General features: G+C 33.3%; 100 protein-coding genes and 1 pseudogene (1 of these 101 cut by a window edge). 65 read left to right on the top strand and 36 right to left on the bottom strand.

The features are described from left to right. Positions 1 to 353 precede the first annotated feature (353 nt). Positions 354 to 536 (top strand): annotated as a pseudogene (locus tag ACF91D_RS17345) (hypothetical protein). A 260-nt stretch (positions 537 to 796) separates the two neighbouring features. Here ACF91D_RS17345 and aldA read toward each other — a convergent pair. Next, the gene (gene aldA / locus ACF91D_RS17340) at positions 797 to 2,224 is read right to left on the bottom strand and encodes an aldehyde dehydrogenase (RefSeq protein WP_182475616.1); all 1,428 of its coding nucleotides are present in this window, start codon (positions 2,222 to 2,224) and stop codon (positions 797 to 799) included. Between the two features lie 228 nt (positions 2,225 to 2,452). On the opposite strand from aldA, the gene ACF91D_RS17335 reads away from it, so the two are divergent. The 5 genes from ACF91D_RS17335 to ACF91D_RS17315 all read left to right on the top strand — a co-directional run bounded on the left by ACF91D_RS17335 (position 2,453) and on the right by ACF91D_RS17315 (position 6,210). Beyond that, the gene (locus ACF91D_RS17335; protein WP_042740297.1) at positions 2,453 to 2,887 is read left to right on the top strand and encodes a MarR family winged helix-turn-helix transcriptional regulator; all 435 of its coding nucleotides are present in this window, start codon (positions 2,453 to 2,455) and stop codon (positions 2,885 to 2,887) included. A gap of 65 nt (positions 2,888 to 2,952) precedes the next feature. Continuing rightward, entirely contained in the window at positions 2,953 to 3,909 is a 957-nt protein-coding gene (gene mhqE, locus ACF91D_RS17330) for a ring-cleaving dioxygenase MhqE (protein ID WP_107589215.1), read from the top strand. Between the two features lie 32 nt (positions 3,910 to 3,941). Beyond that, positions 3,942 to 4,838 carry a VOC family protein gene (locus tag ACF91D_RS17325; protein WP_107527580.1) on the top strand — a complete coding sequence of 299 codons (897 nt, stop codon included), beginning with the start codon at positions 3,942 to 3,944 and terminating at the stop codon, positions 4,836 to 4,838. A 47-nt stretch (positions 4,839 to 4,885) separates the two neighbouring features. Beyond that, positions 4,886 to 5,482, top strand: coding sequence for a methylhydroquinone degradation carboxylesterase MhqD (mhqD, locus tag ACF91D_RS17320; protein WP_107527581.1), 597 nt, complete (start codon positions 4,886 to 4,888; stop codon positions 5,480 to 5,482). A 170-nt stretch (positions 5,483 to 5,652) separates the two neighbouring features. Then, a complete protein-coding gene (locus ACF91D_RS17315) occupies positions 5,653 to 6,210 on the top strand; it encodes a cysteine hydrolase family protein (protein ID WP_107527582.1) in 558 nt (185 codons plus the stop codon). A gap of 110 nt (positions 6,211 to 6,320) precedes the next feature. Here ACF91D_RS17315 and ACF91D_RS17310 read toward each other — a convergent pair whose 3' ends face one another. Continuing rightward, positions 6,321 to 7,736, bottom strand: a complete 1,416-nt coding sequence (locus ACF91D_RS17310; RefSeq protein WP_107527583.1) for an anion permease — start codon at positions 7,734 to 7,736, stop codon at positions 6,321 to 6,323. 564 nt (positions 7,737 to 8,300) lie between these two features. Here ACF91D_RS17310 and ACF91D_RS17305 point away from each other — a divergent pair. Continuing rightward, entirely contained in the window at positions 8,301 to 10,076 is a 1,776-nt protein-coding gene (locus ACF91D_RS17305) for a cation:proton antiporter (protein WP_182475102.1), read from the top strand. A 399-nt stretch (positions 10,077 to 10,475) separates the two neighbouring features. Here the strand turns inward: ACF91D_RS17305 and ACF91D_RS17300 are convergent, their stop codons facing one another. Both ACF91D_RS17300 and uptA read right to left on the bottom strand, forming a co-directional pair. Then, positions 10,476 to 12,428: a fructose-1,6-bisphosphatase gene (locus tag ACF91D_RS17300; RefSeq protein ID WP_107527161.1), complete on the bottom strand. Its 1,953-nt coding sequence runs from the start codon at positions 12,426 to 12,428 to the stop codon at positions 10,476 to 10,478. Between the two features lie 1,479 nt (positions 12,429 to 13,907). Next, positions 13,908 to 14,516, bottom strand: coding sequence for an undecaprenyl phosphate transporter UptA (gene uptA / locus ACF91D_RS17295; RefSeq protein ID WP_042740289.1), 609 nt, complete (start codon positions 14,514 to 14,516; stop codon positions 13,908 to 13,910). A gap of 254 nt (positions 14,517 to 14,770) precedes the next feature. On the opposite strand from uptA, the gene ACF91D_RS17290 reads away from it, so the two are divergent. The 14 genes from ACF91D_RS17290 to ACF91D_RS17225 all read left to right on the top strand — a co-directional run bounded on the left by ACF91D_RS17290 (position 14,771) and on the right by ACF91D_RS17225 (position 31,367). Next, the gene (locus tag ACF91D_RS17290; RefSeq protein ID WP_107589219.1) at positions 14,771 to 16,048 is read left to right on the top strand and encodes a pyruvate MFS transporter; all 1,278 of its coding nucleotides are present in this window, start codon (positions 14,771 to 14,773) and stop codon (positions 16,046 to 16,048) included. Between the two features lie 63 nt (positions 16,049 to 16,111). Continuing rightward, positions 16,112 to 16,399 (top strand): putative quinol monooxygenase, encoded by a 288-nt coding sequence (locus ACF91D_RS17285; RefSeq protein WP_107512941.1) that lies wholly within the window; start codon positions 16,112 to 16,114, stop codon positions 16,397 to 16,399. A gap of 155 nt (positions 16,400 to 16,554) precedes the next feature. Further along, entirely contained in the window at positions 16,555 to 17,253 is a 699-nt protein-coding gene (budA, locus tag ACF91D_RS17280) for an acetolactate decarboxylase (protein WP_119624443.1), read from the top strand. 348 nt (positions 17,254 to 17,601) lie between these two features. After that, positions 17,602 to 19,533 carry an FUSC family protein gene (locus tag ACF91D_RS17275; RefSeq protein ID WP_107527164.1) on the top strand — a complete coding sequence of 644 codons (1,932 nt, stop codon included), beginning with the start codon at positions 17,602 to 17,604 and terminating at the stop codon, positions 19,531 to 19,533. A 266-nt stretch (positions 19,534 to 19,799) separates the two neighbouring features. Beyond that, entirely contained in the window at positions 19,800 to 20,213 is a 414-nt protein-coding gene (locus tag ACF91D_RS17270; protein ID WP_107589222.1) for a DUF2188 domain-containing protein, read from the top strand. Positions 20,214 to 20,383: 170 nt separating this feature from the next. Continuing rightward, positions 20,384 to 21,079, top strand: coding sequence for a GTP pyrophosphokinase (locus ACF91D_RS17265; RefSeq protein ID WP_107527166.1), 696 nt, complete (start codon positions 20,384 to 20,386; stop codon positions 21,077 to 21,079). Positions 21,080 to 21,211: 132 nt separating this feature from the next. Continuing rightward, on the top strand, positions 21,212 to 21,919 hold the full coding sequence (locus ACF91D_RS17260) for a MerR family transcriptional regulator (protein ID WP_107527167.1): 708 nt from the start codon (positions 21,212 to 21,214) through the stop codon (positions 21,917 to 21,919). Between the two features lie 160 nt (positions 21,920 to 22,079). Further along, positions 22,080 to 22,760: a GntR family transcriptional regulator gene (locus ACF91D_RS17255; RefSeq protein WP_107527168.1), complete on the top strand. Its 681-nt coding sequence runs from the start codon at positions 22,080 to 22,082 to the stop codon at positions 22,758 to 22,760. 36 nt (positions 22,761 to 22,796) lie between these two features. Next, positions 22,797 to 24,338, top strand: a complete 1,542-nt coding sequence (gene gntK / locus ACF91D_RS17250; RefSeq protein ID WP_107527169.1) for a gluconokinase — start codon at positions 22,797 to 22,799, stop codon at positions 24,336 to 24,338. 214 nt (positions 24,339 to 24,552) lie between these two features. Beyond that, a complete protein-coding gene (locus ACF91D_RS17245) occupies positions 24,553 to 25,911 on the top strand; it encodes a gluconate:H+ symporter (protein WP_107527170.1) in 1,359 nt (452 codons plus the stop codon). A gap of 99 nt (positions 25,912 to 26,010) precedes the next feature. Continuing rightward, a complete protein-coding gene (locus ACF91D_RS17240) occupies positions 26,011 to 27,225 on the top strand; it encodes a helix-turn-helix transcriptional regulator (protein WP_392437438.1) in 1,215 nt (404 codons plus the stop codon). A gap of 501 nt (positions 27,226 to 27,726) precedes the next feature. Further along, the gene (locus tag ACF91D_RS17235) at positions 27,727 to 29,130 is read left to right on the top strand and encodes a glycoside-pentoside-hexuronide (GPH):cation symporter (RefSeq protein WP_107527782.1); all 1,404 of its coding nucleotides are present in this window, start codon (positions 27,727 to 27,729) and stop codon (positions 29,128 to 29,130) included. Positions 29,131 to 29,176: 46 nt separating this feature from the next. Continuing rightward, positions 29,177 to 30,970 carry a beta-glucuronidase gene (uidA, locus tag ACF91D_RS17230; RefSeq protein ID WP_107527781.1) on the top strand — a complete coding sequence of 598 codons (1,794 nt, stop codon included), beginning with the start codon at positions 29,177 to 29,179 and terminating at the stop codon, positions 30,968 to 30,970. A gap of 205 nt (positions 30,971 to 31,175) precedes the next feature. After that, positions 31,176 to 31,367, top strand: a complete 192-nt coding sequence (locus ACF91D_RS17225; RefSeq protein WP_107513162.1) for a hypothetical protein — start codon at positions 31,176 to 31,178, stop codon at positions 31,365 to 31,367. Positions 31,368 to 31,601: 234 nt separating this feature from the next. Here ACF91D_RS17225 and ACF91D_RS17220 read toward each other — a convergent pair whose 3' ends face one another. Beyond that, the gene (locus ACF91D_RS17220) at positions 31,602 to 31,871 is read right to left on the bottom strand and encodes a DUF1413 domain-containing protein (RefSeq protein WP_042740274.1); all 270 of its coding nucleotides are present in this window, start codon (positions 31,869 to 31,871) and stop codon (positions 31,602 to 31,604) included. 166 nt (positions 31,872 to 32,037) lie between these two features. On the opposite strand from ACF91D_RS17220, the gene ACF91D_RS17215 reads away from it, so the two are divergent. The 3 genes from ACF91D_RS17215 to ACF91D_RS17205 all read left to right on the top strand — a co-directional run bounded on the left by ACF91D_RS17215 (position 32,038) and on the right by ACF91D_RS17205 (position 34,471). Further along, on the top strand, positions 32,038 to 32,742 hold the full coding sequence (locus ACF91D_RS17215; protein WP_107527780.1) for an SDR family oxidoreductase: 705 nt from the start codon (positions 32,038 to 32,040) through the stop codon (positions 32,740 to 32,742). A gap of 71 nt (positions 32,743 to 32,813) precedes the next feature. Beyond that, positions 32,814 to 33,329, top strand: coding sequence for a GNAT family N-acetyltransferase (locus tag ACF91D_RS17210; RefSeq protein WP_157946384.1), 516 nt, complete (start codon positions 32,814 to 32,816; stop codon positions 33,327 to 33,329). Between the two features lie 236 nt (positions 33,330 to 33,565). Further along, entirely contained in the window at positions 33,566 to 34,471 is a 906-nt protein-coding gene (locus ACF91D_RS17205; protein WP_082039249.1) for an ABC transporter substrate-binding protein, read from the top strand. Between the two features lie 80 nt (positions 34,472 to 34,551). Here the strand turns inward: ACF91D_RS17205 and hisIE are convergent, their stop codons facing one another. The 13 genes from hisIE to ACF91D_RS17140 form a co-directional block, all read right to left on the bottom strand. After that, positions 34,552 to 35,178 (bottom strand): bifunctional phosphoribosyl-AMP cyclohydrolase/phosphoribosyl-ATP diphosphatase HisIE, encoded by a 627-nt coding sequence (gene hisIE, locus ACF91D_RS17200; protein WP_042739207.1) that lies wholly within the window; start codon positions 35,176 to 35,178, stop codon positions 34,552 to 34,554. Beyond that, positions 35,175 to 35,933, bottom strand: a complete 759-nt coding sequence (hisF, locus tag ACF91D_RS17195; RefSeq protein ID WP_392437433.1) for an imidazole glycerol phosphate synthase subunit HisF — start codon at positions 35,931 to 35,933, stop codon at positions 35,175 to 35,177. The genes hisIE and hisF overlap by 4 nt, the downstream gene beginning before the upstream one ends. Then, positions 35,930 to 36,634: a 1-(5-phosphoribosyl)-5-((5-phosphoribosylamino)methylideneamino)imidazole-4-carboxamide isomerase gene (hisA, locus tag ACF91D_RS17190; RefSeq protein WP_107526585.1), complete on the bottom strand. Its 705-nt coding sequence runs from the start codon at positions 36,632 to 36,634 to the stop codon at positions 35,930 to 35,932. The genes hisF and hisA overlap by 4 nt, the downstream gene beginning before the upstream one ends. Further along, positions 36,609 to 37,205, bottom strand: coding sequence for an imidazole glycerol phosphate synthase subunit HisH (gene hisH / locus ACF91D_RS17185; protein ID WP_107526586.1), 597 nt, complete (start codon positions 37,203 to 37,205; stop codon positions 36,609 to 36,611). The genes hisA and hisH overlap by 26 nt, the downstream gene beginning before the upstream one ends. Then, positions 37,202 to 37,780: an imidazoleglycerol-phosphate dehydratase HisB gene (hisB, locus tag ACF91D_RS17180; RefSeq protein WP_107526587.1), complete on the bottom strand. Its 579-nt coding sequence runs from the start codon at positions 37,778 to 37,780 to the stop codon at positions 37,202 to 37,204. The genes hisH and hisB overlap by 4 nt, the downstream gene beginning before the upstream one ends. Next, positions 37,758 to 38,762, bottom strand: coding sequence for a pyridoxal phosphate-dependent aminotransferase (locus ACF91D_RS17175; RefSeq protein ID WP_107526588.1), 1,005 nt, complete (start codon positions 38,760 to 38,762; stop codon positions 37,758 to 37,760). Before ACF91D_RS17175 ends, hisB begins: the two co-directional genes overlap by 23 nt. A 6-nt stretch (positions 38,763 to 38,768) precedes the next feature. Continuing rightward, complete coding sequence (hisD, locus tag ACF91D_RS17170) at positions 38,769 to 40,019, bottom strand: histidinol dehydrogenase (protein WP_392437446.1); 1,251 nt, start codon at positions 40,017 to 40,019, stop codon at positions 38,769 to 38,771. After that, on the bottom strand, positions 40,009 to 40,626 hold the full coding sequence (gene hisG / locus ACF91D_RS17165) for an ATP phosphoribosyltransferase (protein WP_042739214.1): 618 nt from the start codon (positions 40,624 to 40,626) through the stop codon (positions 40,009 to 40,011). Before hisG ends, hisD begins: the two co-directional genes overlap by 11 nt. A 22-nt stretch (positions 40,627 to 40,648) precedes the next feature. After that, positions 40,649 to 41,464 carry an ATP phosphoribosyltransferase regulatory subunit gene (locus ACF91D_RS17160; protein ID WP_042739215.1) on the bottom strand — a complete coding sequence of 272 codons (816 nt, stop codon included), beginning with the start codon at positions 41,462 to 41,464 and terminating at the stop codon, positions 40,649 to 40,651. 400 nt (positions 41,465 to 41,864) lie between these two features. Next, entirely contained in the window at positions 41,865 to 43,166 is a 1,302-nt protein-coding gene (locus tag ACF91D_RS17155) for a D-serine ammonia-lyase (protein WP_107526590.1), read from the bottom strand. A 472-nt stretch (positions 43,167 to 43,638) separates the two neighbouring features. Then, complete coding sequence (locus ACF91D_RS17150; RefSeq protein ID WP_107526591.1) at positions 43,639 to 45,798, bottom strand: RNA degradosome polyphosphate kinase; 2,160 nt, start codon at positions 45,796 to 45,798, stop codon at positions 43,639 to 43,641. 66 nt (positions 45,799 to 45,864) lie between these two features. After that, a complete protein-coding gene (gene ppx, locus ACF91D_RS17145) occupies positions 45,865 to 47,391 on the bottom strand; it encodes an exopolyphosphatase (protein ID WP_107526592.1) in 1,527 nt (508 codons plus the stop codon). Between the two features lie 239 nt (positions 47,392 to 47,630). Next, positions 47,631 to 49,169: an AbgT family transporter gene (locus ACF91D_RS17140; RefSeq protein ID WP_107526593.1), complete on the bottom strand. Its 1,539-nt coding sequence runs from the start codon at positions 49,167 to 49,169 to the stop codon at positions 47,631 to 47,633. Positions 49,170 to 49,388: 219 nt separating this feature from the next. Here ACF91D_RS17140 and ACF91D_RS17135 point away from each other — a divergent pair, with 219 nt between their 5' ends. Beyond that, complete coding sequence (locus tag ACF91D_RS17135) at positions 49,389 to 50,207, top strand: SDR family oxidoreductase (protein WP_107526594.1); 819 nt, start codon at positions 49,389 to 49,391, stop codon at positions 50,205 to 50,207. A 292-nt stretch (positions 50,208 to 50,499) separates the two neighbouring features. On the opposite strand, the gene ACF91D_RS17130 is transcribed toward ACF91D_RS17135, so the two are convergent. Beyond that, complete coding sequence (locus ACF91D_RS17130; RefSeq protein ID WP_107526595.1) at positions 50,500 to 51,576, bottom strand: M42 family metallopeptidase; 1,077 nt, start codon at positions 51,574 to 51,576, stop codon at positions 50,500 to 50,502. Between the two features lie 183 nt (positions 51,577 to 51,759). Between ACF91D_RS17130 and ACF91D_RS17125 the strand changes: the two genes are divergently transcribed. Next, complete coding sequence (locus ACF91D_RS17125) at positions 51,760 to 52,275, top strand: thioredoxin domain-containing protein (RefSeq protein ID WP_107526596.1); 516 nt, start codon at positions 51,760 to 51,762, stop codon at positions 52,273 to 52,275. A 77-nt stretch (positions 52,276 to 52,352) separates the two neighbouring features. Here the strand turns inward: ACF91D_RS17125 and ACF91D_RS17120 are convergent, their stop codons facing one another. Continuing rightward, positions 52,353 to 53,936 (bottom strand): FMN-binding glutamate synthase family protein, encoded by a 1,584-nt coding sequence (locus ACF91D_RS17120; RefSeq protein ID WP_107526597.1) that lies wholly within the window; start codon positions 53,934 to 53,936, stop codon positions 52,353 to 52,355. Between the two features lie 184 nt (positions 53,937 to 54,120). On the opposite strand from ACF91D_RS17120, the gene ACF91D_RS17115 reads away from it, so the two are divergent. From ACF91D_RS17115 to ACF91D_RS17100, 4 genes are all read left to right on the top strand, one after another. Beyond that, on the top strand, positions 54,121 to 54,900 hold the full coding sequence (locus ACF91D_RS17115) for a CPBP family intramembrane glutamic endopeptidase (protein WP_042739224.1): 780 nt from the start codon (positions 54,121 to 54,123) through the stop codon (positions 54,898 to 54,900). A gap of 143 nt (positions 54,901 to 55,043) precedes the next feature. Further along, on the top strand, positions 55,044 to 55,694 hold the full coding sequence (locus ACF91D_RS17110; protein WP_107511841.1) for an ABC transporter ATP-binding protein: 651 nt from the start codon (positions 55,044 to 55,046) through the stop codon (positions 55,692 to 55,694). Then, a complete protein-coding gene (locus ACF91D_RS17105) occupies positions 55,691 to 56,458 on the top strand; it encodes an ABC transporter permease (RefSeq protein WP_042739226.1) in 768 nt (255 codons plus the stop codon). The genes ACF91D_RS17110 and ACF91D_RS17105 overlap by 4 nt, the downstream gene beginning before the upstream one ends. A 317-nt stretch (positions 56,459 to 56,775) precedes the next feature. Next, positions 56,776 to 57,957 carry an MFS transporter gene (locus tag ACF91D_RS17100; RefSeq protein ID WP_107526598.1) on the top strand — a complete coding sequence of 394 codons (1,182 nt, stop codon included), beginning with the start codon at positions 56,776 to 56,778 and terminating at the stop codon, positions 57,955 to 57,957. A 322-nt stretch (positions 57,958 to 58,279) separates the two neighbouring features. Here the strand turns inward: ACF91D_RS17100 and ACF91D_RS17095 are convergent, their stop codons facing one another. Continuing rightward, positions 58,280 to 59,617 carry an APC family permease gene (locus tag ACF91D_RS17095; RefSeq protein WP_107526599.1) on the bottom strand — a complete coding sequence of 446 codons (1,338 nt, stop codon included), beginning with the start codon at positions 59,615 to 59,617 and terminating at the stop codon, positions 58,280 to 58,282. 188 nt (positions 59,618 to 59,805) lie between these two features. On the opposite strand from ACF91D_RS17095, the gene ACF91D_RS17090 reads away from it, so the two are divergent. The 7 genes from ACF91D_RS17090 to ACF91D_RS17060 all read left to right on the top strand — a co-directional run bounded on the left by ACF91D_RS17090 (position 59,806) and on the right by ACF91D_RS17060 (position 65,709). Next, positions 59,806 to 60,396 carry a YdeI/OmpD-associated family protein gene (locus ACF91D_RS17090; RefSeq protein WP_107526600.1) on the top strand — a complete coding sequence of 197 codons (591 nt, stop codon included), beginning with the start codon at positions 59,806 to 59,808 and terminating at the stop codon, positions 60,394 to 60,396. 100 nt (positions 60,397 to 60,496) lie between these two features. Continuing rightward, positions 60,497 to 61,057, top strand: a complete 561-nt coding sequence (locus ACF91D_RS17085) for a TetR/AcrR family transcriptional regulator (protein WP_107511845.1) — start codon at positions 60,497 to 60,499, stop codon at positions 61,055 to 61,057. A gap of 406 nt (positions 61,058 to 61,463) precedes the next feature. Next, complete coding sequence (locus tag ACF91D_RS17080) at positions 61,464 to 62,642, top strand: betaine/proline/choline family ABC transporter ATP-binding protein (protein ID WP_107526601.1); 1,179 nt, start codon at positions 61,464 to 61,466, stop codon at positions 62,640 to 62,642. Then, complete coding sequence (locus ACF91D_RS17075; protein ID WP_107511847.1) at positions 62,642 to 63,277, top strand: ABC transporter permease; 636 nt, start codon at positions 62,642 to 62,644, stop codon at positions 63,275 to 63,277. Before ACF91D_RS17080 ends, ACF91D_RS17075 begins: the two co-directional genes overlap by 1 nt. A gap of 15 nt (positions 63,278 to 63,292) precedes the next feature. Further along, positions 63,293 to 64,237 (top strand): osmoprotectant ABC transporter substrate-binding protein, encoded by a 945-nt coding sequence (locus tag ACF91D_RS17070; RefSeq protein ID WP_107526603.1) that lies wholly within the window; start codon positions 63,293 to 63,295, stop codon positions 64,235 to 64,237. Continuing rightward, positions 64,237 to 64,929: an ABC transporter permease gene (locus tag ACF91D_RS17065; protein ID WP_042739234.1), complete on the top strand. Its 693-nt coding sequence runs from the start codon at positions 64,237 to 64,239 to the stop codon at positions 64,927 to 64,929. Before ACF91D_RS17070 ends, ACF91D_RS17065 begins: the two co-directional genes overlap by 1 nt. 18 nt (positions 64,930 to 64,947) lie before the next feature. Continuing rightward, positions 64,948 to 65,709, top strand: coding sequence for an alpha/beta hydrolase (locus ACF91D_RS17060; protein ID WP_107526604.1), 762 nt, complete (start codon positions 64,948 to 64,950; stop codon positions 65,707 to 65,709). Between the two features lie 207 nt (positions 65,710 to 65,916). Here the strand turns inward: ACF91D_RS17060 and lrgB are convergent, their stop codons facing one another. From lrgB to ACF91D_RS17040, 4 genes are all read right to left on the bottom strand, one after another. Beyond that, positions 65,917 to 66,618 carry an antiholin-like protein LrgB gene (gene lrgB, locus ACF91D_RS17055; protein WP_107511849.1) on the bottom strand — a complete coding sequence of 234 codons (702 nt, stop codon included), beginning with the start codon at positions 66,616 to 66,618 and terminating at the stop codon, positions 65,917 to 65,919. Further along, complete coding sequence (gene lrgA, locus ACF91D_RS17050) at positions 66,615 to 67,052, bottom strand: antiholin-like murein hydrolase modulator LrgA (protein ID WP_107526605.1); 438 nt, start codon at positions 67,050 to 67,052, stop codon at positions 66,615 to 66,617. Before lrgA ends, lrgB begins: the two co-directional genes overlap by 4 nt. 119 nt (positions 67,053 to 67,171) lie before the next feature. Continuing rightward, entirely contained in the window at positions 67,172 to 67,927 is a 756-nt protein-coding gene (locus tag ACF91D_RS17045; RefSeq protein WP_107526606.1) for a response regulator transcription factor LytR, read from the bottom strand. Next, positions 67,924 to 69,681, bottom strand: coding sequence for a sensor histidine kinase (locus tag ACF91D_RS17040; protein ID WP_107591329.1), 1,758 nt, complete (start codon positions 69,679 to 69,681; stop codon positions 67,924 to 67,926). The genes ACF91D_RS17045 and ACF91D_RS17040 overlap by 4 nt, the downstream gene beginning before the upstream one ends. A gap of 436 nt (positions 69,682 to 70,117) precedes the next feature. Here ACF91D_RS17040 and ACF91D_RS17035 point away from each other — a divergent pair, with 436 nt between their 5' ends. From ACF91D_RS17035 to pcp, 7 genes are all read left to right on the top strand, one after another. After that, positions 70,118 to 71,509, top strand: a complete 1,392-nt coding sequence (locus ACF91D_RS17035) for an MFS transporter (RefSeq protein WP_042739240.1) — start codon at positions 70,118 to 70,120, stop codon at positions 71,507 to 71,509. 146 nt (positions 71,510 to 71,655) lie between these two features. Then, the gene (locus ACF91D_RS17030) at positions 71,656 to 72,420 is read left to right on the top strand and encodes a MerR family transcriptional regulator (RefSeq protein WP_107526608.1); all 765 of its coding nucleotides are present in this window, start codon (positions 71,656 to 71,658) and stop codon (positions 72,418 to 72,420) included. A 188-nt stretch (positions 72,421 to 72,608) separates the two neighbouring features. Next, the gene (locus ACF91D_RS17025; protein ID WP_107526609.1) at positions 72,609 to 74,207 is read left to right on the top strand and encodes a M20/M25/M40 family metallo-hydrolase; all 1,599 of its coding nucleotides are present in this window, start codon (positions 72,609 to 72,611) and stop codon (positions 74,205 to 74,207) included. A gap of 111 nt (positions 74,208 to 74,318) precedes the next feature. Continuing rightward, entirely contained in the window at positions 74,319 to 74,759 is a 441-nt protein-coding gene (locus ACF91D_RS17020; protein WP_042739243.1) for a DUF805 domain-containing protein, read from the top strand. A gap of 168 nt (positions 74,760 to 74,927) precedes the next feature. Continuing rightward, positions 74,928 to 75,632, top strand: coding sequence for a DUF969 domain-containing protein (locus ACF91D_RS17015; protein ID WP_107526610.1), 705 nt, complete (start codon positions 74,928 to 74,930; stop codon positions 75,630 to 75,632). Continuing rightward, positions 75,625 to 76,551: a DUF979 domain-containing protein gene (locus ACF91D_RS17010; RefSeq protein WP_107526614.1), complete on the top strand. Its 927-nt coding sequence runs from the start codon at positions 75,625 to 75,627 to the stop codon at positions 76,549 to 76,551. Before ACF91D_RS17015 ends, ACF91D_RS17010 begins: the two co-directional genes overlap by 8 nt. 25 nt (positions 76,552 to 76,576) lie before the next feature. Further along, entirely contained in the window at positions 76,577 to 77,218 is a 642-nt protein-coding gene (gene pcp / locus ACF91D_RS17005) for a pyroglutamyl-peptidase I (RefSeq protein WP_107526611.1), read from the top strand. A gap of 331 nt (positions 77,219 to 77,549) precedes the next feature. On the opposite strand, the gene ACF91D_RS17000 is transcribed toward pcp, so the two are convergent. The 3 genes from ACF91D_RS17000 to ACF91D_RS16990 all read right to left on the bottom strand — a co-directional run bounded on the left by ACF91D_RS17000 (position 77,550) and on the right by ACF91D_RS16990 (position 81,324). Continuing rightward, positions 77,550 to 78,050: a GNAT family N-acetyltransferase gene (locus ACF91D_RS17000; RefSeq protein ID WP_107526612.1), complete on the bottom strand. Its 501-nt coding sequence runs from the start codon at positions 78,048 to 78,050 to the stop codon at positions 77,550 to 77,552. A 134-nt stretch (positions 78,051 to 78,184) separates the two neighbouring features. After that, positions 78,185 to 78,997 carry a membrane protein insertase YidC gene (gene yidC, locus ACF91D_RS16995; protein WP_107527702.1) on the bottom strand — a complete coding sequence of 271 codons (813 nt, stop codon included), beginning with the start codon at positions 78,995 to 78,997 and terminating at the stop codon, positions 78,185 to 78,187. 299 nt (positions 78,998 to 79,296) lie between these two features. Continuing rightward, on the bottom strand, positions 79,297 to 81,324 hold the full coding sequence (locus tag ACF91D_RS16990; protein ID WP_119624445.1) for a cation:proton antiporter: 2,028 nt from the start codon (positions 81,322 to 81,324) through the stop codon (positions 79,297 to 79,299). 193 nt (positions 81,325 to 81,517) lie between these two features. Here ACF91D_RS16990 and ACF91D_RS16985 point away from each other — a divergent pair, with 193 nt between their 5' ends. Then, positions 81,518 to 82,327 carry a metallophosphoesterase gene (locus ACF91D_RS16985; RefSeq protein ID WP_107527704.1) on the top strand — a complete coding sequence of 270 codons (810 nt, stop codon included), beginning with the start codon at positions 81,518 to 81,520 and terminating at the stop codon, positions 82,325 to 82,327. A 187-nt stretch (positions 82,328 to 82,514) separates the two neighbouring features. Here ACF91D_RS16985 and ACF91D_RS16980 read toward each other — a convergent pair whose 3' ends face one another. Both ACF91D_RS16980 and tcaB read right to left on the bottom strand, forming a co-directional pair. Further along, the gene (locus tag ACF91D_RS16980) at positions 82,515 to 83,141 is read right to left on the bottom strand and encodes a C39 family peptidase (RefSeq protein WP_107513254.1); all 627 of its coding nucleotides are present in this window, start codon (positions 83,139 to 83,141) and stop codon (positions 82,515 to 82,517) included. 291 nt (positions 83,142 to 83,432) lie between these two features. Next, positions 83,433 to 84,635 carry a putative multidrug effflux MFS transporter TcaB gene (tcaB, locus tag ACF91D_RS16975; protein ID WP_042739252.1) on the bottom strand — a complete coding sequence of 401 codons (1,203 nt, stop codon included), beginning with the start codon at positions 84,633 to 84,635 and terminating at the stop codon, positions 83,433 to 83,435. 269 nt (positions 84,636 to 84,904) lie between these two features. On the opposite strand from tcaB, the gene ACF91D_RS16970 reads away from it, so the two are divergent. Both ACF91D_RS16970 and ACF91D_RS16965 read left to right on the top strand, forming a co-directional pair. Next, positions 84,905 to 85,291 (top strand): GtrA family protein, encoded by a 387-nt coding sequence (locus tag ACF91D_RS16970; protein WP_107527705.1) that lies wholly within the window; start codon positions 84,905 to 84,907, stop codon positions 85,289 to 85,291. Positions 85,292 to 85,474: 183 nt separating this feature from the next. Further along, positions 85,475 to 86,353, top strand: coding sequence for a cation diffusion facilitator family transporter (locus ACF91D_RS16965; protein WP_107513350.1), 879 nt, complete (start codon positions 85,475 to 85,477; stop codon positions 86,351 to 86,353). Between the two features lie 806 nt (positions 86,354 to 87,159). Here the strand turns inward: ACF91D_RS16965 and ACF91D_RS16960 are convergent. Continuing rightward, positions 87,160 to 87,531, bottom strand: a complete 372-nt coding sequence (locus ACF91D_RS16960) for an aggregation-promoting factor C-terminal-like domain-containing protein (protein ID WP_107513351.1) — start codon at positions 87,529 to 87,531, stop codon at positions 87,160 to 87,162. Positions 87,532 to 87,896: 365 nt separating this feature from the next. Here ACF91D_RS16960 and ACF91D_RS16955 point away from each other — a divergent pair, with 365 nt between their 5' ends. After that, entirely contained in the window at positions 87,897 to 88,583 is a 687-nt protein-coding gene (locus ACF91D_RS16955; protein ID WP_107527981.1) for a 2,3-diphosphoglycerate-dependent phosphoglycerate mutase, read from the top strand. A 295-nt stretch (positions 88,584 to 88,878) separates the two neighbouring features. On the opposite strand, the gene ACF91D_RS16950 is transcribed toward ACF91D_RS16955, so the two are convergent. Continuing rightward, a complete protein-coding gene (locus ACF91D_RS16950; RefSeq protein ID WP_107513352.1) occupies positions 88,879 to 88,983 on the bottom strand; it encodes a putative metal homeostasis protein in 105 nt (34 codons plus the stop codon). 209 nt (positions 88,984 to 89,192) lie between these two features. On the opposite strand from ACF91D_RS16950, the gene ACF91D_RS16945 reads away from it, so the two are divergent. Continuing rightward, positions 89,193 to 90,626 (top strand): MDR family MFS transporter, encoded by a 1,434-nt coding sequence (locus ACF91D_RS16945; protein ID WP_107589250.1) that lies wholly within the window; start codon positions 89,193 to 89,195, stop codon positions 90,624 to 90,626. A gap of 138 nt (positions 90,627 to 90,764) precedes the next feature. Beyond that, positions 90,765 to 91,109: an ASCH domain-containing protein gene (locus tag ACF91D_RS16940; protein ID WP_232161465.1), complete on the top strand. Its 345-nt coding sequence runs from the start codon at positions 90,765 to 90,767 to the stop codon at positions 91,107 to 91,109. Between the two features lie 316 nt (positions 91,110 to 91,425). Here ACF91D_RS16940 and ACF91D_RS16935 read toward each other — a convergent pair whose 3' ends face one another. After that, complete coding sequence (locus tag ACF91D_RS16935; RefSeq protein WP_107526738.1) at positions 91,426 to 92,670, bottom strand: aminoacyltransferase; 1,245 nt, start codon at positions 92,668 to 92,670, stop codon at positions 91,426 to 91,428. A 255-nt stretch (positions 92,671 to 92,925) separates the two neighbouring features. Here ACF91D_RS16935 and ACF91D_RS16930 point away from each other — a divergent pair, with 255 nt between their 5' ends. The 7 genes from ACF91D_RS16930 (at position 92,926) to ACF91D_RS16900 (ending at position 98,069) form a co-directional block, all read left to right on the top strand. Next, positions 92,926 to 93,300: a cystatin-like fold lipoprotein gene (locus tag ACF91D_RS16930; protein ID WP_042739260.1), complete on the top strand. Its 375-nt coding sequence runs from the start codon at positions 92,926 to 92,928 to the stop codon at positions 93,298 to 93,300. A 45-nt stretch (positions 93,301 to 93,345) separates the two neighbouring features. After that, positions 93,346 to 93,948 (top strand): DsbA family protein, encoded by a 603-nt coding sequence (locus tag ACF91D_RS16925; protein ID WP_107526739.1) that lies wholly within the window; start codon positions 93,346 to 93,348, stop codon positions 93,946 to 93,948. A 291-nt stretch (positions 93,949 to 94,239) separates the two neighbouring features. After that, positions 94,240 to 95,781, top strand: a complete 1,542-nt coding sequence (adcA, locus tag ACF91D_RS16920) for a zinc ABC transporter substrate-binding lipoprotein AdcA (RefSeq protein WP_119624446.1) — start codon at positions 94,240 to 94,242, stop codon at positions 95,779 to 95,781. 171 nt (positions 95,782 to 95,952) lie between these two features. Continuing rightward, on the top strand, positions 95,953 to 96,468 hold the full coding sequence (locus ACF91D_RS16915; protein ID WP_107526741.1) for a YceI family protein: 516 nt from the start codon (positions 95,953 to 95,955) through the stop codon (positions 96,466 to 96,468). Between the two features lie 270 nt (positions 96,469 to 96,738). After that, positions 96,739 to 97,332 carry a helix-hairpin-helix domain-containing protein gene (locus ACF91D_RS16910; RefSeq protein ID WP_107526742.1) on the top strand — a complete coding sequence of 198 codons (594 nt, stop codon included), beginning with the start codon at positions 96,739 to 96,741 and terminating at the stop codon, positions 97,330 to 97,332. A 1-nt stretch (position 97,333) separates the two neighbouring features. Beyond that, a complete protein-coding gene (locus ACF91D_RS16905; protein WP_042739265.1) occupies positions 97,334 to 97,807 on the top strand; it encodes an SRPBCC family protein in 474 nt (157 codons plus the stop codon). A gap of 79 nt (positions 97,808 to 97,886) precedes the next feature. Continuing rightward, entirely contained in the window at positions 97,887 to 98,069 is a 183-nt protein-coding gene (locus ACF91D_RS16900) for a hypothetical protein (RefSeq protein ID WP_042739266.1), read from the top strand. Between the two features lie 109 nt (positions 98,070 to 98,178). Here the strand turns inward: ACF91D_RS16900 and ACF91D_RS16895 are convergent, their stop codons facing one another. Beyond that, entirely contained in the window at positions 98,179 to 99,624 is a 1,446-nt protein-coding gene (locus ACF91D_RS16895) for a 6-phospho-beta-glucosidase (RefSeq protein WP_107526743.1), read from the bottom strand. Positions 99,625 to 99,645: 21 nt separating this feature from the next. After that, on the bottom strand, positions 99,646 to 101,538 hold the full coding sequence (locus tag ACF91D_RS16890) for a beta-glucoside-specific PTS transporter subunit IIABC (RefSeq protein WP_107526744.1): 1,893 nt from the start codon (positions 101,536 to 101,538) through the stop codon (positions 99,646 to 99,648). A 171-nt stretch (positions 101,539 to 101,709) separates the two neighbouring features. Here ACF91D_RS16890 and ACF91D_RS16885 point away from each other — a divergent pair, with 171 nt between their 5' ends. Continuing rightward, positions 101,710 to 102,411, top strand: coding sequence for a GntR family transcriptional regulator (locus ACF91D_RS16885; RefSeq protein WP_042739269.1), 702 nt, complete (start codon positions 101,710 to 101,712; stop codon positions 102,409 to 102,411). Positions 102,412 to 102,481: 70 nt separating this feature from the next. Here the strand turns inward: ACF91D_RS16885 and ACF91D_RS16880 are convergent, their stop codons facing one another. Beyond that, complete coding sequence (locus tag ACF91D_RS16880) at positions 102,482 to 102,886, bottom strand: Rrf2 family transcriptional regulator (RefSeq protein ID WP_042739270.1); 405 nt, start codon at positions 102,884 to 102,886, stop codon at positions 102,482 to 102,484. Between the two features lie 301 nt (positions 102,887 to 103,187). Here ACF91D_RS16880 and ACF91D_RS16875 point away from each other — a divergent pair, with 301 nt between their 5' ends. From ACF91D_RS16875 to ACF91D_RS16845, 7 genes are all read left to right on the top strand, one after another. After that, positions 103,188 to 103,724, top strand: a complete 537-nt coding sequence (locus ACF91D_RS16875; protein ID WP_042739271.1) for a GNAT family N-acetyltransferase — start codon at positions 103,188 to 103,190, stop codon at positions 103,722 to 103,724. A gap of 131 nt (positions 103,725 to 103,855) precedes the next feature. Beyond that, a complete protein-coding gene (locus ACF91D_RS16870) occupies positions 103,856 to 104,596 on the top strand; it encodes a sirohydrochlorin chelatase (protein ID WP_157946364.1) in 741 nt (246 codons plus the stop codon). Beyond that, entirely contained in the window at positions 104,577 to 105,041 is a 465-nt protein-coding gene (locus ACF91D_RS16865) for a precorrin-2 dehydrogenase/sirohydrochlorin ferrochelatase family protein (RefSeq protein WP_107526746.1), read from the top strand. The genes ACF91D_RS16870 and ACF91D_RS16865 overlap by 20 nt, the downstream gene beginning before the upstream one ends. Further along, positions 105,034 to 107,439: a nitrite reductase large subunit NirB gene (nirB, locus tag ACF91D_RS16860; RefSeq protein ID WP_107526747.1), complete on the top strand. Its 2,406-nt coding sequence runs from the start codon at positions 105,034 to 105,036 to the stop codon at positions 107,437 to 107,439. The genes ACF91D_RS16865 and nirB overlap by 8 nt, the downstream gene beginning before the upstream one ends. A gap of 4 nt (positions 107,440 to 107,443) precedes the next feature. Then, entirely contained in the window at positions 107,444 to 107,755 is a 312-nt protein-coding gene (gene nirD, locus ACF91D_RS16855) for a nitrite reductase small subunit NirD (RefSeq protein WP_107526748.1), read from the top strand. Then, positions 107,746 to 108,684 (top strand): uroporphyrinogen-III C-methyltransferase, encoded by a 939-nt coding sequence (cobA, locus tag ACF91D_RS16850; protein WP_107526749.1) that lies wholly within the window; start codon positions 107,746 to 107,748, stop codon positions 108,682 to 108,684. The genes nirD and cobA overlap by 10 nt, the downstream gene beginning before the upstream one ends. Before the next feature lie 374 nt (positions 108,685 to 109,058). After that, on the top strand, positions 109,059 to 112,319 hold the 5' portion of the coding sequence (locus ACF91D_RS16845) for a nitrate reductase subunit alpha (RefSeq protein WP_107526750.1). 423 nt of this gene lie beyond the right edge of the window; 3,261 of the gene's 3,684 nt are visible here — the first part of the coding sequence; the start codon lies at positions 109,059 to 109,061; its stop codon lies off the right edge, out of view.

Below are 112,319 nucleotides of genomic sequence, written 5' to 3'. Positions count from 1 at the left end.
GAAGAAAATTGCTCCAGAATCGTTCTCTGGTGATACGAAAAATAAACAAGTAAGTTATAAAAAGACTAAGAAAGCTTTGAAAAAAGCAGGATTGAAACAAGTGACAAAAGATTAAATTTTTAAGTAGCATCTAGAACATAAATTCCAAATAAAGCACTCAGATGAATTTAATTTATCTGAGTGCTATTTTTTTATATTACGTATTGTTGGCTCGCTTTCCTAAGGGACAGCTTCAGCCTGTAGTCTTCAGCTTGTCCTGTTCCCTTAGGAGTCTCGCCAAAATACAGCTTAAGGCAATAGTGTTTTACATTAAGATGTAAATGTTAAGTTTTAATAGGAATGTGAATCATGAAATACACATTTTCTTATCTAATGCTTATGTTCAATATGATATATTATAGGCTCGCTTTCCTAGGGGCCAGCTTCAGCCTGTAGTCTTCAGCTTGTCCTGTTCCCACAGGAGTCTCGCCAAAATACTGCTTAAGGCGATAGTATTTTACATTAAGATGCAAATGTTAAGTTTAATAGGAATGTGAATCATGAAATACACATTTTCTTATCTACTGCTTATGTTCAATATGATATATTATAGGCTCGCTTTCCTAGGGGCCAGCTTCAGCCTGTAGTCTTCAGCCCGTCTTGTTCCCTCAGGAGTCTCGCCAAAATACTGCTTAAGGCAATAGTGTTTTACATTAAGATACCTTAAAAAAGGCAATTTCTATATTATTTCAATAGAAATTGCCTTTTGTTTATCTAAGCACGTGGTACCCTAAATATTTTGGTAATTTATCACATTTTAATCATATCTAATATAGGATACGGTTGTATTATAGTATTCTTCGAAACCATGGATACCATCTGCGCCACCTAAACCAGATTCTCGCCAACCAGCATGATAACCATTGACGACTTCCTCTGCTTCGCAATTGGCATAAACTTCTCCAAATTTTAATGTTTCAGTTGCTTGCATAATTTGTTTTAAGTTTTCGGAGAAAATATAAGAAGATAGGCCAGCATTCGTATTATTAGCTTCTGCTATAGCTTCATCGAAGTCTTCGTATTCGATAACAGGTATTACTGGGCCAAATATTTCTTCTTTAAATGCCTCATCTGTTGTTTGAATATGATCTAAAATTGTTGGCTCATAAAAATAACCTGCGCTGTCTATTTTCTTACCGCCAGTTACTAAAGTAGCGCCATTTTTAACTGCATTTTGAACTTTATCATCAATACTATCTAGCTGACGTTGATTAATAATTGAGCCATAGTCCGTATTATCATCAAATGGATCGCCGACTGTGAGTTGTTCCATTTTAGATTTAAGTTGTGCGATGAATGCATCGTGTATTGATTTATGGACAAATACACGTTCCGGACAAGTACATACTTGTCCAGCATTATTGATTCTTGCTGTCACAATGTAATCTACAGCTTTATCTATATCAGCATGTTCAGTAACGAGTACAGGTGCATTACCACCAAGTTCTAAGTTAACTTTCTTAACTGTATTGGCACTTTCTGCATAAACAGATTTACCAGCTTTCATACTGCCTGTAAGAGAAATAAGTTGGATATCAGGATGTTGTGCTAACTGTGTTCCTACAGTATTACCAGTGCCTGGAACAATTTGGATAAGTCCTGCAGGAATTGTAGAATCACGTAATAATTCAGCAATTTTCAATGTAATTAGTGTAGTTTCTTCACTTGGTTTAATTACAGCGGAACAACCTGTAATAACAGCTGGAATAATTTTTCGCATCAATACTAATATAGGTGCATTCCAAGGTACGATACCTGCTGTTACACCGATAGGTTTTTTCGTTAGTAGAATAGTTTCATTTTCTCTACTATTTTGTAGCACTTCGCCCTTATTTGAAAAGCTTAAGCTCGTCATATAGTCAATAAAGTGTATCGCCTTGTCTATTTCACCTTTTGCGGAAGCTAACGTCTTACCTTGTTCTTTTACATATAATTCTGCCAATGTGTCTTTATGTTCTTCTAATAATGGTATTAATAGCTTAACATGTTCAGCACGTTTAGGTTGAGGTACTTTTTCCCATTCTAATTGTGCCTGTTTAGATTTTTCTATGGCATCGTTAACTTCTGATTGAGTGGCAAAAGTGATTGTATCTATTTTTTCACCTGTTGCCGGATTAATAACGTCCATTGTGTCTTGTGATTGACTTTCTATAAATTCATTATTTACGAATAATTTATTCAATATTGACACCTCCACACTCTAGTTCTACCACTTATTACAGTCATGAAAACGAAAGAATTAATTTTCATAATAGTTACAATATTTAATTTGAAGTATAAGTATTAGTGGGAAATGCTTTTATAGAGCGCTTTTTAATCATAAGTATATTTTTTATACTCAAACTGTTGACTTCTAAAAACGTCGGCGTTATAATTATCTCGAAATCGAAATAAATTGAAAGTTGGTGATGTGATGGAACGAACGACAGAGTCATTGAATGCATTTATTGGATTGAATAGAACGACTGACCATTTAGAACAAATTGTTAGAGCAGATGTACAGCGTTATGGTTTGAATGTAACTGAATTTGCAGTGTTAGAACTCCTATATAGTAAAGGTGAACAACCTATTCAGAAAATTGGTAAACGCGTACTTATTGCTAGTAGCAGTATCACTTATGTAGTAGATAAACTCGTTGAGAAAGGCTGCGTCGAAAGAAGAAGAGATGAGCAAGATAAACGTGTAACTAAAGCAGTATTAACCAAACAAGGTCATGAAATGATGGAACGAATTTTTCCTGAACATGCAGCAACAATAAACTCAACTTTTGCAGTGTTAACAGACGAAGAATTAGCAATATTACAGCAAGCATTAAAGAAATTAAGTGCTCAACCTACAGAGGTTTAATGCACTTAATATTTTTAAATAAAATTACTTCGAAATCGAGATAAATTTAAGGAGCGTGTTTGATTATGACAAACAATCAATTATTAGGAATTCACCATGTTACAGCGATTACAGATGATGCTGAAAGAAACTATAAATTTTTCACTGATGTGTTAGGTATGAGACTTGTTAAAAAAACAGTGAACCAAGATGATATATATACGTATCATACATTCTTTGCAGATGATGAAGGTTCACCTGGAACAGATATGACATTTTTTGATTTTCCAAATATTCCAAAAGGTAAATCTGGCACTAATTCAATTACCAAACCTTCATTCAGAGTACCGAATGATGCAGCATTAAGTTATTATGAACAACGATTCAATGACTTTGGTGTGAAACATGATGGTATACAAACATTATTTGGTAAACAGGTTCTTCCTTTTGAAGAGTCAGATGGTCAACATTATCAACTCGTATCAGATGAACTTAACAGTGGTGTAGCACCAGGTAAACCATGGCAAAATGGACCAGTTCCAACTGATAAAGCCATTTATGGATTAGGACCTATCGAAATTACTGTCAGTTACTTTGAAGACTTTAAGAAAATATTAGAACAAATCTATGGTATGAAAACGATTGTGGAAGAACAAAACGTTGCACTTTTAGAAGTTGGAGCTGGAGGTAATGGTGGTCAAGTTATCTTGAGAAAAGACACATCAAGTAATGAAGCAGTGCAAGGTTACGGAGAAGTCCACCATGTATCATTTAGATTGAAAGACCATGAAGCTATAGCACAATGGGAAGAAAAATATAAAGAAGTTGGAATTGGTAATTCAGGATTAGTAGATCGATTTTACTTTGAAGCACTTTATGCACGTATTGGTCACATCTTGATTGAAGTGTCTACTGATGGTCCTGGATTTATGGGTGATGAACCGTATGAAACATTAGGTGAAAGTCTATCATTACCACCATTTTTAGAAAACCAACGTGATTATATTGAATCAGAAATTAGACCATTCAATACGAAACGCTAATAAATAAGGACATGTCAAAAGGAGTGAATGTTATGGAAGCAATACAACACATTCATCATATTTCAGCAATCGTAGGAAATCCAGAAGAAAATATTGCATTTTACAGAGATATTTTAAATTTAAAACTTATTAAAAAAACTGTGAATTTTGATGATCCAGGCACTTATCATCTGTATTTTTCAAATAATAATGTAGATAACGGTACGATATTAACATTTTTTAATTGGCCAAACGAACATGTGGGACGTACTGGTACTGGACAAGTTGGTACTATTGCTTTCAGAATACCTAAAGGAACGTTAGAGGTATGGAAACGACACTTAATGGACAAAAATATCACAGTTGCGGTTACCACATTATTTGGACAGTCAACGTTACAATTCAATGATGTACATGGTTTATCACTCGCACTTGTTGAGGATGACCAAGCATCGACTGATCGTGACATTATAGGGTTTCATGGTGTGACGATGTTAACTGAAAATCCAGAAGCTACACTTTCAACTTTAGTAGAAGATATGGGACTAGAGCAAATTGGTGAAGATGCATCGTATATTCACTTAGCTACTGTAGGTGATTGGCGTCATCATGTCATGATTAAAAAAGAAGGTCCAGCAAATCGTGTGCGCTTTGGAGTGGGCGTTGTGCATCACATCGCATGGTCTGTACCTGATAATAAAGCACATAGTGCATGGCAAGCAAAAATGATTGGCAAAGGCTATCATGTTACTGAAGTGAAAGATCGCAATTACTTTAAAGCAATATATATGCGTGAACGAGGTGGTATTATATTTGAATTTGCAACTGTAGGTCCAGGATTTACAATTGATGAACCATTTGACAAATTGGGTGAGCAATTAATGTTTCCACCACAATATGAAGATCATAAGGAAGCATTGTTACAACAATTACCGCCAATTCGAATTTAATTATGCAGTTTAAAGAATAAGCACAAATAGAAGGGAAGAGGATTTGTATGGAACACATTTTTAAACAAGGAAAGCCTGAAGCACCTACGTTTATTTTATTACATGGCACAGGTGGAGATGAAAATGATTTAATGCCTTTAGCTGCAGCACTAAATGCGGATTATAATGTATTGAGTATTCGTGGTGAAGTTTCTGAAAATGGTATGAATCGTTTCTTTAAACGTCATGGAGAAGGACAATATGACATAGAAGATTTAAAATATAGAACTACAAGATTGGCAGCATTTATTAAAGAAGCGGCTGAAAAATATGGCTTTGATGTGGAACAATCAATTCCGGTGGGCTTTTCAAATGGTTCGAATATTGCTATTAGCATGATACTAAATGAGTCTATAACGTTTAATGCGGCATTGTTATATGCACCATTATATCCATTAAATATAACTGAAGATAAGGATTTAAGTCATATGAAGGTGCTACTTTCAATGGGTGAAAGAGATCCAATTGTGACAATGGATGCTAGCAAACATGTTATAGAATTATTTAAGCAAACTGGGGCAAACATCACCGAAGTATGGGTGAATAGTCATGAATTAACTCAAGCGGGTGTTATAGCTGGTCAGAAAGTAATAATGAATAGTTAAGTAAAAAAAGAAGTTGCATAAACATCACCTGATACAGTAGGTATGATGTTTGTGCAATTTTTTTGTAAATATTTAATAACAAGTGATAAATTCGAAATTTCGTAATTCAGTACAAAGTTGGCTATAATTTAAACTAGAGTAATGATGTTTGAATTAAAGGAGTACTGAATATGACAAAAAATAGTGCATTAATTGTAATGGATATGCAAAATGGTATTGTTAATGGGATAGCGGACAATGCAGGAGTAATTAGAGCTAATCAACAAGCGATAGCTGATGCGCGAACACAACATATACCTGTTATTTTCGTTAGAGTCGCTTTTACAGGTGATTATTTAGAAGTTTCTGAGAATAATAAGATGTTTTCACAATATAAAGCAAGTGGACAATCGATGTCGAAAGAAGCTACGTCCACACAAATAATTGATGACTTACATGTAGAAGATACGGATCCTGTAGTTGTGAAACATCGATTAAGTGCATTTACCGGAAGTAATTTAGAAGTGTTACTTCGTGGTATGAATATAAACCACATTGTATTGACTGGAGTTAGTACGAGTGGGGTTGTCTTATCTACAGCGGTAGAGGCAGCAGATAAGGATTTCCAAATTACGATATTAGCAGATGCTGTAACTGATAATGATCAATACAAGCATCAGTTTTTAATGGATAACATATTAACAAGATATGCAACAATAGATCATACGACAGAATGGTTGAATAAATGATAAATAAAACCCAGTCAATGAACGTTTCAAAAGTTCATTGACTGGGTTTTTTGTTGTTGTCTTTATGACTTTGAGTTGTTTACAAGGTTAGATTGATTTGAGTCCACACGTTACATTAAGCCTATAATTTTCATCCATAATGAACCTATACCAAGCCAAACGATGAAATAGAAAATGGCTAGAATGGCGTTCATTGTCCACCAACGATTTTGAGTGACGTAGCCAGCTGAATATAAAATAGGAGCTGGACCACTACTATAATGTGTTGTTGAAGCCATTAAGTTACCAAAGAAACCTAGCATCAATGCACTATAAAGTGGTGGCGCACCAGTTGCAATTGCTACACCAAGTAAAGCAGAATACATTGCGCTTACATGTGCAGTCGAACTTGCAAATAAGTAATGTGAGTAGAAGTAGAATAATACTAAGATAATAAGTACGATTGGCCAACTTAAGCCACCTAAACTACCTGAAATAGATTTACTTAACCATGGAATAAAGCCAAGTTCGTTTAATTGATTAGCCATCATAACGAGTATTGAGAACCATACTAAAGTATTCCAAGCACCCGTTTCATTCAAGATATCGGACCACGCTAATACACCTGTTATTAATAATAAAGATAATGCAATAAATGCAGTAAGCGTTGCATCGATATGAATTACGCTACCTAATATCCATAAGATTAATGCAATCAAGAAGATACCGATCATGAATTTTTCACTCTTACTCATAACACCCATTTCATCTAATTCATTTTGAGCCCATGATTTAGCATTTGGTGTTTCTTTGATTTCTGGTGGATATAATTTATAAATTATAAGTGGAACAAGCACTAATGAAAGAATCCCTGGAACCAGCGCAGCTAAGAACCAGCTCATCCATGAAATTGTTACACCTTGGTGTTTGGCAAGTGACTGTGCTAGTGGGTTACCAGCCATTGCAGTTAAGAACATTGCTGCAGTAATCAAATTACCATGAAATTCTGTGAATATTAAGAATGAACCCATTTTACGTTGTGTACCGTCTTCAGGCTTAGAGCCAAAAGAACGAGATAAAGCATTGATAATAGGGAACATGATACCGCCTGCTCTAGCAGTATTACTAGGTGTTGCGGGTGCTAAAATTAAATCCACACCAATTAAAGCATAACCTAAGCCTAATGTTTTCTTACCAAATAATTTAACAAATTGTAAGGCGATACGGCGACCTAAGCCTGTTTTAACAAAACCTCTAGAGATAAAAAAGGCCATAGCGATAAGCCAAATACTACTGTTACCAAAACCAGCTACAGCAGTATCGATTTTTACTGTACCGGTCAACACGGTTAGTGAAAAACCGATTATTGCTACTGCACCAATTGGTAAAGGCTGAGTGATACAACCGATAATGGTAGCGACGAATATCGCAAACATATGCCAAGCTGTTGCATCAACACCATCTGGTCTAAAAGGGGTAATTAACCAAATGATTATGCCAACCAAGAGAGGTACGATAAATTTCTTGTAATTAATACTTTGATTCACAATGATTCACCTTTCTTTACTTTCTATATTTTAGGGAGTGAAAATTGAATTTAAGATTGAACCTATCCACTATCTTTGAAAGTGAAATTATGTATGATTCTGTGGCTATATAATTTCAATACTTCAATAGAGTCATCTCATTTCGAAAATAAATGTTGATTTAATAAAAAATTCATAATAATTATAGAATTATGAAACCCTATTGTAAAGGTCTAGAAAAATAGTTGTATACGTTATAATGTCAAAGCATAGAAGGGATACAATGATAGTATACAGTGTAATGTTCTCGCATTTAATTGTGACAATATTATTAAATTTAATACATCAATATAAAATTTAATATTCATTTAAATTTTAAATGAAAAAATAATGTTAGAAATCATTGATTGAATTTTTTTACTTTGGGTAGATAATGAAGGTTCTTTAAATGCGTCAATTGAAATTTTTTGGTAGGATATTTTCTTAATGCATTTTAGGGAGTAAAAGTAAAAATGCAGATGTGAAGATGTTTAACTTTATAAATAGAGAGAGGGAGTAAATGTGTCTTTATTAAATTTGCCATTAATGTTAGTGATTGTCATATTTTTAGCGTTGGGTATATTTAGTCAATGGTTTGCCTCGCGAATTAAATGGCCATCTATTGTTGTAATGGCAATTGTAGGGTTATTGGTGGGGCCGATATTTGGCTTGATAAATCCACAAGAAAGTTTAGGAGAATCTGTGTTTAGCCCTTTGGTATCTTTAGCGGTTGCTATAATACTATTTGAAGGAAGTAGTAATTTAGATTTTAGAGAGCTCAAAGGGATATCGAAGGCAGTGATACGCATTATTACTATTGGTGCAATTATCGCTTGGGTATTGGGAGCCGTTGCATTGCATTATGTTATTGGTTTTTCATTGTCTATATCCCTAGTTTTAGGAGGACTGTTTTTAATTACAGGTCCTACAGTGATTCAGCCACTATTAAAACAAGCGAAGGTGCGTAAAAGTGTAGATTCAATATTAAGATGGGAAAGTATTATCTTAGACCCTATAGGTCCTATGTTAGCATTAGGAGCTTTCTATATCTTTGAAATTATGGAACAAGGTTTCAATTTACCTATTTTATTCAGTTTTATATTTAGATTAGGTGTAGCGATAATTATTGGATTTGCTGCATCATATCTATTTATGTGGTTAATTAAACGAGATTTAATACCACAAAATTTAATGCCACCTATACAGTTGGTATTCATTTTACTTATATTTGCGATATGTGATGAATTTTTACCAGAATCTGGATTACTTGCAGTTACAATATTTGGTTTGATGATGGCTCGAATGAAACGTCATGATTTAATATTTAAGGAATCAGATCATTTTATAGAAAATACATCATCCATAATGATATCTACGGTATTTATTTTAATTACATCATCATTAACGCTAGATGTCTTGAAAAATGTAATATCATGGCAGCTCTTTGTATTTTGTGCAATTATGATTATTCTAGTTAGACCTATTTCGGTTTTACTGGCAACAATTAATACAGAAATTTCAAAGCGTGAACGAGCGATGGTGTCAATGATGGCTCCAAGAGGTATTGTAGTATTAACTGTAGCTCAATTCTTCGCAGGTTTATTTGTTGAAAAAAATACACCTATGGCTGAATATATCACGCCTGTGACCTTTGGACTAGTATTTGTTACAGTGGTGATTTATGGATTTAGTTTCTTGCCATTAAGTAAAGTAATGAATTTATCAAGTACTGAACCACCTGGTGTAATCATCGTTGGTGAGAGTGAATTTTCATTCCATTTAGGTGCGAAATTACGGGAACATAATATACCAGTGATGACGTTTAATTTATTTGATAATACATCAAAACGTGCAAAAGATTTAGATTTTGAAGTATTTGAAGGGAATTTATTATCAAGTGGCGACCGTATTTATGCAGATATGACAAGGTATAATAAATGTATACTAATGACACAGTCTTTTGTCTTTAATAGTTTAGCATTTAATGAGTTAGTACCAGAGTTTGGATTGAATAATGTAGATATAATGCCAGTGTCATTCAGTGATGAACATGCAAGAACGAATTTAGATGGACCAATTCGCAATCATATTTTGTTCGATTGGAACTTTACTGCACATTGGTTTAATCGATTTATAACGCAGCATAATATTTTAGAACTACCTATCGAACAGAAAGATCAACTAACGGAAAATGATATGATTCTTTATCATATTAGCACTAACAAAGTAGTTACGTTTAAACGTATTAACAATAAACTATTAGAGCATGAAAGTGGTACGATTGGTTATTTAAAGGATGCATATTTACATCAAAATATTTAAATAAAATACTCTAGTTCGCTTGAATTTGAAAGAAACGATAGCGATTAAGGTTTGAATACTATAAATTAAGCCAGTAAATGATTATGTACATTCTCATTTGCTGGCTTAATTATATGTCGGAACGTTTTCTTAGGAGCTAACACCTGAAAATTGATCTTCGAAACGTGTATTACTTTCACAGGAATCTTGTTCAACGCATATCACATTTTAGTTATCTACAGTTTTACAATGTCATACTGCAAAAATAAGACACCTTCGATTACTTTAGTTTCTAAGGCTAAACTAAAATAATAAGGCGTCTTATGTATAAAATGATTAGTTAGCTCTCTTTAAAAAACTGTACTTATAAATGAGTTGTTTAATAAAGATGAGATGATGATTAGATAATTTATTCATTGTTTATTGGACGAAGCGGTCGTGCATAAGTTCTTTTAAAATATTTATTTTTTCTTGTATTTCTTCACCGGTATTAGTGTCACGAATCTTTTTACGTTTTAGTTCTTTATCGACTACACGGCGAATTGATAATTCGTCTGCACCATTTAATAACACATGTTTCTTTGAATTAAAATGTTGATGTGCAACAAGTTGCATACCAAATGAATTATAAAGTAATGTGTAACCTGCAATGCCAGTTGTAGATTGATAAGCTTTAGAAAAGCCGCCATCAATAACAATCATCTTACCATCAGCTTTGATAGGATTTTCACCATCGATTTCCTTTACTGGCGTGTGACCATTAATGATATGGCCTTGCTCTGGATCTAGCCCAAAGTTTTTAAGCATCTTTTTACACATATCCACATCTTCACGTAGATGATAGTAAGGATTTTTTGTTTCTTTATGTGCTGATTTATCCGCAATAAAGTAACGTTCAAATGTAGTCATCGCTCGTTTACCGAATAGTGATGAATATTTTCCTGTCCATAGATACCACACAAGATCTGTTGCTAAATCATCTTGAATATCTTTGTGATCAAAGCTTTGTCTAACATATGCTTCAAAGTGATCTAACAATTCTCTACCGTAATATTTCACACCGTCAATCGTCATTGATTCCATCTCACCATGTTCATCAACAGGAATACAACCATGAATGAGTAGATTACCATTATAAGGTAAATATAATGTGCCTTTTTGCATTAAGAATGTCATATGGCGTTTTAGCTTTTCGGATTGTTGTACGGATAATAGTAACTTGTCCATCACTTCTATTTCTTCGTCGATAAGTTGATTTGGATTTTCAGGATCAATAGTTTGGAAGCATGTGTGTTCTAATGGATATGTTTTGCCATAGAGTGTTGCTTCGTTTTTATCGTAATCAATACTTTCAAGCACTAAGCGTTCTTCCATCTCAAAGTTTGGTCTTCTCTTAATAATAGGTGCCTCTAATTTAAATTGAATAATGGCAATTGCTTGATGGATTTTTGTGATTTGCTCTAATTCTCTGTCTGATAAACCTTCAGAATTTTTAGGTTTAAAGGCTTTGTTCGTACCATCATAATATTTCTCAGCCAATGTTAGTAAAGGTCGTAAGTTAATTCCATAGGCATCTTCAATAATGTCTAAATTGTCATAACGTGCACATATACGCAATAAATTGGCTAGGCAGACTTTAGATCCAGCATATGCACCAATCCATAATACATCATGGTTTCCCCATTGAATATCGACTGAAGGGTAGTTAATGAGTGTTTCCATGATTTTATCTGGATCTGGACCACGATCATAAATATCTCCTACGACATGCAAATGGTTTACGACAAGATGTTGTACAGTGAATGATAAGCCAATAATTAAATCATCTGATTGTTCTAAATCAATGATTTGGTTTATCAATTTATCATAATATGATTTCTTGTTGTTATATTTATTGCTCTTATATAATAATTCTTCAATAATAAATACATAATTTTTAGGTAATGATTTACGTAACTTTGTACGTGTGTATTTAGATGAAGCATATGTGATTAATTTGATTAGACGATTAATCGTAGTGATATACCATTCATTTAATTCTGATTTAGAATTAAAGCTATTTTTAATTAGGTTCAACTTTTCCTCAGGGTAATAAACGAGAGCAGCAAATTCATTAATTTCTTTACGTGTCAATGTATCTTGGAAGATGTCATTAATTTTTGATCTAACATTGCCTGAACCGTTTCGGAGAACGTGTTGGAATGATTGGAATTCACCGTGTAAATCACTGACAAAGTGTTCAGTGCCTTTAGGTAATTCTAATATAGATTCTAAATTTATAATTTCTGTAGCTAATTCTTCTTTATTGTTAAATTGTTCTGCAAGTAAATCTAAATATCTGCTCTTTACGCTTTTATCTGTTGTTCTTGGCATTATTAGTGTCACTCCAGTTGATTTATTTTCATTAAAAACACTACTGCAAGCGTTTTCTTTATTTGTAGTATATTGTAGCATTAAATGAGCTATCTGTGTCTAGTTCATATTATATTATGAAAGTAGGATAAATTCTAAAATATGAATTGGGAAATGTGTTTTTTAGAAAAGGCTAATGATTATTGTGAAAATGGTCGTATTATCAAGATAATCTGCGTTTTATAACTCTTATGTTACTCAAATATAAAAAATTGGCTATTTTGTATAAAGGTATTGCGAAATATATTATTTATACCGATGTAATTAGTGTTCGAATAGCTTTTAAGTGTATAATTACATTAATTGTTTTTACGTCTTTGAATGCCTTTGTTACGGCTTTTAAGGTACTAATTTGAAAAAAACAGGAGAATTTTTACAAAAAAATGTCTTAGAGTACTTTAAAAATTCTAATAATTTTGTATAATAAATGCATGTAACAAAATTATAAGGGAGTTATTTTTTCTGTTTACATTTGGGGTGACATATACTGATTAAATTATAATGTAGTGGAGTGGACTTATTACTTAATTTTTTCAGTAGTAGTTTTAAATCATACTTTCCTTAGAAATATAGTGTGATGCAATGTGTCAATTAAATAAGGGGTTATTGGGCGCATACATTTCATTATATATTTATTGTTACTATGATTTAATTAGGTGGTTTTACTATATACATAGTAGTTAACGTTAGTATCATCATACTATCATGTATGAATTATTGTGAAGGTTATTTATATTCTTTGTGTAAGGGTTAGGCTTTATTACATTACCATATATTCCGGAGTCTCATGTCAGTGAAGGTTGTGTAATAGATTGTAACGAGACGTTTACGCATTGGGTTAATATAAAATGCACAATAAATATTAACGTTTAAATCACATTTTTTAGTGTCTTTTTATTTAGAAAGGATAAGTCACAGAGACATATAGTTTCAAGCTGTTGGTCGGTACAGTTTGATCTCATTCATATGTCAATTGAATATGGATATTATCATGTCTGTTGATTCAATTCTATACATTTATATTTGAATATGGTGTATAGATTTGACACACATTCGTCTTTAGTTGTTTTAGGCGACATTATAATTTAAAAGGGGTTAAATTATGATGAAAAGTGTAAGTCAAAGTTAATAATTGGTGCTGATTCACTATTATTAATTAAAAAGGGAGAAATAAATTGAACGGTTGAGGCTAACTTCAAAGGGGGAAGTTAGTCTTTTTTTAATGATACATTTGAGGGAACAATGTCAGTCAAAAGCTAAGGCTGAGATAGGTTCTAGACAAGTGAACTAATAATACGCATAGTATGAATAAAAATAGCACCCAGATAAATTCAATCATCTGAGTGCTATTTTTCTGGAATTGATGTTCCAAACACTTATTAATATGAAGAAGACTTCTCTTTACAAGTATTTAATTTTTCCAAAGATACTTACTTCTAATTATTTTACTCTGTCCTTTTTGAACAGACGAAATAGAACATAAATAATAGCTAGTGCAATAATGACATACATAATATAAGAATATGTATGTAAACCATTCATCAATGCATCCCAACTACCACTTAACATTTTTCCTAGAAAAATAAGTGCGAAGTTCCAAATTGTTGTACCAATTAATGACAATATCATAAAGATGATAACGTTCATTCTATTGATGCCGGCAGGAATAGTAATTAAAACACGTAAGACAGGAATAAAGCGACATATAAAAACTGCCAGCGTACCATATTTTTTGAACCAATCATTGGCACGTGCAACGTCTTTACCCTTTAATTTAATCCACTTGCCATATTTATCTACAAATCGATATAAGCGTTCTTCTGAGACAAGTCTACTAATGTAATATAATACGAGCAAACCGACTAAAGAAGAAATAGTTGAGATAATAAATAATGTTGGGATTGTTAGGTCTGATTTTACTGACATTAATCCAGCAAAGGTTAAAATAATTTCAGATGGTATAAAAGGTAAGATGTTTTCTAAAAGAATCAATATAGCTATGGCAACATAGCCCCAAGTACTAATAAAACTAGTTAATATTTGTTCCATAATAAAACATTAAACTCCTTTGATATTGAGCATCACAGATGTAATGAAATTTAAAAATCACATATTCTTATTATAATCTAAAATTAAAAACTATGCAGAAAAATATGGTAGTACTTTAGTATGAATTAACTAAGGATAAATATTAACAAATTTGTAAAAATTTTATTGTAAGCGATTACACATTGTGGTAATATCTAGAGAAACAATAGGTCATATGATGACTTGTAACTTTAGGGAGAAAGTGTGGAGAGTGTATGGAAGAGAAAAGATCAAACATAAGGTGGTACTTTGCAATAGCGTTCTTTATCATAGGTGTCATTGCTTATATGGACCGTTCAAATATATCTATTATTGCAGGTCCTATGATGGAAGACTTGCACATGAACAAGACTCAATTTGGTTTGTTAGCATCGTTCTTCTCATTAGGTTATGCATTAATGCAAGTGCCGTCAGGATTTTTAGCGGAAAAGTTTGGCTCTAAAAAAATGTTAACTATTGCATTAGTATGGTGGAGTGCATTTACAATTTTAACTGGTGTGGTTAAAAATCACGGTGTGTTATATGCAGTGCGTTTCTTATTTGGTGTAGGTGAAGCGCCAATGTATCCATCGAATGCCGTGTTCAATTCATTTTGGTTTTCTAAAGGAGAAAAAGGGCGCGCATCTAGTGTATTATTAGCTGGTTCATATTTTGGCCCTGTGATTGCTCCAGTTGTGACGATTGCCATCGTCAATATGTTCGGTTGGCAAGCAGTATTTTATATATTTGGTGCTGTGGGAATCTTAATCTCTATTTTATGGGTGATTATTGCCAAGGATTTACCAGAGCAACATAAAATGGTGAATGAGGCAGAGAAGCGCTTTATCGTTGAGAATCGAGACGTTATTAAGACTGAAAAGTCAAACGCACCATGGAAATTATTTTTTAAACGCTTTAGCTTTTATGCGATTGCAGCACAATATTTCGTTGTACAATTTGTCGTATCATTATTTTTAATTTGGTTGCCAACTTATTTATCAGAACAATATCATGTTAAGTTAAGTGATCCTGATATGGCTTGGGCAGCTGGTGCACCATGGATCGCTATGTTTATTTTGATTCTCTTTGGTGGTGCGATTTCAGATAAATTATTACAAAGTGGTAAGTCTCGTTTTGTTGCTAGGGCATCTATCGCGATTATTGGATTTATTATCTTTAGTATTTCTTTATTTATGTCGATACAAACAGATAGTCTAGTTGTTAATGTATTCTGGCTATCGTTATGTTTAGGTGGTATTGGTATAGCAACTGGCATGAGTTGGGCTGCAGCAACTGATTTAGGACGTAATTTCTCAGGATCAGTTTCTGGTTGGATGAATTTGTGGGGGAACATAGGTGCATTATTAAGTCCATTACTTGCAGGTATGATGGTTGATATTGTAGGTTGGACAATGACGCTTGAACTGGTTATCATCCCAGTGGTCTTTGCGATTATTATGTGGTTCTTTGTTTCTCCTGATAAACCACTGTTAATTGATAAAAAAGATTTATAAAGTTTGTAATCATTGCAATAGGGAAAGAATTGAGTATAATTGATTACCCTAGGAGGGAAAAATATGATTACAATTAATGCCATTATGAAAGTGAATCCAGCACAACGCGAAAATTACTTAGAGTTAGTTAAACCTTTAGTTGAGGGTGCGAATAACGAATCGGGGTCGTTATTTTATCAACATTTTGAACAAACAAATGAACCGAATACATTTGCTTTTATTGAACGATACGAAGATGAAGCGGCAGTAGAAGCACATAATAATTCTGCTCATTTCCAGCAGTTTTTCAAAGAAGTTAGTCAGTATTTAGTTGAAAAGCCTGAAATTAAAGTGTTACAAGATAAAGCATAATTGAGTGCGAGAGCCTAGACAACAGATAAAGTTGCTAGGCTTTTTTTTATTGCGATAAGCGCAATACTATTATAAATAAATTGAAAAGTGTATAATTTTAAGGTGAATTATATGTAATGTGATTAATTTTGGGTTGAATAAGGAGAGAATTTACTATGTTATATCAACACGGAACGTTAGGAACGTTAATGGCAGGGATATTAGACGGAACAGCAACTATCGATGAAATATTAAAAAAGGGTGATCTTGGTATAGGTACATTGACAGGTTGTGATGGCGAAGTCATCATTGTTAATGGCGTTGCATATCATGCTGATGCTTTAGGTGGATTTAGAAAATTGTCAGGGTCTGAGTGTACACCATATGCTACAGTAACACCTTTCGAGGCAGATTATTCCTATTTCGTTCCGCATATTACAGATGCTGATAGTTTGCTAGAAGATATTAAAGGAAAGGCTGCAAGTGAAAATATATTCTTTGCCGTGAAAATAACAGGTAAGTTTGAAACAATGCACGTGCGCATGATGCCTAAACAAGAAAAACCATACACCAAACTTAAATATTCGGCTGATAAACAACCTGAATTTGTATATGAGCAAATTAACGGAACTGTGGTAGGATTCTATACTCCAGAATTATTCCATGGGATTGCAGCAAGTGGATTCCATTTGCATTTTGTAGATGAAGACAAGGCAGTAGGTGGTCATATCTTGGACTTTGAACTTAATAGCGGCACAATAGAAATTAGTAATATTGAAACGCTTGAGCAACACTTTCCTGTCAACGACCAAGCTTTTTTAGAATCAGATATCGATCATTCTACAGTAGCTGAAGATATTAATGAAATTGAATAGTATAAATTAGAGCGAAGGATAGCTGTCGGTAAACGTATTATCGTGATTAGTCTAACTTACAATAGATTGAAAACAATATTGTACATTTCTTATAAGAACTAGAAGTATAACAAAAAAGTGATAAAATATAACGATAGCGTCTTTGACAAGCGCAAGACTGTTATTAGTAGTATGTAGAATTGCGTTGTACGCTAACTTAGCTTAACTGCTTATTTTAAATGTCGATGCGTCAACTGAATAATTAAAATTATGCTTTTAGTATATTGGTGAATGGTACATGTCTTTGTAGCCTTTATAATAAATGCTTTAGTAGTAGAACAATAACAAAAAAATAAAAAGGAGATGCTTATGTCAACATTGATTAAATATTTAAGATCCTTAATTAAAGTTAATACGATGAAAATCGATGTTGCAAAAGGGTTTAGGCAATGCATATTAATGCTTATTCCATTGTTTGTAGGCTATATCACCAATCATTTTTCAACTGGTTTGTTGATAGCTACAGGTACATTAGCGCATATTTATGTGTTTGGTGGACCAGCACAGGCAAAATTGCGAGTCGTATTATTCTCGACAGTCGGCCTATCTATAGCCATGATGTTAGGCACTTTAACAGTAAATCAACCACTCATATTCGGGGTGTTACTACTTATAATCACTGTGATACCATACTACATTTTTAGCTCATTAAACATACCAGGTCCTTCTTCAATATTCTTTATCGTGGCATTCAGTTTACCAATCAATTTACCTGTCGCACCAGAAGATGCATTATATAGAGGTTTATGCATGTTTATTGGTGGCATAATAGCAACTTTAATGGTGATATTAACAATCGCTATTTCCCGGGAAACAGCAGAAATGAAAGCGATAAAAAATGACTTTAATATGATAAAGCAATTAGTACATAACTTTGATAATCCAGACGCCTTTCAAAAGGCATCGCAATTTGCAGTTACAGCCTTTAGGAATTCGGACAATCAATTAATTACATCGAGTACCGCTAAATCTAAAGGTTCACCAAGGTTTCAACGTATATTATTGTTGCATAATACAGCGCAAGGTATCTTCTCAGAATTACTAGAATTAAATGAAAAAAATGTACGACCATTGCCTAATGTGATCAAAGAAATGGCTGATTTTATAATTAAATTAGTCTTTTCAAAAGGTATTGTTAGAAAGCAGTGGACAGAAAAAGTAGAGTTTGAAGCACAATACAAAAACTTAGTCGACAATATATTTAAAGTCGATGCAATAATTAATGCTGATAATGAACGTGTTGAACATGAAGTTGATTATAGAATGCCAATATATGGCCATCGTTTAATTAATAATTTAACCTTGGATTCATTTACATTCAGAAGTACCATTCGGTATACCGTGATTATGGCGATTTCAATCTTCATTGCACTCATGTTTGATTTTGATAAAGCTTATTGGATACCTCTCAGTACGCACACGATTTTATTAGGTTCAACTACATTACAAAGCTTTGAACGTGCTGGCGCTAGAGGTATTGGGACAATATTAGGTGTGCTAGTGTTATCACTCATACTATTATCAGTACCACCGATACCTGTGGCTATTATTTTACTTGCTGTAGCTGCTGGATTTACGGAAATGTTAGTTGGAGCTAATTATTCTATTGCTGTAATATTTATAACAATACAGGTTCTGTTATTAAATGGTTTAGCTTCGCAACATTTGTCGATACAAGTTGCATTCCCAAGAATTATTGATGTTATTGTAGGTATCGTCATTGCAGTTGTTTGCTTGTTATTTATAGGGAAAAAGACAGCCTCGTCCATGCTTCCAAATACATTGGCGGATGTAACACGTAATGAAGCAGTTGTATTTCATTATTTATTTTCATCTAACAAGTATGCCTCTGTTGAACATGAAAAGAATGAAATGTTAAAGCTAAGCGTAAAGTTAAATAATATGATTCAAGTTTATAATAGCGCAAACGGTGAATTGTTTAGTAATAAAAATGCAATTCAATACTATTATCCAAGTATATATGCGTTAGAAGAGATAAATTTTATATTTAGAAGAGCATTAAGTAATGAACAACGTTATCATATTTCAGATGAGACAATGGCACAATATTTACTGATATTCGAAAATATAGCCAAGCATTTTGAACGAGGCACTAATATCCAAGTTCAAGAAATTCCGATGTTACCCCAATATACTTATATTAAAAATGCTTTAGAGCACATACAAAGTAATTGTATTAATGCTAGAAAGAATGTTTCACTATTACATCCAACAAATTAAATAGACAGACATTAAAGAGGTCAATTCATGATTTATCATGGATTGATCCTTTTTAGTTTGGATTGCAACACGCAATATCTCATCATAACAAATTAAAGTATGTGAGGTATCTCAGACTGCCGTTTGTGTACGGTCATAGAGCGGGGTGTCTAAGATAACGTCGCTATATAGAATGATTATATAATTTAGACGTTATTTAAATACTGTTTAATAAATTAAGAAAAGAGGTAATTAATAAGAAAACTACAAGAGATAGGAGTTTTTTTATGCCTTGGACTATGGATGACTATCCTCAAAGTTGGAAGAATCTAGATAAACTAGAACGTAAAAAAGCAATTGATATCGGTAATGCAATGTTAAAAGATGGATATAAAGAAGATCGTGCTATTCCCATTGCAACGAAACAAGCAGAATCTTGGTATAAAGATGCGACAAAAGAAGAATTAGAAGAATTGCAAAATAAAAAAATTACGTTACATGATAAAGATGATTCAGCGAATCCGAATCTTAATAATCAAGATGTGCATGTGTATTTCGAGGAAGACGTATGGAAAATCAAATCAGAAGGTGCAAAGCAAGCATCTGATAGTTTTGATAAAAAGGAAGATGCTATGAAGCGTGCGCGTAATATTGCAGATAATAGGCAAACAGAAATAATTGAGCATAAAAAAGATGAATAATATGAATTTGTATTGTAAAATAATGTTTCATTTTACAAGATGATAAAGTAATGACATAAATATTTTAATAATATAAGTTAATTATATAAGTGAAATTTAGTAATTAAATAGTGGTCGTAATTAAAAAAGATGAGATGGTATTACGATTGTATTAAATGGAGGCACAATGCATGTATATGGAAAGAAAATCTTCACTAAATATTGAAGATTTGAAAGAAGATTTCAAAGAGAGTCTCGGACAATTTAATAACACTGACTCTGCCTTTGATATGTTAATTGGCTTTGTAGAGTTAGAACAATTATATTCATCTGCATTAAAAGAAATTAGTACCAAGTTGGATATTCTAGATGATCATTTTCAGCAATTATATAAACATAATCCAATCCATCATATGGAGCGTCGTGTGAAAGAGTTGCGGAGTTTGATTCAGAAGTTAAAGCGTAAGGAATGTGAGATATCATCAGAATCTGCGAAAGAATATATCCAAGATATAGCAGGTATTCGTGTTGTTTGTAACTATATTGATGATATATATGTTATTGAGTCACTATTGTTAAAACAAGATGATGTCAAGTTGATAAAAAGGAAAGACTATATACAAAATCCTAAAGATAATGGCTATCGCAGTTTGCATATTGTCGTTTCTGTTCCTGTGTTTTTAGCACATTCTTTAGAGACAGTACCTGTAGAAATTCAAATTAGAACGATTGGTATGGATATGTGGGCTAGTTTGGAACATAAAATACGCTATAAAAATGATACAAATACAGAAAAATATCGTTCAGTCTTAAAGCAGTGTGCAAATGACATCACTGCCGTAGAAGGTAAGATGCAGAACATTAGAACAGAAGTATTTGATGTCTAATCAAAATAAATAATTACGCATACTTGTAAGCAGTTAGTGAGTTAGATAATTTGAACTTGCTAACTTTTTTTATGAATCACTTGTTTATTACGTAGCGTTATATATTAGGATAATCAATAAGGAGGTTGTTATATGACGTTATATCAAACGGGTGACTTAGCAAAAATATGTAATGTTTCTGTTCGAACTATACAATATTATGATAATAAAGGTTTGTTAAATGCGAGTTCAAATAATGGAAGACGCTATTTTGATAAAAATAGTAAAGAAAAATTAGAAATGATACTCATACTTAAGTCCTTTGGATTTAAATTAAAAGATATTAAGTTGTTGTTTGATGAAAAGGTTGAACTTAATGTTATCAGAGCATTAATAAATGAAAAGCTAGTACAAGTTGAAGAAGAGATACACGAGTTAAAGACATTGGAGAGAGAGATGAAACAGTATCAAAAATATATTAGCGAAGGTAGCACAGAATCATACACTAAATTAATTGATACACATCAATATATAAAAGAAAATACGAAATATAGGAAATTGCCAATGGCATTTACTTCTAAATTAATTACCTTGTTTGTAGCTCAATATAGCTTTGTTATTTATAGTATGTATAAAAAAAGTTGGAAACCTATCTTATTTAATTTACCACCATTTTTCTTAATCACTACAGCATTTACATATAAATATTACAAAAGTGTAGAATATTTATGTCCAAATTGCCAGCAGAAATTTATTCCGGAATTTATAACATGGACATTAGCAAGGCATACGCCTAAGACTAGAGTACTTAAATGTCCAAACTGTTTTGAAACAAATGATTGTATAGCTATGAAAAAATAAAAAATTTATGGACCGAAATATCGAGTTTAATGACCGGTATTTCGGTCTTTTTAGTTTTAGCAACTCATAATGATACTTTTGCAAACGCTTGCAATATTGATTGTTGTGTATTACCATACTTGTATACAAGTATATTAACCGAATTAAGAGGTGCGTTCATATGACTTATGAATATCCTGAAAGATGGTTAGAGGGTGTTTCTAAAGGTGAGGCTATCGCTGCTGAAATTAGATTAAGAATCGTTGCTGGCACAATTAAAACAGATACACTATTAACCGAAAATCAGATTGCCAAAGAATTTAATGTAAGTCGATCCCCAGTTCGAGATGCTTTTAAATTATTAAAGCAAGATCAATTAATCAATTTAGAGAGAATGGGTGCAGAAGTATTACCATTTGATGATAAAGAAAAGAAAGAACTTTATGACTTAAGAATTATGCTAGAGTCATTTGCATTTAGTCGTATCAAATCGCTAAATCATGATCTAATTGTTAAAGAATTACGAAAGCAATTAGAAATGATGAAAGTAGCAGTTCAATTTGAAGATGCAGAAGCATTTACTGAACATGATATGAAGTTTCATGAGGTGACGATATTAGCGTCTAAACATCAATATTTAAAGACATATTGGAATAATTTAAAGCCAGTGATGGAAGCATTAATCTTATTGTCAATGAGACGACGTATGGCAGAAGATCCGGAAGATTTCGAACGTATCCATAAGAACCATGAAGTTTTTGTAGAGGCCATAGCAAATCAAGATGCAATTAAGTTAAGAGAGGCCTTTCATTTGAATTTTGATGATGTAGGAGAAGACATCGATAGCTTTTGGCTGAGCTAATCAAATCTAGCTTAAAAGGAAATAGGAGGAAATATCATGAAATATATGATAGGTGTAGATATTGGAACAACAAGTACTAAATCAGTACTCTATGACGAAAAAGGTCAATTTATCATGAAACATAATATTGGATATCCATTACATACACCTAATGTAGATGTATCAGAAGAGAATCCAGATGAATTGTTTGATGCCGTGTTGATGACAATTAAATATGTAATGCGTGAAGCGAATATTGCGAAAGAAGATTTGAAGTTAATTTCCTTTAGTGCACAAATGCATAGTTTAATATCAATGGATGCGAGTAATCAAAGGTTAACTGAAAATCTGACTTGGGCTGATAATCGTGCAAGTAAATATGCAGATATCATAAAAAATGAACATAATGGTATTGAAATATACAAAAGAACAGGAACACCGATACATCCAATGTCTCCACTAGCAAAGATTTTTTGGATGAAACACGAACAACAAGAAATATTTAATCAAACAGCAATGTTTGCTGATATTAAGACGTATATCTTTTATCACTTATTTGAAAAATTTGTAATTGATCAATCGATGGCGTCTTCTACGGGAATGTTTAATCTTGAAACATTAAAATGGGATACAGAAGCATTATCATTACTAGGTATAACGGAAGAACAGTTACCTGAAATTGTTCCAACGACACATATACTTAAAGGTATGAAACATAGATATGCTGCGCTAATGGGTATTGATCCAGACACGCCAGTAATCGTTGGTGCGAGTGATGGTGTGTTATCAAATTTAGGAGTTAATGCTTACAAAAAAGGAGAAGTGGCAGTGACGATTGGTACGTCAGGCGCCATTCGAACGGTAATAGACAAGCCACGAACAGATTATAAAGGACGTATCTTCTGCTACGTATTAACTGAAGATCACTATGTCATTGGTGGACCAGTTAATAATGGTGGTGTCGTACTTCGATGGTTGCGTGATGAGATGTTAGCTAGTGAAGTTGAGACTGCTAAACGTTTGGGAGTGGATCCATATGATGTGCTAACTAAAATTGCGAGCCGTGTTAAACCAGGAGCAGAAGGTTTAATATTCCATCCCTATTTAGCTGGTGAACGTGCACCGCTTTGGAGTGCTGATGCACGTGGTTCATTCTTTGGTTTGACATTGTCGCATAAGAAAGAACATATGATTAGAGCTGCGTTAGAAGGCGTCTTATATAATCTTTATACTGTTTATTTAGCGCTCATTGAAGTTATGAATGAAACACCATCTACTATTAAAGCAACCGGTGGATTTGCCAAAAGTGAAGTTTGGCGTCAGATGATGGCAGATATATTTGATACGAATTTAATTGTACCTGAAAGTTATGAAAGTTCTTGTCTCGGTGCTTGTGTACTTGGGTTAAAAGCACTCGGTGAAATTGAAGACTTCTCAATTATTGAAGAAATGGTTGGTACGACTAATGCACATGCGCCAAATCAAGAAAATGTTAAGGTTTATCAACAATTAATTAGTATTTTTATAAATTTAAGCCGTTCACTGGAAGATAGATATACTGAAATTGCCAATTTCCAACGTGAACATATGACAGATTAAGAAGCGATGTATTAATGCAATAAGAAGGTAGTTAGAAAACGTTAAGATTTTATATGATAAATACATAAAATCAATCGTTTTCTCAACTATACCTTTAATAATAAATTGAATGATAGTAAGAAAAAATTTTACAAGAAAAAGAAAGCGTTATCAAATATAAAATGAATTACTTTAAATTGTATTTTGTGTTTGAATCCGGAAGGGGAGAACGATTATGTTTGAAATGATCTGGCCACTTATCACTGTGGTAATAGGGATAATAGTATTATTGGGATTAATTATATTTTTAAAATTGAATACATTTATTTCACTAATTATTACGTCAATTGTCACTGCAATATTACTAGGTATGCCTTTAGATAAAATAATTGAAACAATTGAAAATGGTATGGGCAGTACATTAGGTCACATTGCACTTATCTTTGGTTTAGGAGCAATTCTAGGTAAATTGCTAGCCGATGGTGGCGGTGCTACACGAATTGCCGATACATTGATTAATAAGTTTGGTCAAAAGCATGTGCAGTGGGCTATGCTCATCGCAGCCTTTATTGTTGGGATTGCACTATTCTTTGAAGTAGGATTAGTATTATTAATTCCATTAGTATTTACAATTGCTAAACGTGCGAACGTTTCACAATTGAAATTGGGACTACCAATGGTTGTGGCATTATCAGTTACGCATGGTTTCTTACCACCACATCCAGGTCCTGTTGTCATTGCTAAAGAATTAAAAGCAAATTTAGGGCATGTTCTGTTATATGGTATTATTATAGCCGTTCCTGTAACAATTATTGCTGGTCCAATTTTTAATAAAATAGCACAAAAAATCACACCGTCTGCATATAAACGTGAAGGTGATATTTCATCTCTAGGTGCACAAAAAGAATTTAAGGAATCAGAAATGCCTAGTTTTGGTATTAGTTTATTAACAGCTGTTTCTCCAGTTATATTAATGTTACTCTCTACAATTGTTCAATTAGTAACTGGACATGAAGAGGCAAAAAATGGCTTTGAATCTGTTGTCTACTTTATTGGTACAGCTGGAACTGCAATGTTAATTGCAGTATTGTTTGCAATTTTCACTATGGGTATTAAACAAGGTCGTAAGAATGCAGATATTATGGATTCAGTGTCCAATGCAATTTATCCAATCGGTATGATGATACTAATTATTGGTGGTGGCGGTACATTCAAACAAGTCTTAATTGATGGTGGTGTTGGTGATACCATTGCTAAGATGTTTGAAGGATCTGAAATGTCACCTATATTATTAGCATGGATTGTAGCGGCCGTATTACGTATTGCACTTGGTTCATCTACTGTTGCTGCAGTATCATCTACAGGTATTGTATTACCACTATTGCAAGCATCAGACGTTAATGTTTCTTTAGTAGTATTAGCTATTGGAGCAGGTAGTGTCATACTATCACATGTTAATGACGCTGGTTTCTGGATGTTCAAGGAATACTTTGGTTTAACTGTAAAAGAAACGTTCTTAACATGGTCATTATTAGAAACGATTATTTCTGTTTCAGGGTTAGTATTCATCTTATTACTTAGTCTATTTGTATAAAAATAATTTGTTATTTTATGACTTTATACAAAATATAAAAAATATATACCTCATTCTTATTTTTTCGCTATAATGAAATCATAGGAATGGGGTGTTTTTTTGAATGAAGAAACTTTAGATATATTACAAGCACATGCACAACAATTATTGGGAATTCAATTAGAAGCATTTGAGCAAGAGGATTTAAAAGGTGTAACAAATAAGATAAAAACGCCTTTTACCAATACAAAACGGAAGAGCTTTAAGCATGAATTAAAGATTTTTTTACAAAATATGAACAGTAATAAAATTTATCACTATTGTAATCGGTTAGGGATAAATTTTTTGCTCTTTAAATTTAAAAAGTATAAGCGGATTTATATTATTGGTCCATATATTGAGCATCGTCCAAATGAGCAGCAATGCTTCGATATTTTAGAACAGTTAAATATCGCAAGTTCGCATAATGGTATATTAAAGCAATATTTATTAAAAATACCGTTATGTCATCATGTTAAAGCCAAAAAGTTATGTCGATTAGCAATACAATTTTTGAAAAATAGAAATACTTTATATGAAATTGAGCAGATTGATTTTAAATTTCATATGAGTGAAGCGGGCATTGCAGAAACACGAGCACAAATGGATTATGCTGTGGAAGACTTAGAATATCGCTATAAGTTAGAAAACCAATTGCTGACTGCTGTAGAATATGGCAATGTTCACGAGGCATTAGCTATTTTAAAATATATTAATTTATCAGTAGTTGGATTACGAAGGACAGATGATACGATATCAAATGAGCAATATAAAGCATTTTTATTAAATACATTATGCAGAAAAGCCATTGAAAGGGCAGGCGTAAATCTTATAAAAATAGATGAATTATCAGCAAAGTATGCTAAACAAATACATCAGACGAGAGATATACATGAAATCAATGAACATATCCAATCATTGGTAATCGATTATGCAGAAGCCGCAATGAAAATCAAAGCCAATGAATACAGTCCGAAAATTAGTAAAGTTGTTCAATACATTGAAAGTAACTTGAATCAACAACTGACATTACAACTGTTAGCACAACAAGTCGATTTAGCTCCAAGTTATTTATCGCGTGTATTTAACCATGAACTACATAAATCAATTTCACAATTTATTCTAGAATTGAGATTGCAAAAAGGTCACGATTTAATACTTAGGACGAAAATGTCAATTTCAGAAATCGCTAAACATGTTGGCTTTAGCGAACAAAGTTATTTTACACAATGCTTTAAAAAATATTATGGTATTACACCACTGAGATTTCGAATGGAACAGAGAGGATGGAATTAACATCCTGATGTGATTTTACTATTTATGTTAAATTTTTTGTAAAAATATCAATGATTCAATAAAATATAGATATACAATGGGAGAATTGACAACATAACATGATTTTAGAATCATAGAGCCATTTAAAAAACGATTGAATATTTCTGTTATTGAAGATAGTGATAAGTATAGTAACCATCGAACTTAAGCATGTAAAAATAAATGGATTTACTATATTTAAATTTTTACAGAAAATAACAACGTTGTTATTTTTCGTTGAAGTCTTACAATGGAAAAAATATAATGAACTTAAGATCTCAAATATATAGTCTATGGGGATTTGATTAGATCATAAAATAGCTTATGTGAGAGATAAAAAAATTTAGGCATATAAGAAAACGCTTACAAATATATACCTAGATTAGATTGATGGCCACAATCGCTAACAAAAACAATCTATTAAACAAAATTTGCAGAAATGAAATGTACGGTATTTTGTTTATAGGGAAAGAGGTAATCATTATGGTTACAGCAAAATTGAAACCAACTAGTAGGAAATTAAAGAAATTTAAAGAAATTGAAGCACCAAGGTTAAAGTTTAAAGAGAAGTTATCCTATGGTTTTGGAGACTTAGGTAACGGAATGATGTTTGATATGGGACAAATCTATTTGCTCAAGTTTTTTACAGATATTCTTGGTATTTCTCCTTTCTATGGTGGTCTCGTATTCTTAGTTTCAAAAATATTTGATGCATTTGTTGATACTGGTGTTGGAACAATGGTCGATAATAGGCGTAATTTTGGTAAAAAAGGTAAATTCAAACCATTTATTTTATATGGCACGATACCTTTAGCTATATTGACCGTTATCACATTTATATCGCCTGATATTAGTTATACCGGTAAAGTTATATGGGCTTTTGCTACATATATGTTATTCAATATGGCGTATTCATTTGTTAATATCCCGTATGGTTCATTATCTGCATCTATGACAATTAATGCGGATGATCGTACACAATTATCTGTCTTTCGTAACTTAGGTTCACAAGGCGCAATGTTTATTTCAGGTATCGTAATCATTCCAATGGTTAATCTTTTTCCGAATCATGCCACAGGATATCCTATCGCAGTAGGAGTGTTAGCGATTTGTGGTGTTATATTCCATATTATTTGTTACAAAGGTGTTAAAGAGAGACATACTGTTGAAAGACCTAAGGAAAAAGGTCTAGGTCGTAAAGCTTTTAAAGACTTACTGAAAAATAGACCATTCTTGATTCTTGCTATATATACACTATTAACAATCATGGCTTTATTCCTCCAACAGTCATCTCAGCTATATTACTTCCAATATGTCCTCGGAGAACCTAATTTAGTCGGTATTGTAAGTACATTGAACTTCCTTGTTCTTGTTCCAGGCTTATTGATTACTACTTTCTTAAGTAAAAAAGTAGGTAAGAAGATGACGGCAATCATTGGTGTTTCAGGGTTTGTAATTTTACAATTTATTACCTTCACACTATTTGCCAATGAAGCAATTCCGTTTCTAGTGTTAAACACGATTGCACAATTATTCCTAGTTATACCGAATACAGTTACTTGGGCATTTATAGCGGATGTTGTTGAATATGGACAATGGAAGTCTGGTATGAGATCTGAAGGTATTATTTATTCTAGTTATAGCTTCACAAGAAAAGTATCACAGGCATTGGCTGGTTTCTTACCTGGATTATCGTTAATGCTCATTGGTTATGTGCCAAATGAAACTCAAACGGCTGGCACGTTATTAGGGCTAAAAGTATTATACTTTGTTGTTCCAGGTACGGCCTGTCTCATTGCCGTAATATTATTCTTCTTTGCATATCCATTGACTGATAAACGTCACAAGCAAATCGTTAAGGAGTTAGCACTTAGAGAAGAATTGTAATTGTAATATTGTAAATTGTTTTAATAAATGAAAGGAGCAACACGAAATGTTATATCCAGTAATAAATGAAAAACGTCAAATTATTGATTTAAATGGGATTTGGAACTTTAAATTAGAAGATGATGCGTCACCGGTTGATATCTCAAAACCACTCGACACGGAATTAGTGATGGCAGTACCAGGTTCATATAATGACCAAGGGGTAAATGCTAAAATAAGAAATCATGTAGGCAATGTCTGGTATGAGCGTACGATTGTTATTCCAGAAATGATGCAAGATGAGAGAATCGTCTTACGATTTGGTTCAGCAACACATCAAGCTACTGTATATATTGATGGTCAAGCAATTGTATCGCATAAAGGCGGATTCTTGCCATTTGAAGCTGAGTTAGATCATAGACTTTCAACAGGGAAACATAGATTATCAGTATGTGTAAATAATATTTTAGATGAAACAACCCTTCCAGTAGGAAAATATGAAGAAACGATTGATGAACATGGTAAAAAGATTAAAACGAACACACCAAACTTTGATTTCTTTAACTATGCAGGGTTACATAGACCTGTAAAACTTTATACGACACCGAAAACATATATTGAAGATATTGTCTTAGTTCCCGAAGTGTCAAAGGATACAGCACAAGTCCATTTTAATATTATGACGAGCAAAAGCGCTACAGATATTCGTATTAGATTATTAGATGAAGCAAACAATGTTGTCACAGAAACAACGGGACAAAAAGGAACAATAACGGTAGAACACCCTCATTTGTGGCAACCATTAAATGCGTATTTATATCAATTTGAAGTTTCATTATATGAAGATAATAAATTAATTGATACTTATACAGAACGTTTGGGTATTCGCTCTGTAAAAGTAGAGAATGGCCAATTCTTAATTAATGATCAACCATTTTATTTCAAAGGTTTCGGTAAGCATGAAGACACGTATTATCATGGACGCGGTATAAATGAAGTAGGTAATGTATTAGACTTAAACCTTTTAAAATGGATTGGCGCAAATTCATTCCGAACTTCACATTATCCGTATTCAGAGGAAATGATGCGTCTAGCGGATGAGCAAGGTATTGTCGTTATCGATGAGACAACGGGTGTAGGTGTTCACTTAAACTTTGATACATTATTAACTGGTATTGAACATCGTAAGACCTTTAAAGAAATAGGTACTAAAGAAGCGCATGAAGCAGTTATTAGAGAATTGATTGCTCGTGATAAGAATCATGCTTGTGTCGTGATGTGGTCTATTGCAAATGAACCAGCATCTACAGAAGAAGGTGCGAAAGCATATTTCGAACCACTAATTAACTTGGCAAGATCTTGTGATCCACAGCAACGTCCTGTAACGATTGTCACATTATTGACGGCACAACCGGATGTTTGCCAAGTACAAGATTTAGTCGATGTGTTATGTTTAAATCGTTATTATGGTTGGTATACGCAAACTGGAGATTTAGAAGCTGCTAAAAAAGCATTGAAGCAAGAACTTGATGGTTGGAGTGAAAAACAGCCGAATAAGCCAATTATGTTTACAGAGTATGGCGCAGACACACTAGCAGGCTTGCATTCAGTTAATGATGAATTATTTACAGAAGAATATCAAGTACGTTATTACGAAGCAAATCACGAAGTTATTGATCAATATCCTCAATTTATTGGTGAACAGACTTGGAATTTTGCAGATTTTGAAACTTCAAGTGGCATTATTAGAGTTCAAGGCAATAAGAAAGGCATATTTACACGTGAAAGAAGACCGAAAGCAGTGGCACATTACTTAAGAAAAAGATGGTGTAATATACCTGACTTTGGTTATAAAGGATAAGGATTTCTTGAGCGAAAAAACATTGTGAAATTGATAACATACCTGTCAAACAATATACCTATCAATTTCAATTAGAATTGAGTAAAAGTGATAATTATGTGAAAACAATCACAAAATACTTTAAATCTTTGTAAGCATGGCGTAGAATACTAAGTGTAGAGAAGAGATAAAAGCTTAACGAATGAAAAAATACGGAGTGATTAAGATGAGAAAAGTAATTGAAGAAGTTATTTTTTCAAATGAAAGCAGTTATGACATTTACACACATACTGGTGTAAATCAAGGTATCATTAATGACATTAAAGATGGATACAGAAGTATTGATTATATATCTTATATAGATGCTGAAAAGTTATACAAGTACGGCATGGAAAGGTCTCAATTAGTAAGTAGTTAATACCCTGTAGACATCTAAAGGAAAGTGTGCATGTTTGTAAGTGTCAGCTGTATGCCCACAGCACAAACGACAGTTGTAAATGATTTGCATATTTTTCTCCCTAGTATCACCTTTCATGATTTATTATACGCCCAAGAATAGTAGAAAAGCCTACATGAACTAAATATTTAGTTCATGTAGGCTTTTTGTTATATAACAGCAACAAATATATGAGTTAGGAAATTGACTGATGCGTTAAACATATGCCTTAAAGTTATGCTTGATTTCGTTGTATTCGTATACAGAATTATACATTCTCATGCGAATATGTTCTTCTGATGCATAAGGTATACGCAGTGTGTCATGCTTTGTTATAAAGTTTCTGAATGATTTTTCGGCGTGCATACGTGCTTTTAAAGTCATATTTAACCACTCATCTGTTTCAAATAAATCTTCAAATCTAAAGGAAAAACTGGTTCTGGCGCGTGCTGCTCGTAACGTTGCAAGTCGTTGTTCAAACTCCATATATCCATCCTCCTTTTTAAGAACATCAATAATTACCTCTATTATATACTTATTAGCAACTATATTCTAATAATGGAATGACACTAATTCGTTTATATAAAAAATATGAAATGATAAAATAGGCACAATAAGTAGGCGTTAATTATTAAATTTAGAAGGATGTGTAATTATGGAATTAACAAATAAAGTTGCTATCATTACAGGTGGGAGTAGTGGTATAGGCGCGAGTATAGCTAAATCCCTAGCAAAGCAAGGTGTCAAAGTTGTCTTAACAGGTCGAAATGAAGTTAACCTTAAACAGGTTGCAGACCAAGTTTCTGAGCTATCTGAAACAGATGTAGTTACAGAAATATTAGATGTTACCTCACAAGAAGCGGTTGAGTCGGTTGTATCAAAGGTAAAACAACAATTTGGTAGTGTTGATATATTAGTAAATAGTGCGGGTCAAATGTTATCATCAGCCATTACTGAAGGTAATGTAGCTGCATGGGATACCATGATTGATGTTAATGTCAAAGGTACATTATATGGAATAAATGCGGTTTTACCGACATTCTTAGAGCAATCAGAGGGTCATATTATTAACATTGCTTCAATTTCTGGTTTCGAAGTTACAAAGAAAAGTACGATGTATAGTGCAACGAAAGCAGCGGTCCATTCTATAACTCAAGGCTTAGAAAAAGAATTAGCTAAGACAGGAGTGAGAGTGACAAGTATTTCACCTGGAATGGTAGATACACCATTAAGTGGAGATACAGATTGGGGCGAACGTAAGAAGTTAGATCCTGAAGATATTGCATCTTCTGTTATATATGCATTGCAACAGCCAAGTCATGTCAATGTAAATGAAATTACTGTTAGACCAGTATAGAATTCATAAGAAGTCACTTTAGCAACATGATTAAATTTCTATCTATCTAAATAAAGGGGATATAAATAAACTTGAATATTGTACTAGAAACGAAGCGTTTGTTGCTGATTAGACCAACTGAAGATTATCTAACAGCGTTGTATCAATTGCATGCTGATCCTAGAACAAACGTATATAATCCGGCTGGTCCACATCGAGAGATAAGTGAAACAAAAGAAATGTTAAATGAATGGATAAAACATTGGTTAGCGTATGATTTTGGTTATTGTTTAATGATTGACAAGGAATCGAAAGCAATGATAGGTATGTGTGGTCTAAGATACAAACGGTTAGATGGTAATGTAGTGTTAAATTTGGCATATCGTTTAAGTCCAGAGTATGGGCGAAAAGGCTATACAAAAGAGGCCTGTCTTGCACTTATACAATATATTAAGAAAGTCCAACATATAGATAATAGGATTGTTGCACATACTAAAGCTGACAATATTCCTTCTATTCGAACAGCGAAATCTTTAGGTTTTTTGAGAGAAACACAGTATGATAACTTTGAAGCATCTGGTGACGTATATCTGTTCGAACCAAACTAAAATTGGTTATTTTGGTGTTTAAATATAAATTTTAGAATAAAGCCAACTCAAATTTTGCCTGTCTTGAGTTGGCTATCTTTATGTTTTAAATTATTTAAGATACTGTGTCTTACTCGGTTGATTGGATATATATTTATTCTTTATTTTTAATTTATCAAAATATTATCAATTACATATTGCAAATGATAATCATTATCTATTATTATTAATGTTAATAGATAAGGGAGGGTAATATATTGAAAAAATTAATTAGTGTTATGTTGTGCTTTATATTATTATTAGCAGCTTGTGGAAAGTCGGAAGAAAGTAAAAGTACTAAAGGAGATACAGACAGTAAGGAATATGTTACATCAGATGGTAGTAAAGTAAAGATACCGAAACATCCGAAACGTGTGTTAGATTTGACTGCGAATTACGGTAATTTTAAAAAACTAGGTGTCACACCAATTGCTATTACTAATGTTTTTCCGAATTCTAAATATTTGAAAATGGATAAAGTAAAGAAAATTAATCCAGAAGATGTAGAAGCAGCAGCAAAATTGAAGCCGGATTTAATTATTACGTATAAAGAAAATAAAAATAATAAAAAATTAGCTAAAATTGCACCTACAGTTCCAATTAAGGTCCAAAATATGGATTATAAAGAGACACATGTTGAATTAGGGAAATTAGTCAATAAAGAGAAATTGGCGCAACAGCAGGCAAATACATTATCGAAGAAATTAGCAAAAGATGGTAAGGAAATTAAAAAGAAAATTGGGAAGGATAAAACATTTTCAATAATGGATGTACAAGCGAAAGATATTTACCAATTTGGTCCAAGATTTGGAAGAGGTAGTGAAGCTATTTATGAGGGATTCAAACTAGCAGAAGATTCCGATGCTAAAGCAGCTATGCCGAAAGAAAAATATATGAAAGTACCTAAAGAAAAATTTAACGACTATGCCGGTGATTACTTACTCATTCCAACTGCAAATGGCAAGAAGCCTAATAATGAGTTTGTAAAATCATCTATTTGGAAAAATAACAAAGCAGTCCAAAATAATCAGGTAATATACTACACCATGGATGAAGCAATTTATGCAGATATTATTTCAGTAGAACAACAAGCGAAAAACTTTAAACAACAGTTATTAAAATAATAAAGAAACCGCCATTATCAAACATCAGCAATAACAGATGGATAATGGCGGTTATTTTATAGATTAAATCGGTGAAGATATTACCAATTCTCAACGTTTGAGCGTTCACCTTTAAAATTATTTGATTTCTTATGTCGCTCAGCTAATACAGCTTCAACATCTTTAAAGTCAATGTCTAGTGCATGTAATAAAACAAATAGATGGTACATTAAATCTGCTGTTTCATTAGTTACCTCTGCTTTATCTGACTTCATCGCACCAATTACTACTTCAAATGCCTCTTCACCAAATTTTTTGGTTATTTTTTCAAGACCTTCATTCAATAAATACTGTGTATAAGAATTTGATTTATCAGCATTTGCACTTTGATCAACTGTCTGCTCTAATTGTTGTACATTATAAGGTACTTCTGTGTTAAAGCAACTTTGACTGCCTGTGTGACATGTGGGACCGTTTGGCACTACATCTATTAAAATCGTATCTTGGTCACAATCTAGATAAATATTACGCACTTCTTGAGTGTGACCTGATGTTTCACCTTTAGTCCAAAGGCGCTCTTTTGATCGAGAATAGAAGCATACCACACGGTCTTCTAGTGTTTTGTTATAGGCAGCTTCATTCATGTAACCTAACATCAATACTTGTTTAGTGTTTACATCTTGTAATATAGCTGGTAATAATCCTTTAGAAAAGTCAGGTTGTGTCATCTTACTGGAATACCTCCTTGTGACATTGTTTGCTTTATTTCGTTTATTGTTGTTTCTTTATCATGCAGAATACTTGCTGCAAGGCCAGCTGATACATTGGTTTGCTTAAAGAGATCCACAAAATGGTCTGGATTTCCGCCACCACCTGAAGCAATGATTGGAATATTGACCAATGATTCAATGGCGTGTAAGTGTGAGACATCAAACCCTTGTTTCATACCATCATGTGTCATACTGGTGATTAGCAGTTCGCCTGCACCAAGAGCCTCTACTTGTTGAACCCAATCGTATACTCTGACATCAGTACGTTGTTTACCACCATGTGTATAGCAAAAGTAATCTTCTAATTCGCTATCATAGTTACTATCAATTGCGATACAAATGCATTGACTACCAAACTTTTCACTGGCTTCTTTAATAAATTGAGGGTTCTTTAAAGCACTTGAATTTAATGATACCTTATCTGCACCGTGATTTAATAATTTCGAAATATCGTCTAAAGTTGATATACCACCGCCGACAGTAAGTGGAATAAATAATTTTTCGGCGGTTTCTTCAATAACATCTAGTACAAGGTCATGTCCTGCCTCAGTTCGTGAAATATCAAGAAATACTAACTCATCAGCACCTTGTTCATTATAATAAAGCGCATAATCTACAGGATTACCAATATCGCGCAATCCTTTAAATTGAATACCTTTTACTACACGACCATCTTTGACATCAAGACAAGGGATAATGCGTTTCTTGATCATGATAATCCCTCCCAGAAATTTGGATCATGTGCTGCTTTACCTACAATTGCAGCGTGCACACCTAGTGTTTCAAGTTGGACTAAGTCTTGTTGGTGACGTATACCACCTGAAGCGACAACGTGTTTATCTGTAGCTTTTACAAGTTGACCAGTAATTTCAAAGTTTGGTCCTGATAGCTTTCCATCTTTCGAAATATCAGTATATATAATGCCGCCAAGCGGTAAATGATTGATTTGTTCAACTAAATCAAATAAATCTAATTGAGCATCTTGTTCCCAACCATTAATCTTTACTTCGCGACGATAAGCATCGACTGACAAATATAAACGATTAGGGTATTTTTGAGCCATATCAGCTAGCCATGTCAAATCTTGAATACCCTTCGTACCAATAATACAAAAGTCGATATTAGCATCAAAATACTGTTGAATTGTTGTTTCACTACGGATGCCACCGCCAACTTCCATCGGTTTGTCAGTTAAATTTCTTAATGTTTTAATATAATCTTGCTCTATAGAAGATTGTTTTTTTGCACCGATTAAATCGACTATATGAATTCGATCCACGCACTGAAATTGATTGTAAAACTGTATACTTTCTTCAGCGGTACGTGTCATTTTTTCTTCTGAATCATATTTTCCTTCTGTTAATCTCACGCTTGTAGCATTGATTAAATCAATTGCTGGCCATAATTTGATCATTTAAGAATCCGCCTTTCAGAGCTTGGTTTAGTATTGCTAATCCATTTTCACCGCTTTTTTCAGGATGAAACTGAATACCAATATAATGTCTGTGTTGAACAATTGCAGGTATTTGTGCACCGTACTCTGCATAAGCAACTACAAATTGTGACATTTCAGCTTGGTAAGAATGTACAAAATATACATCATGTGTCAATTGTTGTTGATTACTGATGAGGTTATTCCACCCCAAGTGAGGAACGGGATAAGGTGTATCAATAGGTACGATTTTTCCAGGGATTAACTTCAAACCTGCAACATCGCCTTCTGCACTCCAATCGAATAATAGCTGCATACCTAAACAAATACCGATAATAGGTTTGTCGTGAATTGCTTTTAAAATAGCATCTAAGCCACGTTCTTCGATTGCACGCATTGCATCTTTAAAGTGTCCTACACCGGGAAGGATAACTAATTCAGCAGCCTCAATTTCACTTTGCTTGTCAGTTAAAATAGCATCATAACCCAAGTGTTTCACTGCACGTTGTACATTGCGAATATTCCCCAAACCATAATCTATAATAGCAATCATTCAATCACACCCTTAGACGAAGGTACACCGTCATAATCATTCTGTGATAAGGCCTCTTTAAGTGCTCTAGCGAACGATTTGAAAATACTTTCGATTTCGTGATGTGTATTGCCACCACGTAATAAATCAATATGCGTGGTAAGACGTGCGTTAATAACTAAAGCGTGGAAGAATTCTTCTACTAATTCAGTATCGAAAGTTCCGACTTTTTCTTTACTAAATTCGGCATTAAATGACAAATAGGGGCGACCGCTAATATCGACAACGGTACGTGATAGTGTTTCATCCATAGGGATATAGCTGTGACCGTAGCGTTTGAAACTTGTACGATCTCTAACCATTTCTAACAGTAATTGACCTAAAACAATGCCAATATCTTCTGTTACATGGTGGTCATCAACTTCGGTATCACCATTTGCTTCAATTTGTAAAGATAGCTGACTATGAAAGCTAAAGAGGGTCAACATATGGTCTAAAAAGCCAACACCTGTATTGATATTACTTTCGCTAGCATCATTGGCAAGCGTGATATTTAATTGCGTTTCTGCCGTATTACGCTTCTTTTGATAAGTCATATTGAATCCTCCAGTTTTTAATAATTTCTGCTAACTGATCTAATTGCTCGTCAGTTGCTATAGAATAGCGAACATAGTCTGCCATATTCGGTTCATCATATAAACGAGGTAAGAAACCATGTTCTTGTATATATTTACCTAAGCTATGTGCAGCCTCACCTTTAGTTAATACAAAGTTTGTCGCAGAAGGGTAAATTTTGATGATATCTGAGACTTTACTTTCAAAAATATTACGTAACTTGATAGCTAGACGGCGTTGTTCTTCAATAAAGCTAGCAGTCATCTTTTCATGTTCAAACATATATATAGCAATATATAAGGTGATTGTATTTAATGGATAAGGATGTTCAATGCGTTGTATGCGTTGGATGGTTTCTTCTGTACCAATTAACACACCTAATCGTAACCCTGCAATACCAAATGCTTTAGACAATGTACGCATTTGAAGTATATGTGGTGCTAAATCAATCTCATAAGCTTCGCCAAAGTCCAAATAAGCCTCATCGATTACGAAATAGCCTCCAATCGCTTTCATCTTATCTGCTATAGCTGTTAGAAATGGTAATGAATATTGATGACCTGTCGGATTATGAGGATTACTCATGATGAAGAATGCCGGTCGTACATCATCAATTCGCTGTAAAATCGTGTCTAAGTTAAATGTTAAATCATCATCAGCATCTACAAATTCAATTGGTCTGTTTACTTGTCCAGCATATGCTTGGTACATAAAGAAGTCAGGGTTAAGTGTTAATACAGGACCATCAGGCATGATGAGCATTAGCTTTTGTATCAATTCATCTGAACCATTACCAGCTGTAATTTGTGTTGGCTTAAGGTTAAAATATTTAGCATAAGCAGTCTTAAAACGATTATATTCATCATCAGGATAAAAATTAAATGTGGCTTGTTGTATAATATCGGCAAGCTGCTCATTTGATAATGGGCGCAGGGGACTTTCATTTTTGTTTATTCTAATCATTATCTGTTACTCCTTTGTCGTACGAACTTGTACAGATTGTTCGTGGTTATATAACGCTTCAGTATGTGCTAGAGTTCGTGCTGCGTCTTCAATCTGATTGAATGACCTTTCTGATAAATTAATTACTGAATGACGTGTTAAGAAATCATTTACAGATAATCCATTTGTAAAACGAGCTGTTTGATTTGTTGGTAAGACATGACTTGGTCCAGCTACATAATCTCCAATGACCTCAGGTGAATAATACCCTAAGAATAATGCTCCGACATAACGTACTTTATTTAAATATGCTTCTGGGTTTCTAGTTTGTATAGAAGCGTGTTCCGGTGCTATTTGATTCATGACGTCGCTTGCTTCGTCTTGATTTGCTACAGCTATTAAAAAGTGATTGTTTTGCAAACTAGCTTCTACAATAGGCTGTCGCTCAATTGTACGTAATTGTTCTTGAATATTACTTTCCAAACGTTCTAAGATGTCACGATTTTCACTGATCACAAATGTTCTAGCCAATTCATCATGTTCGGCTTGGGCAAAGACATCATAAGTGATGGCATTTAAATCTGCTGTGTCATCAATGATTAAGGCAATTTCACTTGGTCCAGCTATTTGATCGATTCCTACTTGTCCGTAGAGATATTTCTTAGCATATGCAACATATTGATTACCTGGTCCTACAATTTTATCGACTTTAGGTATCGTTTCGGTACCATAAGCGAGTGCAGCAATACTTTGAGCGCCGCCCACTTGATAGACATTGTCGGCGCCTGCGATATAGCATGCGGCAAGTACAGCATCAGAAAGTCCATGTTGTTGTGGTGGTGTGACCACAGAAATATCTTCTACACCTGCTACCTTTGCTAATGTTACTGTCATTAATACGGTCGATGGGTAACTAGCCTTACCACCCGGTACATAAACACCGACACGTTCTAAAGGATGATACATTTCGTAACATTCATCTGTACCTTGTTTATCTGACCACTTTATTGTTGTTTGAAATGCTTTGATGCGCTCATGGCTTGTTGTGAGTGCTTGACGTAGTGCTTCATCTATATTGTTATAAGCTGTTACTAAATCACTATAAGGGATGGCTAGGTCATTGGTTTCAACACCATCCAATTGTGCGTTATAAGCTTTTAAAGCTGAATCACCTGATGCTTTAACTGTGTCGCAAATCTCTTTAACTACAGGGTATAAGTCTTCATTAAGTGAAGATTGGCTTAAAAAGTCTTTGAGAAAGGTTGTTTTATCTATTATCAATGAGTGACACCTCCAATGTTTGAATAAATGTATCAATTTCATTTGATTTTTTAAAATATGCTTCTTTATTGGTGATTAGTTTTGCGTTAATATTTTTTAGCGTGTCTTTTTCAACTAAACCATTAGATTTAAGTGTCGTACCTGTTTGAACAATATCAACGATGCCATCCACCATATCGACTAAACATGCCAACTCAATAGATCCTGAAAGCTTAACCAATTCTACATCTAAACCTTGAGCTTCAAAGTATGATTTCGCAGTTTTCGTATAAGAAGTGGCTACTTTTTTAAATTGAGTTGTTTCTGGTTTGGATGCTAACGCAAAGTGACATTCTCCGAAAGGTAAGTCTAATAAATTATTAATTGTATAATTACCTTCTTCTAAAATATCGCTCCCCACAATACCAACGTCTGCAACACCTTGTTCTACATAGATGGGTACATCGCTCCCTTTGACCAGTACAAACTGTATATCATCTACAGAAATTAATAATTGGCGCTCTCTTTGTTCTAGTGCATCTGCTAATTTTTGTTCATCTATTTCATATAAATAAGCAATGAAGCTTTTTAATAAGCGTCCTTTTGCTAAAGCTACAGTAAGCATAAATTTCTCTCCTTTATTTTCTTTAAAGTATAAATCCTAGTCCAAAACCTTCTAATTCACCTTTATAAAATCCACCAGTTAACTGTTGTGATTTATTATTTTTTAGATGACAACGCATGAATGCACCTTTGTAATAAGATCGTGGTGGTTGTGGTGTGATGTCTAAGTGTATATTAGTGATATCATTCGATTTAAACCATTGTTCCCAACGACGTAGTGCTTGAATTGTTTTGTGGTCGTATGGAAAAAGTTGGCTTAACAAGTTTAATTGTTCAGTTGTTTTAGTCGTTAATAATTGAACAACAGGGTGTGCTGAACCTAGTTGTGTTGTTAATTCGGATATATTGCGTTCTTGAATTAAATTTAAGATATCTTGAGTTTGTTCATTTGCCGATAATAATAAATCTATAAGTTGATAGTGACCTAAAATAACAAAATCTATATCATCGTTTAACGTTGTTTGTATAAATTTGTAAAATGTTAAAAAATCATCTTGCATATCGCTAACAGTAGGGTTGTAGTGTTCGATTCCTAGTTGTGTGTATACCTCATTATCACGCACGATTGGTCCTGTATAAGCTACCCTTTGATATTGTGGTGGATAGTTACTGTAATAACGTAATAATTGATCGGTAAAATCATTGCGCAACGCGTAAATATGATGATCATGTTGCCAAAAACTACGTTCAGTCATTTGTTGTAAATCGTCCTTTGTCAACGATTGCCACGACAATGACTCTATAAAGCTAAAATCTACTAAATTAAAGTCATTATCTTGAAAATGCTTTAAAAATGACAATTCATATTCTTTGTTTTTTATCAATGCAGTTGTATTCATATTATGACCACCTTTTTACTTTTACTCTCTACCGAACTAAAGTGTAATGATAAAATATACTGTAACATAGTTGATTTTTTAATTCAATAAATATTCTGAAAATAATAAAATTTCAAAAGCCTAATTTATTGAGAATGTAGATTATAGTATTGAAATACCCCAGTTTTAGAATGTGAAAACGGGGGTAGTGTGGTTGTTAAACTATAAAAAATAGCCATGTAAACAAAATGATGTCGAGTTAATATAACGTCAATTGTTACATAGCTATTGAGTATTTGAGATATTCAATGTAATTACAGCAAATATTAATCGCTACAACGAGAATACTGTGTTAAGAAAGAATTATCTAGTTGAAACGATGGTGATTTAACGTATAAATGTAAAATAGGGCGTGCTAGATTTATCTTAAGTTGGCACCATAATTTAAATACTGTTTCTTTTCATCTTCAGGCACCATATTTCCACCGGTAGACCATACAATATGTGTTGCTTGATCTGTAGGTATGCCTTGTGTTTTAGCTTGTTTAATCGTCGCTCTGATTCCATCGAACCCAGAAGCGGCTGAAGGCTCAATAAATATATCCTCTGTTTGATGTAACATTGAAATATAACGATACATTTGTTGGTCATCAACAGTAAATACTCCAAAGAGTAAGTGATTCATTATTTGACCTACTAGACGGGATGGCCTAGATACTGCTAAACCATCTGCAGCTGTGCGACCATCTAAGCCAATATCTGTTACGGCAATTTGATCATGGAGTTGTGTCATCATGCCAAGTAACATACAAGGTGCATGTGTAGGTTCGGCAAATACACAATGAACATGTGGTCCTAGTATTTGTTTAAGTCCAAAGGTAACGCCTCCAGGACCGCCACCGACACCACAAGGTAAATAAACAAATAATGGATGATCGGCATCGACAACTATGCGGTTATCTTGTAGTTGTTGTTTTAAACGTAATGCAGCAACGGTATATCCTAAAAATAAATCAGCAGAACCTTCATCATCTACGAAATGACATGTTGGGTCACTTGCAGCTAATTTTCGGCCTTCAGCAACCGCAAATTGATAATCTGATTGATGTTCAATGACATTAACACCGTATCGACGAAGAAGCTCTTTTTTCCACTGACGGGCATCGCTAGACATATGAACATCAACGGAAAACCCTAACTTAGCACTCATTATGCCAATACTTAATCCCAAATTGCCCGTTGATCCGACAGCAATCTTATATTGCTTAAATAGTTGACGATAGGTATCTGTTGCTAAAATTTTATAGTCATCATTATAAGTTAAGTCACCAGCTGTTTGGGCTACGGATTCGGCAAATTTTAATACTTCATAAATACCGCCACGCGCTTTAATTGAACCAGATATAGATAATTCGTGATCGCATTTTAACCAAAGGTTGGCATATGTGTTGTCACCAAATTGATGGGACAACTGTTCTTGCATTGCTGGAATTCGCTTTAATGGGGATTCTATTATGCCGTTTAATGGTTCTGTCTCGGGAAAGACGTGACGAATATAACTCGCAAAACGCTCTAATCTTGCTGCCGCATCTTCTATATCTTCGATTGTAAAAGGTAACTCATTATTTGAATCATAATTTGGATTATGCCAAAAGGTTGGCGTATAGGTTTGCAATGTTGAAATTAAAGGATTTGATTGTTGTAATTGTTCGATATTAAGCATATACATCCTCCTAGTAAGGGTTGTCTTGTAACATCATTATCATCATTATATCAAAATTATAAGCTGCGTTTGTAATGGTAAATGGGGGAGCGCCTGTGAAAAGTAATGCTACATAGTAAAAGTTATTCTAAAATATCGGTCCTTTGAGATATGTATTTGATATTGGAATATAAACCATAATAAAAAATAACCAGTAAATGTGTGTAAAGACATTTACTGGTTAGATAATTTGGATGAATTCATTTGTCTGAGTAATATTTTTTAAGCTGATACCTCAGACTTATTATATTTACAAAATTTAATATTGTTGAATAGCTTTTTAAAGGGGTGTCTAGGAGCTGGTCGTGCTAGTCATCATGCAATTATAGGATTATAACAAGCAAACACTGTAGTTAAAGTGAGTGACTGTTATAGTTTAGTTAGCATAATGAATTTGACTTAACAATAGTTACAACTATGCTAATGATTTGAATTATTTTTTGAAAGAATTTCTTAATTTAGAAAACCAGCCACTTTTGGATGATACAGTCAGACCGCTTGGCTTTGATGCTTGTGCCTTGAGTTCTGAACCAAATTCCATTGCTTCTTTCATTAAATAAGCTTGTGAATTTAATGGTGATAAATTGTTTTGTATATAATGGTAATGACCTTCATTATCTTGGAAGCGTCCTTTTTGATTATCAGACAATTGTAAGTTCATATAGTTCAATAATCTTTGACCGATCACTTTGTCTTCTATAGGGAACAAGATTTCGACTCTTTTAATCATGTTTCTAGTCATCGCATCTGCAGAGGATAGATAAATCTTTTCGTCCCCATTATTATGGAAATAATATATTCTAGAATGTTCTAAAAAGCGACCAACAATACTGACAACTTCAATATTGTCACTGATTCCAGGTATACCTGGTTTAAGGCAACAAATACCACGTATAATTAATTGGACTTTAACACCTGCACAAGATGCTTCGAATAATTTTAAAATGATATCTTTGTCTGTTAGAGAATTCATCTTCATTATAATCTTGCCATTCCCATGTTCTCGATGTGCTCGAATCTCACAGTCAATTCGATCAATAAAGACATCTCTGATATCAAACGGTGCAACGATAATTTTATTATAATCTGGTTTAACCGAATAACCGCTAAGATAATTAAAGAATTTTAAAGCGTCGTCCGCAATTTCTTTGTCAGTAGTAATAATCCCCATATCAGTATAGATTTTTGCCGTTTTATCATTGTAGTTCCCAGTACCTAGATGTACGAAAGAAGTAAGCTTATTATTTACACGTTTAACGACTAAGGCTATTTTGCTATGTGTCTTTAAATTAGTCATACCGTAAATAACATGACAACCGGCATCTTCTAACATTCTCGCCCAATGGACATTGTTTTCTTCATCGAAGCGGGCTTTCAATTCAACCAATACAGTCACTTGTTTCCCTTTTTCAGCAGCTTCTTTAAGGCTATTTATAATTGGCGAGTCTTTACTAACTCTGTATAATGTCTGCTTAATAGCAATGGTATTGGGATCTTCAGCAGCATCACGTATAAAATCAACAATGGGTTCAAAGGATTCATACGGATGATGGAAAAAGATATCTCGTTCTAGAGATAAATCAAATAGATTATGTGTGCCTAATGAACTTGGCAATTGTGGTATATACTTTCTATAGGTCAGATGGCTTAATTTATTTGATAGGTGATCAACTAAACCAAAAATCATAGTTAAATCTAGAGGTCCGTCTACAAAGTAAACTTCTTCATCTTTCACATCTAATTGATTCATAATCCAAACAATATCTTCGTAAGCAGCATGGCGTCCATCAACTTCTAAACGTACAGCACTACCACTCTTACGTTCCTTTAAGAAACGTTCAATTTCAATTAATAAGTCTTCAGCACCTTCTTCATGAATTGATAAATCGGCATTACGTGTAATTCTAAAGGTAAATGTATTGAGTACCTCATATCCAGTGAATAATTCATTGATAAAGAAGGTGATAATATCTTCAACCATGATAATATACTGCGTATTACCTTCGTTTAAATATACAAAACGAGGTATCAATGATGGAATTTGTACAATAGCAGAATTGATTGCATCATCGGTATCGATATCGACAAAAATATTTAAACTTTTATTATTGAGTTTTGGGAATGGATGATATGCATCAATTCCTAATGGAGTTAGGGTAGGTAATATATTTGATTTGAATTCGGTTGCCAATTGTTCTAATAGCGCATCATCAAGCGCTTCTGGTGTGACAATTTCGACTTGATATTGACGCAACTCGTTCACAAGTTCGTTATAGCGTTGATATTGTAAGTCGACATAGCGCTTATTTTTCAACTTAATTTCATTGAGTTGCTGTCTGGGTGTTAACTGTGCTTTATTTTCAGGTTTATCGTATCCTAGCTTAACTTGGTCTTGTAGGCCGGCAACACGAACCATAAAAAATTCATCTAAATTAGAACTAAATATTGATATAAAGTTCAGTTGTTCAAGTAGGGGATTATTTTTATCTTGTGCTTCTTGTAATACACGATAATTAAAATCTAACCAACTGAGTTCCCTGTTATTATAATATTGTGGTAAATTTAAATCTTTTTCTCCCAAATTTCTTTGCATAATGACTATTACACCTCGTTATAAACTAAAATCATGTTTTGATAAACATAATTTATCATATGAATTTTAAGATTTTGTAAAGATAATTGAAAGGTCTGACTTTAATATTTTCTCGATATGTTTCTTTTGTCGTTGTGCTTGATATTCTTCTGAAATTGGCTCACCAGAATAATAGATGTAGAGCGTATATTGCCCATCTTCTTCTGTTAAGTTGACCTTATCTACAGAGCTTGTATGAGAAATATTTAAAGCATTGACAAATTTAATGATTCCCCCTAAATATTGGATGTTGTCAAAGGCTTTACCGTGTAACCATTTTGTTTCGTTGCTAAAATATTTCAGCAATGATTTATTTTTAAAACTAGCAAGTAAAGCGAGTTTGACGCGTTCTTCGTGTGAAAATCCATCAATCATAGAGTTAGCGATAATGTAATACGTATGTGGTGAACTAGAATCAGAATCGATAAAGCTACCTAAGTAGTACAGAAACGCACCCTCAGCGAATAGTCTTTGTTCTGCTTTTGTGACATCAATCGCTTTGAAATCAATCAATTGTGATAGTAAAGAATGAGCAAGTTTGACGCGTTGTTCAGCACTTTCCTCTTCAATGCCATACTCATTTGCTAAATGATATAAGGCATCTTTGCGGATATTGTCCTTTCTAAATTCCTTTGGATAACGTTCGCTAATTAATTTCATAACGTATCCCTCACGTAAACCTTTTCTTGAAAAGGTGAATTGAGTAGCATTTATTTTATTAAATAATGTTCTAAACACCGAAACAGCTGGTAGGATGATGTCGACACGATCTCTACTTAACCCATCAATGTCCTTTAATTCATCTCTAGAACTTTTCTTGATAATGGAATATACTTCATCGATATTTTCTTCAGACATCTTGTAGTTGTGGACTCCACCAATTGGATAAGAATGTTCTGACTGGTGGATACGTGCTACGTTTCGTGCAGAACCACCAATGCCTACGAGCGAAACGTGTTGCTTCTTCAACCATGGTAGTTGATCAAATTGTTTAGCGATATATTTTTCCATTGCTTTAATAGCGTTTTTATCATTATGGTTCTTACCTTCGAAGAACTTTTTCTTTAAGGTAACGACACCGAAAGGGAAACTGTGAGCTTCTATTAAACTCTTATTTTTAAATAAGGTTACTTCGGTAGAACCGCCACCAATATCTATGGATATACCATCTTGAATGTCGGTTGTATGTGTAATTGCATAAAAACCATAAAACGCTTCTTCAGTTTCTGGAATAATAGTCATTTCAACATCTAAATGTTTTTTTATAAAAGCGATAATCTCTTCGCTATTTTTCGATTGTCTTATCGCAGCTGTTGCAACTGGATGTAATTCATTTACTTTGAACTTTTTAGCAACTTTCTTAAAGCTACTTAAGGTCTTTGTTAGCACATTAATGCCTTCATCGTTCATCGTTAAATCATCTGTTAAATATTGGCTTAATCGCGCGGGTGTTTTAATATTTAATAATTCATTTAACCCAGTCTTAGTATCAAATTCAAAGATAACGAGTCTGATTGTATTAGAGCCAATATCTATTAAACCTATTCGTTCCATATTTGCCTCCTAGTAAAGTAGGTGATCATAGTATCTACACTATATTTACCCAAATTGTTAATTATATATTACATGATTTAAAAAGATTTGTGTGCAATATAATTCGATTTGTTCAAGGGGAAGTATGGGGTATCTTGCTTAATTATCCTATAAAGTAAGAAAATGAGAGACAAGGTTGTTTTGGTTTATTACGAACAATTGCCTCTCATATATTAAGATGTTAGACCTAATATAAATGGTTATTTAATTTTTAGAGGACCTCCTGGACCTAAAGGCCAACCAAGTAAATACCATACAATCATAAATAGTGGCCAAACGATACTTAAGATAATGGTGTATGGCATCAGACTAGATAATAAAGATCCGAGTTTCATATCTTTATCATATTTTTGAGCATACGATAATAATAATGGCAAGTAAGGCATCATTGGCGTGATCGGGTTACTAATAGAATCACCGATACGATATAACATTTGTGTGAATGCAGGATGGAATCCTACAAGCATTAACATAGGGACAAATATCGGTGCAAGAATGCCCCATTTTGCTGAAGCACTTCCAATAAGTAAATTAATCAATGCACTCAATAAAATAATGCCTAGAATAAGCACTATACCATTCTGACCTTGTAAAATAGCAGCCCCTTTAACTGCAACAATGACACCCAAATTACTCCATTCTAAAAAGGCTAATAATTGGGCAGCAAAGAATACGATGACGATAAATGATCCCATTGATGCCATGGAATCAGCTAGCATTTTACCTAAATCCTTTGTACTATTAAACACTTTCATCATTACACCATAGACTAAACCTGGTACTAAAAAGAGGATAAGGATGAGTAAACCAACACCATTAATAATTGGTGCATCATTGAGCAAACTTCCCGTTTTCGCATTTCGTAAAAAGCTATGCTCAGGTATAGCGCATAATATGATAACCAGTATAACAATGAAGAAACTTATATTAGCCCAAAACACTGCGCGATTTTCTTCCTTGGTTAAGCTGTCATTGTTATCATCAGCATTGATGTCGGCATTAGTATCATCATAAGTGCCGAGTCTAGGAATTACAAAGCGCATGGTAACCCAATAAACTGCAGGTAATAACACGATGACGCTTGCCGCGATAAAATACCAGTTCATCGCTACATTGACAGGCACATCTTTCGCGACGATTTGGGTAGCTGGCTTTGTAAAAGCATAAAGTAACGCGTCAGACATACCAATCATAAAGTTAGCTGAAAAACCACCGATAGCTGAGGCATATGCCATTGCTAATCCAGCAATAGGATGATAACCCAATTTGATAAATACCATTGCTGTTAGAGGGGGTAAGACAATAGGTGCAGCATCTCCAGCAGCATTACCTAAGATTCCAATTATGATGATGACCGGTACAATAAACTTTTTAGGTGCTTTATGTACAACTTGAACCATTAATTTATCAAAATATCCAGTCTTTTCAGCAACACCAATACCTAACATAACGGCTAAGACGAGACCTAAAGCTGGGAATTCTGAAAAGTTCTTAATTGAATCATTGAGAATCATCATAAGTCCGTCTTTACTTAATATGCTTTTAATAGCGATCGTATCACCTGTACCAGGATGTTTGACTGTGACATGAAATAATGACACAATCCAGGTCAATACGGCCAAACCCACACACATAAGAAAGAACAAAATACTAGGATCAGGTAGCTTGTTCCCAATCAGTTCAACAATATTTAAAAACCTATCAATAGGTGACACTTTCCTTTTTGAGTTTGAAGACATAATATCTACCTCCCAAATAAGTTAACGAAAGTATAACAAAATTTCTATGTAAATAGAATGAAAATTCTAAATTTTTGTATATTTGAAAAAAACCGAGTGTTTTTGAGAAGGACTTTAAATGCTGCATATGTTGTTGCGTTTTAAAATAAGCTATTTCGGTAATAGTTAATATAAAAGGGGAAGAAGGAATAAATATTTGAAGAGGAGTAGTGATATGCTATGGGAAGACTAGATAATAAGGTTGCGGTGTTAACTGGTACAAGTACAGGTATTGGCAGAGCAACTGCTCAAGTTATGGCAGCAGAAGGAGCACATGTTCTAGCAGTAGACGTAACAGACAAGGTACACGACGTTGTAAATGAAATAAATAATAAAGGATATAAAGCGTCAGGATATATTGTTGATGTTTCCGATGCAAATGCCGTAGAACAATTTGCGGAATCGGTTAAATCATCATTTGGAACTATTGATATTCTCTTTAATAATGCTGGTATAGATAATGCAGCAGGTCGAATTCATGAATATCCAATAGAAGTGTTTGATAGTATCATCAATGTAGATTTAAAAGGAACCTTTTTAATGACAAAATTCACATTACCATTAATGATGGATAAGGGTGGATCTATTATTAATACTGCCTCATTTTCAGGACAGGCAGCAGACTTAAAGCGTTCAGGATACAACGCAGCAAAAGGTGGGGTGATTAACTTCACACGTTCAACTGCGATAGAATATGGTCGTGAGAATATTAGAGCGAATGCTATCGCACCAGGTACGATTGAAACACCATTAGTTGATAAATTGACTGGTACAAAAGAAGATGAAGCGGGCCAAGCATTTAGAGAAAATCAAAAATGGGTAACGCCTTTAGGTCGATTGGGTAAACCAGAAGAGATTGGTAAATTAGTTACTTTCTTAGCTTCTGATGACAGCTCATTTATAACTGGTGAAACCATCACAATTGATGGTGGTGTAATGGCGTATACTTGGCCAGGTGAAATGTTGAGTGATGATGATTGGAAACGCACTACTAAATAACGCCATGATCAAACAAAAATAATAAACACTTATCATTGAAGCAGCGAAATGAATTTTAATGAACGCGCAAAATCTTTAATGAGCATAAAAAACGTCAATTTCTATTTAAGTCCCTCACATTGGGGGATTGTTCGAATAGAAATTGACGTTTAATATTTATATAGAAGATAGCATCTTTCGTTATTCTATAATTTGCTTAAAGTGTTCAAAGACAAAGATAGCCAATGGATGCACTTCTATTCTATTCAAGTATGTCATATAATCGCTTAAATAGAGTGAATTATTAAATATTTTACCAGATAATACTTTCTACAACATCATCATTTAATGATTTGACGATTTCAGTCACTAAAGCAACTGAATTTTTATAATCATCGGTATGCAGTACTGAAACATTTGAATGCATATAACGTAACGCGACACCTATTGACACAGTTGGCGTACCTTCATTTGCAACATGAATACTACCAGCATCAGTCCCACCGCCAGCAGTCGTATCTAATTGAATTGAGATGTTGTGCTTTTTAGCAACTTCCTTAATATGTTTTGTGAAGCCGACGTGTCCAATGTTTGTAGCGTCCATGATTATAACGACTGGGCCATTACCGATAGCTGTATCACTAACTTGACCAGACATTCCTGGTGTGTCGTATGCAACAGCTACATCGACTGCAATTGCTAAATCTGGTTTAATTTTATTCGCTGCAACTTTAGCACCTCTTAATCCAACCTCTTCTTGAACATTCGCACCGGCAACTAAATTAATATTGATGTCGTCTTCTTTTAAGTTGTTTAGCACGTCTACCGCAAGTGCACAACCATAACGATTGTCAAATGCTTTAGCAGTTAAATATTTATTGTTTGCTAGGGTTTCAAATTCACTATAGGGTGTAATCATATTGCCTAAATCAATACCATATTGTTCGGCTTCTTTTTTACTTTTAACACCGATATCGATAAACATGTCTTTAATTTCGACGTTTTTCTTACGCTCTTCAGGAGTTAAGACATGTGGTGGTTTACATCCGATAATACCTCGAATTTTTTTACCGCTATCTGTTGTTACCGTGACTTTTTGAGATAACATCACTTGATTCCACCAACCACCGATTGGTGTAAACTTCAAGAATCCGTCTTTATCAATTTTAGTTACAATAAAGCCTATTTCATCTAAGTGACCAGCGACCATTAATGTTTTGTGACCATCTGTTGCTGTCTTTTTACCGAAAATGCCACCAAGATTATCTTCAACGATTTCATCACTAACAGGTGTTAAATATGCTTTCATTGTTGATTTTACTTCCATCTCGTGCCCTGCAATACCGTCTATATCAGTGAGTGTTTTTAGTAGATTAACTGAATTGTCCATTTTAATTCCTCCCATTTATAAGAATATATATAGTTTACCACGAAATGAAGTGGCTTATCATGCGAACAAGCTGTGTGATAATCGTATATATTAATTCCTAGTAAAACGCTAAGACAAATTTGATGCAATCAACACTATTTCATGTTTCAATTGAATTAATAATTGAAGAGAGGGGTTTATCATATGTCAGAAATCAAACATTTAACCATTGGAGAACAGCGAGCACCTATCACAGTTGAATCATTTATTAACTTTGCTTGTCCATATTGTAAAAATTACTTTAAAGCTGCTGATAAGACTTTACAAGATTTAATCGCTAATGGAAAGGTGAAGCATGTCATAAAGCACTTTGATAAAACGAAACAAGGTTTATTGAAGGGGACTGTAGCGAACATCTATTTAGACTATGAACAGCCACAAGAAACATTGAACTTTATACATCAATTATATGATACACAGCAAACATGGAAACAAAGCTTTGCCATAATAGAGAAAAAGATGGAAGAAGAATTTAAATTAACACCACAACAAACAGCAGATGAACGCTCATTGGCAATCACAAAAGAAACCTTTGAACGTGGAATCGGAGGAATTCCAACAGTATTCATTAATGGTGTGAAATTTGAATTTAACCCTTTAGAAGATAGTGAAGCGGAAATAGCAACTAAATTAACCGAGCAATTAGCAATAAATGAATAGAGAATAAATAACTGAACATGTCAGGATAAATAACTCTGTTACACTGACATGTTCAGTTCTATTTATGACAAGTCTGTTTAATGGCTATCAATGAGCTTCAATTTATAATCATTGATAGATTGTAGCTGTCCGTCTTTTTGTTTAATAATAATATGTTCTTTAGAAATTTGTGTTGGTGATGCGACGCCGACAGCAGCTGCAATATTGAATAAACCTTCGTGGAGACTCGTGACGAAATTAGTTACACGGTACTTCTTCTCATCGATGATTAACCCTTTTTCACGCTTAGGATCAGTTGTAGCAACACCTACAGGACATGTATTCATATGACATTGTTGGCTCATGATGCATCCCACACTGATCATCATCCCCCTTGCAATATTGATTAAGTCTGCACCTAACCCAAGTGCAATGGCTATTTTATCTGGGGTGATTAACTTACCAGAAGCAAATATTTTCACTTTATCTCGAATGCCGTGTTGTTCTAACTTTGCAGATAAAATGGGTAACGCAGTAAATAATGGTAACCCAACACGATCTTCAAGTTCTTGGAACGTAGCACCAGTACCACCTTCACCACCATCTACAGTAATAAAGTCAGGGTATTGATTTGTTTCAATCATAGTTGTTACAAGACTTTCAATTTCAGCAACACTACTGATTACAATTTTAAAGCCGACCGGTTTTTGTCCGTATTGTTGTAACTCAGTAACCCAATTAAGTAGTGCGTGTGGATTATCAATGTCTGTAAATCTATTGGGTGAGTTGATGGTCTTCCAAGGTTCAACTTTCCTAATTTCAGCAATTTCTTCAGTAACCTTATTACCTTGCATGTGACCGCCACGCGTTTTCGCACCTTGTGCTAGCTTAATTTCAAAGGCTTTGATTGCATCTTGCTGTGCTAAATTACGAAAGGCACTTAAATCAAAATGCCCATCTTTATCACGAACGCCGAACAGTCCTGGTCCAATTTGGAATATAATATCTACGTTACCAGCCAGGTGATACTTAGATAGACCACCTTCTCCAGTATTCATCCAAGTGCCGGCTTGTCCAAGTCCTTTCGATAGTGCAGTGATTGCATGACTACCTAAAGCACCATAACTCATTCCTGATTGACCTACAAGACGCTTAATCTTAAACGGATAGGCTAAGTTTGGTCCTAGTACGACTTGGTCTGAGTCTGATAAATAATAAGGATCAATTTCAGTTTTATGTCTGTGTTCATCTCTATCGAATAAACGCTCGTTATCAATTTGGTAAATAAAGGTTGAAATCATAGGTGATTGATCGATACGTAGTTCAGTTGTTTGGAGAGGAAACATTGTATTTTGAATATAGAACCCGTCTTCGTAATCTTCTTGTGTACCAAAGCTAGACATTCTAGAATTATATTTTCCAGCTAATACGATATGAGTGAAATCATTTCGAGAAAATGGTTTACCTTTTGTATCTGGTAAAAATAAATACTGCCTCATTTCTGGGCCGATTTTTTCAAAGAAGTAGCGTACCCGTGCTAATAATGGATAATTACGCAATACACTATGTTGCTTTTGGCGTTTGTCTTTAAATAGCAATAATCCCCCAATAATTAATATGCTAATTAAAAATAATACTAAAATAATATTTACTATGAACTGAAGTATTGTCAGTAAAGTCATAATAATCCCCCATTTATCTATATACTACATCGAAAAGTAAGTTTTGCAACAATAGTAGAAATAACAATAAAAATAAATATTATTAAAAATGAAGTTAGAATTAAATGCTTTTGGATTAAATAAAAACCTTAGTGAATGTAAATGATTATGGTATATTAAAAATAAACAATAAGGACGGTGACTTATGATTAAATCATCTAGTACAAACAACATGAAAAATCAGCCATACTTACCCTGGGATAAACCTACAATGGCAAGGAAGGATTTTATAATTATCCCACTCTATATATTAGTAAGTTATATCATGCCCTTAATCGTTTTTGCATTTAGCTATATTCTATTACTTGCCTTAAATCTAAAAAATGAAACTATACTAGAGGCACATATAACCCAAATATTTGGAAGTATTTTAGGTTCAGTTATTATTCTCATTGTCTTTATGGCACTCTATCCAAAGGTGTCATTTATTAAATTAACGTTTGATAAATTAAGTAAAGTGCCTCGATACATATTATTAATCATTGCAACGTATATTGTTATTATAATCGCAACACCAGTTTATGATTGGCTGATTCACTTCTTACCAAAGTCACTACAATTTAGTGTGACGCAAAATCAACAGAGTCTTGAGCAATTATTTGAAAGTCATTGGATGTTGCCATTCGTATTTATAGATATTGTGATTTTGACACCAATTATAGAAGAATTAATCTTTCGTCATATTTTAATTCATGAGCTTGGTAAAAAAATCTCGTACGGCTTTGCAACAGTCATATCTGTCATAGCATTTTCGAGTATTCATGTATTAAATGCAACTTCACCCTTCGAAATTGGCGGTTATTTCATTATTGCGATTGGTCTAACACTCGTATATTTGAAAAGTGATAAAAATTTAGCAGTTTCAATCACACTACATGCTTTAATTAATTTTGTATCATTTATCACTATTGTATGTACGTCATAACATCATTTAATAGAATTGCTTACACTATGTTTAATCCTTCATATCATTTTAGTTAGGAAGAAATGATAAATATCAAAGTTGTGTTACATTAAAATGGGTATGATATAACCAGTGAGACAAATGAATTGAGGTAGGTTAAAAAGATGCTAGAGATAAAGGATGTATCTTATACAGTAGACAATAGAACAATTTTAAGTGACATTAATTTAACTATCAATAAAGGTGATACTATAGCAATAATTGGACCTTCAGGGAGTGGGAAGAGCACACTATTTCGCTTGATCAGTAATTTGATAAGTCCAACACAAGGTGCACTATATTATCAACAGCAGAATTATGAGCAGATAAACCCGGAATCATTGCGTATGGATGTAAGTTATTTACTACAACAAAGTGATTTGTTTGAAACGACGATAGCAGATAATTTAGCATTTTCGGCACAAGTGAGAGATGAACATTTTGACAAAAAGAGGGCGAAGCAGTTATTAAAAGCTGTTGGCTTAGATCATTATAAATTGGATGCTAAAGTTCAACGTTTATCTGGTGGGGAACGTCAGAGAATTACTATTGCCAGACAGTTGATGTATTTACCTAAAGTTTTATTATTAGATGAAGCAACGAGTGCATTAGATACTCAAAATCGTAATAGAGTTGAAGAACTTATTTTTAGTTTAGCGAAGCAGGGTGTGGCTATACTGTGGATTACACATAGTAAAGACCAAAGTTTACGTCGTTTTAACAAGCGATTGCATTTGGTAGATGGACATATAGAGAAAGAGGAAGTGTTAAGATGAGTACGACAGCATTAGCCCTTACTGGCTTGTTATTGCTATTTCCTATCATAGTGTCTTATAAAGAAAAATTACATATCATCAAAGATTTATTAGTGTCGACAATTCGTGCAGTTATACAATTAGTAATCTTAGGGTATTTATTACATTTTATCTTTAATATTAATCAAAAATGGGTGCTAATTATCTTTGTGCTTATCATCATTGTTAATGCAGCATGGAATACGATTGGCAGAGCTTCCGTTGTGATGCATCATGTATTTCTAATTTCATTAATTTCAATATTTATCGGTGTAGCATTGCCTTTAGTAGGTGTTGTACTGACGGGTGCGATTGAATTTAAACCCAATGAAGTTATTCCAGTATCAGGTATGTTAGCGAGTAATAGTTTAATCGCTATTAACTTAGCTTATCAGAATTTAGATAGAGAATTTGTAAAAGAGATGAGTCAAATTGAATCTAAATTAACTTTAGGTGCAAATCCAAAATTAGCATCGAAAGATACGATTAGACAAAGTATTAAGACGGCAATTGTGCCAACAATAGATTCTGTAAAAACATATGGTATTGTATCCATACCAGGAATGATGACAGGTTTAATCATTGGTGGCGTAGCCCCTTTAGATGCAGTTAAATTCCAATTAATGGTTGTATTTATTCATACAACTGCAACTATTATGTCCGCTTTATTAGCGACATATTTGAGTTATAAGCAATTCTTTAATCAGCGTGATCAACTTATAGCGAGAGAGATGGTACAACGATAAGCCACTTTCTTGTTTAAAATATGACAATGTACAGAAGTTAAGTATCGATTGATATAGACAGTAAATGAATGTCTTTGGTCATACTTAACTTCTGTTTTTATGATGTATTTTTTATAAAGGACTTCAATAAAATTCATGCTAAGAATCAAAAGGCAGTTTAACCAAGGGAAAGTTTAGGTTTAATACTATAAATTTACGAATTAAATCACGATAATTAAAACGATATGATTAAAAGTTATTTAAACACATTAAGTCATCGTTTATAATAGAGAAGTTATGAAATTTTATAATAAATCGAACGGAAAGGAGTGGGATTGATGTCTTCAATGCGAGTAGTGACCTTCATTTTGAGTATTTTCATAGTAGGAATGGTTGAAATGATGGTTGCAGGTATTATGAATTTGATGAGTCATGATTTAAATGTATCAGAAGCAATTATAGGTCAATTAGTAACCTTATATGCAATAACATTTGCAATTGCTGGTCCTATTCTAGTAAAGCTAACCAATCGATTTTCACCTAAACCAGTATTGTTATGGACATTGCTAGCATTTATTGTTGGGAACTTAATGATAGCGATGGCACCGAATTTTACAATACTTGTAGTTGGGAGAATCATTTCTTCGGCAGCAGCTGCATTAATCGTTGTCAAAATATTGGCCCTAACTGCGCTACTGACGGCACCACAAAATCGTGGGAAAATGATTGGTATTGTATATTCTGGATTTAGTGGCGCTAATGTCTTTGGGGTACCTATAGGGACAATTATTGGTGATCTTGTTGGTTGGCGCTATACATTTATTTTTATCGTTATTGTTAGTGTGCTTGTCGGCATATTGATGTATATATATATTCCAAATTCAAACATCGAACCTTCACCGAATAACGATAACAAACAACAGACTAAGCAAGCTACAACAGGTCGAATTCTGCGACCTATTGAAGTAGCTAAATATTTAGCTATTACCTTCTTGTTATTAGTTGCTAATTCAGTGACGTTTATTTATATTAATCCATTGATGCTATCTGGAGGACATGATTTGTCATTTGTTTCAATTGCATTATTAATAAACGGTGTAGCAGGTATGATCGGAACATCAATGGGAGGTTTCTTATCTGATAAATTAACGAGTAAACGTTGGTTAACGATAGCAACTATATTGTTCATTGTAATGTTGCTGTCATTGAATTTCTTCTTAACAGGAACTGTGATGTTGTTAGCAATTATCTTTATTTGGAATATCATGCAGTGGAGTACAAATCCTGCAGTTCAGAGCGGGATTATTGAACATGTAGATGGTGACACAAGCCAGGTGATGAGCTGGAATATGTCTAGTTTAAATGCAGGTATTGCAATTGGCGGTGTTGTAGGCGGACTCGTTGTATCAAATCTAGATGTTCATGCAACTACTTATTTCTCTGCAACAATTGGTGTGATCGCCTTAATCACTATTATTAGTTTAAATCAACTTTCTAAATATAGAGTTAAACATGATTAATTAATAACTATTTTTTGAGTGCAAGATAGCTTAGGGAAAAATATTGCAGCTATTTATATTAATTATGCATCAATATAAAATTGTATAGTTAAGAAAAATATGTTTTTTATGTATTGAGAAGGTTAACACTTTAAGGTTTTAGAAGCATGTACAACTGAAGAAACTTATGAAAGAAAACAGTAGGATGAGACATTAATGTGTGTCCTTATAAGTTAGCACTGAAAAGTGAACAACTTATAAGGAACGATGCACACTGAAGTGTTTGTCATCCTACTTTTTTAATGTTTTTTATATGATATTTATTGTACTAATGAGAGATGTATTATTTTGAAGTACTAAGCGCAATATGTTGAGTGGACAAGTTAGCTCTTTTATTCGAAAAGTGTGCCACACCCAAAGCAAATAAAATATAAAGTAATGTACCAATGATATAACCCGTCTTTAAATCTGAGATAAGTAAATAACTTTGGTAAATTAAGACGATAATAGAGCTAACGGCAATTGTTACTAATAAAGGATAAGGAACCTTTAAAGGCGAATTACGATAGGCTTCGGGATATTTTTTAGGTAATTGAGTCACTGCTAATGCAGGAAATGCAAAGACAATTAATGAAATACCTGTTCCAAGTTGTGCTACTACATTTAACGACATGCCAGTAATGATTGGGATGACCCCTATTAGATAAAAAATAAATAATAGCCAATGAGGTGTGCCAAATCGTTGGTTAACTTGACCTAATGATTTAGGGAGATAACCATCTTTGATAGCAATCAATAAACTTTTTGTAACCCATGTAAATGTAGAATTTAGCGTTGTGGCGAGAGCGAACATCGCACCTCCTACCATAAAAAATATAAACGCAGGTGTCGGTAATACCTTATGCGCTACACTCGTAAGTGGTTGACCTGCAACTTCTGGTATCGGTAATACACCAACCGCAATAGAAGCTATAAAAGCATAAAGTAATCCAACAAATATTGTAGCCACAATAATCACAATAGGGATATCGCGTTTAGGATTTTTCATTTCACCACCAAGTTCTGCTACTACTTGTGCACCACCTGTAGCAAAGGATACTAGACCTACTGCAGTAAAGAATCCGGTAAAGCCATCAGGGAACATTGTAGGTGTGTTGAAGACCTTGAAGTTAACATGTGGGAATCCTAAAATAATAAAGCATGATAATGCAATAATCAATGTGATAACCATTAAATTACCAACTATAGAAGCGGATTTCACTCCGACAATATTGACGATGAACAATAATGTTATAAGTATAAATGAAACTGTTCTTATTGGGATGCCAGGTAACAAACCTTCTAAATATTGTGCGAAGGACAGTGCATAGAGCGACAAAGTGATTTGCACTAACATGAACAATAACAACCAAAAAATACCAACCTTTGGTGATAATAATCGACTTGTATATTGGTACATACCACCAGTAGTTGGTAAAGCAGAACCTAATATTGCAATAGGAAACATTGTCAGTAATGTGATAAGAGACGATAATATAAAGGCTGGTGTAATACCACTACCGGTCATTTGAATGCCAATACCTGTGAGAGACATGACCCCAGCTCCGATTATTTGTCCAATGGCAATGCCCATGACATCTGTGAAGCCTAATACTTTCTTCAAATTATTCGTTTGTTCCATTTAATCACCCCTATAAAATTTAAATATTCAAAAATGAATAAAAATAGAATAGCATAGATTATACATAATTCCTAGTATGTTTATCGGAAAACTTTGTTTGGATGTCGATTTTGATTAATTATAGATTAAATAGGGCAAATCATAGTAAGATATGAATATACTGAAATCATTAAATTGGGGGATTATAAATGGTTGAAAATAACAGTAAAGTTGATGCGTTTATAGAAAAATTAAATCAGTGGCAAGATGAATTTAAGATACTACGAAGATGGATTCAAGAAACTGAATTAGATGAAGATTATAAATGGATGCATCCATGCTATACCTTAAATAATAAAAATGTGGTGATTATTCAAGATTTCAAGCATTATTGTGCATTGCTTTTTGAAAAAGGTGCCATTATGGAAGATCCTTATCAGACTTTAATTCAACAGACTAAAAATGTTCAAGCTGCAAGACAGTTACGTTTTGAAAGTTTGGAAGAAATTAGCAAGAGAGAAGAGGAAATAAAGTGGTATCTTGCAGAAGCAATTCGAATTGAAAAGTCTGGTAAAAAAGTACCTATGAAATCAACTGAAGAGTATGAAATGCCTGAAGAATTAAGTAATAAATTTGAGGCAATGCCGGCACTCAAGGAAGCTTTTTATAAATTAACGCCTGGTAGACAAAGACAATATATGTATCATATTGGACAAGCAAAAAGAGCCGCTACAAGAGAACAACGTGTTGAAAAATACGTTGATCACATATTGAATGGTAAAGGTTTGAATGATAAATAGCTATGCTTTATAAAACGATTAGTTACAAGATTATAATGTTAGTTATTAAAAAATATAGTAATATCTAACAGTAAAATTATTTAAGAAAGTAGGTGTATGAATGCCTAGAACTTCAAAGAAAACGCAATTATTAGATGCTGCAGCAGCGATTGTTAATGAATACGGTAGTGAGTACCTCACTTTAGATGCCGTTGCAAAGCGTGCGGGCGTGAGCAAGGGAGGTTTACTATATCATTTTAAAAGTAAGACAGCTTTAATTGAAGGACTTGTGGATCACGCTGACAAAATATATCGGAATAATGTAGCTGAAAGGGTAGCTGCCGATATTCATGAACAAGGTAAATGGTTGCGTGCATTTGTAGAAGCTACTCGTGAACATCGCTCTGAAAATGCCGCAATTACATCAAGTATGTTAGCAGCAGAAGGAAATAATAGACATTTGTTATCGCCGTTACAAGAAACCTACAAGATATGGCAATCATACATTGAAAATGATGGTCTAGATAAGATTGATGCAACGATTATGAGATTGGCAGTCGATGGTTTATGGTTATCTGAAATTTTTGGTTTGGATGCCTTAGATGAGTCGATGCGTGAAGCAGTTTTAGAAAGACTAACAAATTATTCAAAATCGACAACAAATCGTACATTTGAACAATAAATTAAATTAATTATTCACATGATGTAAATAAGTGTGAATCGCTTCTATCTAAAGGGAATGACCGAGGTTTAAACTTCGCTCATTCCCTTAAATTTGATGGTTGTAGGGTTGTAACTAAACCGTCCAGTTGGTACACTAACCAATGTATCTTGCTTATAATAGTTAAATAAAGTGTATTTTTTAGGGAAGTTAGGGTATCTAAATAATTGTAGGATGAACAAAATAAAGTTTGAATGCGTCGTGTATAGCGTTTTCAAAGAAATGATTTATATGCTCATACAAATGAAGGGCTATTTGTGCTCATGTTTTTACTTATTTTAGAATTTGTATAACATCCACAAGTAGCCCTTTTATCTTTTTTACGATTGAAAATAAAACATACATAGCATTAGAAAGGAATGGCCATATGTTAAAGATTGAAAATTTAACTAAAATCTATGGTGGTGGGAAAAAAGCCGTAGATAATATTTCATTAGATATAGAGTCTGGGGAATTTATAGCATTTATTGGTACTAGTGGTAGTGGTAAGACGACCGCATTGCGAATGATTAATAGGATGATAGAGGCAACAGAAGGAACCATTTATATCGATGGCAAAAATGTACGTAAAATGAATCCGGTAGAATTACGTAGAGAAATTGGTTATGTCATTCAACAAATTGGTTTGATGCCACACATGACTATTAAAGAAAATATCGTTTTAGTGCCTAAATTGTTGAAATGGTCCCAAGAAAAGAAAGAAGCAAAAGCAAAAGAATTAATTAAATTAGTCGACTTACCAGAATCATATTTGGATCGTTATCCTTCGCAATTATCTGGCGGTCAACAACAACGTATTGGTGTAGTGAGAGCGTTGGCTGCTGAACAAGATATTATTCTTATGGATGAACCGTTTGGTGCTTTAGACCCAATTACACGAGATACATTGCAAGATTTGGTTAAAGAATTACAGCAAAAATTAGGTAAGACATTTATTTTTGTAACGCATGATATGGATGAGGCGATTAAATTAGCAGATAAAATTTGTATTATGTCAGAAGGACGTGTAGTGCAATTCGATACACCTGATAATATTTTGCGGTACCCAGCCAATGATTTCGTGCGTGACTTTATTGGTCAAAATAGATTGATCCAAGACCGACCAAATATGCGAACAGTAGAAGATGCAATGATTAAACCAGTTACAGTGCATGCAGATAGTTCATTAGATGAAGCGGTTAAAATCATGCGTGAACGACGTGTTGATACAATCTTTGTCACAGGAAAAAATGAAAAGTTACTTGGTTATTTAGATATTGAAGACATTAACCAAGGTTTAAGAGCGAAAAAAGAGCTAATTGATACTATGCAACGTGATATTTATCGTGTGCGCATAGATAGTAAATTACAAGATTCAGTGCGCACAATATTGAAACGAAATGTACGTAATGTACCTGTTGTAGACAAAGATGGTCAAACATTAATCGGTCTAGTAACAAGAGCTAATTTAGTTGATATCGTATACGATAGCATCTGGGGTGATGAAACAACTGAGAGCGAACAAGATGCCATCGTTGAGCCGGAAAATTTGGGAGCTGATAAATAATGAAAGCATTTCTTGAACAATATGGCGGTCAATTGATATCGAAGACGGTAGAACATTTCTACATATCAATCATTGCATTATTGATTGCAATTGTTGTAGCTGTTCCGATAGGGATATTATTATCAAAATTAAAACGTACTTCGAATATTGTATTGACGATTGCAGGTGTGTTGCAGACCATTCCAACATTGGCAGTGTTAGCTGTAATGATACCTATATTTGGTGTCGGTAAAATGCCAGCAATTGTCGCATTGTTTTTATATGTCTTGTTACCAATATTAAATAATACGGTTATTGGTGTTCAAAATATTGATAAAAATATTAAAGAAGCTGGAACGAGTATGGGGATGACACGATTCCAATTAATGAAAGATGTAGAGCTACCATTGGCATTACCATTAATATTAGGAGGCATCCGATTGTCTTCGGTTTACGTAATTAGCTGGGCCACACTAGCCAGTTATGTTGGTGCAGGTGGATTAGGCGATTTCGTCTTTAATGGATTGAATTTGTATGATCCGATGATGATTGTCAGTGCAGCGATTCTAGTAACGCTATTAGCCTTAGTCGTTGATTTTGTATTATCTAGAATTGAAAAGTGGGCTGTGCCAAAGGGATTAAAGGTTTCCAGATAACTGAAGGAGGACATTATGAGAAAGGTTAAGCAATTTACGATACTGCTTGTATTGTGTCTAACGGTGTTGACTGGCTGTAGCCTCCCTGGCTTAGGTGGTAAAAGTACGGATGATGATGTCAAAATCACAGCTGTAGCAACGAGTGAGTCTCAAATCATGTCACATATGTTGAGACTATTAATAGAACACGATACACATGGGAAAATAAAGCCAACATTAATTAATAATTTAGGATCCAGTACGATTCAACATAATGCATTAGTTAACGGAGATGCCAATATGTCTGGTGCACGCTATGACGGTACAGATTTAACAGGTGCATTAAAGGAAAAGCCAATCAAAGATCCTAAAAAAGCCATGCAAGTCACACAAGAAGGATTTCAAAAGAAATTTAATCAAACATTCTTTGATTCGTATGGTTTTGCTAATACGTATGCATTTATGGTGACGAAAGAAACTGCAGAAAAATATAATTTAAAAACGGTTTCTGATTTAGAACGTCATAGTAAGGCGTTACGATTAGGGGTCGATAGTTCATGGTTAAACCGTGAAGGTGATGGCTACAAAGGCTTTACCCAAGCTTATGGGTACAAATTTAATACGGTAAGACCAATGCAAATTGGCCTCGTATACGATGCATTGAAATCAAGAAATTTAGATGTAGCAGTGGGATATTCAACGGATGGACGTATTGCCGCATATGATTTAAAAGTATTAAAAGATGACAAACGGTTCTTCCCACCATATGATGCGAGTGCTGTAGCAACGAATAAATTATTGAATAAGCATCCTGAATTAAGACCAATTATAAAAAAATTACACAATAAAGTGTCGACGAAAGATATGCAAATTTTAAATTATCAAGCTGATGGCGAAGGTCAAGAACCTGCAGTTGTTGCTGAAAAATTCTTGAAAAAACATAATTATTTTGAAAAAGATGTGAAAGGTGGTCAAAAATAATGGAAGGCAATTTAATCCAACAATTAATTGAATATTATGCTGTGAACTTTGGCTACCTATGGGATTTATTCATCAAACATTTACTGATGTCGGTCTACGGGGTATTATTTGCTGCAATCGTTGGTATACCTTTAGGTATTATAATTGCAAGATATAGCAAATTATCTTGGATTATTATAACCATTGCAAATATTATTCAGACAGTACCAGTGATTGCTATGTTAGCTATATTAATGCTAATTATGGGCTTAGGGCCAAATACAGTTGTAGTGACAGTATTTTTCTATGCATTACTACCGATAATAAAAAATACATTTGACGGTATCAACGGTGTCGATGAAAATATTAAAGATGCTGGTAAGGGGATGGGTATGACACGTAATCAAGTATTACGCATGATTGAATTACCATTGTCATTATCGGTTATATTAGGTGGTTTGAGAATCGCATTAGTCGTAGCAATTGGAGTAGTGGCGGTCGGATCATTTATAGGTGCACCTACCTTAGGTGATATCGTTATTCGTGGTACGAATGCAACAGATGGAACAACTTTCATATTAGCTGGTGCAATTCCTATCGCTTTAATTGCTATTTTAATAGACGTTGGTTTAAGATTATTAGAAAAACGTCTCGATCCTTCTCAAAAGAGTATAAAAGAACAGAAACATCAACCTCAAGGGATTGACCGATAGAGAAAGGGCTGTTTAAATTTGGCAATACTTTCAATTCATTATAAATCAAAAACGATAGGCATGAGTCACCCATTCACGGTAATTTTACCTGAAGATGATAGTCACTTTAACTCAGCAACACCACCTAAGAAACTAAAAACATTACTGCTGTTACATGGTTTATCAAGTGATGAAACATCATATACACGTTATACAAGTATTGAACGATACGCTGAAGCGCAACAATTAGCTATTATTATGCCTAAAGCAGACCATAGTGGTTATAGTAATATGGCATTTGGACATAAATATTATGATTATATTTTAGAAGTATTTGATTATGCACATCAAATACTGCCTCTTTCAACACAGCGAGAGGATAACTTCATTGCAGGTCATTCGATGGGTGGTTATGGAACGATTAAATATGCATTGATGGAAGGGCATCGATTTAGTAAGGCCGCACCACTATCTTCTGTATTTAATCCACAACTATTACTTAATATTGATTGGCACGATTTTTCCGGCGAAGCAATTGCGGGAATTGATAAGGAAACAGAACAGACAGAACTTGATCCTTATTATTTAGTAGAACAAGTAGGCACAGAGCAGCGTGCAGTACCCGAGTTACTCATTATGTGTGGAACAGAAGATGAATTACTAAGTGACAATAAACAATTTATAAAATGTTTAGATGCGAACCATATTGACTATCATTTTGAAGAAGGACCGGGGAAACATGATTATGAATACTGGGATAAAGCTATTAAACGCGCAATTGATTGGTTTATGACACCATAGTGAAAATTCGACAACGTCATAAATCAAATTTAAAAATATGATTATACCAATACATTGATTCATACGATATTGCACTTTAATCACTATATTTTGTGAGAAGATAGAGTCGTTAAACTTTAATAATATGATTTAAAAAAACAGCCAATAAAATTCATTTATCGGCTGTTTTTTGTGAGTTTTTGTCGAGATTGCTCACTATAGTTATTCTTATAGTAAAACTGTGGCTAAGATAGGTGCAACAATTACGACAATTACCCCTACAATTACTAGAGAAATCGATGCCATTGAAGCTTCTGTTTCTCCAAATTCTTGAGCTGACGATACACCTAAAGAGTGACCGCTTGTTCCTAATGCTAAACCACGAGCAATAGGATTGGTAATATTGAATAGTTTAATTAATTTAGTTCCCAGTGCATATATAATCACACCATTTAAGATAACGGCTAAAGAAGTTAATTCCTTAATACCGCCAATGTCTGCTGAAACAGGTAGCGCAATAGCTGTTGTAGCGCCTTGAGGTAACATCGATGCGATAATATCATTAGAAAATTGGAACAATCCAGCTATAAGGTAAATACAGATAAGTGCAGCAGTTGTCCCTAAAGTGATACCACCTAAAATTTGAACCCAATATTTTTTCAAAACTTCTCTACGTTTATATAAAGGAATAGCAAAACAAATTGTTGCAGGCTCTAAGAAAAAGTTGATAATGTCTCCACCAATTTTATAATTTTCATAACTGATTCCAGTGATTTTTAGAAATGCAATACCTACAACCATTGATACAAATAACGGTGTGAATAGGAAAAAGCCGTTTGTCTTTTTAAAAAGCATTGTCGCTATGATAAAAGGAATAAGAGATAATAAAATACCGAAATAGGGTGTGTTAATACCTAAATGTTCAATCATATTTTTTCCTCCGCAAATTTATGTTTTTTAACTTTTCTAGGGATAAAGGATTTTGTAATTAACATTTGAGAGAAAAATCCAGTACATAATAATAATAAAAGTGTTGAGATTATAATTAATAAAATAATGAGTATTGGACTAGAACTTAATACACCGAGTGAGTTAATGACTGAGACTCCGGCTGGTACAAATAAGAACCCAATATTATTTGTTAATGTTGTTCCAACTTTTTCTACTTGGCCTAATTTAACAATGCCCGTACATAATGCGATAAATAATAATACTAAACCGATGACCGAAGCTGGCATAGGGATTGGCATAAAGCTTTCGATAATATTTGAAATAAGTAAAATAATTGCAATCACTAATGACTGATGGAAAAAGTTGTAAGTCTTTGATGTGTTTTCTGTGGTTTGTTTTTTGTTTGCTTCCATAGTATAAGCCCCCTGTATTAATCTTGACTTCATTATAAAATGAAAGCGATTTCTACAGAGGGCTTTTACTGTGAGTTACAAATTGTTTATGCTGAGTTGCATAAATGTCAGGTTAACTGTCAATTAAGACCCATTGCTATTTTAAATTGTTTCATGTAAGAACGACTGACTTGTACTTTTAACTGATTTGACATGGTTAATTGATAGGTATAATTAAACCAATGTTCTATCGTTTGTATGTGTGATTGGTTGATAATTGTAGCGCGATGCACACGCATAAATTGACTACCTGAGAGTCTCTTTTCATAATGATTTAACGGTTCAGTTGTCTGGAAGTCATCTGATTTAGTATGAATGGTAGTAATACCGTTATTAACGGATATGGCTATGATATCAGTATGATTAATGATATGGATACGTTCGTCTACTTCAATTGGTAAGGTAGCATGAGTATCGTCTGATTGGTCGTTTTGTGTCGTTACATTTATCGTTTTTGAATTTGGTTCATGTTGCATTGTGAGTGCACTTTCAACTTTACTGAGCGCTTGAGCGATGCGCTGTTGTTCGAAAGGCTTTAAAATATAATCTATTGCATTTAGTTCAAATGCCTTTACAGCATATGTGTCATGGGCAGTTGCAAAGATAATAAAGGGTTGACGTTTCATTTTTTTAATTTTTTCGGCTAATGCCAAACCACTCTCATCCATTAAATTAATATCGAGAAAGATGACATCATAATCATCATAAAGTAAGAGTTCTAAAGTCTCAGAAATCGTTTCAGATTCATCAATTGTTTCAAAATGACGAATTTCATTCAATAAATAACGAAGTTCGTTTCTTGCTAATGGCTCGTCGTCCACTATGATTGCTTTCATAAATTTGCCTCCTCAGTTAAATGGTAAGGGATAGTATAACTGACAATAGTACCAGCATGATTAGATTGAAAATGTAAATTTGCAGTATTGCCAAAAAGACCATCTAAACGTCGATTTAGATTTTCTAGTGCACTTCCAGTACCAGATTCTGAATTTACAGTTGTCGTCCCAATAATGTTTAATTTATCAGCTGGGATACCTTGGCCATTATCATGTACCGATATATTTAACCCTTTATCAGTTTGCTTAGCAATAACTTGTATATAGTTATTTGATTTTCTATTTTTAAAGGCATGTTTTACTGCATTTTCTATTAATATCTGTATGGCAAATGGGGGCACTAAGGCATTATAGCAATTTCTGTCTATAATAAATTCTACTTCAAAGCGATCTGGATAACGTGCTTGTTCTAATGATAAATAAGCTTTGACTTGTTGTAATTCCTTTTCCAGTGAAATGAGATTATTTCGTGCACCTTGCAAATTAGAACGGAAAAATTGACTTAATTGTAATAATAACGTGCGTGCTTTTTCACTATCAATACGTACCAGTGCTGAAATTGTATTAATGGCATTGAAAAAGAAGTGTGGATTAACTTGTGCTTGCAATGACTTAATTTCTGCATCACGTACAAGTGCACTTTGTGTCTCAGCTTCACCCAGCTCTAATTGACTAGAAAAAATATCCGCTAAACCTGTTGCTAATTGTTTGTCTGCATAGGTAACGTCATTGACATTGGTAAAGTATAGCTTTAATGTGCCAACGACTTTATCCTTAATTCTTAAAGGTACAACGATGGCAGCTTGAAGTGGGCAACCTGGATGGTTGCAGCCAATATCTTCACTAGAATAAGCTTCTTTAAGCGTTCCAGATTGAATTGCTTCTTTAGACAGATTAGTAATGATTGCCTTTTGTGCGACGTGGTGATCACTTGCGACCCCAACATGAGTAAGTATATCCTTTCTGTTGGTAATTGCTACGGCAGAAACTTGCATTAAATTCAGTATGATTTCTGCCGCTTTTTTAGCGGATTGTTCATTTAAGCCAGAACGGAAATAAGGCAATGTTTGATTGGCTAATTGCAGTACATCATGTGTCTGGATTGCTCTTGTCTCTTCTTCCTTTTTAATTGTAGAAAGTATAATCGATAAGAAGATAGCTGTACCGATTGAGTTAATTGAAATCATAGGTAAGGCAATTAATTTTACAAGTGTCCAAGCATGTTCTGTATTATTAGAAAAGATTAATATACAGAGCATTTGTATAATTTCAGTTGTACCACCAATTAAAGCACCCTTCAGGATTGTTGGATATCGACGGGCGCGTATCGCTTTATGACCGAAATAACCGGAAACTAAGGCAATGACGATTGATGAAATTAAATAGATATATGCATCAGCACCGCCTATATAAACACGATAGAGACCGGAAATAATTGCCACGGCAATAGCGACAAATGGACCGCCAATTAAGCCTGATACTCCAATTGTTAATACACGTGTGTTGGCTAGTGATGCGTCAGGAGCAAGGTGCTTATATACTGCACCATTGACGACTTGATCTCCTAAAATTTGAACGCCTGTAAAGTTAGACAAGATTGAAAAGCATCCAAAAATGATAATCAATTGCCATTGGGAATGACGTTTATCACGTTCATTCATCATTGTTTTAAAATGATTGATATTCATAAGTATATAAGCAATTAAAATAATTAAACCAACGCGTTCCAATAATAAAATAAATAAATTAAACATAGTAACCGCCTTCGAAATTCAGTTTATAGAATTATTATACTAAAGAATAATCAAATCAACATACTCATGCTGACTTAATATCTGGTGAATAAATAAAAGTTAATATTTCAGAAATTTAATTCAGATCAATTTGCTAATATAAAAGTTTACTTTTACACGATAAGAGCTAGTTTTTAGCTTTTGTATTTTTAAAGTGGTAATGTAGATATATTGGTTTAAAATAATAAACATAATCTGAAGTAATTTGAGTTAGATTTAATAGCATTTTACTTTTATTGTTTTGTTAAACCTTATTATATTTTTATAGGAATCGTTTTGAAATAGATATAGACTTTTTTAGAAGGAATACGTATTGGTATGAACTTTAAAGGCGTGTATATCCATTTTGAAATGTATGTCCTTGAATCACTCGGATATATTAGGAGGAAATTGAATTATGGAAACATCACAAACCTTTAAAGGAGATAATAAACTTCTTTTTGGGATTTTTTTAGGTGTGATAACTTTTTGGTTATTCGCTTCATCATTAGTGAACATTGTACCAGATTTAGAATCATCTTTTGATGCTAACTATGGCACAATTAATGTCGCGGTCAGTCTAACGTCACTATTATGTGGATTATTTGTCGTGGGGGCAGGTGGTCTTGCTGATCGTTATGGCAGAGTAAAAATGACTTATATAGGTTTAATCTTAAGTGTCATTGGTTCATTGATGATTATCATTCCTGGGTTTACATCTTTATTGGTTATCGGTAGAGCAGTACAAGGTTTGTCAGCGGCATTTATCATGCCATCAACATTAGCAATTATTAATGAATATTATATTGGACGTGAGCGTCAACGTGCTTTAAGTTACTGGTCTATTGGTTCTTGGGGTGGAACAGGGATCTGTTCATTCTTCGGAGGCATTATGTCAACGTTTATTGGTTGGCGTTCAATATTTATTATCTCTATTATCGTAGCATTGTTAGCGATGTACTTAATCAAACATACGCCTGAAACAAAAGGTGTACAAACCGAAGTTTCAAAACGTGCTAAATTCGATATTGGAGGATTAGTAATCTTAATTATTTCAATGTTAAGTTTGAATTTAATTATTACTAAAACTGAGGACTATGGTTTGTTCTCGACAGCTATCATCTCTTTAATTATATTATTTGTAATTTCGTTAATTGCATTTATTTTATTTGAAAATAGAATTAAAAATCCATTAATCGATTTCAAGTTATTTAAACATAAAGGTTATAGTGGCGCTGTCGTATCGAACTTCTTGCTCAATGCAGTTGCCGGTACGTTAATCGTTGCAAATACCTATTTCCAATCTGGGTTACACTTTAGTTCATTCCAATCAGGTGTAATGACAATCACTTACCTGATTGCAGTACTAGTAATGATAAGAGTTGGTGAGAAAATACTGCAATCCGTTGGTCCTAAACGACCAATGTTAATCGGTGCTGCTTTAAATGCTTTAGGTATCGTTATGATATCACTCACATTTTTACCAACAGTACCATATGTCATTATGTGTGTATTAGGTTATCTTGTTTACGGTGTAGGTCTAGGATTATATGCCACACCTTCAACAGATACAGCAGTTTCAACAGCTCCTGAAGATAAAGTAGGGGTTGCATCAGGTGTTTATAAGATGGCTTCATCTTTAGGTAACTCATTTGGTGTTGCAATTTCAGGGTCATTATTCAGTGTAATGACTGCAGTTTATAATATTCATATCGGTGCAATGTACGGATTACTATTTAATGCTGCATTAGCAATTATTGCATTTATTGCTGTTTATTTATTAGTACCAAAAAGTCAGTATAATAATTAATACGAAATAAGGCATAATGGAGAGGCTTGAATTAAACAAAACGTTTAATTCAAGTCTTTTTTTGTTATATAAATAAAAAATTGATTTTCCACTTGAGGTTAACCTTACGTTAGGGACTAATATCGTATATAACAAGGAGGGAAAGTATGGAATATACAATAAGTCAGTTAGCAACATTATCAAACGTAACGACACGTACTTTGAGATATTATGATCAAATAGGATTACTTAAACCTAGTTATATTAATGATTCTGGGTACCGTATTTATACCAGTGAAGAAGTTGATAAATTACAACAGATTGTATTCTTTCGGGAACAAGATGTCAGCATTGCAGATATTAAGCATATTTTAACGGCATCACAATTTAATCAAATTGAAGCATTAAATCATCATGTTGTTAAGTTAAAGGAAAAAAGAAATAGAATTGAAAATATTATAAAAACTGTGGAAAAAACAATTGCTAGTAAAAAAGGAGAGTTTGAGATGACAGACCAAGAAAAATTTGAAGGTTTTAAAGCGCAAGTCATACGCAATAATGAAGAAAAATATGGTGCACAAATCAGAAATGATTACGGTGATGAAACGATTGATAATAGCAATTATAAATTTCAATCGATGACCAAAGAGGATTATCAAGCATTTAAAGACTTAGAACAAGAAATTATTGAGTTGTTGATTGAGGCAACTTATATAGGGAATCCATCTTCGCCATTAGCAAAACAATTGGTTACGAAACATAAGCAATGGTTAATGTACACCTGGAAAGATTATACAGAAGAAGCACACGCCGGATTAGCAGAAATATATATTACGGATGATTCATTTTCGCATTATTACAATCAACATATAGAAGGAGGGGCACAATTTTTAAGAGATGCTATTATGCATTATCTTGGTAAAGAAATTTAGAATGCAATGACAATCAAATTAAGTAATAAACCATCATATGTTGAAGTGAAATGACATAATATTAAGTGTATCTCTCTATAAACAGCTATTTATAATAAGTGTATATTTTCCACTAAAAAGTTATAATAAATTGCATATGAAAAATAAACCATATTATAATTAATTAAATGATTATAAGGGGGCTTTGTATGGAGAAGTTATTGTGGCAAACATATGAAGAAAGACAGGAATTGTTAACACGACTGGTCAATCATCAGACGATTACGCATTCTACAGGAGAAAGGACATTTCCAAGCTTTGTGAAGCAATTACTGTTACAGCTTAATTATTTTCAAGAGCATAAAGATCATATTCACTTAGTGCAAACAGAAGATGATAAAGAGGCGGTCTTGGCATTTTATCAAGCTCCAACTTCTAAAAAGACCATCACATTAATCAGTCATTATGACACAGTTGGTATAGAGGATTATGGTTCTTTTCAATCAGAAGCTACAAATCCTGAAGCGTTGAAGAAAATATTTCAGCAATATAGTAATTATCTAAGTGAGGAAGCGGTTGAAGATTTAAATAGTGACACATATCTATTTGGTAGGGGAATTATGGATATGAAAGCTGGCTTAATGCTACATTTGTCATTGATAGAATTAGCAACTGTAGAACAGTGGGATATTAACTTAGTACTCATAACGGTACCAGATGAAGAAGTGAATTCTTCAGGTATGAGAAAAGCTGTATTAAAATTGGCAGAATTGACTAAACAATATCAATTAAGTATTCAACTTCATTTAAATAGTGAGCCAACATTTCAACAGAGTGGTTTAGAAGAAGCACATTATATTTATTCTGGATCAATAGGAAAGATTATGCCTGGGGTCTTATGCTATGGAAAAGAAACACATGTTGGCAATCCGTTTGAAGGTGTTAGTTCGAATTATATGATGAGTTATATTAACCAAGCGATTGAATACAATACAGCATTTAAAGAAACATATGAGCAAGAATCAACCCCTGTGCCAGTTTCATTAATATGTAAAGATAATAAACAAGCATATGATGTACAAACACCATTTAGAACCTTTAGCTTATATAATTTATTTTTATATCAGCGCATGCCAAAGCAAGTATATCGTCAATTTATTGATACAGTAATTTCAGCAATTGAACGTTGTGAGAACAATTTATTAAATATTTTAGAAACAGAAAGCTTACCATTTGAGACAAAGATAAATGTGTTGACCTATGAACAATTATTAGATTATGCAATCAAGCAACATGGTAAAGGTAAGGTTCAGCAAATCATTGATGAAGCAATTGGTAAAACGTCTGAATTAAATTTACAGAGTGTTGCTGTAGTTGATGAATTAATACAATTATGCAGAGATATAACGCCAGCTGTGGTAACATTCTTTGCAACTCCATATTATCCTGCTGTCAATGCATCAGATAATCAACAATTACAAAGTATCATTGCTCATGTACAGCAGTTGATGTTAACTGAATTTAATCGTACGAGCAATCATGTGCATTACTTTAATGGTATTAGTGATTCAAGTTATCTCAAATTTGATGGTGATTTAGAACAGATAGAGGTATACGAACGTAACGCACCTAACTTTAGACGTACGTATGATATACCATTTTCAGCAATTAAAGAGATTAGTGCACCAACATTATTATGTGGACCAATTGGAAAGGATGCACATAAAGTCAGTGAAAGGCTACATAAAGCAAGTGCATTTAAGGAATTACCTATAATTTTAAAAAGTATAATAAAACAATATATTTAACCGATTATTTAAAATTTTATTGTGCATGGATTTATGATGAAAAGGGTATGAACAGTAAGGACAATATCTCGGATATAAAGTTAATGCAAGGAAAAATGGAGTGGTTGTAAAATGTTAGAAGCCTATAAGGATTTTTGGAAAAGATATGTCGACTTTAAAGGGAAATCCAATCGATTACAGTTTTGGACCCCGGTGTTAATACATATTATAGTCGTATTTGTTGTCGCATTAATTGGTGTAATCAGTTTTATTACCGGTGCTTTTATTATTAGTGCAATATTGTCAGCGCTTGTCGGTATTTTTGGATTGGCAATTATTGTACCGATGATTGCAGTAACATTGCGACGCTTCTATGATGCAGGTAGGAAACGTCTTTCTGCAATTATTTTAATTGCATTTTCAGTGCTCATTAATATAACATTTGATATTGTTCAAATTAATAGTGTAGCAATCAGTTTAAATATTATTGAGTTAATAAGTACAATTTTACTAATTTATGTCACGTTACTACCTTCAAAATCTACGTCAGATGAAGCGTTGAAGTGGCTATAAAATGTAACATTTCTAATAAATAATGAAATATATTATACATTTGATTAATCCCTTTTTCTTATAACAGCTCACTTGTTATTGGAAAAGGGAATTTTTTTATAAAAATGTCTGAAAATTCAAACTTTATAAGTTTGATAAGTTATACTGTTTTTAAAGGAGTGTAAAAAAATGGAATGGTTAAAATTAATTGGAATTCTTATTATTGTATTAGGGTTTATTTTTAAAATCGACACAATTGCTGTTATACTCACTGCTGCTATTGTAACGGGACTAGTATCTGGGTTAGATATTGTTGCCATATTGGAAACGCTTGGCAAAGCATTTGTCGATAATCGATTGGTGACTTTATTTATATTAACACTGCCTATGGTAGGCTTAATAGAACGATTTGGATTGAAAACACAGGCATCTCGACTAATTGGGAAGGTAAAGCAAGTCACAAGTGGTAGATTGATGACTATTTATTTAATTATACGCGAATTAGCAGGAGTCGCTTCTATTAGAATTGGTGGTCACCCACAATTTGTCAGACCTTTAATTAATCCAATGGTACAAGGTGCCTTAAAAACAAGGTATGATCTGAAAGATGAGGACATAGACGCTAAGGACATAGAAAAAATTAAAGCTCAAACTTCTGCAATGGAAAATTATGGTAATTTCTTTGGACAAAATTTATTTGTAGGAGCAGCAGGAATATTGTTAATGGTCGGTACTTTCAAATCATTAAAGATAAAGGTAGAAGCAATGGACTTGGTTTTTGCCTCATTACCCATTGCAGTAATAGTCTTAATTATTGTTTGGTTAAATAATATTTTATTTGATAAATATTTAGATAAAAAGTATGCACGTAAGAAGGTGAAACATGATGAGTGAATCACTGTTGAATCAGATTTTAGAAATTTTTTACATACTGATAGGCTTACAGTTACTATATACAGCTAGTCGCGTATTAAAAGCTAAGCAACACAAAAAAAGATATGGGACGGCATTGTTTTGGATATTATTAGCAGTCATATTTATGTTTGGACCTTATTTACCAAATGTTATTAATGGTATATTTATTGTGTTAATGGGGGTACTTACATTATTTAAACAAGTCGTAATTATCAATATAGTAGATGTTAACGAGCAACAAGGAGATCAAGGATCTACGCGATTTGGCAACAAACTATTTATACCTGCAATTGTTTTGGCTGCTGTAGCTATAATAGTATCGAATTGGACACCTTTAGGAGGGGCAATTGGTTTAGGTGTGTCATCTGTAATTGGTCTAATCAGTGCCTATTGGATTATTAAACCAAAATTTAAATTTATAGGCTATGATAGCGATAGGTTAACACAACAGATTGGCACAGTAGGTATTCTACCTCAATTTTTGGCGGCATTAGGTGTATTATTTACAGTTAGTGGTGTTGGTAATGTTATTTCTAAAGGAATTTCTAACATTATTCCTGAAGGTAATCATTTTATTGGGGCAGTTGCATATGTGTTAGGCATGGTATTGTTTACCATGTTAATGGGCAATGCCTTTGCTGCATTTACCGTTATTACAGCTAGTATTGGATTACCCTTTGTTATTGCACAAGGTGGAGACCCTGTCATTGCTGGTGCCTTGGCAATGACAGGCGGATTTTGTGGCACATTATTAACACCGATGGCAGCAAACTTTAATACATTACCTGTAGCTTTATTAGAGATGAAAGAAGAATTTGGTGTTATAAAAGCACAAGCACCAATTGCTGCAATATTGATTATTGTACATATTGGTTTAATGTATTTTTGGGCTTTTTAAATTAAAAACAAGGTGGTTTTGAAATATGAAAATGTTAGTAACAGGGTTTGATCCTTTTGGTGGAGAAGTATTAAATCCAGCATGGGAAGCGGTAAAATTACTTCCAGATAGAATTGGAAATCATACAGTAGATAAATTAGAAATACCGACTGTATTTAATAAATCTAAGGATTTAGTAGAATCAAAATTACAAAATGAGACTTATGACATAGTGATAGCAATTGGACAAGCTGGAGGCAGGTTTGAGATTACACCAGAACGTGTTGGTATCAATATTGATGATGCACGTATTCCTGATAATGATGGTCAACAACCTATTGATAAAAAGATTCAGGGGGATGGTGCGACAGCATACTTTTCTAATTTACCAGTAAAACGTATGACCGAAGCTATGAAAGCACAGGGCGTACCAGCAAGTTTATCTCATTCAGCAGGAACATTTGTCTGTAATCATATCTTGTATCAGTTAGGTTATTTACATGAACAGAAATTCCCAAATATTAAATTTGGTTTTATTCATGTCCCATTTATCCCTGAACAGGTTGTTCATAAAGCAAACCAGCCATCCATGTCACTCGACACAATTGTGAAAGGATTAACTGCAGCTATTGAAGCAGCATTTGATTCGGATGAAGATATCAAGATTGCTTTAGGATCTACACATTAAATTATATGAAAGCCTTGTGCATTAAATATATGTTTGACAAAAAATGTCATTTATAGCGCTTTGAAATGTTATAAGGTATTAATGGATCCGAGAATTAGACTAGAAAACTTAATTGTTTTAAAGAAACAGTATTAGAATGATTGAGAGAGCAACTAAAATGACTAAATGCCTAGACGTTATCAACTTCTTAGTTTGGAAGAATATAATAATTAGTATTAATATAAAGAATACCCACCAAAAAGACCGAATCTTTTGGTGGGGTTTATTTATTTTAGAAATTATTTTCTAGATTGCTTTATACTTGATTTTTAAGGACTTACAAATTGAATATTTAATTATCGTGGTCTTGTCTAATATAAGTCATTTGTATTTCATTATACATTTTTCCGAAATATACTGGCTGACGTGCATCAGTTTGTTTAAAACCGATTTGTTCATAGAATTGTATAGCATTATCGTTCTCTTCAACTACCCACAATGTAACATTATCTGGAAACGAAAGTTCAAGTGCGCGTTGGGTAAGGGCGAATCCAATCATATGGTGTTGGTAATCTTCTAATAAGTAAAGCGCATATATCTCACTCCAATCGTCTGTTGAAGTAGGATGTTTAACCTTACCATATGAAATAAAGCCCACGACCTCATTATCTACAATAGCAACTAAAGTTGGCGCATCATGTAATGAAGATTTTTTTATAAATTGTTCTTTATCGAGATTCTCAAGGTAATCATTTACTGAGATGTCATTATATGTTTCCATCCAGCTTTCATAATGGACAATAGCTTTACCGTGTTTGTCAGCTTCTGTTAAAGGTCTAATTGTAAATTCCATACAATACCCCCCTCGCAATATAAATTGATTATATTATAGCACCATTAATTTTAAAAAAGAAATTATTAAATCGCTTATATTGTTTGTTAAATTGATATTTAGAATAAATTGAAATTATGGATACTATAGTTATATTAGCTGTGCGATTGAGATTGATTAAGTGATGCTTGTAATGCTTTTGCTTCTATTTGTGCTTTTTGTCGGTAGTATTTATGTGCGAAATGCATTTGTATAATTAAAAATAAGCCCCCTACAGTCCAATATAAACCTAAAGCGGCAGCAGAATGCAGTGAAATATATGTTATGAAAATAGGGGATAATACCATTAAAACATAGTAACTTGTTCGTTGATCTTTTGGATAATGTCTTGAGTTTACTAAAGGTTGGAAGAAATATACGATTGCTGCAATCAGTGAAATCCATAAATTAGGTTCTGTTAAATTAAACCAAAGAAAGTGAGGATAACGATCAATACCATCACTACTTGGATATTTCAATGTGATAATCAAACCATATAGGATAGGAAGTTGTATTAATATTGGCAGACATCCAATCATATTTTTATAAGGGTTGATATCGTATTTTTTGTATAAGTTAATTAATGCTTGATTGTGTTTTAATTTTTCTTCTTGTGTTTCAGAGTCTTTAATATGCTTTTTTAATTCATCAATTTCAGGCTTTACGATTTGTGTCTTTTCTCGCATCATATGCATGTTTTTAACTTGCATAACCATAAATGGTAACAGAAATAATCTAATAATAACTACAATAGTAATAATTGCGAGACCATAGTTTTCGCCATATAGATGTCCGAGACTATGCAATAGCCAATCTATGGGCTTAACAAAAATAACGTTAAATAAACTTTGGTGGTGTTCACTGTGTGTATTGTCACATGCTGTCAGTAAAATAGGAATAAATAACAAGCTAATCCATCTACGCTGCATCTATGGCATCCTCCAAAAAATGTTTTTTTCAAATATTACTTTAACACAATTAAATCTTTTAATTAAGCAAATTTGATGTGTAAATAAATTTTTGAAAAAGATATAAATACAAAGAGACTATGAGCAATAAACAGGTGAATCCGAGAAACCATATGTATAAGGTAGTTAGTATTAAATATAACACGGATTATTGTTTATAGTTATTATCAAATAAATAAAAAGCACTTTTGCATAAATTCGAAATAATGAATTCTGCAAAAGTGCCATAGCATTTGTGCTTTAATATACTTTATTGTATTTTATTTTTCATTTGCAATAACGATCTCATTGTAGTTTATATTTTCCCTCACTTGAGCAGCTACGGTTGCATCTACTTGCTTATTACTAATAAGCTCATCTAAATAATGTCTTTGTAGATATAAACTTTCTAATTTTAACGGTTGAGTTGAAGCAACTACAGGATAGTTTTGTTTATTTTGACGGCGACGACGTATGTTACGTAGTCGAGAGTAATATTGGTTTAATACGATACTGACTTCTAATACGTTATCTTTATTTTGCTCAGCTTTTAGTGCTAATGTGACATGATGATGTACAATTCGCATTACCTTTTGTACTTCAAGGATGCTAGATTTAAAGTGGTCAATTTGACTTTGATCCACTTTTCTTTTAGCTCTAACCCTTAATATAAGCATCTTAGCAAATACTTTTAACTTTTGTAGTGCAGTAGCTTCTTTATATTGTCTTGAAGATTCTAAAGCAGAACGATAATTAAAAATTGTCTGCTTATCAATTTTATTAGATTCAATAAGTTTCTCTAAAACTTCAGTCTCTTTTTCACTTGCCAACAGTTCTAATCGTTTAACTTCTTTAGTATTTTTATTTTCTGGTGTCATCTGTAGTAAAAAGAATAACTCATCAAAATATTCCGAGATAATAGGACTATAATTCACAGTTTTATCTTCTTTTGAACATCGTTTTAAATAACTGATGACATTTTCTACGATATAGGTCTTAGCTGCTGGGTAAGACATAGATTTTGATTCAACGCGTTGTTCTGAAGGCGTAATTAAAGGCAACACAATTTGTGCTAGTATTAAACTAATTAATACCATCAATGACGCAATAAATAACAAATCATTTTTAAATTCAAATTTAACATTAGCAGATAGTAGTGATGGTAAGGTCAAGGCCATAGATAATGAAATTGTACCGTGAATACCACACATCGTCATAATAAATGCATAATGCAAACGTGTTGGTGGAGATTCTGTTTGGTCATTTAAATACGATTGTATATTGTTTGGATAATAGAATGTCTTAAATAAAATAAATACCCAAATAAAGCGGAAAACGTAAATTGCCAAAGCAATCATCAATGTTGTTATGATCAAGAATTTAATGTTCTCAGGTTCTTTATTAACAATTTCGCCAACTACTTCAGGAACAATAAAGCCGAGTACTACAAATACGAAACCATTTAATGCATAGCTTAATGTATTCCATATTTGATTGTAGTTCATTTGCAATTCGGTTTGTGCACGAATTAATCGGTCTCTTTCAAAACCATGTAATAAACCTGCCACAACCACAGCGATAATGCCTGACGCATGAACAACCTCTGCAATTAAATATACGGCAAATGGTGTTAATAATTGGATGAATATCATTGTATTACTATCCTTTAATCCTTTATGCATTGAAAGGAAGATACGTAATCTAACAATGAGAAATCCGACGATGATACCGATTAATACACCTAGAATAGTCGAAATAATAAATTGTTCTATGGCGTCAAATGCTGAAAATGCCCCAGTTACCAAAGCAGCAACAGCAATTTTAAAAGATATGATACCTGCAGCATCATTTAGTAAGGATTCACCTTCTAAAATTGAAATGGCTCCTTTAGGCAATACCTTACCTTTAGTGATTGCTTGCACAGCAACTGCATCTGTAGGACAAAGGATTGCCGCAATAGCAAAGGCAGCAGGCATTGGTAAGTCTGCCCAAATCCAATGAATAAAGTAGCCGACACCAATGACGGTTGTAAATACGAGACCCATAGCCATTAGAATTATGGGTTTTCGATATTGGAGTAATTTAGTTCGGGAAACGTGGGCCCCTTCAACGAATAGCAATGGGGCGATAACTGCCATCATAAACACTTCAGAATCAAACTGAAAGTGAACTGGTATAGGCAATATATAAAGTCCCACACCTAATGCGATTTGGATGAAAGCTGTAGGTATTTTGGGGAATTTATTATGTAAAATGGAGCTGATGACAACAGCAACAATAAAAATTAAAAAAGCTTCTAGTAAAGTCATGATACCCGTCCTTCGTGTTTTTTGTTGTTTTAAATTTTACCATTTTTCACAATATATAGGTAATAAAATTATAAATATATTGATGGCAATAAACATATAAATATAGCTTCTTCATTAAAGTTAAATTGATATTATTAATAGTGTAATTATGTCATAATAGGTGTGCTAAAAGGTAGAAGGAAAGTGATGAAGCATGAATATAGGTGTGATTTCTGACTTACATATTGATAGACATCAAAAGTTAGAACCTAACGATTATTTACAAGTATTGGTCAAAGTGATAACAACTCGAGAGTTAGACTTACTGTTAATTGCTGGTGATATTTCCAACCATTATAAACTAACTGCAAAATTTATTAATAATTTAGAGCAACTGGCGGCAATTAAAGTATTATTTATACCTGGAAATCACGATTATTGGACGACAGAGGCCGATGCAACATCATCAGACATTTTACAATTTTATATGAGTATGGAGCAATGTTCGATCGGTAAGCCATACCATTTAAATGATGATTGGGCCATTGTTGGTAATACAGGTTGGTATGATTATTCATATGCAGACCCTAAATTTTCATTAGAAAAAATTGCCAAAAGGAAATATTATGGTGCTACTTGGCAAGATAAAGTTAAAATTGATTGGGCCATTGAAGATAGAAAATTGTCGATGATAGCAGCAAACCAAACGATTAAAGATATAGAGCAAGTTAAACAAAAAAAGATTATACTCATGACACATATTGTTACACATCCAAAATTTGCAGTACCTACACCACATAGAATATTTGATTATTTCAATGCATTTATTGGCACTTCGGATTTTGAAAGCATTTATCAAAGCTATAATATTAAATACAGTATTATGGGGCATGTACATTTTAGAAATTCATTTAAAGAGCAAGGTGTGACTTACATTTGCCCTTGCTTAGGTTATTCGCGTGAATGGAGAACTGCTGATATTGAGAACGAAATACGTCATGCATTGTATCAATTTAGTGTTTGATTTTATGTCGTACTTAATGCTGAGACGTACGTTAATTGTATTATGAGCCAGACTTCGAGAAAGTTGAATAAGCGTCGAGATATAGGTTCGACCTTTTCGAATAGTAAGTCATAGCAATAGGTATATTATTATGAAAACATCCACCTCAAAGGACGAAAACATTCTTTTGGGGTGGATTTTTCTAGGGTTATACGCCTTGGCTTAGGTGATCTATATAAAAACTCATTCTACCAGGTGCATCATAACTTGCTTCTAACTTTGATTTTTCAATCTTAATAAGTTGGAATTTATTTGGAATAAGTGCAGGAAGAATTATAAATTTTGAAAAGTGTGACCATAATGGGTCAATATAATAATAATGCGTATCATCATAGCCAACCAACAATGTAATGTGAATATTAGATACAAATTTAGTCGGGCGATTATCAATTTTAAATGTACGTCGATATGGACGTTGACCAAGTACTGTGTGGTAGATTGCTACAGGTTGACCATGATCTAATATGTTACACAAATCAGATAGCGTATTTCCAGTACTATCCACTACATTTGGATGATAATGTCGTAAATGTGGAACCAAGGCAGTAGGAAAGATAGTTTGATGATATCCAAATTTGATCCAGAGATGATGTCCAACATACCCTTTATAGGGATTATTGTCGTGCTTTGGCCAGTGTTTCATAATCTGTGTGGCAGGTATTTTGATGTAATTATATTGAAGCATCATAGCTGACACAACACCTTCGCAGCCCATAATCATAGGGATAGGGAATAATTGACTAATAGGTTTTACTGCTAAACTTACTTTCTTCATGATGTCCATTCACTCCTTGGCTCAGCTAGGTTAATTCTAAAATCCATCTATATTATATAGCTATTATATGATTTTATATATTAAAATGCATCATCAGATAGCTGGCAATAAACGATATGTTGTGATTTGTTCAATGATATAAAATAGCGAATAAATACAAGCATGAATGTAAGCTTTGTTACTTGTGTATTCACCCTCATGTTTCAAGATTTCAAGTAACGATGCTGAATAAAAAAGTGAATTCAGACATGTTTATTAAATACCTGTACATGTCTAAATTCACTTTCAATATTATAATGTTTTATGCTTTTGTACGAACTTTAATGCGATTTCTAAGCCGATTATAAAAATAGTAGTAATAATTAAAATCGTAATATATGGCATCGTATTGTATTCGCCTTTTAACCCAACTAGTGGTGACATTACACCGCCTAAAATAAATTGGAAGAGACCTAATAAACTAGATGCATTACCACTTCCACCAGTACGAGATTCCATTGCTAGTGCAAAACTAAGTGGTCCAATTCCAGTAACCGGACAAACATTTAAGAAAAATGCAATAATGAGCACCCAAATTGGTAAATGCATTGTTAACGTAATAATGATTAAGATTACGCCTGTTATTTGTATTGCTGTCAAAGCAATAAGCAGAACGTAGCGACTTATTTTTTCGACTAGTTTAGCAGTTACTTGACTCATAATAATCAAGCCAATACCATTTACAGCAAATAATGCACTAAATTGTTGAGGTGTCAGTTCATAAATTTTTTGAGTGATAAATGGAGCGGCTGATGAAAAGCTAAACAGCATGACATAAGTCAAACCTTGTAATAACATAGGTAAAATAAATGCTGGTGTTTTTAATAACGTGCCAAAGTCTTTAAATATAGCTCCAAAATTTAACTTTGATAGATCATTACTACGTGTTTCTTCCATTTTGAAAATAGCAAAAACCAGTATGATTATACTTACAATAGTTAATATTAAAAATATAGCTTGCCAATTAGCAACTGTTAAGGCATATCCTCCAACTAATGGTGCAAGAATCGTTATAATCCCATTAACGACTAACAAGGATGCTAATCCTTTGGCAAGGGTCTTACCTTTATGTTGATCACCAATTGATGCCTTTGCAATCACAATGGCACCACCACCTGTTAAACCTTGGACTAAACGTAATGCTAATAACAAGGTCATGGATGTAGTAAAGATTGCGATAAATGATGCAATAGCATAGATGGAAATGATTATAAGTGCAATTTTTTTACGGCCGAATGCGTCAGATAGTGGTCCAAATGTAAATTGTCCGATTGCTAAACCAATCATGGCAAATGATAGTGATAGTTGCGCTTCGGAAGCAGTTGTACTAAAATCACTTTGAACACTTGGCAACGACGGAACATACATATCTATCGTCAATGGGCCAAAGGTAGTCATGATACCCAGTACGATGATAATCATAATAGGTAACTGACGATTTGAAGATTTATCCATTTCATGGGCTCCTTTGTCATACTTTCTAATGCTCTATTATATACATGTTTTATAACTTTGTAACTAGGTAATTATCTCATATATGGAGATAATTTACAGACATTATTTTTGAAAATGAAGATAGGTAAAAGGTATAAAATAAAGGCTAATATTCACTAAATTTGAGCATTTAAATAAGTAATAAATTACAAATGACATCGAATTCACTAAATGTTTAAAGTTAACAAAAATAGTCAATAATTCAAAGACTATGTTAAAGAGGTAGAACAATGAACTTAACAAAAACACATTTGGAAATCATAAAATTTATTATTGTCGGTGGAATTAATACAATAGACTACTACATTGTGTATTTATTTTTATTGAAAATATTAGGATTGAATTATTTAATAAGCCATTTAACAGGATTTATTGTGAGTTTTATTATTTCATATTATTTAAATTGCTACTTTGTATATAAAGTAACACCGACATGGAAAAAGTTTATTCAATTTCCAATTACACAAGTTATCAATATGGGAATGCAGACGCTATTATTATATATTTTTGTGCAATGGTTTCAGGTATCTTCCGTAATTGCGCCCTTTGTAGGATTGGTCATCACAATTCCTATAACATTTATTTTATCAAAGTATATTTTAAGAGATGAAGCATAAGGAGTCTAAACTAATATAGGTTAGTACTCCTTTTATTTTTGTGCAATTTAATATTATTATTTAGGAAAGGCTAAAAAAATATTTTGTTATAAATTATTAAATAATTTTTGAATAAAAAATGTTGTAAATATGCTAGTAATAAGCGATAATATATATCCAATAATAATTAAGGTGGTTTATGTCATGTCTCATTTGGAAAACTTGAAAATTGCTCAACGCGGTGCATATCTCAGTTTGGTTGTATATATTATTTTATCTATAGCTAAGTATATCGTAGGTTACTTATACAATTCAGCAGCAGTAAGGGCAGATAGTTTAAATAATATGACGGATATCATCGTTTCTTTAGCAGTTATTATTGGTTTGAAGATTTCTATCAAACCAGCTGATAAAAATCATCCTTATGGACATTTGAAATCAGAAAATATTTCAACATTATTAGTATCATTTATTATTATGTTTGTAGGTATCCAAGTAGTAATAGAAAACGTACCACATATATTTTCTAATGAGCATCACACACCAAATATCGTCACAATTTATGTCAGTGTAATAAGTGGATTAATCATGTTGGGTGTGTATGTGATTAATCAAAGACTGGCTAAACGTACTAATAGTAGTTCGCTTAATTCAGCAGCTAAAGATAATTTATCCGATGCGCTAGTAAGTATAGGAACAGCAATTGGTTTGGTGTTCACTCAATTTGGATTACCTATAATCGATACAATACTAGCAACAGTATTGGGCTTATTAATTATATATACAGGTTATGGCATTTTTAAAGAGTCTATATTTACATTAAGTGATGGTTTTAATGAACAAGAGTTAGAAGATTATAGAAATTATGTTCTAGATGTTAAAGACGTAATAGATGTTCAAAATATAAAAGGTCGCTATCATGGAAGTAGTGTTTTTGTAGATGTAACGATTGTAGTTGAATCTAATCTATCATTGGAAGATGCGCATCATATTTGTGATGCTGTTGAACAACATATGCATGAAAAGGGAATATCATCAGTATATGTCCACCCTGAACCCCAATCAATTCAAGAGCCAAATTAAAAGTTAGATTATATAAATAAATCAATAAGACTGCAGTTAATAAAGTTAATATAGGTTTGGGCTACAAGGTCACTAGCCAATAAAAAGACATTTTCTATTAAATTATATAGAAATTGTCTTTTTTTCTTGGATTATATTATACGAGGGGAGTGGTATTTTATAACGTATGATCTTTAAATACAGAGTATTGTTTGCGAGACACCTGAGGGAGAAGGATGAGTGTCGAGACCAAGGCACGACCCTGCCTCCTAGGTAAGCGAGCAACAAAAGTATAAAAACTAATAAAAGAAACCCAACCATAAAGAAAGCTATATAAAATAGAGTGAATGAAAAGAAATAGCCCCAATTTTATAGTTGAAAATCGAATCATTTATCTGAAATGTTTGCGAGACACCTGAGGGAACAGGGTGAGTGTCGAGACCAAGGCACGACCCAGCCCCCTAGGTAAGCGAGCAACAAAAGTATAAAACTAATAAAAGACACCCAACCATAAAGAAAGCTATATAAAATAGAGTGAATGAAAAGAAATAGCTCCAATTTTATAGTTGAAAATCGAATTATTTATCTGTATTGTTTGCGAGACACCTGAGGGAACAGGATGAGTGTCGAGACCAAGGCACGACCCAGCCCCCTAGGTAAGCGAGCAACAATAATACAAAAACTAATAAATAAAAACCCTCTAAAAAGACGATTGTAATCTTTTTAGAGGGCTGTAATTAAAAATTTTATATAGTTATTGTGTCCGGAACTATATATTATTTAATTGTATTTAATAGTAATGAATATTAAATAACTGTTAGTGAATCTTACCACCAACCATTAGCAATGTGGAATTGTACTGCATTATCAATAGAACCATAACGTTCTTCAGCGTAGTTAATCATTCCTTTAGTTTGTTCTTCAACAGAACCCGTACCCCAAGCTTCTTTAGTTTGACCTAGACCTCTATATCCAAGTTCATTTACTGCATTAGGGTTACCACTTGATTCTGGCATCACTACATTGTCCCAAAGTGATTTAGTGCCACCAGCTTGAATGAATTCGTTGTAAACTTCATTTGTAGATTGACTCGTTGTAGCAGTTTCAGCAGCGTCAGCAGTTGAAATGTTTGCAGTTGCGCCCACACCTGTAGCTGCAATAGTAAGTGATGCGAATGATGCTAATAATAATTTTTTCATTATAAAATATCCTCCTAAAAATTAACTCTAACTCGTTCGCGTTATATGGATTATTAAACACATAATGTTGAATTGAATTTTGTCTTGGCTTAATGCTTGTTTCGATTTAACGATATTCACTATAACATCAAAATTCAGCGTCTAGGTTACAGAAAAATAAAAAAAGAATTTCATTTATGAAGAAAAGAATACAATTATTTCACTATGTAGTGTAAATTGTTATAATATTAATGTGTAGTAATGATGATAAAAACGGGAATAACTGACAGTATAGTCGTTAATATAGAGAGAAAATGAATGATATATAAATGTAATATTTCTGTAAATATCGTTTAAAACCATTTTTAGAGGAGTGTATGCAGAATATGCCAAAATTAATTTTATGTAGACATGGACAAAGCGAATGGAATGCCCAGAACCTATTTACTGGATGGGCAGATGTTGATTTATCTGATCAAGGTCGTAATGAAGCAATAACGTCAGGTCAAAAGTTAAAAGACCAAAATATAGAAATAGATATTGTCTTCACATCACTATTAGAAAGAGCGATTAAAACGACGTACCATTTATTATCAGAATCAAATCAACTCTTTATTCCTGTTGTAAAAACTTGGCGGTTAAATGAACGTCATTATGGTGGGTTACAAGGTTTAAATAAAGATAGTGCGAAGGAAGAATTTGGTGAAGAACAAGTTCATAAATGGCGACGTTCATATGATATTGCACCACCGAAACAAAGTGAAAAACAAAGAGATGCATATTTAAATGATAAAAAGTATGAACATTTAGATAGAAGAATTATGCCAGAATCTGAAAGTTTAAAGGATACATTGGAACGTGTCATACCATATTGGAATGATCAAATTTCACAACAATTGTTAGATGGAAAGACGGTATTAGTTTCTGCTCACGGTAATTCATTGCGCGCATTAATTAAATACTTAGAAGATGTATCTGATGAAGATATTATAGGTTATGAAATTAAAACAGGTGCCCCTTTAATATATGACTTAACAGATGATTTGAAAGTCATAGATAAATATTATCTTTAAAGAATAAAGTTTATTAGCTACACAATTTAAAAAAGTACCCTGATTACTTTGCAATTGTACAGAACCTTAATAGTTAGTTTTGAGTCCAACTCTTGAGGTGCATATCCAATTCAAAGATATTCAAGGGTACTTTTTAATTATCAATAAAGGTAATATTTATGTACGTTATGAGTTATAACAACTACCTTTATTAAGTTAGTGGATAAACTATACACGTCAAATATGCATTTCACATAATTTTTACAAGTACTTAACTAAATATAGAGAAAATAAGGATAAATAATAAAGTGAGGGATTATTTGTTGCGTTTATGCTGTTTGATAATTTTTAACGCACGCTTTCGTGTTTTGATATTTGGACTATTCAAATTACGACGTGCAGTTTGTAAATCTAATTTCATTTAAATGACCTCCTTAACCTGACTTTATTATGAAGGAAGAAAGTATAAATGTAAATAGTAATGATTACGATTTATGAAAATGTAGTTATTTTTTAAAAAATAATAGGTATTAAATGCTTATCAAATGAATTGAAACTAAAAAATATGTATAATTCATAGTTATGTTGTCCTATGGGATGAGATAGTTTATATAGGAAAAGGAGAAGTATATGACTCAAAAAACAAGAATCATAATGGTTATCACAATGTTATTTGGTGGCTTTTTTGGTTTACTTAATGAAACGCTACTCACAACTGCTTTGCCGAGTATAATGAAAGAATTTGACATAGATTATACAAAAGTACAATGGTTAACAACTGCATTTTTACTTGTTAACGGGGTTGTCGTTCCATTATCTGCAATGGTGATTCAGAGATTTTCTACGCGACAAGTCTTTTTAACTGCAATAATTATTTTCCTTGTTGGAACAATTATTGGGGCATTTAGTCCTAATTTCCAAATATTGTTAATCGCGCGAATCATCCAAGCTTTAGGATCAGGAATCATGATGCCATTAATGATGACAACGATATTAGATGTGTTTGAACCTCATGAACGTGGGAAGTACATGGGCGTATTTGGTTTAGTAATTGGTTTGGCACCAGCAATTGGTCCGACATTATCAGGATATTTAGTTGAATATTTAGAATGGAGAGCATTATTTTATGTTGTTGCTCCGGTAGCAGCACTCACATTCTTGGCTTCATTGAAATATGTAGTAAATGTAGGAACTAATAGACGTGTACCTATCGATATACTATCAATTCTTTTATCAGTTTTAGGTTTTGGTGGCTTATTATACGGTACGAGTTCAATCTCAAGAGATGGTTGGAACGACCCGGTAGTATTAACAACAATGATTGGCGGGATTATTTTAGTTATCGCATTTATTTTCAGACAAACAAGACTAACTACACCGCTACTTGACTTTTCAGTATTTAAGAACAGTCAATTCGCTGTAGGTATTATTATCATGGGCTTTACCATGGTATCAATGATTGGTTCAGAAACAATCTTACCTATGTTTGTTCAAAATATAATGAAAGACACTGCACTACAATCAGGATTAATACTATTACCTGGCGCTATCGTTATGGGGATTATGTCAGTGCTATCAGGTATTTTATTCGACAAATTTGGTGCAAAAATTCTGGGTATTTTTGGTATGGTTATTGTTATCGTAACAAGTTCATACTTTGTCATTATGGATGAGCATAGTTCTTCACTCATGCTTACCATTGTTTATGCAGTGCGAATGATTGGTATCGCATTAAGTTTAATGCCGTTAATGACACATACAATGAACCAACTACCACAAGAAATGAACGCACATGGTTCGTCAATGACCAATACAGTACAACAAATTGCTGCGTCAATCGGTACTGCTGGACTAGTTACAACTATGAGCCAAGTTTCTAAGAACTTCACACCAGAAATGAGTAATTATAAAGGTATGAATAAGAAAGAAATGGCGATGAATATACAACATGATGCACTATTAAGTGGATATCACGGGGCATTTTGGTTTGCAATTATCATCTCTGTCATTAGTTTTATTTGTGTCTTTATGCTAAAAAGTAAGAAAAAACTAGAAGCAGAATAATATAATAAATTGAGTAATATAAAATAGCTGATGTAACTTCTGTTATACTATTTAAGAAGGTATATCGGCTATTTTTTAACTCATTATAATTATTAAGAAACTATGAATGTAATTTAATATTGAAGAGTGGTGCAAACAATGGAACACACGATGAAATTGAATGATGAACCATTTCAAGCAATTAAAAATGGGATTAAGACAATTGAAATAAGACTCAATGATGAAAAGAGACAACAAGTTCAAAGCGGTGACGAAATTTTATTTACAAATTTAGTGACTGAAGAGCAGTTGAAAGTAACTGTATTACAAACCAAGCTTTATTCATCTTTTCAAGTATTATTGAAGGACTATAGCAATCAAGATATCGGTGTACGAGAAGAAATGCAACTATCACAAAAATTAGCTGCAATTTATCAAATTTACTCGCAGTCTGAGGAACTTGAACATGGTGCATTAGCTATAAAAATAAAGCGCATAAGTTAATTGATAGTGTGCATAACTTTAGTAACAATAAAGTATACATATGACAAGGTCAGAGTTTTTGCTGACCTTGTTTTTTTTATACGAGAAGAAAGCGCAGTGAAAAAAATATAAAATAAATAGTTGTTGTCTCTTGTAGGAATAGTACAATGCCAAAGACTGTAGGTGACTTTCAGGTCATATGGACAACATGAACCTATAAAATGGCTTTAAACAAATATGTATCGACCATCGTAGCTCATTTCATAAAAAAACTGTCGATGAGCTTTACCTCAATCGACAGCAAATTTAAATATTCTCTTTTAGTTTGACTTCTTTGTTAAAGCTTACCAATTAATGTACCAATTTTGTAAGCAAGTGGATTAATTGGCTTGATAAAATCACCAACATACTCATGTACATGAGCATTAAAGCCTTTCTTAAATTGCTGAACACCATAATCCTCAGCATCTTCGCTAAAGTCACCAGTAATACCATAGAAATTATAACTATCGATATTATGAGCTTTAGCAAATTTAATCATTTCCCACTGTAACTTATATGCGCCCATATAAGCGTTATACTTAGGATTTGAACCACTAGATAAGTAATAAACTTCATGATCATTATAAATATAAATAGCAGAAGCTAAATCTAGAATTGCACCATCCGTTTCAATCGTTTGATTGGTATCATCGATTTTACGCTGAGTGCTGTTAAGCTGTTGCGTTAACTGTGTTCGTTTTGTCTTTTGTTTCTTTGAATTAGGACTTTCTTGTAGGGCATTTTCAACTTCAGCTAATTCACTTTGCAACTTAGCCAGCTTATCATTTAAACCAGCTATATATTCATTTAAATCGATATATGCAAGTTGTAAAAATGCATTACCTTTATAGGCCTTTTGTAATTCTTCAAAGTAAGGCTCATCACGGAAAGAAAATCCGTGTTTTTCTTCAGCCATTTTAAATAATTTGAAAAAGCGTCCAGTTTCTTCGATTGGTAACGTAGTTACTTTAACACCCATCTCTTCAGTACGTTTAATATTACGGCGTGTTTGATAATCCATTTCTTTCAGCAATTGGTTCGGCGTTTTGTTTGTTAAATCTAACACAGAATGCCAACGAATCTGACTTGTTTGCGAATATCCAACACTATAGCCTTGATGTTGATAACCAAGTTTATCCAATGTTTGAATTAAAGTTCTGTTATCAAATGACTTTAAAATTTCACCATCTGCACTACGTATATTTTCTAAAATATAAGGATCTAATAAGACATAAAGGCAGTTATGTTCCTTTAAATACGTAGTCAAAGATTTAAAGTAAAAGTCTACCAAGGCAATATTATTGTAATCCATCACAGGACCACGTTGACTGTAGAAATACTTAAAATATTTTAAGGCACGTGCTTCGGTAAACATGCCGGCTGCTAAAACTTCACCTGAATCATTCTTTACTCCAAGTAAATGTGCATCGCCTTGCTTTTGTTCGCGAGAGTCAAAATAAACACGTGTTTGTGTGTAATGAGAAAAGTTATTTTGTGTAAATTGTTCGAACTCCTCGGGGGTAATGTTCACAAATTGCATATAGTTTATTTTCCTCCTTAAAAAGTCAACTTAAAAAATTCTTATTAAGTTGATTGACATATATCTAGTATACCAAATATGATTTGTAATAGCATTTTATAACCTAGTGCTTACTACTAAAGTTTGAGGTTCATCATGTGTTTAAGTGAAAGGTAAATTACTATAGAAGAAATAACATATTCATTGTATGATAATACATACGGATTTAAAATGTATAAAAGATGAATGGTAAAGAGTAATAGGAGATGTTTTATTATGAGAAAATTATTCGTAATGGCAATAGCCGTTCTAATCGTTGCTACTGCATGTAGTAGTGGGAAATATGCAGACAAAATAGATAAAGCAGTTAATAAGCAACAAGCATTCCAAAAGAAATTACATAAAAATCATCAAGCAGATGTTGATAAGAAATTTGATAAAAAAGATGCCAATATTTATGTTTTTGAAAATGGCAAGTATGTGATGATTGCATATAAACCATTAAAGAATGATGCGGAAGCACATTATTATACGTATCAATTTAAAGATGGAAAAGCGAAATATGTAAAAGATTTTAATTCAAAAGGTTATTACCAAAAACATAAAGATGACGCTGATTATGAAGAAGAGAATATGAATCTAAACGAATAAATAGCGAACTGTTAAGAAATAACAATCGAGGTGTTAACAACAATTATGAAAAAATTATGGATGAGCTTAGGTTTAATTATGCTTATCGTATTACTATCGGCTTGTGGTAATAATGAAAATGTGCATGAAAATGATAAAGTTGATAAAAATGGGAAAATCCGTATTATTGAGTATGGAGATTATAAATGTCCTTATTGTAAAAAGGTAGAAAATAAAATTATGCCGAAATTAAAACGACAATATATTGATAAAGGTAAGGTAGATTATCAATTTGTTAATATGGCATTTTTGGGCAAAGATTCTATCATTGGATCTAGAGCAGGGCATGCAGTACAAAGCATAGCACCAAAGGAATACTTAACATTTCAAAGACTTATGTTTGAGCAACAACCAGATAATGAAAAGGCTTGGATTACTACTAAATTAGTAGATAAACAAATTGATAAATTAAATATTGATAATCAAACTAAAGTGAAAATCAAAGATGATTATAAAAAGAAAAATAGTAAGTCATGGGAAGCAGCAAAGAAAGATAGACAACAATATAAGAAAAATCATATCGACACGGCACCAACAATCTATGTCAAAGGTGAAAAACTCAAAGACCCATATAAATTTAGCAGTTATGAAAAGTTATTAACAGATTAGCTTACAGTATAAAGATAGCTATATATTGAAACAATTGAATAGCGTATGTAATCAAAGTAGCAACCTTTACAGTTATAAAGTAGTTGCTACTTTTTTATTATGTAAATAATTGTTCTAATAATGGTTTTTAAATTTATAGCTTACGTAATAATGCTCAAAAGTGTAATTTAAAAATCAGCATTCAATCGTTAAATCGTAATAATTACGAAAAAGTTGCTTTGAGCTATTGCTTTTTAGTGTGTGAAAGACTATAATTTTAAATCGTAATAATTACTATTTGAGGAGGATTTTATGAAAAAATCACTATACATATTATTTTTAGTCACTACGTTAGCATTGTTGGCAACAGCTTGTGGGAATGAGAATGCCGATGATAAGAACAAGGATAAAATTAAAATAAATACTACTGTTTATCCTTTGCAATCCTTTGCGGAACAAATTGGGGGCAAACACGTATCTGTTAAATCAATATATCCACCAGGAACGGATTTACATGATTATGAACCGACACAAAAAGATATTATCAATACCAATAAATCAGATTTATTTATTTACACAGGGGATAATTTAGATCCTGTTTCTAAGAAAATTGCGAAAACAATTAAAGATAAGGATAAAAAATTGTCCTTGGAAGAGAAGTTAGATAAGGCGCAATTATTAACAGATCAACATCATCATGAAGGTGAAGATAGTGAACACGAGCATGAGCATGGTCACCACCATCACGGAGGCTATGATCCCCATGTTTGGTTAGATCCTAAATTTGATCAAACATTTGCTAAAGAAATCAAAGATGAATTAGTGAAAAAAGATCCACAACATAAAGCTTATTATGAAAAAAATTATAAGCAATTAAACAAAGATCTTAAGCAAATTGATAATAAAATGAAAAATACTGTAAAAGGTAAAGAAGGTAGTACGATATTTATTTCGCATGAATCAATCGGTTATTTGGCTGAACGTTATGGTTTTGTCCAAAAAGGTGTTCAAAATATGAATGCTGAAGATCCATCACAAAAGGATTTAACTAAAATTGTTAAAGAAATTAAAAGTTCTGGAGTGAAATATATCTTATATGAAGATAATGTTTCGCATAAAGTGACTGATACGATAAGAAAAGAAACTTCAGCCAAACCGTTAAAATTCTATAATATGGAATCTATGTCAAAAGAACAGATGAAGGATAAGGACATCTCTTTCCAATCACTCATGGACAAAAATATTGAACAAATTGAGAAGGCTTTAAATCAGCAAGTTAAAACTTCAGCTCCAGATAATGATGAAAAACATGAGAAAGCCATTTCTGAAGGTTATTTTAAAGATAGTCAAATAAAAGATAGAACGTTAGCTGACTATAGTGGAGATTGGAAGTCAGTTTATCCACTGTTAAAAAATGGCACACTTGATGAAGTGATGAAGCATAAAGCTAAAGAAGATGACTCAATGAGTGAGAAGGAATATAAAGCATATTATGAAAAAGGTTATAAAACAGATGTAGATAACCTTAAAATCACAGATGATTCAATCACTTTTACTAAGAATGGGAAAACTATAGAAGGTCAATATGTATATGATGGAAAAGAAGTATTGAATTATGAAAAAGGGAACCGTGGTGTCCGATATGTATTTAAATTAAAAAATGAAGACAACCAAGAACTGCCAAAGTATGTACAATTTAGTGATCATAATATAGCTCCGAAAAAGGCAGCACATTTCCATATATTTATGGGGAATGATCGTGAAAAATTATTGAAAGAATTAGATAATTGGCCAACTTATTATCCTGAAAATCAAACGGGCAAAGAAATTAAAACAGATATGCTATCACATTAATATTAAAGACAGTTTATGAATATAGCTATAATTGAAAAGTTGAATGAGTAAAATTTAAATTAACGGGAATAAAAAAATACCAACACAGAGTGAGCGTAATATTTGATATACAAAATATACTTGATATAATAAATGTATCTTAATAATACAACAAACTTGGAGGTAAGATTTATGACAACATTTAAATTTGATCAAGCACATTCAGCAATTGAATTTTCAATTAAACACTTAGTGATTTCTAATGTGAAAGGTAGATTTAATGATTTTGATGCCCAAGCAGAAGGGGATATTAATGACTTAAGCACGCTTAAAGGTCAATTTACAATCAAAGCAGATTCTATCGATACGCGAGTTGCCGATCGTGACGCTCATTTAAAAGGTGAAGATTTCTTCGATGTGGAAAAATATCCTGAAATTAAATTTGAAATTACAAATACAACTGAGCAATCAGTAACAGGTAACTTAACAATTAAAGGTGAAACAAATGAGGAAACATTTGATTTATCTTATGAAGGTAAAAGTAAAAACCCAATGAATGGTGCAGAAACTGTTGGTTTCGTTATTAATGGTTCTGTAGACCGCGATAAATATGGTATTACATTTAATCAACCATTAGAAACAGGTGGTTTAATGTTAGGTAAAGAAGTGCATTTCCAAGTGAGTTTAGAATTTGCGCTTGAAGATTAAAATTTAATCATTCGTTATTAATAATTAGACAGACTGGGACATTGATATCATGTTCCAGTCTGTTTTGTTATTTAGTTAATCTATAACAGCTAATATACTTTACTCATCACTAGCTATGTAAGATGAGTAATGCTTGGATAAATAATCAATGTTTATAAATATTAATTTATTGCTTATAGCTCGTAGGAGAAAATTTTAACTTTATTTACTTTCTAATACATATTAAAGCGTATGAATTGGGTATAAGTTATTTAAGAAAGGGGAGATACAATGGGAGTGGACTTACCAAAGGTAGGCAAACCGGCAACCAATGCTCTGAAAGCTCAAGGAATTTCAAGTTTAGAAGATGTAGCACGCTATGATAAGACTACGCTATTAGATATTCATGGTGTTGGACCTAAGGCGATTGATATTTTGGAAAAGGCATTAGCTGAACATGGTCTAGACTTTAAAAATATATTAGGACACGAATTACCCTTTGAACTCATAGGTGATTTAAAATGCGACAATGCACCAAAGCAACGCATTATGTTGGATTTTTTAATTGCTTCTGCATTAGTAAATAAAGAACAACTGATAGCAGTATTAAGTGAGGACTTTATTTGGAAAGTTCCTGGTGCATTTGAATTGAAAGGTCTAGATGCCTTTTATGATGAACTGAGTGAACATCAAGTAGATATTAAACAAATAGTTATAAACGATAATATTTCACATGGTAAGGTAGGTTCAATGCATGGTGAACAATTGCAAAGCGATGGTTCGAAATTATGGTTCGCAGATTTCTTTGAATTTGAAAGTCATAAGAAAAATGCCAAGATTAAAACAGTGACATCATATGTCATTATGGATGAAGGAGAATCTTAAGATGAGTATCAAAATAGACAATAATAAAATTATTTTTACACGAACTTTTAATACATCAGCAGAAAAATTGTTTAATGCATATACAGATGAACAATTATTTAAAGCTTGGTTTCATCCTGAAGGTGCATCTACTGAAATATTTAAATTTAATGTACAAGATGGTGGAGACGCATTTTTTGCGATTCATACACCTGAAGGTACAAGTTATACGGTTACAGAATATAAGCAAGTAAAAGCACCAACAACAATCGATTATTATGACTATTTTGCAGACAGTGAAGGAAATAGAGCGGACAATATGGCGGGGATGCATAATATAATTACATTTAATCAGCTTAATAAGGATGAAACTGAAATTGAGTCTGTATCAGTGTTGCCAGATGCCCAATCGGCACAACAGTTGCTCGACATGGGAGTTGAAGCGGGTATGAATAGTACCTTTGACAATTTAGAGAAGTTAGTTAAGACCTTATAAATGTCAAAAATATGTTAAAAATACACTGCCTCTTTTTTAATTATTCTCGATATAATATTAGTGAAAAGAGGTGAGTGCTTTGAATAAACGTTATGTAAAAGTTTTATTTCTTTATTCATTCAGTACTTTAATACCAACATTGCTATTAAATGAGAAATGTATGAGTAATCATGGATTCAAATGGTTTACACGAACTTTAGCAGGTTATGGTATTTTTGCATATGGTTTAAAGGTTTTAAGCAAATTTAAAGCCAATGCATAATATCCAAGCAGTGATTCTAGGCTGGATAGCTATATATTAATATAATAATAAAACAACCAATTCAACTATTATCTAACTGAATTGGTTGTTTTAAATTTTAAGAATTTAATTAGCTTTCTAAATCTTCGCCATTCGTTTCTATTACTTTTTTATACCAATCGAACGAATCTTTCTTTTTACGTTCTAATGTGCCATTACCTGCGTTGTCTCTGTCCACATATATTAAACCATAACGTTTTTTCATTTCTCCTGTGGTAAAGGAAATAATATCAATAATTCCCCAAGGTGTATAACCCATTAAGTCAACGCCATCTTCATCAACTGCTTTTATAGCTGCATCAATATGTGCTTTTAAATAATCAATACGATAACTATCATGTATTTCGCCTTTTTCATCAAATTCATCAATCGCACCGAAGCCATTTTCTACAATAAATAATGGTATTTGATATCGATCATATAAGACATTTAAGGTATATCTTAATCCTGTTGGATCGATAGCCCAACCCCAATCGCTTTGTGTAATATACGGATTATCAACAGAATTTGCTAAGCCGCCATTGGTAACATTTTCTCCAGTATATGTTTCGGCGTCGTGCTTAACAACAGTTGTCATATAATAACTAAAGCCAATATAGTCAACTGTACCTGCTTTTAAGATTTCGTCGTCTCCATCTTGCCAACCAATGTCATATCCTTTTTGTTCGAACATCTTATTTGCGTAGCTAGGATAATAACCTCGAACTTGAACATCAGGGAAGAAATAGCGTAATCGGTTCGCTTTTACTGATTCCATCATATCTTCAGGATTGCAAGAATAAGGATAAATCGCTACATGTGAAATCATAAGTCCGATTTCGAAATCTGGGTTAATGGCTTTGCCAATTTTGACTGCTTTAGCACTAGCGATTAATTCGTTATGTGCAACTTGATATAGTATTTCTTCAGGATTTTCATCTTCACCAACTTGCACACCCGAATTCGTCCATAAGAATATAGGATTATCAGTATCCATTTGATTATTGATTTCGTTAAAGGTCATCCAATATTTAACTTTATTCTTATAGCGTTCGAATACGACTTCTGCAAAGTGGGCAAAAAAGTCTGCAACTTTACGATTTCTAAATCCACCATATTCTCTAGCAAGATGTAAAGGCATTTCAAAGTGAGAGAGCGTAATAACTGGTTCGATGCCATATTTTAATAATTCATCAAAGACATTATCATAAAATTGTAATCCCTCTTCATTTGGTTCACTTTCATCTCCGTTTGGGAATATACGAGACCACGCAATAGATGTTCTTAAACATTTAAGTCCCATTTCATTGAATAATGCAATGTCTTCTTTATAACGGTGATAAAAATCAATTCCAATATGATTCGGATAATATTCATTAGGATCGACATCTTGTGTAATCTTTCGAGCTTTACCGTGTTCACCAGCTGTCATGACATCGATAACACTGAGGCCTTTACCTCCTTGGTCATAACCACCTTCAAATTGATTGGCAGCAAGTGCGCCACCCCATAAAAAGTCTTTAGATAATTTAGTCATATGAATCAAGCTCCTTTAATATTATTTACTAATGACAGTCATTAATTTGTCCTCGTGTGTTACAGATGCTTCGGCGTTGACTATAACTTCTTCGAACTCACCAGAGTTAGTGATAATAATTGGAATGACTGTGTCATACCCTTGTTGTTCGAGCTGCTCCTTATTGAAATTTAATAAAGGTTGATTACGGTCGATTTTTTCATGTTCTTGTACAAGTAATTCAAAGCCTTCACCGTTTAATTGAACGGTATCCAATCCAACATGAATCAATATTTCTACACCAGTCGTAGAGGTTATACCAATTGCATGTTTGCTAGGTGCTATCATACTGACGACACCTTCGATTGGTGAGACAACTGTGTTTTCACTTGGCTGAATTGCTAACCCTTTACCCATCATTTCTTGTGCAAAAATAGGATCATTAACTTCAGATAATGGCAATACAGTACCTTTAATTGGGCTAAATACAGTTGTTTCTAAATTATCATCAAGGATAATCGCATTTGGATTATTATCTTCAGCTGTATCGGCGACTTCTTCTGTAGTATCCTCTCCATAACCAAATATTTGGATTAATATAATAGGTAAAATAATGGCAATGGCACTCCCAATTAATATCCCCCAAATAGAAGTTGGATTATCACTGCTATAACCATTGACTACTGTGATTGGACCTGGTAAACCTGCATAGGCATAGTACTTAGGATTAAAGAAACTAGCAACAAATGCACCAATGGCACCACTAATACAAGCAATAAGGAATGGTTTTTTAAAGCGAATGTTTATACCATACATGGCAGGTTCTGTGATACCAAAGATTGCTGTGATACCTGCGGATGATGATACACGTTTGATTTCAGTGCTTTTTGCTTTGAGAAAGACACCAATTACTGCTCCGAATTGTGAGATTACTGCGATAGTTTGAAAGGCCTGGAATGCGTCACTCTTATGTTGTTCGAAATTAGCCAAGATCACTGGCGTAATACCCCAATGTACACCGAAAATTACAAATACTTGCCAGAAACCGCCGATGAGTGCGCCGGCTAACCAAGGTGCAACGGCAACGAGATAATTAAAGCCGCTAGCGATACCGTGTGCAACTAAAGTTGAAATAGGACCTATAACTAATAGTGTCAATGGCACCATAATGATAATGCTGAAAAATGGAGTGAATAATGGTTTAACAACATCATGTATCCATTTATTTAAGTATTTTTCAACATAAGAAAGGATCCACACCAATAGTAATGGTGGTAACACCGATGACGTATAACTTGTTTCGGTCAATGGAATACCAAATAGATTTACGCTTTCTCCGTGTTGTATTTTACTTACGATACCTGTTAAATCAGGACTGACAAGTGCTGCAGCACAAGCTACTGCAATATACATATTTACGTTGAAATGTCTTGAAGCGGTGATAGCGATAAAGATTGGTAAGAATGTAAAGGGTGCCCAGGAAATAAAGTTAAACACCTCATAAGTTCCTGTGTGTTTAAATGCTGGTGCTATAAGATTGATCACGATGAGCAGACCTTGTAATATACCAGCGGCAGCTAAAATATAAATAAAAGGTGCAAATACTGCAGACATAGTTGCCACAATTCTGTTTACAATAGTACCTTTATTTTCTGATTCAGGTTGTGAATCGGCATTTGCATTATCTCCCGTTAATGCTTCAAATGATTTATAAACTTCACCGACATTATTTCCAATGACCACTTGGAATTGACCATTATTTTCTACGACGGTAACGACGCCATCTATGGCGGCAACTTTCTTATGAGCATCAGGTATAGAGCGCTTTAACACTAAACGTAGTCGGGTTGCACAGTGTGTACTGTTAACAAGATTGTCTTCACCGCCGACAGCATCTAGTATTTGTTGCGCTAACACTTGGTTTTTATCTGCCATTCGATACAGCTCCTTTTATTATTAAAAATTAATCACATCACATGTAAGCGATTTATTTCATTATAATTATACCGGTATAATTTGTAAAGACCCTAACAAAAATATAGTCGATGTGTTAAAATGAGGTTCATGTTATAATGGTTTGAATTTTAATGTAAGAGGGGTAGACGAATGCTCAAATATGAACAAATAGCATTACAAATCAATGCATATATTGCTGAAGGTAACTATCAAGCTGGAGATAAACTACCTAGTGTAGAGACTTTGAAAGCTCAATATGAAGTAAGTAAGAGTACGATTATTAAAGCTTTAGAAGCTTTAGAAAAGAAAGGGAGAATCTACCAAGCGCGTGGCAGTGGTATTTATGTTCGTAATCCAAAAAGAGATGGTTATTTAAATTTATTTTCATCAAGTGGATTTAGTGATGAAATTGTGGGTCACTCAGTTACAAATGATGTGATTAGAGTAGAAGAAGTCATCGCTCCAGAAGAAGTTCGCCAAAAATTAAAGCTTGATAAAGATACAGAAGTTTATGTCTTAGAACGTATTGTGCATATTGATGGTAAGGTATTGTGCTATGAACAATCTTATTTCAACAAAGATATTGTGCTGTATTTAGATACTTCAATTGCAGAGGGGTCTATTTTTAGATATTTAGAACAACGCATAAAGGTTAAAATTGGATTTTCTGATATTTACTTTACTGTCGATAAATTAAATAGTGAGGAAGCGCCATTGTTAAATTTATCAACGGGTGAGCCATGCTTAAGATATGAACAGGTATTTTATACTACGACTGGCGTCCCTTTTGATTGTTCACAATTGATATATCATTATGAGAATGCACATTTTTATATTCCTTCACAAAAATAAAGGCTAGACTATAACATCGCATTATTGTGTAGTGGGGTGCTATAGTCTAGCTTTGTTCATTTAGAATTTATTAATTGAAACGGTTAATTACGTCTTGGATAGAATAATGATTTAATTGATTTAGTATAGTTTGATCTACCTCACTATAGATAGAATCTAAGGCACTGCTAATATTCTTTCCAACAAAGCAATCTGGATTTGTATTGCCATGAATTTTTGCAAAGTGAGTTTCTTCATCAAAAATAATTTGAAATACTTGACCCAAAAATATCGAAGTTGCAGGTTGTTTCAAACTGTAACCTGAAACGCCTTGACTACTATCAATTAGATTACCTTCCTTTAAGAAACGACAGATTTTTCTAACGAGTGTAGCGTTACTATTAATACTCGATGCTATATATTGACTTGAAACGGGTTCTTGTTCAGTAGCTAATAGTGTAAGTATATGAATGGCAACAGAAAATTGTGTGTTCATATTGTGCCTCCTTTGCAACGAACTTGTGCTTTAAATTGATACATGTTGATTTTACGTCATTTACTGCTTAGACGCAATGAAAGAAGTTATAGGATGATGAGCGAGAAGCTAAATATATATTGATGTATCCTAGCCATTGCATAGTGATACAGAATCATTAAATTTGTTAATGCAATTTAAAACGTTTCAATTGACTACTAGTAGTATAAACAATATTGTATTCATATGATTCAATAGAAGTTATGTGTATTGTATATGATAACTTGTATCGATAAATATATTAGCATAAGGAAGTGACAACATGTCTGAATATAATATTCGTGTGGCAAATCAAGGCGATGCTGAGGAAATACAAAGACTTATGTATGAAGCATTTACACCTCTTAGAGAGCTAGGCATTGATTGGCCGTCTGTCAATGCAGACGTCGATTTAGTAGAACAAAATATCAAAACAAGTACGACATTTGTCCTTGAAAATGATAAAGAAATTATATCTACCATTACGGTACGTTATCCATGGGAAGGAAAACGACGCATTTCTGTATATCCATTTGTCTGGTGGTTTGCGACAAAGCCGAGTTATGATGGTCGTGGTTTAGGTAGTAAATTATTGAAATATGTTGAAGAAACATACTTAAGAGACACATTAAAAGCACCAGCTGTAACACTAGGAACATCAGCAAGAAAACATCCATGGTTGTTGGATATATACAAGAAACGTGGATATGAAGTATACGCAGAACATGAGAATAAAGATGGTGACTTAGGTGTTATTATGAGAAAAGTATTGATACCAGAAAAGTTTGATGAAGAAGTATTAGGTCAGCCACCATTCTAATCATTCATATTACAGGGAATCCCTTTATTACTAAGCTAAGGGGATTCCCTATTTTTACGTATAAATGTGAAAACAATCACAAATATAGCCGAAATTATATTACAATGCAAGTGTATAGAGGAGGGTTAGATGTGGTGGTAAATATACTTGTGTTACATGGTATGAATCGTCCAGGTGTTAATGAAAGTGTAAGAGAAAATTTTGAGCAATTATTTAACGATGCTCAATTAAAGTATCACTTGGCCTTTCTAGAAGGCGATACACAAACATTAAAGCAAGTGGTTGAATTACTGATAAGTAAAGGGATAAAGCACTTTAATATTATTCCTATATTATTATTTCCTGCTAAACATTACTTTGAAGATATACCTAATATTTTGAAAGATATAAAAAGAAATTATCCACCAATGAATTACATCATCGCTGAACCTTTAGGTACACATCAAACTATCTCAAATATAGTGAAAAATAAAATTGCTAACACGTTAATAAAGAATGACAAAGTTCAATCAGTCGTATTGTTAGCACATGGCAGTTCTACATACACTGAACCACGACAAGCAGTGCAACATTTAGCTCAGTCGTGCGATGTGTTTGGCATACCTATTCAAACTGTATTGCTTTATGGTGAAGGTAATTATGTAGAGCATTTAGAAAAAATGCTCAAGCAATATCCCCAAACATTAATTGTGCCATTATTTCTTAGAGATGGCTATTTAGTTCAAAGGACTAAACAAAATATTAGGCAACAAGCATTTGCTGAATACGTGACATTTGCTTCAGCAATTAACTTCGTGCCTGATTTAGCAAAAGTAATTAAAGATAGAATAAACGAATTAGAGGTGTTAGCAAATGTATGCTATGCAAGTTAATTTAACAGGGAAACATGTTGTGATTATCGGTGGTGGACGGGTCGCCTATCGAAAAGTACAACAATTACTTAAGGAGGACATGCACGCTATTACAATTATCAGCAAAACATTTTTACCGGAATTTTTTGCAATAACACATGCTAACTTAAAGTTAATTACTAAATGTTATGACGCGAATGATATTAAAAATGCGAATTTAATAATTGCTGCTACAGATGATAAGGAAGTGAATAATCAAGTTGCTAAAGATGCTCATATTGATCAATGGGTAAACAATGTCAGCGATAAAGAACAATCTGACTTTTATAATGTTTCACAGTTTACAGTCGATAATGTGACAGTACAGATTATTTCTGAAGGTAAAGATTATCACAAGGTAAAGACGTTAACGACAGAGATAAAGGAATATCTAAATTGTAGTGATGAGGAGGATAAAAATGACTAAAGAAAGATTAGTAATGATAGGAAATGGTATGGCGGGTATCAGAACAATTGAGGAGATACTGGAACGAGATGATCAAAAATTTGAAATTACGATAATAGGCAAAGAGCCATATCCCAATTATAACCGTATAATGTTATCTAATATTTTACAAAAGAAGATGACTCAAACTGATATTATTATGAATGACTTTGACTGGTATGAATCACATGACATACATCTTGTTATTGATGATCCGGTTACTGAAGTGGATAAATTACAAAAGCAAGTGATGACACAAAGTGGTCTGACTTTTGAATATGATATTTGTATATTTGCAACAGGTTCTAAAGCATTTACATTACCTATACCAGGCTCAACCTTTCCTAGTGTAATTGGTTGGCGTACTTTAGAAGATACTGAAAAAATGATTGAAATTGCTAAAACCAAGAAACATGCGATTGTCATAGGTGGCGGATTATTGGGCTTAGAATGTGCGAGAGGTTTATTAGACCAAGGTATGGAAGTTACTGTTATACATCTCGCAGATTGGTTGATGGAAATGCAACTAGATAAAAAAGCAGGCATGTTATTACAAAATGATTTAATTGCACAGGGTATGAAGTTTAAATTAAATGCAAGTACAGAAGAAATCATAGGTGACACAGATGTAACTGGAATTAGATTAGCTGATGGAACAAAGTTATTAGCAGATCTTGTGGTTATGGCAGTAGGAATAAGACCATATAATGAAGTTGCCCGGCAATGTGGATTGGAAGTCAATAGAGGTATTGTTGTAAATGATTATTTACAGACGAGTGATGATTCAATTTATGCAATTGGTGAATGTGCCGAACATAATGGGCTAGTCTATGGTTTAGTGGCCCCATTATATGAACAAGGACAGGTGCTTGCAGATTATTTAACTGATAGAGAAACTACAGGTTATCACGGCTCTACAACATTCACTTCTTTAAAGGTATCTGGCTGTGACTTATACAGTGCGGGCTATATTAAAGAGGATGATATAACTAAAGGTATTGAGATGTTTGATAGTGTCAATATGTACTATAAAAAAGTATTTTTAAGAGAAGGCAAGCTTGTTGGTGCAGTACTTTATGGTGATGTTGCCGATGGACCAAGATTCTTTAATATGATGAAACAAGATCAATCTCTCGACGACTATACTTTAGTTTCAATGTTACATAAAGGCACTGAAACTGAAAGTAATAATGTTGCAGCATTGAGTGATGACAGTACAATTTGTGGATGTAATGGCGTGTCAAAAGGGAAAATAGTGACAGCCATAAAGGAAGAAGGATTAACAAGCGTTGATGAAGTAACAAAGTTAACTAAAGCAGGTAATTCATGTGGTAAATGTAAGTCACAGATAAACGAATTGCTGCAACATACGTTAGGTGATGATTTTGTTGCTGCCAAACCAGCTGGTATTTGTGCATGTACAGATTTAACACGTGACCAAATTGTCACTCAAATTAGAGCTAAAGGTTTAAAAACATCGAAAGAAGTCCGACATGTTTTACAATTTAAAGATAAAGGTGGTTGTCCTAAATGTAGACCGGCAATTAATTACTATTTAAATATGGTCTATCCACATGATCATGAAGATGAAACGGCATCTAGATTTGCTAATGAAAGATATCATGCGAATATTCAAAATGATGGTACATTTTCAGTGATACCTCAAATGCGTGGTGGGGTGACAGATGCTGATCAACTCATTCAATTAGGTACGGTTGCTAAAAAATATCAGATTCCTTTAGTAAAGGTTACAGGTTCTCAGCGTATAGGTTTATACGGTGTTAAGAAGGAACTATTGCCACAAATTTGGGATGATTTAGGTATGCGTTCGGCTTCAGCTTATGGTAAAAAGACGCGTTCAGTTAAGAGTTGTGTAGGTAAATCTTTTTGTCGATTTGGTACACAAGATACAACTAAGTTAGCGATTCGTTTAGAAAGCACATTTGAATATATAGACACACCACATAAATTTAAAATGGGCGTTTCAGGTTGTCCAAGGAGTTGTGTCGAATCAGGTGTTAAAGACTTTGGCGTAATTGGTGTTGAAAATGGATTCCAAATCTATATCGGTGGTAATGGCGGTACTGAAGTAACGGTAGGGCAGTATTTAACGACGGTTGAAACCGAAGATGAAGTCGTAAAGTTGTGCGGTGCATTGATGCAATACTATAGAGAAACAGGTATTTATGCAGAGCGTACAGCACCGTGGTTAAATCGTCTTGGTTTTGATCGTGTAAAAGATGTCATTTTAAATGAAACACAACAAACACAGTTATTCCAGAGAATTATGGAAGCAAAAGAAGTGGTACAAGCGGAACCTTGGCAACAAATTTCAAGTCAGGAAAAAGAAAGCGCACGCTTCGCAGTTGAGGAGGTATAAATAGATGGCACAAAGAAAAATTAGAGTAGCGCATTTGGAAGAGTTACAGCCATTGATCGGTAAGAAAATACTGGTTGAGAATAAAGAAATCGGTCTGTTTTTAACTGAGGGTGGAAATGTTTATGCGGTCAATAATATTTGTCCACACAAAAATGGACCATTGAGTGAAGGTATAGTTAGTGGTGAATTTGTATACTGTCCACTTCATGATCAAAAGGTAGATTTGACGACAGGAATAGTTCAAGAACCTGATACCGGATGTGTAGAATCTTATAAAGTAGAAATCATCGACGAGGATGTCTATGTATGCCTGTAATCAATTACGGTAAAGTTTATCTTATAGGTGCAGGACCTGGAGATCCTACATTACTTACAAGACAAGCAGAACAGTTAATAAAAAGGGCTGATGTAATCTTATATGATCGCTTGGTAAATCCATTTATACTACAGTTGGCAAGACCGGAAATTCCCATTATCGATGTTGGGAAATTACCTTATAGTAAACATGTTAAACAAGATGAAATTAATGAATTGTTGATCGAAACTGCATCGAAATATGACCTAGTTGTGAGACTTAAAGGTGGAGACCCTGCTGTGTTTGGTAGAGTGTACGAAGAAGTAGAAATATTAAATAAGATGCACATAGATTATGACATTATACCTGGTATCACTTCATCAACTGTAGCTATGGCACATCTTGGTTTAGGGTTCACAATACGTGATATAGCTACGAGTGTGACATTTACTACAGGGCATTTTAAAGATAATTCCGATAAACCTTTCGATATCAATGGATTATTAAATTATGGTACCTTAGCGATTTATATGGGAATTAGAAATATTGATAGCATAATGAAAGAAATCTATAACAAGACACACACTAATTTTCCAGTTGTTGTATGCTTTGATGTGACAGGGCCAATGGAACAATATGTTACAGGGACAGTATTAAATATTGTAGATAAATTAAAGGATGTCACCAATAATAGTAAACCAGGGCTTATCATCATAGGACATGTTATTGGTAAATTGAATATGGGTGAAGGATTAACGGTCAAATATAGAACAAAATATTTAGTGCAAGGGACACGTACTCATGCGATTGACAAGGCTTTTGAATTATACGCGCAAGGTGACTGGTGTATGATACTTCCTAATGATATAGAACAACTACATCCATCACAAAGGGCGTTAATAGAAACGTATTTAAAACAATCTTTTGATTTGAAAATAACAGTAAAGTAACAATAAATACACATAAAAACATAACTATGTATAAATCTAAGACGATTGACCAAAAATGGTTATTAATGCTCAATAAATCAACTACTGCGGTTTACTTCGTGAACATTAGTGGACATCATTCAATTAAATATCTTTCACTTTCTTTTCTTTTAAATCTTACAATAATAGATGGAAAAAAATAAAATTATGAAGAATAGAATGACTTAAATTGTAACCATTTAACATGGTCATAAAATAATAAGGGGATTTTCCTATGCATTTAGGAAAATCCCTAATTTTTGTATATTGTGAAAAAATGTACAATGTTTATGAAATATATTAATAAGCGAAGTGATTTCAGTTAAAAGGAACGAACTTGTGAGAGGGTGTATAAAATGAAAAAGTTTGGGCTTAAATTTTTTAAACCAACAGAAAAATTTAATGGTAATTGGTCAATCTTAGAGAGCAAAAGTCGTGAATGGGAGAAAATGTATAGAGAGCGATGGAGTCATGATAAAGTTGTGAGAACCACACATGGTGTGAATTGTACTGGTTCTTGTTCGTGGAAAGTTTTTGTTAAAAATGGGGTTATTACTTGGGAAAATCAACAAATCGATTATCCTAGTTGTGGTCCTGACATGCCTGAATTTGAGCCAAGAGGGTGTCCGAGAGGTGCATCATTTTCATGGTATGAATATAGTCCATTACGTGTTCGATATCCATATATAAGAGGAAAGCTTTGGGAGTTATGGACTGTAGCATTAAAGGAACATCATGATAATACTGTTGCAGCGTGGGCATCTATCGTTGAAGATGAAGAAAAAGCCAAAATTTATAAACAAGCACGAGGTAAAGGTGGCTTAGTTAGAACAAATTGGAAAGATGTATCACAACTGATTTCGGCACAAATCATATATACGATTAAAAAATATGGTCCTGATAGAATTGCTGGCTTTACACCAATACCTGCGATGTCGATGTTAAGTTACGCATCTGGAGCACGATTCATTAGTTTACTTGGGGGAGAGATGCTAAGTTTTTATGATTGGTATGCAGATTTACCACCAGCATCACCACAAATTTGGGGTGAGCAAACAGATGTACCAGAATCAAGTGATTGGTACAATGCGTCATATATTATCATGTGGGGATCAAATGTGCCATTAACTAGAACTCCAGATGCTCATTTTATGACTGAGGTTCGTTACAAAGGAACAAAGGTTGTATCAGTAGCACCAGACTATGCTGAGAATGTTAAATTTGCGGATAATTGGTTATCTCCAAATCCTGGAACGGATGCAGCAGTAGCACAAGCGATGACACATGTTATTTTACAAGAGTTTTATATTGATAATCCTAATGAGCGCTTTATCAATTATTCAAAACAATATACAGATATGCCATTTGTCATCATGTTAGATAAAGATGATAAAGGATATAAAGCAGGACGTTTTTTAAGGGAAAATGATATTACATCTAAAACAACGAATGGTGATTGGAAACCTGTTATTTTTGATGGTAATAGTGAGCGTTTAACTGTACCAAATGGAACTATTGGACAAAGATGGGAACAAGGTAAGGCATGGAACTTAAAGCTTGAAGATGAACAAGGGCAACCGATTAATCCATTGTTATCATTTGCTGAGTTAGACCATGAACACGTTGATATTCAATTTCCTTATTTCGATAATAATGGCAATGGTATTTTTGAAAGAACAATTCCCGTCAAAAAGATTACTTTGGAAAATGGTGAAGAAAAATATATTACTACAGTGTTTGATCTAATGGCGAGTCAATATGGTGTGAAACGCTTTGACCATTCGTTAGAAGCCAATAGTTATGAAGATAAAACATCATACTACACACCAGCATGGCAAGAACAAATTACAGGTGTGAAACAGGATTTAGTTATACGAGTTGCCCGTGAGTTTGCACAAAATGCCATCGATACTGAAGGTAAATCCATGATAATAATGGGTGCAGGGATTAATCATTGGTTTAATTCAGATACGATTTATCGGTCAATTATTAATTTAATCTTGCTTTGTGGTTGCCAAGGTGTAAATGGTGGGGGTTGGGCTCACTATGTAGGACAAGAAAAATGTAGACCAATTGAAGGGTGGAATACAATTGCCTTTGCAAAAGATTGGCAAGCACCTCCACGATTACAAAATGGAACAAGTTGGTTCTATTTTGCTACAGACCAATGGAAATATGAATTATCAACTGTAGATAGTTTGAAATCACCATTAGCAGATCACATTAAACATAAGCACCCAGCAGATTATAATGTATTAGCAGCGAGAGCTGGATGGTTACCATCCTATCCTCAATTCGATAAAAATAGTTTATCTTTTGGTGAAGATGCGAAAGAAGCAGGAGAGTTCAATAACGAACAAGTCATACAGCGTGCTGTTGAATCTGTAAAAGCACGTAAAACTAAATTTGCAATAGAAGATCCAGATGCTAAACAGAACCATCCTAAAACATTATTCTTATGGCGCTCTAATTTAATTTCAAGTTCTGCAAAGGGCCAAGAATATTTTATGAAACACTTATTAGGAACAAAATCAGGATTATTAGCAAATCCAAATGAAAATGATAAACCAGAAGAAATTAAATGGAGAGAAGATACTGAAGGAAAGTTAGACTTACTTGTATCTTTAGATTTCCGTATGACATCAACGCCTTTATATTCTGACATTATTTTACCAGCGGCAACTTGGTATGAAAAACATGATATCTCATCAACAGACATGCATCCATTTGTTCATCCATTTAACCCAGCTATTGATCCGTTGTGGGAGTCGCGTTCAGATTGGGATATCTTTAAGTTATTAAGTAAAACTGTATCCGAAACAGCTGAAAAATATATGCCAGGAAATTATAAAGATGTTGTAACAGCACCACTTGCACATGATTCAGAACAAGAAATCGCGAACGTCAACGGTATTGTTAAGGATTGGACTAAAGGAGAAATAGAAGCAATACCTGGAAAGACAATGCCTGCATTTAAAGTTGTTGATCGTGATTATACAAAAATATTTGATAAATATGTAACAGTTGGACCATTGTTAGAAAGCACTAAAATCGGTGCACATGGTGTTAGTTATTTTGTAAAAGAACAATATGATGAATTAAAAGGATTGGTTGGAACTTGGGAAGAAGCAGATCATGAATCTGTGAAACACCAGCGGCCACGTATCGATACTGCCAGAAGAGCAGCAGATGTTGTTCTCAACCTTTCTTCTGCAACAAATGGGAAATTATCACAAAAATCTTATGAAGATTTAGAGCAACAAACTGGTATGACTTTAAAAGATATCTCAAGTGACAGAGCATCTGAAAAGATTTCATTCTTAAATATTACAGCACAACCAAGAGAAGTAATACCAACAGCAGTATTTCCTGGTTCAAATAAAAATGGTCAACGTTATTCACCATTTACTACAAATATTGAGCGTCTTGTACCATTTAGAACATTAACAGGTAGACAAAGTTATTATATTGATCATGAAATATTCCAACAATTCGGTGAAAGCTTACCTGTGTATAAACCAACATTGCCACCTTTAGTATTTGGTAATGATGATAAACAAATAGTCGCAGATAAAGAAACGTTAGTCTTACGTTATTTAACGCCACATGGGAAATGG

The sequence above is a fragment of the Staphylococcus sp. 231237_7MaSpsaltlick genome (genome assembly GCF_043107035.1).
The sequence above is the reverse complement of the archived record's forward strand: the minus strand, read 5'-3'. Positions and strand labels throughout refer to the sequence as shown.

Coding starts and splice junctions, on each gene's coding strand:
- ACF91D_RS16990 (WP_119624445.1), bottom strand. CDS start 81,324: ATGACTTTACTAGAAGCTTTTTTAATTTTTATTGTTGCTGTTGTCATC.
- ACF91D_RS16955 (WP_107527981.1), top strand. CDS start 87,897: ATGCCAAAATTAATTTTATGTAGACATGGACAAAGCGAATGGAATGCC.
- ACF91D_RS17025 (WP_107526609.1), top strand. CDS start 72,609: ATGGAGAAGTTATTGTGGCAAACATATGAAGAAAGACAGGAATTGTTA.
- ACF91D_RS17070 (WP_107526603.1), top strand. CDS start 63,293: ATGAGAAAGGTTAAGCAATTTACGATACTGCTTGTATTGTGTCTAACG.
- ACF91D_RS16875 (WP_042739271.1), top strand. CDS start 103,188: ATGTCTGAATATAATATTCGTGTGGCAAATCAAGGCGATGCTGAGGAA.
- ACF91D_RS17030 (WP_107526608.1), top strand. CDS start 71,656: ATGGAATATACAATAAGTCAGTTAGCAACATTATCAAACGTAACGACA.
- ACF91D_RS17300 (WP_107527161.1), bottom strand. CDS start 12,428: ATGCCAAGAACAACAGATAAAAGCGTAAAGAGCAGATATTTAGATTTA.
- ACF91D_RS17290 (WP_107589219.1), top strand. CDS start 14,771: ATGGAAGAGAAAAGATCAAACATAAGGTGGTACTTTGCAATAGCGTTC.
- ACF91D_RS16940 (WP_232161465.1), top strand. CDS start 90,765: ATGGAACACACGATGAAATTGAATGATGAACCATTTCAAGCAATTAAA.
- hisB (WP_107526587.1), bottom strand. CDS start 37,780: ATGACTTATCAAAAGAAGCGTAATACGGCAGAAACGCAATTAAATATC.
- ACF91D_RS16925 (WP_107526739.1), top strand. CDS start 93,346: ATGAAAAAATTATGGATGAGCTTAGGTTTAATTATGCTTATCGTATTA.
- ACF91D_RS16915 (WP_107526741.1), top strand. CDS start 95,953: ATGACAACATTTAAATTTGATCAAGCACATTCAGCAATTGAATTTTCA.
- ACF91D_RS17000 (WP_107526612.1), bottom strand. CDS start 78,050: ATGGAATTTACAATTAGACCTTTAACAGAAGCTGACAAACACGGTAAA.
- hisIE (WP_042739207.1), bottom strand. CDS start 35,178: ATGACACAACCTGACTTTTCTAAAGGATTATTACCAGCTATATTACAA.
- ACF91D_RS17335 (WP_042740297.1), top strand. CDS start 2,453: ATGGAACGAACGACAGAGTCATTGAATGCATTTATTGGATTGAATAGA.
- ACF91D_RS16960 (WP_107513351.1), bottom strand. CDS start 87,531: ATGAAAAAATTATTATTAGCATCATTCGCATCACTTACTATTGCAGCT.
- ACF91D_RS17085 (WP_107511845.1), top strand. CDS start 60,497: ATGCCTAGAACTTCAAAGAAAACGCAATTATTAGATGCTGCAGCAGCG.
- ACF91D_RS17105 (WP_042739226.1), top strand. CDS start 55,691: ATGAGTACGACAGCATTAGCCCTTACTGGCTTGTTATTGCTATTTCCT.
- ACF91D_RS17040 (WP_107591329.1), bottom strand. CDS start 69,681: ATGTTTAATTTATTTATTTTATTATTGGAACGCGTTGGTTTAATTATT.
- gntK (WP_107527169.1), top strand. CDS start 22,797: ATGAAATATATGATAGGTGTAGATATTGGAACAACAAGTACTAAATCA.
- ppx (WP_107526592.1), bottom strand. CDS start 47,391: ATGGAACGAATAGGTTTAATAGATATTGGCTCTAATACAATCAGACTC.
- adcA (WP_119624446.1), top strand. CDS start 94,240: ATGAAAAAATCACTATACATATTATTTTTAGTCACTACGTTAGCATTG.
- ACF91D_RS17135 (WP_107526594.1), top strand. CDS start 49,389: ATGGGAAGACTAGATAATAAGGTTGCGGTGTTAACTGGTACAAGTACA.
- ACF91D_RS16980 (WP_107513254.1), bottom strand. CDS start 83,141: ATGAAGAAAGTAAGTTTAGCAGTAAAACCTATTAGTCAATTATTCCCT.
- ACF91D_RS17155 (WP_107526590.1), bottom strand. CDS start 43,166: ATGCTTAATATCGAACAATTACAACAATCAAATCCTTTAATTTCAACA.
- ACF91D_RS17150 (WP_107526591.1), bottom strand. CDS start 45,798: ATGCAAAGAAATTTGGGAGAAAAAGATTTAAATTTACCACAATATTAT.
- ACF91D_RS17140 (WP_107526593.1), bottom strand. CDS start 49,169: ATGTCTTCAAACTCAAAAAGGAAAGTGTCACCTATTGATAGGTTTTTA.
- ACF91D_RS17035 (WP_042739240.1), top strand. CDS start 70,118: ATGGAAACATCACAAACCTTTAAAGGAGATAATAAACTTCTTTTTGGG.
- ACF91D_RS17110 (WP_107511841.1), top strand. CDS start 55,044: ATGCTAGAGATAAAGGATGTATCTTATACAGTAGACAATAGAACAATT.
- ACF91D_RS16985 (WP_107527704.1), top strand. CDS start 81,518: ATGAATATAGGTGTGATTTCTGACTTACATATTGATAGACATCAAAAG.
- ACF91D_RS16970 (WP_107527705.1), top strand. CDS start 84,905: ATGAACTTAACAAAAACACATTTGGAAATCATAAAATTTATTATTGTC.
- ACF91D_RS17305 (WP_182475102.1), top strand. CDS start 8,301: ATGTTAGTGATTGTCATATTTTTAGCGTTGGGTATATTTAGTCAATGG.
- hisF (WP_392437433.1), bottom strand. CDS start 35,933: ATGATCAAGAAACGCATTATCCCTTGTCTTGATGTCAAAGATGGTCGT.
- ACF91D_RS17075 (WP_107511847.1), top strand. CDS start 62,642: ATGAAAGCATTTCTTGAACAATATGGCGGTCAATTGATATCGAAGACG.
- ACF91D_RS17130 (WP_107526595.1), bottom strand. CDS start 51,576: ATGGACAATTCAGTTAATCTACTAAAAACACTCACTGATATAGACGGT.
- yidC (WP_107527702.1), bottom strand. CDS start 78,997: ATGCAGCGTAGATGGATTAGCTTGTTATTTATTCCTATTTTACTGACA.
- nirD (WP_107526748.1), top strand. CDS start 107,444: ATGGCACAAAGAAAAATTAGAGTAGCGCATTTGGAAGAGTTACAGCCA.
- ACF91D_RS17120 (WP_107526597.1), bottom strand. CDS start 53,936: ATGACTTTACTGACAATACTTCAGTTCATAGTAAATATTATTTTAGTA.
- ACF91D_RS17175 (WP_107526588.1), bottom strand. CDS start 38,762: ATGATTAGAATAAACAAAAATGAAAGTCCCCTGCGCCCATTATCAAAT.
- ACF91D_RS16890 (WP_107526744.1), bottom strand. CDS start 101,538: ATGGCAGATAAAAACCAAGTGTTAGCGCAACAAATACTAGATGCTGTC.
- ACF91D_RS17270 (WP_107589222.1), top strand. CDS start 19,800: ATGCCTTGGACTATGGATGACTATCCTCAAAGTTGGAAGAATCTAGAT.
- ACF91D_RS16880 (WP_042739270.1), bottom strand. CDS start 102,886: ATGAACACACAATTTTCTGTTGCCATTCATATACTTACACTATTAGCT.
- ACF91D_RS16865 (WP_107526746.1), top strand. CDS start 104,577: ATGTATGCTATGCAAGTTAATTTAACAGGGAAACATGTTGTGATTATC.
- tcaB (WP_042739252.1), bottom strand. CDS start 84,635: ATGGATAAATCTTCAAATCGTCAGTTACCTATTATGATTATCATCGTA.
- lrgA (WP_107526605.1), bottom strand. CDS start 67,052: ATGGAAGCAAACAAAAAACAAACCACAGAAAACACATCAAAGACTTAC.
- ACF91D_RS17020 (WP_042739243.1), top strand. CDS start 74,319: ATGTTAGAAGCCTATAAGGATTTTTGGAAAAGATATGTCGACTTTAAA.
- nirB (WP_107526747.1), top strand. CDS start 105,034: ATGACTAAAGAAAGATTAGTAATGATAGGAAATGGTATGGCGGGTATC.
- ACF91D_RS16905 (WP_042739265.1), top strand. CDS start 97,334: ATGAGTATCAAAATAGACAATAATAAAATTATTTTTACACGAACTTTT.
- lrgB (WP_107511849.1), bottom strand. CDS start 66,618: ATGATTGAACATTTAGGTATTAACACACCCTATTTCGGTATTTTATTA.
- ACF91D_RS16935 (WP_107526738.1), bottom strand. CDS start 92,670: ATGCAATTTGTGAACATTACCCCCGAGGAGTTCGAACAATTTACACAA.
- ACF91D_RS17235 (WP_107527782.1), top strand. CDS start 27,727: ATGGTTACAGCAAAATTGAAACCAACTAGTAGGAAATTAAAGAAATTT.
- ACF91D_RS17265 (WP_107527166.1), top strand. CDS start 20,384: ATGTATATGGAAAGAAAATCTTCACTAAATATTGAAGATTTGAAAGAA.
- ACF91D_RS16910 (WP_107526742.1), top strand. CDS start 96,739: ATGGGAGTGGACTTACCAAAGGTAGGCAAACCGGCAACCAATGCTCTG.
- ACF91D_RS17010 (WP_107526614.1), top strand. CDS start 75,625: ATGAGTGAATCACTGTTGAATCAGATTTTAGAAATTTTTTACATACTG.
- pcp (WP_107526611.1), top strand. CDS start 76,577: ATGAAAATGTTAGTAACAGGGTTTGATCCTTTTGGTGGAGAAGTATTA.
- ACF91D_RS16950 (WP_107513352.1), bottom strand. CDS start 88,983: ATGAAATTAGATTTACAAACTGCACGTCGTAATTTGAATAGTCCAAAT.
- cobA (WP_107526749.1), top strand. CDS start 107,746: ATGCCTGTAATCAATTACGGTAAAGTTTATCTTATAGGTGCAGGACCT.
- ACF91D_RS17080 (WP_107526601.1), top strand. CDS start 61,464: ATGTTAAAGATTGAAAATTTAACTAAAATCTATGGTGGTGGGAAAAAA.
- ACF91D_RS17090 (WP_107526600.1), top strand. CDS start 59,806: ATGGTTGAAAATAACAGTAAAGTTGATGCGTTTATAGAAAAATTAAAT.
- ACF91D_RS16930 (WP_042739260.1), top strand. CDS start 92,926: ATGAGAAAATTATTCGTAATGGCAATAGCCGTTCTAATCGTTGCTACT.
- ACF91D_RS17255 (WP_107527168.1), top strand. CDS start 22,080: ATGACTTATGAATATCCTGAAAGATGGTTAGAGGGTGTTTCTAAAGGT.
- ACF91D_RS17220 (WP_042740274.1), bottom strand. CDS start 31,871: ATGGAGTTTGAACAACGACTTGCAACGTTACGAGCAGCACGCGCCAGA.
- ACF91D_RS17225 (WP_107513162.1), top strand. CDS start 31,176: ATGAGAAAAGTAATTGAAGAAGTTATTTTTTCAAATGAAAGCAGTTAT.
- ACF91D_RS16885 (WP_042739269.1), top strand. CDS start 101,710: ATGCTCAAATATGAACAAATAGCATTACAAATCAATGCATATATTGCT.
- ACF91D_RS17045 (WP_107526606.1), bottom strand. CDS start 67,927: ATGAAAGCAATCATAGTGGACGACGAGCCATTAGCAAGAAACGAACTT.
- ACF91D_RS17260 (WP_107527167.1), top strand. CDS start 21,212: ATGACGTTATATCAAACGGGTGACTTAGCAAAAATATGTAATGTTTCT.
- ACF91D_RS17285 (WP_107512941.1), top strand. CDS start 16,112: ATGATTACAATTAATGCCATTATGAAAGTGAATCCAGCACAACGCGAA.
- ACF91D_RS17095 (WP_107526599.1), bottom strand. CDS start 59,617: ATGGAACAAACGAATAATTTGAAGAAAGTATTAGGCTTCACAGATGTC.
- ACF91D_RS17065 (WP_042739234.1), top strand. CDS start 64,237: ATGGAAGGCAATTTAATCCAACAATTAATTGAATATTATGCTGTGAAC.
- ACF91D_RS17325 (WP_107527580.1), top strand. CDS start 3,942: ATGGAAGCAATACAACACATTCATCATATTTCAGCAATCGTAGGAAAT.
- uidA (WP_107527781.1), top strand. CDS start 29,177: ATGTTATATCCAGTAATAAATGAAAAACGTCAAATTATTGATTTAAAT.
- ACF91D_RS16895 (WP_107526743.1), bottom strand. CDS start 99,624: ATGACTAAATTATCTAAAGACTTTTTATGGGGTGGCGCACTTGCTGCC.
- budA (WP_119624443.1), top strand. CDS start 16,555: ATGTTATATCAACACGGAACGTTAGGAACGTTAATGGCAGGGATATTA.
- ACF91D_RS17315 (WP_107527582.1), top strand. CDS start 5,653: ATGACAAAAAATAGTGCATTAATTGTAATGGATATGCAAAATGGTATT.
- ACF91D_RS17100 (WP_107526598.1), top strand. CDS start 56,776: ATGTCTTCAATGCGAGTAGTGACCTTCATTTTGAGTATTTTCATAGTA.
- ACF91D_RS17245 (WP_107527170.1), top strand. CDS start 24,553: ATGTTTGAAATGATCTGGCCACTTATCACTGTGGTAATAGGGATAATA.
- hisG (WP_042739214.1), bottom strand. CDS start 40,626: ATGCTTACTGTAGCTTTAGCAAAAGGACGCTTATTAAAAAGCTTCATT.
- ACF91D_RS17275 (WP_107527164.1), top strand. CDS start 17,602: ATGTCAACATTGATTAAATATTTAAGATCCTTAATTAAAGTTAATACG.
- ACF91D_RS17125 (WP_107526596.1), top strand. CDS start 51,760: ATGTCAGAAATCAAACATTTAACCATTGGAGAACAGCGAGCACCTATC.
- ACF91D_RS17115 (WP_042739224.1), top strand. CDS start 54,121: ATGATTAAATCATCTAGTACAAACAACATGAAAAATCAGCCATACTTA.
- ACF91D_RS17160 (WP_042739215.1), bottom strand. CDS start 41,464: ATGAATACAACTGCATTGATAAAAAACAAAGAATATGAATTGTCATTT.
- mhqE (WP_107589215.1), top strand. CDS start 2,953: ATGACAAACAATCAATTATTAGGAATTCACCATGTTACAGCGATTACA.
- mhqD (WP_107527581.1), top strand. CDS start 4,886: ATGGAACACATTTTTAAACAAGGAAAGCCTGAAGCACCTACGTTTATT.
- hisA (WP_107526585.1), bottom strand. CDS start 36,634: ATGATCAAATTATGGCCAGCAATTGATTTAATCAATGCTACAAGCGTG.
- ACF91D_RS16945 (WP_107589250.1), top strand. CDS start 89,193: ATGACTCAAAAAACAAGAATCATAATGGTTATCACAATGTTATTTGGT.
- ACF91D_RS17015 (WP_107526610.1), top strand. CDS start 74,928: ATGGAATGGTTAAAATTAATTGGAATTCTTATTATTGTATTAGGGTTT.
- uptA (WP_042740289.1), bottom strand. CDS start 14,516: ATGGAACAAATATTAACTAGTTTTATTAGTACTTGGGGCTATGTTGCC.
- ACF91D_RS16965 (WP_107513350.1), top strand. CDS start 85,475: ATGTCTCATTTGGAAAACTTGAAAATTGCTCAACGCGGTGCATATCTC.
- hisH (WP_107526586.1), bottom strand. CDS start 37,205: ATGATTGCTATTATAGATTATGGTTTGGGGAATATTCGCAATGTACAA.